Raw genomic sequence first — 115,343 nt, forward strand, 5'->3', positions numbered from 1 at the left:
CTGGCGTTGCTTCTTCCTCTTCACTTGGTACTTCTGTTGGTGCTTCTTCTACTGGTGTTGATTCTTCCTCTTCACTTAATACTTCTGTTGGTGCTTCTTCTACTAACGTTGCTTCTTCCTCTTCACTTGGTACTTCTGACGGTGCTTCTTCTAGCATTGATTCTTCGGGAGTTGGTTTCTCTGCTCCAGATAAATCATCATGTATAGGTTGCTCAATTATTTCTAGTTGTTGAATAAAATCTGCTAATGTAAATTCTACAGAATATGTATTATCTTGATTATCTTTCACAACAGCTTTTAAAGAAGAAGCTTCTAATAATTCTTTAATCTCTATTTCAAAGTTACCATTTTCATCTGAGACACCCGTAAACTTCTCAGTATCATCAATGACAAGAATAACTTCACTATTTTCTAATGTACTACCTGATACTTTATATGTTTTTTCATCTATTTGAGTAATGGTTATTTGTTCAATTAAATCTTTAACTTCTACCTTATTTTCACCTTCCATACTATAAGCAGTAATATATTCAATGATAATAGCATTATCAACTAATTCAATATTATTTATTATTTCAGGCTGTTCTGTTTCAGATGCATAGATAACATCTTGATTTGTAGCTAATGACAACAATATTCCACTGGACAAGGTAATAAACAACTTTTTTTTATTATTTTTTTTCAACTAACAATCCTCCAAACATATTATAAAAAAATGATACTATTTTAGTATAACATAAGAAAAGTTAAGAAAATTAAATTACATTGTTCTTTTATTAAAACAGTTACAAGTTGTTCACATTCTATTAATAAATTGAATAAAAACAGTATAAACTGACCTCTATTTTTATACATTTACAATAAGTTTTTTAATACCTAATTTCTTTTTCCGATAGATCTATTTAATATGATTAAATAGATCTATTAATTTTAAAATCAAAAATGAATCTTATAATACACATTTAAACTTTGCACTAATTGCTAAAATAATTAATACCTTAATCCTGAATAAAAACACAGAAAAATAGCGTGAAATACATGGTTTCACGCTGCTCATTTTTTATTTTATTTTAACTTAATTCAGCTCATCCATATTTTTGAACGAAGAGCCAAACAATATAAACTTTTGGGAATTAAACCAAGTAAATTAAAAATTTTATCTACTTATTATTAACTCTATTATATTTAAATGCCACGTTTCTCAACCTTGTTTTCAGCTAAGATTTTTTTATTTTTCTAATTATATTTAATATCTTTTGTGAAATTCTGTATATTTCTGGATGTTTAAAATAAAATATATATTTTCTATATATACTGTACCCATTATTTATAATTATAAATCTAATATTTTTTAATTGTACATAATGTTTTCTTCGATCATTTAAACTCATTTTCGTACAATAAATAATACATTGGCCTAGAAGATGATTAACTCTACTATTAAGAGCATTATCCATTTCTACTGTAATTTCTTTTAAATCACTATTAAATTCTATAGTTTTTTGAATAACTTTGGTAAGAGATTCAATACGACGTTCATAATTTAGCGATGTAATAGTAGAATCCAAACGTATTCTTCGATAGAATAACTTATCCTTAATGCATTTAACTTTTCTACTCTTCATTAAAAGTTGGTAACTAAACAATTCATCTTCATGTATAATGCCTTCTAAAAAATAAATACTATTTTCTAGAAGCACTTTTTTCTTTATAAATTGCAAGCAAGGCGATGCGTAAAAATCTTTATTTACTGTCATTTCTATAAATAAATCTTGTCCATTTAATGTTTTGTCATATACCTTATTTCTTTCATAGTTCATATTTCCAATTTTCATATTATCTACAGATTTATCAAAAAAAGATTTCCCTTCAAATAAAATTAATTCTAAATCTTCTTTAACTGCTAAATTATATAGGTGCTTCATAGCTAAATCAGGTATTAAATCATCACTGTCTAAAAAATAAATATATTCACCTTTTGCATGTTGAATGCCTTTATTTCTAGCCTTACTTTGACCAGCATTTTCTTGATAATAGCCTAGTATATTAGTATAAGATTCTGTATACTTTTTAATAATCTTACTTGACTGATCCGTAGATCCATCATCAATAAGAATCAACTCAATATCTTGAAAATTTTTTTGAGAAATTACACTTTCAATACAATCTTCAAGATAGTTTTCAACGTTATAAACAGGTACAATAACCGAAATCTTTACATTTCCCATATTATAATAGCCCTTCTCTCTTAAATAATAGAGCCATCCCTAAACTATACTTATAAATAACAAAAAATTTCGCAATAAGTATACTAAAAATTTTCAGAATAGATTTCACTTAACTTTTCCATATATCCTTTAACTGAATGATTTTTTGATACCGCATCATAAGATTGTATGCTTTTTTCTTTGATTTGTTGAGGGTTCTCTAAAATTTCTAAAACAATTTTTTCCAATGAATTTTGTAAATGAGCTCGTAGAGTTTGCTTTTTTGTTATACTACTCACATCAACTTCGCCTGAATTATCTAAAGGAAGCTGAATCATCCATCCTATAGTGCCATTATTTATTTCTGGAAGAGCACGAACATTAGTTGTAATAACAGGGCAGCCGGATGCTTGAAATTCTAAAACTGAGTAGCCATAAGTATCTGCCCAAGTTGGCAACAAGCCGACATCACTATTTTTCATCATTTCAAGTAATTTTTTATTGTCTAAACTTTCGTAAAAATTTATCCAATCTGTATTTCTTAGTTTATTTTTCATCTCTTGTATTTCTTCTTCAGTATCTTGATATTTACCAAAGGCATAATTATAGCTTTTGCCTAGGGAAACAATTGTTAGTTCAAAATCGAAATGACGCTCTTCTTTAATCTTAGAAAATACATCTAGTATCTCTTTACCACCTTTACGAGTAAAGTCTTTCCCAACAAACAAAAATTTTAAAATAGGGTTAACTACCTTTAGCTCCACTTCTGATTTTTCCATCAATTTTTCTTGTGGTGGGTTTATTTGAATCATTTTTTTCTTAATAGTATCTTTGTATTGTGGGAAAAATCCTAAAAATCTTAATTCCATTTCATAGTTATTTTTAGATAACGATATCACCTTTTTGCAATAATCTTTTGCTAATATTTCCACATATTTTTCTGTTCTATTCTTTTCTTTTATACTCTTTTTAGTAAGATTGTTATGGTCTAAAAATGATGTTGCTGAAGTTCGAGGAATATAAGTTTCAAAAGTTGAAATCCAAGAGATTTTTTTATTAGTAACAGTGTTAAAAAGGTGTAATCCATCTACTCCTTCATCATTAAAAACTATATCTTTAAAATAGACTACTGCATTTCTACCTATAAAGGGTATTCTTTTTAAAGCTGTATGTGGATAATAAGTATTTAAACTTTTCACTTTTTTTAATGGGTGAAGATTTCCATTTATAATAGTTCTTCTTTCAGGATATGAATCATTAGTGTAACCTATTTTTTTCATTGGGCACCTCTCTTTTAAGAATAATTCATTTACTTATTCGAAATTGCCTAATCTTTATTTTTCATCATATAAATAATGATTTTCCAAGTATATGGTCTAAATTTAGTTGTTACAGATAAATTTTGATATCTTGTTTTTATTTCTAGTCTTCTTTGTGTTCTGCTAAGATTTTTGTCAGAAGCAATACCAAGTAGAATATAGTTTAATATAAAACTTTCATACGCTAATTTTGAGAAAAATTCTTTATGAGTTTCTAACCACTGTTCAGTAAAGTTCCATCTATTAATATAACCTACTCTTGACTCCATAGGCACATCAGAATGATAAATTATCTTTGGATCTTCAACTTGTATTATTGTTAAATCATGACTATTATCGACATTTAGCAACCAGTCCCAATCCTGATGCTTGATTAATCCTTTAGTAAAAGGTGTTTCAATAAGAATATGTTTGGGAACAAGCACGGTTGAAGTTTGAATAAATCCTATATTTTTTAATCCTTTTGTTTCAAATAAATAGTCTGAAATTGTTTTTTTACCGCTATTTTTATAATCAACATTTGGTAATTTATCATATTTTTTTTGATTTGGCTTTTTGTATCTTTTTAGCGACGTAAAGCATAAAAAATCATCATCAATTGACAATCGATTTTTCTTAATTAAATCCATCTGACTACTTAATTTATCACTAAACCATTCATCATCATCGTCTAACAAACCTATTAGTTCTCCATTAGCTTTTTCCACACCTATATTTCTTGCTTCACTTCCACCAACTTTAGTATTTGTTTGAATCAAATTAATTTCTATATTACTCATTTTTTTAGCTTGTTCAATATATTCTCCAGTTCTAGCAGAAAAACCATCTACAACAACGACAATCTCTATATTTTTATAGTCTTGTTTAATAACACTCTCAACTGCTCTTTTTAGAAAGAACGGTCTATCAAATGTAGGTATTACAACACTAATTAATGGTTCATTCATTCAATTCATCCTTTAATTTTAATTCTTATTATACTAATAACAAATTTCAAAAATCCTAAAAACTGAAAATAGTCTCATAAGGTATATACTCTATATACGTTCCGGAAATAATAAATATTAAACAAAAGACTACAAAAGTAAATCCAAAAAATAGAAATAGATTAATTAATTTATTTTTACTAAAAGATGAAAATAAAGTTGGTACAATAAGTATTTCACTAGTAGAAAATAAAGTACCTATTCTCCCACCCACAGTACTTAAAGTTCCTAAAAATATTAATATTAAGGAAGCTATAAAATATATTTTTAGTAATAAATTAAATCTATTTTTTTCTTCTTCTATTTTTGGATAAGCTAAAAATACTGCTGCAAAAAAAAGAACTAATTGCATCCACAATATTGGATTAAAAATCCATTGTCCATTTGTATAATTTGGGCTAGTAAAATAGGCATTGTACCGATCAGGAATTGCCCAAATATATATTTGGGGAATTTGTACAATTATTCCAACTATGAGACTAATACTTAATAGAGAAAATATATTTTTTAATGTCAAATGCTTGAATACATAGTGGAAAATATAAACAATAATAAATGACCAAGCTGTTATATGAAATAACGAAGCTATAAAAGTAATAAGTAAAAATTTAAATGGTTTTTTATTTAATATATAAGGTATAGTGTATAACAGTATAATACAAGCCATTGCAGATCTAATTTGTCCCATATCACGAACCAAAAAAAATCTTGCATAATAATAGAGTAAAACTAAAGAAGGAAATGGAGTGAATTTATAAACGAAATTAGTTAGTAAAATTAAGCTCACGAAAGAAAAAAATAATATAAATGTATAATAATTAAAACCCATAGATTTAAAAAGATAATTTAAAAATAAAAAACCACTTTCTGCTTCTATTTTTCCATTAAAAACATCAGAGAATTTTTCAATCTCTGAATAAAATTTTCCATATGAGTTGAAATCATATCCTGTATAAAAACGGAATCCCGCTACGATAGCAAGTATACTACCAGTTATAATAGAGATTTTTTTATTTCTCAATACTACTTCGATAGTCGCTAAAATAAGCAAAATAACAAAAATACTTACATAAAAAAACATATTGGGCCTCCGTTATTTATCATATTAAAATCACTTTTATCTCACTTTTATAAATTTTCAATAATTCTCTTTGTGTTTCATACCATTTCTTCGTAGTATAATTCTTTTTACATATGATTATAACTTCATCAAACGATAATGTAGGATTAACTGAAGATACAGAACTATTAAATAGGATAGAAGTTTGATGTTTATTAGTTTTCATATTAGATTTATCTTTTAACTTTTCAACAATATAATTGTCTAATTCTTGTTCAGAAAGTATAAGTTTTGAATCTCTTTCTGGATGAAGTATTGCATGTATCATTTGATCATACTTTTCATTTTCATTCTGATATTTGTTATTGCTTATATTCAATATTGTATCATTATCTTTGAAAGCAAATCCGTATATATCGGTAACTTCTTTTTTTAATAAATTCCTGATTAGTGCCATAAAAATCCCACCAAAAATACTTATAACTAATGCTATTGCAGTGTACAAAATGATTTTTTTGTAAGAAAATCTTTCTTCAACATTAATATCTAAATCAGAATTAGGTATTGAATCTGATTCCATTTCGTAGCTTTTAATTACTTCGGGTTCAGTGACAACATAAACCGTTTTGTTATCAAAGAAAGGGCTATCCTCGTTAGAAATCATATTAAAATAAACATCTGCAATCAACCGATTTTTTTTCGTATATCCTGTTCCAACTTTCAAAGTCATTATTTGTGTATTTGGATTTAGTGTTACTTGCACTGCAAGTTCAGGACTAGGATCAATAGAAGTACCTGATTCTTCTTCAACTTTTTTAAGAACATCTTCAGAAGTTAAAAGTTCATTCATTAATGAATTAGCTAAAAAGGGCTCACCTAAATCGTTTTCCATATAGAAACTAAAAGCCATTCCTCCATCTTTTTGAAGATTTTTCATAATTAATTTTATCTCTTCAGGTTCTAGTTGTGCCTCAAATGGTATATCTTGATTAAGTTCACTCAGTTTAACTTCCTGTTCTTCTAAAATATTAGTATTCTCATCAATTTTACTGTCTGTGTAAATTGTATAACCTATGCCTAATAAAAATAAAGAAAAGAACAAAACTGTCATAGTGATAATTATTTTTACATTGTCTTTAAGAAAAAATACTATTTCATCTAAAGTAGGTAAATTCTTCAAGTACATGTCCTCCTCATTTTGAGTAAATTTCATCTAATAACATAGCTGTATATTTCATATCATATTGTGATAATTCTGGAAGAGGCTCATTACCGTATGGTTTTTTAAGTATTATTTCAGCCCACTTTTCTGCACTTTCTTCTAATTTAATAAAGTGGACATTTTTAGATAGTTTTGTTTCAGAAGATACTTCCGTTGACAAAATTAATTTAATATTTGCTGCTTGAGCTTCTACAGCCGAAATTGGTAACCCTTCATACAAAGAAGGCATTACAAAAGCATCCATAGCAGTTAATAAATTTGGAATATCATCTCTTATACCTAAAAACAAGACTTTTTTTTGTAGTTTTTTTGAAAGAACCTTTTCTTCTATTTTATTCCGTAAAGAGCCTTCCCCTATTAAGATTAGAAAACTATTAGAATTTTTCCGAACTATCTCTTCAAAAATATCAATGAGGAAAAAATGATTTTTTTGTTCTTCGAATCTTCCTATATTTCCTACAACAAAAGCCTCTTTAGGTATATTAAGGCTCTCCCTAATAAATTCTTGTTTTACAGGTACATTCCGATACATATCTATATCAATGCCATTAGGAACAAAAATAAACGGTTGATTTTCACCATAAAGACCAATCCCTGCTTCAGTTGAACAAGCTAAATAATCAGTTGCATTCACTTTCATCAATTGATCAAAAAATTTACGAGCTATAGTCAAAAATAAATTACTTTTTTTCCCATCTTTGGTAGCATGACTATGAATAATTCTTTTTTCAATCCCAGCCCGCTTAGCTAATAATAAATTTAATCCTCCTCCAAAAAACACTTCATTATGAACTATGTCAAATTGTTTTTCTTTCAATAAAGCATTAACACCTTTTATATATCCAACAATGTTTTTTTTAGGATTAGGAACAGCGTATATGTGACCACCCAACTCATGAATTTCTAAATTGTATGGTTTAACATCTATAAAATCATTGTATATTAAAAAATCAAATTGAAATTTTGAGCGATCAATATTACGGTAAGCATTCATCATAAATGTTTCAGCTCCGCCTTTTCCCATCCGTCCCTGAAAATGAAGAACTCTCAATGGTTTGTTCATTATTGTCTCAAACCTTTCTTTTAAAATCTTCTTTTAAACTTTTCAATTGTTTTTGGTGAAGTCGTACTAATTGTATACATTATTTTTGAAGCTGTATAATTTAAAAGCACAGATTTTGACTCAAATAATATTTTCATTACTTTCCTCATTTTAGTGTCTAAAAGAGTTTCGTCAGTGGCTTTCTTTACATCCGGAAAATTCACAACTTCTCTAATATACTCTAATTTATCACGATAAGTTAATGTACAACTTTTACTGTGTAAAGGGATGAGGCAAGACATGACCCCTTTAAGAAATAGAGCACTAAATCCTCTATGATTTTTTTCAGTTAAGAGTGTTAGTTCACGGTAAAATTCTACAAATGTATCAAATTTATTATCAAAATACTTATTTGTTAAACTATTTCGTCCATCGAATGAATAATTATAAAGAACGTCATTGACCACTTTACAACTGTTCACGTGATGAAAATATTGAATATTAAATAATCTGTCTTCACAACTATTATACGCTGGGAAAACTATATTGTTTTCCTTCACAATAGATAGTTTATATAATTTGTTCCAAACAACATACATTAACTGTTTATTCATTAAGGGATAGATATTATTTAGAAATTCTTTATCAGTATTTATCATTAGTTGAGGAGCCTTTACTTCACGAGTTTCTACAACTTCATCACCATCTAAAACCATTAATTTATACGAAGAAATAATTAAATCAATATTTTTTTCATTTACATAACTGGCGTACGTACTTAGTGTGTTTTCTTTCATTACATCGTCTGAATCAATAAATAACAAATAGTTTCCATTGGCCAACTCAATACCTTTATTTCTTGCATTACCTGGTCCGCCATTTTGAATGGTTTTAACCTTCACTCGATAATCTTTATTATGGTAATGTTCGATTACTTGTTTTGTACTATCTGTAGATCCATCATTTATAATTATCAATTCGAATTCAGTAAATGATTGTGCCAATATACTCTCAATAGTTAGGCCTATTGAACTTTCGCAATTGTATGCAGGCATAACTACACTGAAAAAAGGAGTATTCTCCATTTCACTTTATCCTTTCATTTACAAATCAAACCAAATAAGTTATATCATTTGGAATTTCTTTATTTTTTTCTTCTTCCTCGTCTAAACCTTTAGATGAAACTTTATCGAATAATATTTTTATTGTTTGCAACATGATTTTCACATCAAGTAAAAGTGAATACTTTTTAATATATAACAAATCAAAATTTAGTTTGCTATTAAAATCTGATGCATATTTACCATAGACCTGAGCGTAACCTGTAATACCTGCTCTAACATTATGGCGCAAATAATAATGAGGATTTTTTTTTTGGAATTGATCTACAAAAAATGGACGTTCTGGCCTAGGCCCTACTACAGACATATCGCCTTTTAAAACATTAAATAATTGTGGTAATTCATCAATTCTTAAAGAACGAATGTATCTCCCAACTGTTGTTACTCTAGCATCATTAGAAGATGCTAAAACAGGACCAGAGTCCTTTTCAGCAGATGCACTCATACTTCTAAATTTTAAAACGTTGAACTCTTTACCGTCTTTGGTAATTCTTACTTGCTTGTATAGTACTGGTCCTTCAGAAGTTAACTTGACTAATAAAGATGTTATCAACATAAATGGTGAGGTGACCATGATTAGAATAATGGAAAAAAGAATATCCATTAAACGTTTAATTAAATCGTCTTCAGAAGAAATTTCAAAATTAGAAATTTCAATAATACTCTCATCCTCAATATTCATAATATTTGGATTAACTAATAACAAATTATCAAAGCTAGTTGTTAAAAATAATTTTTTCTTTTCGCGAACTAACAAATTATAAATATTTTCCTTTTCTTGTTCACTTAATCCGCTAGCTAAATAAACAATATCCACCTCATCAAGGTATTTCTTTACATTAGTATAATAGTTAGATACTACAGCATACTTAACAATGTGTCTTTTACTTTTTGCATTTCCAATATTGAATATTGCATTTTTTATATCTTTTTCAGTTCCGACAACCATTACTTGTTTACTTCCACTAAAACGTTCATAAAATTTATAGACAATTACACGCCAAAAGAATAAGATAATTGTGCTAAAAATAAGACTAATTAATAATACTGATCTTGGAAAAGTAAACCATCTACCAAAAAAAGTTAATGCCATGATTGATATGGTCATAATTAATTGTATTATAATAGTAAAATATAAAAAATCTGCAATAGATTTATTATAAAAAACGTAAACTCCAAATAATAAATTTAATAAAACAAATAAAATTAAAATATAAAAAATTGAATTCTCATAAGCATTATAATTATACATTGGAATGTCGCTTTTATAGCGTACATAAAAAGAAAGGAGAATAGACAGATGATATAAAAAAACATCCATCAATACTATTATTATCTTTTTCGTTTTGGTAAACTTTTCTCCTTGAGACATAATTTTTTCCTCCGATCAATAACTGTTATTCGAACACGGCTTATATATAATATCATAGAAACACTCGAAATCCTATTACGTACTTATTAAAAAAACTTACTAACATTTCAAATCATACCACAAATTTTTAAAGATTTCATAAAATCAAACAGTCATTACCCTACACTTTATATCCTCCATGTTTTTTATTTCCTATATAAATAAAAAACAATAGTAGAAATATTGAAAAAGCTGGGTTTAAATATCCACCTTTTTGAAAATTTAACGCTATAAAGACTAATCCCATTTTAAAATTTATTACTAATGCATAAATACTGAAGGCACTAATTAGTAAAAATGGTACCAAACCTAAGTCGGATAAAAAATAAGCATAAACATTCCATATATTAGGTGTATGTCCTATCCCGTTCCCAAGAAAAATATGTTCTGTATTGACATAATCCCAGCTTCTGATAATCCTAAAATAAGCTGATCCATCTTCTCCACTTAATATATCAACTGTCCTATTTATAATCGTTTCATTGATTAAATCCCATGAAAAAAACACCACAGCTATAACCAATAGTAAGTATATAGTTGTTTTTTTCGTCCAGTTTAATTCTCTTAAATTAATTTTATCTATAAAGTGTAATGCTTGTATCATCAACATAATTCCTATCGCACTATATGAAAAAGTCAAAAATAAGGTCAAAGAAATAAAAATAGTAAATCCTTTTTTTATTTTTACATCAACTTTGTTGAAGTAATTCATTGATAAAATAACATTTAGAAAATATCCAAGGTAAGCTGGTTCTGAAAAAATACTCCTTGTTCTAATGAAATTTACGTTTTCATTAAAGGCATAACTCAATAAATCTGACCTAGTAAATTCCCAAAAAAATTCGTATGGTAGCTGACCATTTGAATACAATGCAAGAGTGATATAAATTCCTATTAAACAAATTATGACAGCTATAATATTAAGAATTTTCAAAAACAACGCTTCTAGCTTTTGTTCTTTAACATAATTATATACTCCAAAAGTTATAGCAATATAATATGAAATTCTTATTAAGCTTGCTAATCCAGTCTTTAAAATAAAACTACTATTTAGCTGTATATTCATTATAATGTTCATTGCTATTAAGCCAACTATCAAAAGAATCCAAAGCAGTTGTTTTTGTTTCACTTTATAGTTCCCACTAATTATCAGACCTACTCCTACTAAAACAAAAATATAATCACTTAAAGTGAAGATACCAACCATCCAATCTGTTACAATAAATGATACACTCATCAAACTCAAGATAATTACTGCCCACATGCTATGGTACTGCTCATTAAAATTTAACCATTTTGTTAAAATAGAACTATTCTCCAAAGTCAAAACCCACTTCCTAAAATTAATCTATTTATTCCCTAAAAATTCTGTTGGTTTTTGCTTGTCTATACCGAATTCATATAAGATGGCAGATAAAATTCTTTTACTTGCTTGTCCATCTCCATACGGATTATTTGTTGTGGCCATTTTTTTATATTCAGATTCATTTTCTAGTATTTTTGTCATTTCTTTTATGATAGTTTCAGTTTGAGTACCTACCAACTTAAGTGTCCCAGCTTCAACGCCTTCAGGTCTTTCAGTTGTATCTCTAAGTACTAGTACTGGAACTCCCAAAGAAGGTGCCTCTTCTTGAACACCGCCTGAATCTGTCATGATCATATAGCTTCTAGCAGCTAAATTATGAAAGTCCATAACTTCAAGTGGATCAATTAGATGAATTCTAGGGTGTCTCCCTAAAACATTTTTAGCCATATTTTGAACATTAGGATTTAAATGAACAGGATAAATAATTTCAATATCTTGATGTTGATCCACTACTTGCCGTATAGCTTGAAAAACTCGTTCCATGGGTTTTCCATGGTTTTCTCGGCGATGCATTGTCACTAAAACAACTTTACTATCTGGATTAATATTTTCTAAAACAGTATGGTGATAGCCCTTTTGTATCGTTTCCTCAAGTGCATCGATTGCAGTATTTCCTGTAACGTAAATTTTTTCTTCCGGATGATTTTCTTTTAATAAGTTTAGTTTGCTTTCCATTGTAGGTGCAAAATATATATCTGCGATTACATCTGTTAATTGACGATTCAATTCTTCAGGAAACGGTGAATGTTTATTTCCTGTCCGAAGACCGGCTTCAACGTGTCCAACTTTGATTTGATTATAAAAAGCAGATATACTTGCAGCAAAAGTAGTTGTCGTATCACCATGAACTAAAATGATATCTGGCTTGTCTTTTTTCAAAATTTCATCAAGACCTATCAATACAGATGATGTAATTTCTGATAAAGTTTGATTTTCTTTCATGATATTCATATCATAATTTGGCTTAATTCCGAATGTCTGTAAAACTTGATCCAACATTTCTCTATGTTGAGCAGTAACTGCAACGATAGATTCAAACCTGTCTGATTGCTTATTTAATTCTTTTACTAATGGAGCCATTTTAATTGCTTCAGGTCTAGTACCAAATATTGTCATTACTTTTATTTTTCTCATAAAGATAAACCTCCTGAACATTTATTTAACTATTTAATTTTTTTCTATTAATTCTTATAAACCTATATGTCAGATTTCTTCATTTTTTTAATTTATGCTGTATCTTTTATTTTTACTAAAAATAAAGCTGCCTATTTTTAATGGCAGCATCTATTTTATGTTATTTGACTATATTGATTACTTTTTTAATATATATATAAACTTTATCCATTAAATTGATACCTTTTATTTTTTTAAGGCCCTGTTTTTTTTCACTTTTTTTAATGGAGCTAGTTATTAATCCTGAATAAATTGAAATCATTTCTCTTTTAATTAATTTTTTCTGTTCTTTAGAATATTCACTTTTTAAATATAAATTCCTTAGTTCTTTATAAATAACTAGATAAGAATTAAATGTTTGTTGCAACCGTTTTTGACTTTGATTCGTCATAATTGAATTTTCACGATATCTTCTATTGTAATAAAAAATATTGACGTAACACATAGACTTACTATTTAGAAATACCTGAGTAGTAAATAATTCATCCTCGTGTAAAATTCCTTCATAAAAAGAAAGCGCATTTTTTACCAAAACTTCTCTTTTAACCATGTACAAATATACTGGAGATGCTAATGTTTTACGATTTGATTTGAAACGATCCTGTGTATATTTTTTTCCTTCTTGCAGACGTTGGCTAAAATCGTAGTTATTTTGTTTGATTGGTTTATTTAACCCATCTAAAAATGCTTTGCCGTTAAACCTTATAAGATCGACTTGTTTTTCTTCCATTAATTCAACTAGTTCTTTTACGGTCGTTAATTCAATATAGTCATCAGAATCTACAAATAGTACATATTTTCCATTAGCTGCTTCTAATCCTGTATTTCGAGCACTGGAGAGTCCTTTATTCGCTTGTTGAATAAGTTGAACTCTATTATCTAACAGAAAGGGTTTCACTTTTTGATTACTTGTATCTGTGCTTCCATCGTCCACTATAATAATTTGTAACATCTGATAATTTTGTTTTATGATAGATTTCAAACAATCTTCTATATATAGTTCAACATTGTAAACAGGCACAATTACTGAAACCAAAGGTTGATTTTGCACCAAAATTATTCATCCTCTTTTCTATTTATATTACCTGTTATTACTTATTTTTTTTTGAAATTAGTTCTTTTAACAATTTTAATTGACCTGTAACCAATAGTCCTATAAAAAATAAAACAATAAAAGCAATTCCATAAATTACAAGATTTATAAAATTAGCAAATGGTAAACTAGGTACTACTAAAAAGAATACTGCTTGAATAAGAGCCATGATAATTGGCTTTATTAAAACTTTTATGACTCCTTCAAAATTAGATTGAAATAACCGATACATCAATAGATAATTCATTTGAATAAAGTTTATCGTAAAAGCTAATACGACCATCAATGCAACAGACTCAATACTTCCAGCTACCACTCCTATTGTTATAGCTGTCACAGTTACAATTGCTGATAAAATTCCAGAAAGTAGCAATAAATCTGTACGATTGGCAGATTGAAATATTGCACCACTACTGCTTGATATCATTTGTATCCATACAGAAAGTGCTAATATTTGAAATGTTATTACACTATCTCCCCATTGGTTACCAAAAAGAAATAGAATGATTTCATTAGAGTTAAAAAATAAGAAAACAGATAAAGGAAGTCCAATTGTTGCTAATATGGAGGTAATCTTTAAATATACATCTTTAATTTTTTTATAATCCGTTTCATAATTAGACATTATCGGTTGAATTACTGGAGAAATTACATTCGTTAAAATTTGATTAGGGTATAAAGACACTTGATAAGCTTTGTCATAAAAAGCTAAAGAACTAGATGATAAGTAACGTCCTATCAATACACTATCTAAGTTTCTAGAGAAATAATTAATAAAATTAAATAGAAACTGATTTTTTGAAAAGCTAAAAATCTTTTTCAACGGTTTTTTATCTATTTTTAATTGAGGTTTTAAATTTGTCTTCATATAAAATATACTGAACAATAAAGCTGCTTTTACAGTATTACTTATAATTAGTGAATAGTAACTAAATCCATTTATAGCAAGGACAACAGATACAACCCCTGCTGCGATATTAGCTAATATCATTACAATATTTACCGTACTAAACCTTTTCTCTCTTAATAAAATTGATTGTGGTACAACCAGAATACCATAAAAGAATAATGTCACTGCTAATACTATGCTGATTGGTCTATAAACTTGATTATTATAAAACGCACTAATAGGATAACCTGCAAATGCAAATATAATTCCTAAAAATAATGCTAAATACAATGAAAACCCAAATATACTATTGATTTCTTGTTTAGTTAATGTTTTATTTTGAATAATTGCCGGGCCTATTCCAAAATCGGCAAGCATTTGAAAGAAGATTAAAAAGACATTTACCACAGCTACTATTCCGTACTCATCTGGAGTTAAAATTCTCGATAATATTGCAGTAACCAATAATTGAATCACGACATTCGAATATTTTCCTAACGCACTATAAAATATTCCTTTTTTAAACTCTTCAGCCATTCCCATAATTTCTCCAACTCCTAAATTCTTTTTATAAAGTTGTTAATCTTTTGTAAATTAACAATCCTTATACAATGTATTTAATCTTATAACTTTATATATTTTCTAAAAAATCTATATTAACTCTTTACTTAAATATTTAAGTAAATATTTTCCTATTTATTCTTTTTATAACATTTTTAACTACTAGATTGTGTAACAACCCTTATTAGAAAATCTTTACAAAAGGTAACAATACTATTTCAAAAAAAAATATCAAGCTAATGTAAAATTTATTTTAATAAACAATTTAGATAAAAACATTGATTAACCAAACCTCTTTTTAATCACGTTAAAGCTCTTCTGAAATTTCTTTCCTACTGTTACTCTCAACTGCATCACTTTTAGTGCACCAGAATATTTTTCATTTCTCAACAGTAGAATTAATATTTTAACAAACGAGTTCTTCTCTTTTTCAGTTTCTATTTCGGAAATGGCTTGGTTAATTTTCGAATCATCCATTAACTCTTCGATTCGTTCTACTTTTTCAGTTCCGGTTAATGGGCAATCCTCCCAAGATAGGTTACTTAATTCTAAGTATAACGCTCCCCAATATTGTTGATTTACTAAGTCACGATACTCTTTTTCCTTGCCCCAATGCACCATCCACTCTTCAAAATGACTGGCAATTGTGTATTCACAAAAAAAGCGTTCTTTACGGTAGCGATTCACAGCCGAACCTTCTCGAAAGACATAATGATAATAGGCTTTTTGATGGTAATAAATAGTTTGGACATTCATGCCTACTTGTTGATTAAATAAAGCATCTTGTCCAACTTTTTGATTGGTAAAGCGGCAGTTGTGTTGCTTCAAAAAATCGTGTTTGTATAATTTATTCCATAAAGCATAAGGAGATAAAGAATAGTGTTTTCTAAATTGATTTCTAAAGGCTTCTTTTGTTAAAAGTCCATCTAACTCAGAATTTTTTTCTAGTGTCGTAATATTGCCTTCTTTGTCTACTTTTTCATTATAGTACCCACAGACTACAACATCAGCATTTGATTCTATTGCTTTTGTAACGGTTTCTTCAATTAAATTGGATTCAAAATAATCATCTGGATCCGCAAAATAGATGTACTCACCAGTCGCTCTATCCAATCCGGCATTTCTAGCAAAACCTGAACCGGCATTTTTTTGATGAATGACACTTATACGTGGATCTTTTAACTGATATCGGTCGCATATTTCTCCAGACGCATCGGTTGACCCATCATTCACTAAAATAATTTCACTATTTTTATACGTTTGGTTTAGCGCGCATTGAATCGCTTTTTCCAATTGTTCTGCAACATTATATATAGGCATAATAATTGATACTTTCTTCATCATTTATACCCCTTTCACTTTACTGACACAATGACTTGCCTATTATAGCATAATCAATTAACTGAAACATTACAGTTTTCTAAAGTCTGTTCTCTATTTTCATTGTAAACTTTACCAAATTTTAATTTGCTTTGCGTTGACTTATTTTCGTTAAATGAGTAGACTTAATCTTGTTGGGTAGAACTATTAAAATCAAAATTCGAAAAAAAAGAGGGATATTATGGCCATTTTAGTAACTGGTGGTGCTGGTTATATCGGCAGCCATACAACTGTAGAATTATTGAATGCTGGACATGAGGTTGTCATCGTAGATAATTTTTCAAACAGCAAGCCTGAAGTGTTAAATCGAATTAAAGAAATTACTGAGAAATCGTTCTCTTTTTATGAAGTTGACGTATTAAACAAAACAGATTTAGAAGCGGTTTTCAAACTTCATGATATTGAAGCTGTCATCCACTTTGCTGGTTACAAAGCTGTAGGTGAATCTGTTAGCGAACCGCTAAAATATTACCACAATAACTTAACTAGTACCTTTGTTTTGGCTGAGTTAATGGAAACTTACAATGTTAAAAAAATGGTTTTCAGTTCTTCTGCAACAGTTTACGGGATGAACAACGTTTCTCCGTTAACTGAAGACTTGCCTTTAAGCACAACAAATCCATATGGCACGACTAAAATGATGATTGAACAAATCTTACAAGATGTTTATGTTTCGGATCCTTCTTGGAGTATTGCTTTACTTCGTTACTTCAATCCTATTGGAGCTCACGAGAGCGGACGAATTGGTGAAGATCCAACTGGTATTCCAAATAACTTAATGCCTTACATCACACAAGTTGCTGTAGGTAAACGGGATCAATTAAGTGTATTCGGTGGCGACTATGATACTGCAGATGGCACAGGCGTGCGCGATTACATCCATGTGGTTGATTTAGCTAAAGGCCACTTAAAAGCTGTTGAGAAAGTCCTTTCTACTGAAGGAATCGAAGCTTACAACCTTGGAACCGGCATTGGTTACAGCGTATTAGATGTCGTAACGAATTTCGAAAAGGCTACAGGGAAAAAAGTGCCATATGCGATTATAGACAGACGTCCTGGAGACATCGCTACTTGCTATTCAGATGCTTCAAAAGCTGGTACAGAACTTGGCTGGAAAGCTGAACACACACTAGAAGATATGTGTCGTGATTCCTGGAAATGGCAAGAAATGAATCCAAACGGATACGAAGAACTAAACGTTGAATAAACCCATTAGTTAAACAAATTCATTCCCCTATCTGATGATTTATTTCGTTAGATAGGGGAATGTTTTTTTAATTCTACTATTATAACGAGCAGTCACTTTTACAAGAAATGTCTTTCTATGAACAAGTCACACAAAAAAATGACTCTACTCTTTCTTGTAATTGCTCTGCTTGAAATAATAGCATAAAGTGGTATAAGAAAAAAAACACTCTTCCATGAAAGAGTGTTTTTCAACAGTTAACCAGAAATTATTTTTTTATGCGATATTTTTTATTAGAAAAAACTTTTATTTTAGAACGAATGTATTTTCTTGTACGAAATGGTGTTGGCTCATTAATGGACCCATTTTGATAAACTTCAATTGATGCATTAATAACTGCGCCTGCGGTCATCAATGACCCAATAACTTGTAGCCAGATCAACATGATCATGAATGTTCCAATCGTTCCATACGTTTTTGCACCAAAAGCAAAATATTCCACATAAATAGCAAATACTTGGGAAACCAACATCCACCCAATAGTTGAAATGGCTGCTCCAGGAAGAACACTTTTTAAGGTTACTTTTGCATGTGGAACAAAGTAATACAACATGCAAAAAATAACAAAGAGCACACTCATCGTTACGGGCCACCTCAGACTTTGAAACGTCTCGCTGATCATTAAAGGCAATTCGAACACTGGAGTAATGTATTCCAATATCAATTGTCCAAATCCAAAAACAATAACCAGTATCATAATACATACAATCAATAGTGTCGTTAAAATTAATGAAAATAAGCGAATAATCACTATGTTTCTTCGAGACTCTACACCATAAGCTTTATTCATACTTACTTGCATCGCATTCATTCCTCGACTGGATGACCAAAGTGCTCCAACTACAGCAATGGATAAAATGCCCCCACTGCTTTTACTAAACCAATTCATCAACAAGTTTTCTAATTGATTAAAAAAGTAAGTTGGAACAGCATTTTCGATATAAGGCAACAGTTCTGCGGCGTCTAAGCGCAAGTAAGGTAGTACATTACTTACTACAACCATCACAGGGAAAATGGATAATAAAAAATAATAACTAATAATAGCTCCTGAATTCCACACTTCAGCTTCCCGATATTTTTGAATGAGAATGACACTAAACTTTTTTACTACCTTTACTGTTTCTTCTTTCTTTAATTCTAACTTACTTAACAGACTATTTGCCAACATCTTTAAACCCCTTTTTCGAAACCAAACCTCATTATACCCACTTGATTGAATAAAATAAAACAAAAAAAATCTTTTTATAAAAAAAACTTATCATATAAATCGTTTTATAAGCGGCACCTTTGACATACCTTTTACACAAATGTAGCTGATACAAAAAATTATAATAGTCAAAATTGGCACCGATAAAATCGGAGTCATAAACAGTGTGGTTACTCCCGTTTTCCATACAAGAAAAATCAGCAATACATGAATTAAATAGATTCCAAATGAGTAGGTTGAAAATTCTGTAAGAATATGTCTAAACAAGACAGAAACACTCTTAGAATGCAATTTTTCTTTCGCTAATAAAAAAACAGCAGCACTCATAAAAAAGACATTTGGTGTTAAATACTGATATGGCAGATCATAATGTTCCCCTTTTTTTAGCGACTCTATACTGGTTACTACAATCGTACTAATCAACCCGGCCACTCCTAGAAGGTAAATCGCAGTTTTTATCCACTTTTTCAAGTTATAATGAGCCAGGTAATAGCCAGCAAAGAAATAACCAACATACCCAAACGTAATGTCTAAATTGATGCCTCTTTCAGCAAAGGTAACTGTCGAACTAACAGGAAATTCATAATAAGAAGGCAAAATAATACCGATATACCAGCAAAATGCGATTAGGTAGAGAATAATCTTTTTCTCTTCTGCAATTTTTCTTAAAAAAGGAATCATGACGTAAATCTCAATCATCCGAAAAAGAAACCATAAATGAAAATGCCCTTCTTTAAATGCTTCAACGATCACGTCCCACACTTCTGCATTAAACGTTCGATACTCATTCCAAGTAAAAAAAACTGCATACATTGCTGACCAAAAGATAAACGTTGTTACTAAGCGAAATATATTCTTTTGATACAGTTTTTTAATCGAAAACGCTCGATTTGGGTCTAAAAAAAAGATTCCACTCAGCATGAAGAAAATTGGCACACTCATCCGAGCAAAGCTGTCGTAAATATTTAATACTTGCCACTGGTACGAATCGATGGCGTATAATTCAAAATCGCGTGAGACAATGTGAATCGTAATCACTAAAAATGTAGCTGCTACACGAAGAATATCCGCATATAGTACCCTTTCTTTCATTATTTTCTTATCCCCTTTTAACTGTTTTATTTCCTCACTATTAGTATACCATCAAAAGAAACAAGAAAACGAAGTAATCCCACAATTCTATTTGGGGATTACTTCGTTTTCTAAAATCTAATAATTAATCTTTTTGTGCAGTCAAAATTTTTGGACCATCTTTTGTGATTGCTAATGTGTGTTCAAACTGACAACTTAATCCACCGTCTTTAGTGCGGGCAGTCCAACCGTTGTCATCCATTTTAGACTTCCATGTTCCAGTATTGACCATAGGTTCAATCGTGATCACCATACCTTCTTTTAAGCGCAGACCTTTTCCGGCTTCCCCATAATGTGGTACAGATGGTGCTTCATGCATAGTGGGTCCGATTCCATGTCCAACAAATTCGCGAACCACAGAAAACCCTTCTGCTTCAACGTACGTTTGGATAGCATGTCCGATATCGCCAATACGATTTCCAACTTGTGCTTGCTCAATACCTAAGTAAAGAGCTTTTTTTGTTACTTCCATCAATTTTTCCGTTTCAGGAGATCCTTCACCGACGATATAGCTCCAGCAAGAATCTGACATTGCGCCTTTTAAATTAACAACCGTATCAACTTTAATCAAGTCGCCGTTCTTCAATACTTCTTTTTTATTAGGAAATCCATGACAAATTTCGTCATTAACGCTGACACATGTTGCATATTCATAGCCTTCAAAACCAATTTGTTCAGCAATTCCACCATGCTCTTCAATATAGTTGTGCATAAATTCATTGATTTCCCAGCTCGTAATACCAGGTTTAATAATCTCTCTCAAGGCAATATGTGCATTTGCCAGTAATGTTCCGGATTCATCCATTGCATCAATTTCACGTTGTGATTTTAGTGTAATCAATTTCGTTCCTCTTTTCTATTTAGTCATTCATACGAGTTTGTTTTTACTCTTCTATTCATTATAAGCTTATTTCTTGAAATTGTGAACCATTCTTCTGGTTGATTAAAATATAGGCCTTTTCTCTCATAAATAAATGGTTTCACATCTTAATTTTAGCGTGAATTAGTCTTTAAAAGGCTTTCTATTTGAAAAATTCTTACTTTAGGGTTATTTTTATCCCGTTTTCCGTTATACTTTACTATAGAACAATTAATGAGAGCGAGTGGTTTTTAATGAGTAAAAAAACAACCTATACCCCTAAAAAAAATACCAATAATCAGCTATATACGGTAACTGAACCAATGGAATTACTGCCATTTTTATTAAGCATTATGAGTCATACAAGTCGAAATTCAGTTAAATCGATTTTAACTAGAGGCCAAGTGACTGTGGATGGAAAAGTAATAAAAAAACACAATCACCCACTGCTTCCTAATCAAGTTGTCGCGATTCAATCCAATAAAGCAGCAATCAAGGAGACCGCTTTAGTTGGAATGACGATTCTTTATGAAGATGATGCGATTATCGTTATCGATAAAGAGGCCGGTTTATTGTCCATTGCCGCTAAATTTGCGCAAGAATTAACAGCACACCGTCAATTGATCAACTATGTCAAACAAGAGAATCACAACAACCGCATATATGTGGTTCATCGCTTAGACCGTGATACTTCAGGTGTGATGGTTTTTGCAAAAACAGAACAGGTCAAACAAGAGATGCAAGAAAACTGGAAAGACATCGTTAAAGAACGGATCTATACTGTTTTAGTCGAAGGCATCGTTTCTGAAGATGAAGGCACCATTAAAACGTGGTTAACCGAAAGCAAAGCGATGAAAGTTCATTCCGCTACTTATGATAATGGCGGAAAATTAGCCCTTACCCACTACAAAAAAATACGGAACAATGATGACTTCACATTATTGGAAGCACGTTTGGAAACGGGACGTAAAAACCAAATTCGGGTTCATATGGAAACACTTGGTCACCCCGTTGCAGGAGATAAGAAATATGGTGCAACTTCTAATCCTTTAAAACGATTAGGTTTGCATGCCACTACATTAGCTTTGATTCACCCTACTAGTGGAGAACTGGTTCGGTTCCATTCAAAAGTGCCTAAAGTTTTCTTGATGAACTCAAAATAATTCTATTTAATAAAAAAATAAGAAAGCTTTGCTTTATCTCTCCTCTAGTTCAATGGTATGATAGTTAAAATGTCTATATTAGTAAAAGGGTTTAAGGATGGTTGGCGATTATGGAGCATAAAAAAGTATCTGTATTAGGAGTTTCTTTTGACAATAAAACAAAAGAAACTTTCCTCGAAGAGTTAATGGATCGGGTCAATCACAAACAAAAATCTTTTGTGGTGACCGCTAATCCAGAAATTGTGATGTATGCAAAAAAAGATCCTGCTTATATGTCTTTAATGAAAGAAGCGGACTACGTTATTGCTGACGGAATCGGCATTATAAAAGGTTCAAAAATATTAGGAACCCCAATTGTAGAACGTGTTGCAGGATATGATTTGATGTTGGCATTGCTTGAAGAAGCCAATAAACAAAGCAACCGGGTTTACTTGTTAGGTGCACAAGAAGAGGTTTTACAAAATACTGTTAAAACCGTGCGTGAACGCTACCCTGCTATCAATCTAGTCGGTGCCAGAAATGGCTACTTTGATTTTTCGGATGCTTCGATTATTAAATCCGTTCAAGCAACGCAACCAGACATGGTCTTTGTTGCCTTGGGTTACCCAAGGCAAGAGCAATGGATCCAGCACTATATGACTACTGCCTCAAAAGGGTTACTAATGGGCGTAGGTGGCAGCTTTGATGTTCTTTCTGGAAAATCAAAACGTGCTCCAAAATTCTTTATTCAATTGAATATGGAGTGGTTGTATCGTTTAATTAAACAACCCTATCGATTGAAACGGATGATGGCCTTGCCTCACTTCTTACGCGAAGTAAGAAATGAAAAGAAACAATTTTTCAAAAAATAGTCCGAAAAAAGCTGAACAAATCTGTTCAGTTTTTTTTGCAAAATTTTCAATAAAAATCGATACAAATGAGGTTAGACAACTATGAAAATACTACACATCAATGCAGGCTTAGAAGACGGTGGCGGAAAAAACCACATTCTTTCCCTGCTTTCTCAATTTGATCCAACTACGGCTGAGCTGCTTGTTCTAGAAAATGGCATTATTGCGGATGAAGCTAAAAAGCTTGGGATCGTTGTACACGTTCTTGAGCAACAATCCCGCTATGATTTATCTATTTTGAAACGTTTGACTCAATTTATTAATAACCGGTCTTTTGACATCGTGCATACCCATGGCGCGCGTGCGAACTTTATTTTTTCTACGATTCATAAAAAAGTTGCTGCACAGTGGCTTATCACGGTACATAGCGATCCTACGCTTGATTTTATGAACAGAGGCATTAAAGGAACGTTATTTACTAAATTTAATCTAGCTAGTTTAAAAAAAGCAGATCACCTGATTGTAGTAACCGACAGTTTAATGGACCCCTTGCTTAAACTAGGCATCAAAAAAAACAAACTAACGATTATTTATAATGGGATTCAATTCAATTCGAATACAAGCAAAACGCCAATGACGAATGATAGGTTCACTTTGACTTGCGTTGCTCGCTTGCATCCAATCAAGGGGCATGAACGACTAATAGACAGTCTACACGCTGCTAACTTCACTAATTTTTCGTTAAATTTAGTTGGGGATGGAGAATTAAAAGTCTCTCTTGAAAAAAAAGTCCAACAGTTAAGTATGCAAGAAAATGTTCATTTTTTAGGCTTTTTAAACAAACCACAAGTAGAAAATACCATTGCTAACTCGGATCTTACAGTCTTAGCCTCTTCCAATGAGGGTTTTCCAATGGTTCTTCTTGAATCAGCGAACCAAAAAGTGCCTTTTATTGCTACAGATGTCGGTGACGTTGCTCTCTTAGTACCAGATGAAAGTTATGGTTGGTGTGTCCCACCTGATTCTATTGAGTCGTTGACAACAGCTCTAAATGAGGCCTATGCTGAGTGGGAAAATCACACATTAAAATCTAAAGGCGAGCGGCTCTATCAATTGGCTTCTACTCAATTTTCACTTGACCGTTTTTATAGCGAAACAGTGTCTCTTTACGAAAAATTAACGCGTAATTAATCCGCTCTTTAATAAATGCAGTCGTTTCTTTTATTGCAGAACTTACCTTACCTTTGGTATACTCTGTTAAGGAAATTACACACGTGTAGAAAAGGATGATAGATAAATGACCAAAGCTTTGATTGTCTTTGCAAGTTTAACGGGTAACACAGCCGAGTGCGCAGATATTGTAGACGAAGCGTTAAAAGATTTAGGTGTGGATGTTGAAACAGTAGAATGCATGCAAGTTGAACCGGAAGATTTATTGGATGTTGATATCTGCATCATCGGTACCTACACTTATGGAAATGATGCGAATTTACCAGATGAGTTCGTGGATTTCTATGAAGAACTGAGTGAAGTTGATCTAACAGGAAAAGTTTTTGGTACTTTCGGATCGGGAGATCATTTTTATGACAAATTTTGCCAATCAGTAGACGATTTTTCCGATAAGTTAGCTTCTATCGGTGCGGTAGAAGGTGCTGAAAGTGTCAAAGTTGACTTAGATGCTAACGAAGAAGATATTGAAAATCTAAAAGCTTTTGCTAAAGCATTAGTGGAAAAAACAGAATCTCTAGCATAAAAAACTTCCTCGCCATTATGACGAGGAAGTTTTTTTATGCTTTATAATTTGGAACATGTTGTACTAATACTTGATTGATATAATCGGTTACGTCTTTTTCGTGGAACTTCAAGAAGCCTTGTGCAATTAAAACAGCTGTGCCATGGACTGTAATCCAAATATTTTTAAATAGTTTCATTTTTTCAGCTTTAGACAAGTCTTTTGTTCCTTCATTTTGTTTAAAGACTTCCATCATCATATCCAATGAAATGGCATGCATTTGATCCGTATCCAATTGTGATTCAAAGAAAAGTGCTTTGAAAAAAACAGGTTCCTCTTTTGCAAAATAAACATAGTTCAAACACATATTGAGCAATGGATCTTCTGTGCGCTCATTTGTATAAATGTTCTCATCGATATAATTTTTAATTTTCACAACGAGTTCTTGTTTTAAATCATCCATGTTTTTAAATTCTAAATAGATCGGTTGCGTTGAGCAATCCATTTTTTTAGCAATGTTGCGTGCCGTAAAACCTTCGAATCCTTCTGTTTTAACAACTTGATAGGCTGTTTCAAGAATTTGTGATTTTAAAATTGTTTTTTTTCTAGCCATCTCAGTTCACCTCTTTTGCATCATTTACCAGTAATTAGGAGACATTATAAACTATTTCCGAATGTTTCGTCATCTACAACCAACAGTTTTTGACTTCTCTTTTACAACTAACTGACCAACGTCATCTAGAAATTGAGTTCAGTGAAAAACAGCATTATTTTAAGATTTGTGTTTAAAAAACAATACTGTACCTGTTTTGTTCGGATTCTTTCTCCAATAACCCTTAATTTATTCTATCACTATTGTGATTAAAAGAGAACTCTTTTGTACTGCAAAAACAAACACTTGTGCAGTATACGTTTGGTCTATCAAATTGGTCTAGTTATTTCTTTACTTAAAAAAACGGATTGAGACACGACTGTTATCTATTGTCAAACTATTTTTTGGTTTCCATTCCAAAAAATTTTTTCGTGAAATTGTTTCTCTTTCTTTCGTATGCTATTATTATCTAGTAAGAGTTTGAAACCGGACTAACTAGAAGAATATTTGATTGCTTTTAGTTCCTTTTGTTCCAACCTCATTTCGTATCTTAGGAGGAAAAAATATGGTATTGCCAAACTTTGAAGAAAATTTACAAAAATATGCTCATTTGCTCGTTAAATCGGGTATAAATGTAACAGAAGGGCACACGGTCGTCTTGCAAATCGATGTAGACCAAGCACCCTTGGCTCGTTTAATTACAAAAGAAGCTTATGCTTTAGGCGCTACAGAAGTTATTGTGAAATGGGCAGATGATATCGTGAACCGCGAACAGTTTATCGGAACGCCTCAAGATCGTTTAACTGCTATTCCACAATATAAAATTGATGAATCATTAGATCAAATTGCTAAGGGAGCTAGTCGTATCAGCGTTCGTTCTTCAGATCCAGATGCATTATCTGGTGTAGATAGTGATAAAATCGCTGCTTATCAATCTGCAGCTGGAAAAGCATTAAGTGAACAACGCAAAGCAACTCAAGCCAATAAAGTGAGTTGGACAGTTGCTGCAGCTGCTGGTGCTAAATGGGCAGCTAAAGTCTTCCCTGATCTACCAACTGAAGAAGAACAAGTGGATGCATTATGGGACGCTATCTTTAAAGCAGTTAGTCTTTATGACGCTGATCCTGTTGCATCTTGGGCTAAAAAGGATATCACATTAAATGAAAAAGCTGATGAATTAAACAAAGAACAATTTGTTGCCTTGCACTACACCGCTCCTGGTACTGATTTAACGGTTGGTTTACCTGAAGGTCATCGCTGGGAAGGTGCCGGTAGTGATAACGTTCGTGGCGAACGTTTCATGGCAAATATGCCAACTGAAGAAGTCTTCACTGCTCCTGACGCTAATCGCGTTGACGGCGTAGTTCGCAGCACTAAGCCATTAAGCTATGCTGGTAATACAATCTTAAACATGGAGTTTACCTTTAAAGACGGTAAAGTGGTAAATGTTACTGCTGAACAAGGCGAAGAGGTTTTGAAAAATTTAGTTGCGACAGACGAAGGTTCTGCACGCTTAGGTGAAGTAGCTTTAGTTCCTGATCCTTCTCCTATTTCTCAATCCGGTATCGTATTTTTCAATACTTTATTCGATGAAAATGCCTCAAACCATTTGGCTTTAGGCTCTGCTTACGCCTTTAGTTTGATTGGTGGGACAGAAATGTCAGAAGAAGAATTAAAAGCTGCCGGCTTGAATCGTTCAACGATTCATGTTGACTTCATGATTGGTTCTGACAAAATGGATGTCGATGGTATTCGCAAAGATGGTAGCACTGTTCCCGTTTTCCGTAATGGCGACTGGGCTTAATGTATTAGTTAACCTATAGATACACAAAAACGACTAGGCAATTGCCTAGTCGTTTTTGTGTATCTATACTGCTCTATTAGTTACTCTTTTTTTACCAAACGAACAATTTTTCCTCTTACCCGTTTATCTTCTTTTAAGACTTGTGTGATTCTGAAAGAAACTATATCGCCTTCTCTTATTTCTATATGCATTGGAATAGAGCACAGTGCATCTAAATTCGGTGCAATCCTTACAAAGATACCCCATTTTTTAATACTTCTCACAGTTCCTAGCACAACTTGATTGGCTTCCATATCCTCCAAAGAAACGGAAGCTTCACTTTTATATTTTACAATAGGTTCTACTCTCAAGTTTTTATTTTCAGTAATTCGATTAAACCGTACTTTGATTGTATCCCCTATAGTTAAGATATCGCTAATCGTAGTATGGTCTTCAGCGAAATCTTTATTCAGCATTTGAACAGAGGTATTTCCAATTAAAAAGTAAGCTCCATAACGCAAGTTCTTGGTTAATTCAGCTTCGAATATTTTCCCCTCTTTTAATTCTTTATGTAGTAAATCAAATTCTTTTTCTTTTATTTTTTTTGCTGATCCTAGCATCCAACCTTCTTTCTCATTTATGTTGATTAGTTGAAACTGAATTTTTTCCCCTACATAACGCATTAATGGCAGTTGATGAGCTTTAAATTCCAACTCATTCCGTTCAATAAAAACTGGAATCCCATCTATTTCTACTTTTACGACATCACTAGCTAATGCTCCATCATATTGAGACGATAAAACGGTACTGGTCAATTCGACTTTTTGTTCGATCATGTTGTAGTAAACTTCATAGTTTATTGGTTGACTCACTTCTTCTTCAGTAGTTAAAAAAACGTTTTCAATTCTTTCTAAAACTGCAACATCTGTTGAACCTACTTCACTATTGTGATTTCCAATCCATTTTTTTACTAGATCCCTTATACCCATCTTTAACTTCTCACTCCTCAAAATAATAAACGATTTGTTTAGTCGAACTTATTATAGCATATGTTTTTTTATTTTTATGTACTTTTTTTTATCCGTTTAACAAACGTCTTCTTTTGAATCGTTTAAATTCTTGTTTAGGCACTATGTCGCTATTTTCATTAGGATATTTTTGAACAATTGGTGACAAATTGCTGATATGTCACCAATTGTTCACTTATTAATTCTACTGATTTGTCTTTTCTAACTTGTTTTACTGTATACTAATACTTGTATATACTACTATTTAAAAATCAATTTTCATGCGTAGATAACTAAGTATTACCCTAATTTCAGGAGGAAATTTTATGTCACAAAAAGAAGTTGTCGATATTCGCATTATGCGTAGTAAAAAGGCTATATCTGAAACGTTCATTACCTTATTAAATGAACGCGATTTTAAAACAATTTCGATTACTGAAATTGTCAATAAAGCTGGTGTTAATAGAGGGACATTTTACAAGCACTATGCATATAAAGAAGATATTTTAACAGAAATACAAGATCACTTTTTAGAGCATCTAACGATCATGTTGAATGATAACTATCAAGGTATTTGTTATTCTAAATTAAAAACCGAACCTTTATCAGATGCCCTCTTTATTTTTATCTCTGAACGCCGTAATTTTTTTCATTTAGCCATTCACTCTGTCGGTTTTTTAAACTTCCAATTGCATTTTTCTGCTGTTTTAAAACAATTTTTGATCAATAATTTTTTCCTAACTGCTCAATATTCTCTAAAATCACAAAATCTTCTTGGCGCCTATATTGCTAATGGAATTTATGGTTACTTAGTTGAATGGGATGAAATGAACTACGCTTCTTCTACTATTGAGATAGCACAACAATTGACGGATATTTTTGTTTTAGACCGTAGTGTTTTTAAATTGCCACTATCCGATCTTGTAATTGAAAATGACTAGATTGAAATAAATTTATACTTTTATTTAAACCTAGACATTTATTTTAAACTGTGAGAAAATAGAGCCTGTGTTCACACGGTCCTATAGCTCAGGTGGATAGAGCAAACGTTTCCTAAACGTTAGGTCGGGAGTTCAAATCTCTCTAGGATCATCATACATTGGTGCAGTCTAAAATGTTGGCAAAAGAATAAAAGTAATAAAAAAGAAGAATAACATTCCTTCCATTTTAAACATGGAAAGAATGTCGTTCTTCTTTTTTTACTGTCTTCTACTACCCTACTGTTGAAATAAAACTTTACTTAGATATAATTCATCTCTTTTAGCTGATTGATTAACTTCCCCCTCGATTGCTCCTTCAAAAACAAGCTCCCCAGAATTAGTGTCAATTGCCATAATTTGCATAGCTTTATCTTTTACCTTGGAACTTTCTACAAAGAAAATAATTCCATCATTCACTTGCACAGCGACTTCCGTTTTTAATGCTTTTAATTGTTCAGCCGATAATTCAACCGATTCAACCTCTACTAGTTCTTTTTGCTCTAAGGAATAAGAGTAAATAGATAATGTTGTGTCATTCATTTTATAAAAATACAAAGTCGAATTTTCCATGGCTATCCTATTTCCTAAAGCTGGATTACCTAATTCATCTGAAACATCTATTAAAAACTGTTCTCCTGTTTCTATGTTTACACCAATTAAACCAAATACAGATTGAGTTATCATTTCATTTTCATCATATACTTCCATTTCTGCCTGTGGAACATCAAGCGTTACACGATAAACCAAAGTTTTTGAAGAATAGATGTCATTTCCTGTATTCATTAATTCAACATATTGAATTTGTTTGCCTTTTGCATCTATTAGATCTAATTGAATTTTTTCATCTTTTTCAATTTTTTCATTTGGTAAATCGATTGAATACAAATGCTGTTCATCTTGCCCATTTTCGCTATTTATTGAGTAACCATTTGTTACCACCATTAATTTATTATTGGCAACTTGAACGTCTTCAACATACACAGAAGCATAGTCCGTTGCTTTGGGGAAATCTACTGAAAAAGAAAGCACGTCATTAGTCTTTTTATCCAATACTTCAATGAGAAATTCCGAATCTTCAGTGACAGCAGATAAAGAATCCAACGTTATCTCTGCATAGGCTAATATAGAATCATCTTCAAAATAGTTGACTAAATAAGGTTCTTTTCCACGCATAAAGCTTCGGTAATCTTTTTGCAACTGAATCATTTTTTCATTGCCGCTTACACTATCTTGTAGCTGATTCAGATAAGGCTGAGTTGGATAGTAATAAGTTGTACCCTCTTTCGCAATTTCTACTTCTGTTCCCATTCCGTAAAAATTATTTTCATAGTAATACCCTTCTAGGGACATATTCTCTATTAATGTTTTATCGCCACTTTTTGCTGAGACTGTAAATTCTGGTCTTTTCTCTGCTGTAAAAATAGGTTGAATATAATAAATGCCAATTGAAAGAATCGCTAACCCTACTATGATGACTAATTTTCCATAACGTTTCATATTCTTCGCCTCCTCTTTAGACCGTTATTTTTTTATTCAATAAGTAATGACTCATCCAGCTGCTTAATGCAATTACAAGTAGTCCTGCAATAACTTCTGCAATCAGCAGTTCAACTGGGTAAAACCAATTAGAACCTAATACCGTATCAACAATAATAGGTGATAAAAACACAAGAAATAAAACAATACTAAACCCTATTCCCATTATTATCCCTTTAAAACGGAAACTTCTTTCAAACAGTATAGTTGTGAATCCTAAGAAGAGGAACACAAATCCAGTACCATAATAAACGATAAAAGAAAGAAAAGATTGTGGTATAAAAAGAGATAAATAATAGGTTGCTTCACTTATTTGTTGAAGAGATAGATCCAGTCGAATATCACTTGAAACTAATAACTTTAATAATTGACTTTCAACAAGCAATAAAATGAGTTGAATGGAAACCAATCCAAAAATCATCAAAGCTATTGTTGTTAACTTAGACCAAAAAACAGTTATACGAGTCGTTGGCAACATCAATAATCGATAAATAAACGTATTTTTGCCCATCCACTCAACGTACCAGATATAGAAACTATAGAACAACACAGCTGTGACGCTGATAATAATAGGTAATAGAAACCAACTACTATTTGCTACCCAAAACATACTCATTTCACCTGTTTCACTTAAAAACTGAGCTTTTGGTATCTTATTTTGATAGACCGCTTCATTCATTTGATTTATGTAATTTCTTGACTCTACAAAAACTGCAATAAGCTGTGACACAATAGTCAACCCAATTAAAGAAAAATACAGTTTTACACAACGGTTAAATTCAAAATTTACTAATTTCAAATAGTTTTTCATTGCTGAAACACCTCTCTCATAACATCAACAACAGACTTTCCTTCTTCTTCTCGGACTTGTTCTGCATTAAATTCTCTCAATACCATACCTTCATCAATTAACACAACTTTATCAATCAAATGCTCAATATCATTAATTTCGTGTGTCGTTATGATAACTCCACGATCTTCAATCAAGTGACTTGTAAACACATTGGCAATCTGTTCGCGGCTAAAAATATCAATTCCAGAAAAAGGTTCATCCATTAATAAATAATCAACATCTAAAGCCAAACCTAACATCAAGCTCACTTTTGCCGTATTTCCTTTAGAAAGTGTAGATATTTTATCCTCTTTTGTTAATTTGAAAAAGCCTAGTAATTCGTCAGCACGCCCTTGATTCCATGATTGATAAAAATCTTGCATGAATTGCATGGCTTGTTCAATTCTAAATCCAGGCAGCATCGTCATTGCATCGGGTATAAATGTGATTTTTTCATAACTTTTTTTATTTATCTTCTCACCGTCAATGAGGATCTCACCACTATTCATCGGAGTTAAGTTCATAATTCCATTTAAAATAGTCGTTTTACCCACGCCATTAATGCCGATTATACACGTAATCTCGCCTTTATTAGCTGTAAACGTAATTCCCTTCAAGACTTTTTTTCGGCCAAATTTTTTTGTGATCCCTTTTACTTCAATCATTTTACTCCTCCTGATTCATCAACGTATTTTTCTTTGATTAACCCTATGACTTTATCTAGCGGTACTTGAATCGGACGAATCGCAGACACAAAAGAAGAAACGGCTTCTCCCAACAATTCATCTTGAACGGCTCCCAAAACACTTTGATTTTCTGAAACTTTACTTGGTGAATTGCTTTCTGTATAAATCAAGCCTTGTTCCTCCATTTCCTTATACGCTCGCTGAGCTGTGTTCGGATTGATTTTCAATTGACTTGCTAGTTCCCGTCTAGACGGCATTTCTTGACCAGGCAGTAATTTTCCTGCTGCAATTTCTTCTTTAAAATGACGAACGACTTGTTCATAAAGCGGATCTCGTTTATTAAAATTAACGTTCATAGCAGCCTCCATTTTGATTTCATTTTCTTGCGACTGTATTAATCGGCTAATACACATTAGATAAAAAAAACGTGTATGAAGCAGTTAATACATCTTTGACTGTATTATATCCTTCACACACTTTTCTTGTCAATCACTTTTTTGACGTATTCGATTTTACAACTATATATGGATATAAAAATGACAAAGTGGATTAGAATTAACTTTTCAAATTATAGTGAGTTAAGTGAATACATCTAAAGAAAAACAGTCCGTACTTGTTATTCCTGAACACTTGATTATTGCTTTTTTGAAAAAACAGCCTATAGTGATTCAATTGGATACTTTTCGTAACCGAAAAGTTTTCTATATTAAACAAACTGCTATAGAAAAACTGTCTAGTTCATATTTGTTAGTAATCATTTGTTTGAAATGGCGGATAGGAGCCGTCTAGAAGACATTTACTAGCTTTAATTCGGGAAGAATGGCTAGTAGCGCACCTTTACAAGACATTTGCTAGCATTCATTCGGGAAGAATAGTGAGTAGAGCGCCTCTAGAAGATATTTGCTAGCATTCATTCGGGGAGATTGATGAGTAGAACACCTTTACAAGACATTTGCTAGCATTAATCCCTGGAGAATGGTAAGTAGAACACCGCAAGCTTAAATAAGTTAAGTAGTTTCCTGTTCTTTCACTCAAAAAGAAACCAGTGAAATGATAATCAATTTCATTGGCTTCATAATTTTATTTAGTTAGTTGTTCCTTATATTGAGGATAGACCTTATTCCATTCTTCTTGCCGATCTTCAATTGGTTCATTGGCTAATAATAGACCAATCACATCCAAGCAAACATGCCACCCTGCGATGTCTCGAGCTGTATGTTCGGTTACTTCTTTCATGTATTCTTTCAACACTAAATGAGTTCCTTCTGGATTTTCACTTAAGTTAAACCGGATCAAATTTTCATCCCACGTAAATTCCCATACTGTCGGAACCTTAACTTCAGTTATTGTCATTTCTTCAAAGGAACCATCACCCATATCAAATAACAATTTTCCACCTTCAGCTAATTCTTGAATCTTAAGTTCACTAAACCATTCTACTAAGTGGTCATTATCCGTTAACATTTTCCATACTTCCTGTATAGGATATGGAAAATCACGGTGGAACTCTGCAACTGTCTCATCATTCACTCGTTGTATTTCTGCTAACATTTCGTTACCTCCATTAGGTTTTTCTTTTGAACAGTTAGTCTTCTTTCTTTTCCCCTTTATTGTATAAAACAAAACCTAAAACAATCAACATTATGCCAATTCCTAGAATGAATATGCGATGCTCATCTAGACCTGTGAGTCCTAATATAACGGCAACAAATCCAATTGTCATCATAAATAATCCGTTCTTCAGCATGCTCCCTCATCCTCACTCTTTTGTATTCAGTCCTTCAGTCAACAGCCGAATCTTCTTCACATACCTATTTTCACCAAAATGAAAACATGTGTCAACTTTTTACCCTTATCTTGAGTACTAAAGCATAAATAACGCTTCCACTTTATTTTAGGATGTGCTATCATACGAATAAAAGCTTACCTACTCTTGTTACATGCCTTTTCCTCGTTAGACTGTCTATTAGCATATTCCTTTGTTTCTTTACTATATCTTGTTACACTAATGCTAATGAGTTTGACTAAATTGGAAATGAGGGAGTTTGATGAACCAGTTAAAGGCAGGCCATTATTCCATGTGGGCATATTCTATTCTTATCCTTGCTCTTTTTTTTGCTGGATCGATTATTACTGGCTGTGGTACAACAGATAGTAACAGTGCGGATAGTGCTTCTGCTCCGAAAAAAGAGGCCCAAGCTGCTTCCAAATCTAGTCCTGCGGTAGCCACACCACTCGAATCAATCACTCTAAAAGAAGATGACGGTGTGATTACATTTGACGATTTCAAAGGGTATTGGGCTACTTTTGATTCAAAAGAATCCGTTCCTTTTCAATCCGATATCGGTAAATATACTGTTGCAATAACGAATGATTCCTTTATTCCAGGTGAATGGGGAACAACTTTAGGTGGCAGTGATATTCTTGGTTATACAATTGAGGGATTTATGCTAACATTAGAACTATATACTCCTGATTCCATTCTAGAAGGCATAGACGAAACCTACTTATTGACACTAGAACTTGTAGAAAAAGACGGTCTGTTTGTTTTAAAATCAGCTAACGGATCAGTTATTTTTTACCCCGTTACTTCCCAAGAATTTCTAGATGCCGGTTGGAAAATACCTAGTGATAGTTTATAGAATAAGTTAAGTTTCAGCTTGCTTTTTAAAGTATCCATTGAAAAAAGCCTAGAAAAATACATTCCTGTATTTTTCTAGGCTTTTTTGCTTTATTCGACTTCTTTGTTTTTTGTTTTTCTGCGAGCACCCTTATTTTTATCCACTTTTTTGCGGTGTTTTTTCTTTTTCTTAACTGGTTCGATGATTTCTTTTTTAGTTACCTCAACGGTTGGTTTAATAATCCTTTTCACTTTAACAGGTGCTTTTACTGTTTCAGATGTTTCTGGCTGTTCTTCAGTCAATGGGCGCTCTTCCACAATTTCTCCACCATACAAATAGACTTGGCTCAATTTGATTTCCAATGAAGAAATCAATTTTTTGAATTCTCTTAATTCACGTTCATTGACCAAGGTCAAAACAGTTCCGGTCTTCCCCATTCGTGCTGTACGACCTGAACGGTGAATGTAACTTTCTTTCGTTTGTGGAACATCATACTGAATCACGTATGGTAAGTCTTGAATATCTAATCCTCTAGAACCTACATCCGTCGTTAACAATAATTTGATTTTGCCATCACGAAATTGTTGCAACGCTTGTTTGCGCTCTGTTTTGTATTTTTCTCCGTGTAAAACAGCTACAGATATGCCTTCGTAGTTCAATTTCTCAAAAGCCAATGTTAAGTTGGCAACATTATTTACAAAAACTAACCCTCTAAAGTCTTTCATATGTGTCAATCTTCTAAGCGTCTCTACCCGTTTACGTGTAGGCGTTTCAATATACGCATGAAGGACTTTACCTTTGGACTGATCATCTTTTGTTGCATCAATCCATTCCGGTTCTACATTAAACCATTTTGCCAAATCTTGCATTAGTTCATTGCTGGTAGCTGAAAAGAAGCCCATTTGACGTTGCCCAGGCATTTTATTGACTAATTTTCTTACCGTTGCCAATTGCTCTTGCTGCAATAATTGATCCGCTTCATCCAAAATAACCGTTTGTACTGTATGCAATTTTAATTTTTTTGTTTCAGAAATTTCAAAAATCCGACCGGGAGTACCGACAATAATTTCTGGTTTTTCTTTCAATTTATCCAACTGACGATTTAAATTGGCTCCACCAATAATGGTCTGACTGTTTAAGCCTAGTTGGCTTGCCCACTCTTGGACTACTTCTCCCACTTGAATCGATAGTTCTTGTGAAGGTGTCAAAATAACTACTTGGACACCCGCTTTTGGTTCAACTTTTTCTAAAGTTGGAAGTGTATAGGCTACTGTTTTACCAGTTCCTGTAGGTGAGATACCCACCACGTCTTTTCCTGTTTTTAGGGGTTCATAAACTTTTTCTTGAATAGCAGAAGGTTCTTTATATGCTAATGCTTCCCAATGCTGTTTAAATGCGGGTAAACTGTTCTCTATCATCATTTAGTCCTCGTTTCTTTGCGTACCTGTTGCTGTCAAGCTCTATCATATCAAAATTATGCCGTTTCAGCTAACTTTTCTACTGTTATTTTTTTATTCCGTCAAATTAAAAAGGGAACTCGAATAAATGATTCGGGCTTCCTTTTAGTTAACTTTATTTTATTTTTCGTCTGCCGCAAAAACGATACCGGCATCCTTACGTAAATCTGTCATCACTTGATTCACTTCTTGGCTTAGATTCAACCATTCTTTGTATTCTTTTTGTTTAGTAACGTCATCTGGGAAATTGATCACATCTGCAAAGTCTTTAGCTTCATCCATCATTGGATTCTCAGATGTTTTTTGAGCAATGCTTTCTTTCAATTTAGTTTTACGATCAATCACTTCAATAGTTGTGATTGATTCGATACTGTCCATCGATAATGTTTTATTTAATCCATAAATCTCAGCTGGCAAATAAGAATTAACAATTTTACCGGCTAATATGGTTACATCAAACCCTTTGTAGCGTAAGATGATGGTCCCTTTTCCATCGACTCCTGTAGCAATTTTTGTACAGAAATAATGGCTGCTTTCTGGCACACCAAACCATGAGATAGCGGCATATAATGGATAAATTCCTAAATCAGCTAAAGCTCCACCAGAAAAGTTCAGTGAGAAAATATTAGGTTCTTCGCCATTTAAAACAGCATCATAACGAGACGAATATTTCATATAAGCAAAAGTTGCGCCTTGTAGGTTTTCAATCGATTTCACTTCTTCTTTTACAATTTTGAAGTTTTCTTCGTGAACATGACGAGCTGCTTCAAAAATAAAGACATTATTTTCTTCAGCTACTTTAATTGCCGCAGTCCATTCGCGTGGATTAGAGAAAATAGGTTTTTCAACAATAACATGTTTACCGGCTTTCATTAGGGTAACAGCTTGTTCATAGTGCATGCTATTTGGTGAGGCAACATACACAACATCAATATCTGAATTTGTAGCGAAGGCTTCTAAACTTGTTTCAAAAACAGTTGCATGGTAAGGTTCGCCAAAAGCTTTGGCTTTTTCAAGCGATCTTGAATACACACCGACTAATTGATACTCTTGCGTTGCGATTGCTGCATCTACAAATTGATTCGTGATCCAATTTGTTCCAATAATTCCTAAATTTAACATCCTATCAACCCCACTTAATAAATCGTTCACACGTTAAGTGCAAGCGTTTTTTTATTTTATCATACCATATTCTTCCACTTAATTGAAATGAGAATAAGCATTTAACCAATTGATTTCTTCTTCTTTCTACTCCAATATTCGTTAATGTCATTTTTTCCTCTGTAAAAAACCAGTGAACAAAAATGCTTAGTAAAGCCTTTTTGTTCACTGGTTTAGTTAAATGATTCTTATTTTTTGACCTTTATTTTTGTATCCTTTATCTGCGCCCCTGTCTATTCTCACGACTTGTTCGACCTTTTACATCTCCAGAACGAACCATTCCGTTTGGATTGCGGTCTCTATTTTGTTTATCTAAATTATTGATTGTATTCATATCTTCATCTGATAACATAAAATCAAATACTTCAATATTTTCCTGCATCCGGTCTTTATTACTAGACTTAGGAATCGGAATTACATCACGTTGAATATCCCATCGCAAAGCTACTTGTGAAGGTGTTTTACCATACTTTTCACCAATCGTTGTTAAATGACGTTCTTTGCTGACATTCCCTCTTTTCAAGGGGCTATAAGCCATTGTGACAATATTTTCAGAATCACAATAATCATTTAAATCTTGATTTGGGTTTCCTGGATAAACTTCAAATTGATTAATCGCTGGACGTACTTTTGCTTCTTTTAGTAATTCAGCTAAGTCTCCTCTGCTAAAATTAGAAACACCAATTGATCTTGCTCTGCCCGATTCATAGATATCTTCTAACGCTCTCCATGTATCTATGTTTACCGCATCGTCTTTGTCAGGCCAATGAATCAGCAATAAATCTACATAAGGCTGGTTTAACCGACTTAAACTTGCTTCAAAGGATTGGATAGCATTATCAAATCCTGCATCTGTTTTCCAAATTTTAGTAACAAGAAAAATTTCATCTCGAGAAACGCCTGAACTAACTGCACGGTTGATTCCGCGTCCAACATCTTCTTCATTATCATATTGTGAAGCTGTATCAATTAATCGATACCCTTTCATGATAGCTGAGAAAACTGCATCTTCAGCTTCTTGTCCTGTCATCCCACTAGTTCCTAATCCAATTCCAGGAATCGTGTACCCGTTGTTTAACGCCATTCTGTCTAATAAGCTTACTACCATAGTTATCCGCCTCCTAAACTTTGTGTTATCTTTAGTTTAAACAACAGTAGGTTAAACTTCAAAAGAAAACACTTACAAACCAAAAAAAGACAAAATGTGATGCTGCACCGATAGCTTAACTATTGGTGGAACATCACACTTGTCATTTATAATCCTATTTTAGTGTAAGAGGATAACGACCATTTCAGGTCGATTATTTACCCGAAATGGAAAAGTAGAATTACCAATTCCTCGACTAACCATCATTCGATAAGCAGGCATATTGGGATCGTAATAAATTCCGCTGGTAAATGCAGGTAACTTCCCTTGACCTGGTGCAAACAAGCCGCCTAAGAAAGGCAAACGAATTTGCCCTCCATGAGCATGGCCACTGAGCGTAAGTGCTGGAACACGTGTTAAATCCATTAGATACTCTTCAAACATTTCTGGATGGTGTGCCAATAAAATACGAGGCTTCGTGCGTAGAGATTCTTCGATAGTCACCTCTCTCAAAATAGGTTTTGGTGTATTCTCGAAATCTTCCTTCTCAGATAAACCCATAACTACGATTCCATCGTCTCCAATTGGTAGCCAATCTGCTTCATCAATCAATACTCTTACTCCTGCAGAAGTTAGAACCGTTTCCCACTTTTGCAAATGACCCGAACCAAGATCATGATTTCCTGTGACCGCAAAAGTTGGCGCGATCTCAACTAGCGCCTTACAAAAAGATTCCAATTCTTTTTCTGGAAAATCACCTCGTACATCTATCAGATCTCCAGTCAATGCAATCATATCTGGTTTTTCTTTTGCGACTTTTTCAGTTAATTTTTTTATAGAAACACCTTGACGTGGAAAATGTAAATCACTTAAATGAACAATTTTAGATCCACTTAACTTTTTCTCTGAGAAAGGTAGTTTTATTTCTACTTGCTTTCGTTGCAGTTGTGTATTTTGTAGAAATAAATAAAGAACGATACTACCTATAATTGCTACGATCACACCAACTATTGTCCATCCTGACATGCTTATTCCCCCTTGACCAAACCAAAACTACTTAATGTTACTTACTGTTCTAATTACTTGACTCACTTAGTTTAATAGTCTAGTCCCATTGTATCATAGTTTTCTTGGTAAAACGGTTACCAGTGAATGGTTCTTATCAAAAAAAGTAAAAAAATTCCGATTCTTTTGGATAAAAGAATCGGAATTGATTTCATTTTAGTTTAATTCGTGTAAAACATTTTAGTATTTATTAATGTATCAGCTTTTACTGAGTCAAATGAATACTGTTCTTTGCCACTTTTAATCTCAAGTTCAATAGCTTGGATTTCCTTTTCAGCATTATAGGTCATTAATAAATCTATCAGGCCTTTTGATTGCGTTAATATAGCATCTTCGCTTAATCCTTCTTCAATTGTTAGCTGAATCGTAAGTACACCACTCACTAAATCAAAATTATTCTTGCTAACATCCCATTTTTCAGAAAGTGTTGTATCAGAATTCGAAGTTACATTATAGTAAAAATGTTTCATTCTTACTCCTTCATTCGTTGTTTCAGCTTTATAATGGAGTTCTTTTTTTGCATTCGTTTTTTGTACAGAATCTTGATAGGTTAAAATTGTCACTTCTTGTCGTTTTTCTTGTTTCAAAGCAGCGGCTTCTTTTACTATTTCTTTTTCAGTGTTAGCAGAATCAGAAACAATCTCCAAAATTTCTTTCTTCGCTGCTTGTTCTGATGGAAAAGAAGTATGATAGACACTGACTGCCTTGACGTAACTAGGATGAAATAGGTATCCTAGTAAGATAAAAATCAAACCAAAAAGTAAAACTAAACTTAAACGAAGGTGGATTGTGTTCTTTTTGCTTATACGAGTTTGCACACTTGGATTTCTCATAAAAAACACCGCTTCCTATTATTCAATTTTAATCTACCGCTATACAACAAACATACAACTTTATGATATAAATGTCACTTTTTTTAATCAGAAACTGTATAAAAATTCTATTTATTTAATATAAAACCCTTACATTTTAAATTTAACATTTAAATTAATCTTTTAAAAAAATTGTTATCTTATATAATTAATCGGCATATATTTTCATTGATTAAGAGATAGTTAAAAAAAGGCAAAAAAAAAGAGAACTAGTTTCCTAGTTCTCTTAGATGAAGCTCTTAGATTTGTTTTAAAGGTAAGAACTTATTTTATTTTACTCATTCGTTTATCTGTTCATCACTTATTTTTTCTTCAGGTATTATCTACTCGATTTCTTCTATTGGTTCAGTGACTGCATTATCTGATTCAACAATTTCTTCAATTGGTGAATCATTGACTTGATTTATTTCATTAATTGGATTTTCTTCGGCAACTTCCTTGACAGGGGCTTCAATAATTTGCTCATCTGGCACCGTGATGTCTATTGGTTGAGTTGGTTCTTCACTTTTTTTAACGTTTACTTGCTGCTCAGATTCTTGATTTTCTATAGGAGCACTACGAAATTTATTTTCTATTAACCTGAAGTCTTTTTGTAATAATAAATTTCGAGAAATATTTAGTCTATTTTTTGCGTCTCCTGTAATTTCAACATTCAAAGTAGCACCATTAAATTGATGACCAGAATTCAGCCATATTGGAAATGGTCCACCATTATTTAATAGGTAAGAAACTTTTTCATAACTTTCTCCTGTAACTTTAAAATCAACTTCTTCATTTGTTAATGTAACATCTTTAAAATCATCCATACTTGCATATAAATTACTTTCTATTTGAAGTCTCTTAAATGACAATAATCTTTCATTAGTTGTAAGTTCAATTGGTAATTGAAAATAGTCCGTTGTTTTATCTGGAATATCAGAACTTAATACCAATCTACTAGCAAAAAAACGATCATAACTAGATGATATATCATAATATTGATAATAACCGTAGTCGTTATACTTATCTATACTAATATTTAATTGTAAGGCATAGCTACTTTTTCTAGAGTAGTTAAGTGATTGATTTGGATCAACTGAACTGTAAGGATATTCATCTTTCAAATTGAACGTAATAACAATACCATTATGTTCTTCATTTATTTCTCTAGATTCTTCTATAAGAGATTCATTACCCGTAGAATAATTAGCACTCATTAGTGTAGGCTTGAGATAAGTGATAATAAATGTGTCTTTAGTTTCTGTTGTGCCATCATTTTTTACGACTGTTTTCTTTAGAGGTTCATCAGGTAATTGAATATACAAAATTGCTTTATTTAAGTTTTTGATTTGTCGATTTTCAGTATTAATAGATTCTTGCGTTTCACTAAAAACCATTTTCATTTTTTCCAAACTATAGGAATATCCTCCATTTGCAGATTTAACAAATGTATTTTCATCCGGCCAGTAACTTTCTTCTTCAATAACTTTAGGAATAAGAGTAACTGTATTTGTCAACGATTCTTCATCTGAAAACATTCCAGCGTTAGCATCAACTGCATTGGACTGGATTAGTCTAAATGTGACTTTGATTGTTAATTCTTCTTCTTCTGTAGGAGCATTATGTTTATATTTGACAGTAACTGGTACAACAGCTGTTTTATCAGGATTAATTATAACCTCTTTATTATTAGCATCCTTCATAAAAGTAAAATTAGTGTTTAAACTTGCTGCAGTTGCTGTTACTTCTTTTGCTAATGTCCCAAAATTAATGATTATTGAAGTTTTTTTTAATTCTTCTGCAGACAACGATGATCCATTTTTTTTTGCTACATCAATCTTATAAGCTAATTTCCCAGATAAACTACCGTCATTTATCAAATTACTTGAAACGATTAAAATGGGATCACCTTCAGTGAAATTCACTGGGTTAATAATATTAGTATTCTCTGCAGCTAAACTTACTGTTCCAAGCTCTAACTTGATTCCCATATTTAAGTTAGCCTTATCGTTAAACATAGCTTGTACATGTATAGAAGGGAATAACACAAAAAAAACCAAACATAGCAAACTGATATTTATTAATGCAATCAAACTAAGTTTTAGTCTCTTCATATGTTATTCTCCTCCTCTAATACTTTGTGTAAAAAAATTTCTGAAGAAAAAACGATTAGATGACTTCCTAACCGTTTCCTCCAAAATTTAGTATTTTTAATTATATTCGTTATAAAGTTATTTCAAATTATTTTTTATTTGTTTGTTCAGCATTCACGCTAAATGTATTTTGCAAATAATTTGCAGTAATTTTATTAGCTGGAAGGAATTCTTTATGTCCCTTATTATATGAATTACCTACAGCAGATGGATCAACAGTAATAGTTATCGTGAATTCTTTTTTATCAACTATTCCATCTTTTTTACCCTTAAGCTCAAAATTTTCTTCTAAATCATTTATCACAATTGTAAACGGGCCATCAGGATATTTTTTATCATTTACAACTGATGCAAGAGAAACTGGTATATTTGCTAATTTCAAATTTACCTTGGTATCAAGTGAGCCTTTATTTTCAATGATATATTTTTTTGTGAACGAATCTCCAGGTCGTACATTTTTAATATCAGTAGCATCTGTTATTGATTCATCTTTATCTACATTAGCGCTTAGATTTTTATTCTTGTCCAACTCAGGAGTTCCAGTAACTGCTAAAGGTTCGTATTTCCAACCTTTTGTATTCTCAGTTGAAATATCTACATTACCTAAAGACAATTGAATATCTCCTTGTACAGTAGAACTATCTGAGAAGTAAGCGCGTGTTCCGTATGCTGCTACACTGATGATTAATAAAGCTCCTAGTAATAATGGTAATTTTTTTCTTCTGCTTGTCGATTCTTTTTTCATTTTATATTCTCCTCCATTATTTTTCTGATTTTCAATTCATTTCCCTACAAACGCAACTATAATCTTAGGAAAATAATAAGTCAAACGATATAATTTTTATTCAAAATAATAAATATACATCATATGCGATGTAACTTTTGTTCTATATTTTTTATTATTATTTTACTTTGATATCCAAAAAAATTGCATTAAAATAGCATTCGCATTATTTTTGTTATACTTTTGTACAAGAACGAATGTAATTTTAAACAGATTTGCGACTTTTGTTTAACATATAAAGTATATAGCGAATACTTTATGTATAAAACTTCAATTTTAATTCCTTTTTTACAATAAAAAATGTCTATTTATAAAAAAAGGGCCATTTTTAGTATTATTTATAAAATACGAGTAATGATTTTTTGTTTTTTTCGTTATACAACCCTTTTACTTTCAATTTTTGTTGAAATTCTAATTTAAAAAAAAATGCAAAAAAATAGAAAGCGGATAAATTCCATCCACTTTCTATTAACTAAATACGCTTTATACTGTATAAATATTTTTATGTCAAATTTGTTACAATTTAGCGAATAGGTATTTAACAAACATTTGTTTATTAAATATTACTCTTTAACTTCTTCCTTTGTTGCTGGATTAAGATAAAGATAGATAAGATAGACACCCATTAGGGCAACAATTAGTGCAAAAGCAATTGGTTTTTGTAAGAAAGTAATGACATATCCAAAGTATGGAATTAGTATTTTTTGAGTTCCTATGTAGGACTCTTCTAGTACAAAACCTTGATCTTTGATATTATTTGCGTCCCCTTTTGTTACTAATCCTTCAGCTGTTATGTCCACTACTCTATGCGTAACAAGTTCTTGGTTGTATTGAAACGTAATAATGTCTTTTTCATTCACATCGTCATAAGGATCCATTTCAACAATAATAAAATCGCCTACTGCTATTTTCGGTTCCATACTTCCGCTTACGACAGTATATCCTTTGTATCCAAATAATCCGCTGCTGTCAGGAGCAGAAAAGAAGCTGATTCCGGCGATTACTACAAAAATCAGAACGACGACTACTGCTATAGTTGTTCCAATAGTTTTTACTATTTTCATGATTTATTTCCTCGCTATCTTTTCATTTGCCTTAAAGATAGCATATCTTACCTAGTAAATCTATCTCGTATTTTTCAAAGTAAACAAAAATCACAGATTATTCGTAAAAAATATTGTTTGCTAGACTTGTATGATATTCACTTTCTAACTGATTTTTAGATAGGTTCGGTCGAACAACATACAATGAGTTAGACGTATGATGTGCATTCGTTAGTCCAACAATCACACTATCAACGAGATCTTTGCCTTGAAATCTACTATGAATTACACCAGCGCAAAACGCTTCATTCATTCCCCAATTGTAACGTTCTCCTCTATTGCTTGAATAGTTGATGATGTGAACACCATTTTTTTGATTTCCAAAACCAATTTTAGAATTTCCTTTTGAGATAACGACATTTTCAAGTCCTTTATCTAACCATTTTTTCACAGCTATTTTAAGATCATCATCTGTCTCAATGGTCATACCAAAGTACGCTGCAGTTTCGTTGTGCTTCGTGATCAATACTCTTATTCCTTCCAAATAGCTAGGAAGATTGGACAACCTTTGAACTGAGACGGTCAACAACGCGACAGGGATATCATATTTACCGGCAAAACCATTTATAAACTCAATAGTTTCTTTAGGACAATTCAAGTCTATGATAATGTATTTAGACCGTTTTAACACCGAAAGATGTCTACTAAGCCATTCAGGTGTCATTCTATCAAATATTTCTACTTCAGCTAGTCCTAATACCATTTCACCATTCTCATCGATTACTTCCGTAAACATTCCTGTTGGACATCCTTCAATGGTATCAACCGTTTTGATATTCATAAAATGTTCTGAGTGGTTCTCAATCATTTTCCATTCTGCATCATTTCCAGCTACAGAAAACAACATGACTTTTTCTTCTAAACGCCCTAAATTTTCCGCAACGTTACGTGCAACTCCTCCAACATTTGTACGAGATTGCACGTTATGCGACGTTCCTTGAATCATGGTATCTTTAACTAAATAACGACGATCGATGTTCGCTCCGCCGATACAAATAATTGGTTCTTCTTCATTGAGTACATAAGCTTTTCCTAATAAATAATCTTTTTTTACAAGCCCAGAAATAAGATTGGCTGTAGCTGAACGGGATAATCCAATGCTATCTGCTAATTCTTGTTGGGCTATAAACGGATTTTCACGAATGGTTTCTAAAATCAACTTTTCCTTTTCATTTAGGCTCATAGCCACATTTCCTTCCCTTTTCCCTTATTAAATTCGTCTATCTTTTTATATTAACTACCTTTGATCTTTTCTCCAATTTAAATCTTTTATTTTAATTTTTAATCGTTAAAGATGAAAGCTGATTTTTATTTTTTAAATATAATTTCTTTATATTATTTAACTCTATTAGTTATATATTCATTATCTTATCTTAGATAGCGCTTAATTTCAATTTACTTACCTTTGTTTACTAAAAAAGATTCTAAAAAAAGCGGAAGTTTATTCTAATTTGGCCGAACTAAGGCTCGTTACGTCAACTCAAACGGAAATCGTTTCTGAGTTAATCGAATTAAGGCTTGTTACATCAACTCAACCGGAAATCAATTCTGAGTTGATCGAATTAAGGCTTGTTACATCAACTCAAACGGAAATCAATTCTGAGTTAATCGAATTAAGGCTTGTTACGTCAACTCAAACGGAAATCAATTCTGAGTTAATCGAATTAAGGCTTGTTACGTCAACTCAAACAGAAATCAATTCTGAGTTAATCGAACTAAGGATCGTTATGTCTACTCAAATGGTAATTGGTTCTGAGTTGAACGAACTAAGGATCGTTGCCTTAGTATGTGTATCGGACAATTATTTATCAAAAAAAATCACAAAGAAGATAAAGCATCTTCTTTGTGATTCTTTTATTTTTACACCAAGCCTACCGTCGAACTTCGTATCTTGGTTTTAGTTGAGCTTCACTTCCCAGACACTGGGCTATTTTCATGAATTGACGCAATGCGCAGGATGCTCTTGCTTTCAATTCTTGAAAATTGCTGTGTGTCTAAACGGTAACTTCGCATCCTTAGAATAGGCCTCTTGTGTTGGTTACGTCCATAGTGAAGAGTACGCCGTTTCCGGGTTGTTCAATTTTTAGCGCATTGCTGATAGATGCGACCACGGCATCTGTGGTGTGTTGTTCTGTAAGGATCATCACGACTTCTTTTTCTGGTTCAATATCCATTGAGAAAAGTCGGCTTGTTTCGTGGCTACCTGAACCACGAGCATTAATGACTGTTCCTCCTTGAGATCCAGCTGCAACAGCAGCATCAATCACTTCTTCTGCTTGTCCACGATCTACAATCGTAAAAATAGCTTGATGCATAATATCCTCAACCTTTCTGCCGTGAGCATCTGTATTGTAGATGCAATTTCGGTTTCCTAATAAATTCGCGATAGGAATCGTAAACGCAATTCCTCGATTTCTTTTTTTCAATTGTAATTTCTCTGTTAAGGCATCTAATGCTGTTTCAGCAGTTTCTTTGCGTGCAGCCATAATTAAAACTTCTTTTTTGACGTCTTCTAGTCCAAAAAATTTCAATGCTGAATTAGACGCTGTGCCTAAACCTCGAAAAACCGTTCCTCCTGATACGCCATTCTTTTTAGCAATTTGCAGAGCCTTACTACCTGTCCCGCTATTCACTACTAAAAATAACAAATCATAATCCATACCTTCAATAATCGTGTTACTCATTCGATTGGAGTCCTCCCTTACGAGATTTGATTTTAAACATTATACCAAGTATTTCTAACGTGATGATTGGCATCATAGCCACCATTGCAATCATACCAAATCCATCTAATAAGACATTTGCTCCTTCAATCGATTCAGCTGCTCCTTGTACAAATGCTAAAATGAAGGTTGCTGTCATAGGTCCTGAAGCTACTCCACCAGCATCAAATGCCATCCCGACAAACATTTTGGGCGTAACATACATTAATCCAATGGCCAAAATATATCCTGGTAAAATGAAATGCCATAATTGTAAACCTGGAATTAAGATACGAATCATTGATAAAAGAACCGCTAATCCAACACCAATGGATAGTGCCGTTAAAACTACTTTTCTTCTAACATAACCATTTGTGACATCTTCAATTTGATGTGTTAAAACATATACAGCCGGTTCAGCCAATATGGTTACAATTCCTAATACAAAGGCTACAATTAACACATAAATGCTGTTGTCTAATGCAGCTACAGTATATCCTACCACACTTCCAACTTCCATGAAACCAGCATTTACTCCAACTAAGAAAATAACTAAACCAACAAAAACATAGAAGGCTCCTTTTAGGATTTTCGTTAATTTTTTCTTTGATAATTTCAAGAAAAAGACTTGGTAAATCAAGAAAATACTGACAATAGGTACTAAAGCAATTAAGATTTCTTTTGTAATAGTAGGAAAATGATGAATAAATGGTTCAATCACCGATTTAGATCCTGTTAGATCTACTGCTAAACTTCCTGAAATCTCATCTTGTCCACCAATAATATTCATCAACATCACAGCTATAATGGCTCCTGAAGAAGAGATGGCTACTAAACCAAAACTATCTTTTTCAGATGCTTTCCCATCTTTTTTCAAAGTTGATACTCCTAATGCTAGCGACAACATAAATGGTACTGTTAAAGCACCTGTAGTAGCTCCCGAAGCATCAAACGCCATCGCTAGGAATTCATTTGATGTAAATAGTGCTAGTAAAAAAATAACAAAATAGATCCCAGTCAATAATTTATATAAGGGGATATTAAACACGATTCGTAATAAACCAATGGTCATCATGACTGCGATTCCAATAGAAACATAAATCAATATGCTCATATTGTCGATAACTCCTCCGGTAACATCCGCAATCTGATTAGCTAAAATATGCAAATCAGGTTCAGCGATTGAAATAAAGAATCCCAACACAAGCCCGGCGATAACGACGATCCAAACTTTATTGCTCTTGGCGACTCCTTTTCCTAAATTGGTTCCAATAGGAGTAATTCCTATATCCGTTCCTAATAAGAAAATAGCTAACCCAATGACCACAAACAAAGCACCCAATAAAAAGCGCAACAATAAACTAGTTTCAAGCGGTGCTATGGTAAAATTCAGTATTAAAACGATCACAACGATCGGCAATACGGATAGTAAAACTTCTTTAAATTTTTCTGTAAGTATACTCAAATAAATGACACATCCTTTCTAACTTTGGTAATTTTGTCTTTACCTAATGAGGGTTGCTGAAGAAAACAAAAGATGAATATATTGAATTAAACCCTTCTTTTTGAACGTTCAAAAGTCTACTTGTCTCGACTGAACTTATTTTTTGCTTTCATCAACTGCCCATGCAAGTACCTACTTCATTACCTATCTTTAATTGTACCATAAGATTTACTGGAATTAAAATTTGATTAACAGTTTCTACTTTTATCACTTAATGAATAAGTGATTCATTTAAACAGCAAAAAGACGAACTTCTAATAGTAGAAGTTCGTCTTTTTTATTCGCTTATTTTATAAAGTTGGACCTTGATCGTCTGTTGAGTTACTTTCTTTTTCCATCTTTTTATCTAATTTTGCTAATTGACTTTTAGCGAAGTCGCGTCCGCCAACACCAAATGCGATTGCAAAGGCAATTGACAAAGCTCCTAAGATTAAAATGAAGGCCAAGTTAACAATGCTTGTAGCAAATTGTAATTGGTTTAAAGCCATAAATACGGATAAAACAATTAAGATGTATTTCAAAATTTCACCAGCAAATTTATTACCAGTAGATTTTGAAATGAATCCACCTAATGCAGTTCCACCTACAACACCGATTCCTAAAATAATTAAAGCGCTAAGAACAAGTGGTAAGTAAGCGATCACTGCTGCACCAATAGCATTTAGAACTTCTAAGTTTAAAACATTTAATGCTTCAACTACGAAGAATACACTAATAACAACGGTAACTGTTTGTCCAATAATTTTAGCTAAATCAAAATTCATATTTCCAGAATTTTTAACATATTTAGTTAAACCATTGATACCAGTACTTGAAAGTAAATCTGTTAATAAGCTACCTACAAATTTAGCAATAGCAATCCCAACAGCTAATAAAATTACAGCTACAATAATATTTGGAATAGCAGCTAGAACTTGATTCAATACACCAACAATTGGGCGTGAAATAGAATCAATATTCAATGTTTCTAAAGCAATTGTTACGATTGGAATTAAAACAACTACGTAGACAATGTTTCCTAAAACTTTAGCCATTGTACTCTTTTGGCTAGCAGAAGGTGTTGCAGTAGTTTCTGAACCAGAACTTGTAAGCTTAGAAACCCACTTATCAACGTTTAATGTTAACGCTAAGTTGTAAACAAGATTCTTAACAAAACGAGCAACAAATACTCCTACTGCGACGATTACTGCTGCAGCAAGCAAGTTTGGCAAGAAGTTTAATGCACTATCAAACATATTTGAAATTGGTTGAGCGACTGCATCTAATCCTAACATACTTAAAATTCCTGGTAAGAACAATAGCCAAATTAAGAAATAAAGAACTTGTGCTAGGGAATCGATGGTAGTGTCTGCTTGTTCCTGTGAATTTGTTACGCCCCATTTTGTTAATAGTCGACCAAATCCGGCTGCTTTCAACCCTTTTTGGACAGCTTTTTTAACTAGTGTGGCTACTATCCATGCCAATATCAATAATAGGATTGCGCCTAAAAGTGTCGGCAGAAAATCAAAAAATGAATGTAATCCTGAATTAAATGATTCTGTTACGTTGTTCATACTTAACATCTCCTTTTTTTTTATTTGTTTCTTTACAATTATTAGTATAGCGGATGTATTTTTTTAAAGAAAATAATACGCATTGTATATTTTAGTCATTTTACAAAAATATAGTCTAAATCTTATTCTGTCAGTCTTTAATCCATTTATCTCATTGACTAAAAATACAATCATTGTTATATTTTTAAGAGTATATACATAAATAAAACAAAAGAAGGTGCATGATGATCAAAAAAAATCGGCTTGAAACAGAATCTATTCCAAAATTATTAGCAGAATTTTCGATACCGGCAATTATTGGGATGCTAGTTAATGCTATTTACAACATTGTGGATCGCATCTTTATTGGAAATGATCCAGTATTAGGGTCTTTGGGACTAGCTGCCGTTTCAATTACTTATCCTGTAACATTGGTTTTATTGGCATTTGCCCTAATGGTAGGTGTCGGAGGATCAACTCGTTTCTCTATTAGCTTAGGTAGAAAAGAAACTGAAAAAGCTAAGTTCTTTTTAGGAAATGGAGTTACGCTAGCTATTCTTGCTGGACTGTTGTTTATGATTTTAGGAAATATCTTTATTGAACCTATCTTGCGTTTACTAGGTGCAAGTACAGCTGTTCTTCCATACGCAAAAGATTATTTGAGCGTTATTTTATATGGAGCTGTTTTCCAAAGTGTCGCTATGGCATTGAATAACTTCTCAAGAGCGGATGGAAACCCTCGCGTTTCTATGGTCAGTATGATGATCGGTGCTGGATTCAACATCGTATTTGATTACATTTTCATCGTTCAACTCGGTTGGGGTATGAAAGGAGCAGCATATGCTACTATTGGCGGACAGTTTCTTTCAATGATCTGGCAATTAACCTATTTCTTGGGACCTAGAGCAAATATCAAATTGGTTTTCCAAAACATGAAGTTAAAAGTTGCCTATGTAAAAGATATCTTAACAACCGGTATACCGGCATTCTTATTGCAAATCGCAAATAGCGTACTGAATATTGTCATCAATGCTAGTTTAGTTACTTATGGGGGCGACATTGCTATATCAGTTGCTGGTATCATTACTAGTGCAACAACTATTATCATTATGATGGTTTCAGGATTGGTTCAAGGTCTACAGCCTATTATTAGTTACAATACTGGAGCAGATCGAACCGACCGCGTAAAACAAGCGTTGAAAATCGGGAGTATTGTTGGCGGAATTATCAGCACGACAGGTTTCTTAGTTTTCCAATTATTCCCTGACTTCGTTATTACATTATTCAACCAAGAACCAGCTGTTGTTTCATTAGGAGTAGAAGCAATCCGCATCTGGACAGTAGCCTTTCCACTTGTAGGTATCCAAATCGTATGGGCAAGTTATTTTCAAGCAGTCGGAAAAGTTCAACTGGCCAGCTTTTTAAATTTAGCTCGTCAAATCATCTTTTTGATTCCTTTAGTTCTCCTATTGTCGTCTGTTTTTGGTCTTTACGGTATTTATACCGCTGTTCCGATTGCTGAAGCTTTAGCTTTCGTTGTGACCTTTATCTTTTTAAAGAGTCAATTTAAAACGACTCAGCATCCGCTTTAATCATTTAATTGATCTCACTAAAAGAGGGCGACAGTTGTTTCGCCCTCTTTTTGTCGTATTTACTGCTTGAAAATCAAAGCTAATCTGATTGCACATAGCAAATAGGCTATTTTTTAATGAGTAAAGCTGTAAAATGAATTTTCATGGACAAGTTGAGCTCAAAATTTCGTTCACTCGTCCATGAAACGGTTTTTAATGGACGAGTGAACAAAAAAACAACCGTCACTTGTCCATCAAAACTAGTTTATCGGCAAAGTGACACAAAAAAATTCCCTCACTTATCCATGAAAAAGAGATTAACCAAAATTAGTGTGCGCTTATTGATAAAGTATGCAAAAAGAACGAGTCGAGACGTCTAGTCTTGACTCGTTCTTTTTAATTTTGATACCATTCTGGGCGTTCATCAAAGTAAAAGACGCCAATCCCACCAATTCCAATATGAGAACCTAGTACCGCCCCAATTCGAAATACTTGGGTTTGGCAATCAGGCAATTCTTCTTTTAACTTCGCCTCAATCGCTCTAGCTGTTTCTTCATCATCGCCATGGCTAATGCCAATGGTTTGATCCGTAAAGTTTCCTAAACCATTTTTAACATCTTCAATTAATCTTTTGTAGATTTTTTTCTCCCCGCGAACAAGTTTATGCATTTTGATAAAACCATCGTCAACAATCAAGTACGGTTTAATATTTAACGCTGTTCCTACGTACCCCGTAGTTTTATTCACACGCCCGCCTTTAACCAGCCAATTCAGGTCCCTTAACGTAAATTTGTATAGGACATGGTCAATGTTCCATTCCATTTGACGAACGATCTCGTCAAATGGCTTTCCAGCTTCGATCATTTTCAACGCTTGAAGTGCAATAAGTGCTCCACCACCTGCCCCACCTCTTGAATCAACTAAGGCCATTTTTCGTTCCGGGTATTTTTCTTTGTATTCTTCCATAATCTGATGCGCAAATTGATACGTTCCAGACATTTTTGATGAAAAGGAAAGATAAATCATATCTTCATTTTCCTGAATCCCTTTATCCAATACTTTTGTCAGAGATTCATAAGAAATTTGAGAAGTCTTTGGTACATTTCCAGATCGCATTGCCTCATACACAGCGTCCACTGTGATTTCTTCGCCATCCAAATACGATTGATTATCTAGTATGATGCTAAGTGGAATGACTTCGAAATCATACTTTTGTTCCATTTCTAAGTTACGATCAATGGTTGTATCAATAATTAATTTTGTCAATTTCATCTCACCTTATCTTTACGTTTACCGTTATTTTGTCTCTGGGTAAGTTTCTTTTATATACTTCACGCTGTCTTGTATCAATTCTTTTAGCACCGCTGAATCAATATCTGCAACTTTTTTAATATACAAGCAGCCTTTTCCCATTTTATGCTTGCCAAGTCGACTTAGCTTCTCTGCTCTATTTTCATCATCTGGTTGAGAAAGGTAAATACTGATTTGAGCTTTTCTAGGAGAGAATCCAACTGGAGCTGCATCTCCCTCATGTCCACTTGCATATTTGTAATGATAGTGTCCAAAACCAATAATAGCTGTTCCCCACATTTTAGGTTCATAACCTGTTTCTTCACTAAATAATTGAATTAAGCAATGCGCATCTTGCCGTTTCAGTTCGTCTTCAATTTCTTCTACAAACTTCGAGACATTTTCTGACGTTTCTTGTGTTTTATTTTCAGTCATTCCATCCACCTCTTCCAAATTAGTCTAATTAGTAATTATTATCTCGTCTAATCCATGTTGTTGCTTCTTCAACAGTTAACGTTTGAGTAAAATAGTGATTCCAAACCGAAACTAAATGGTTTAGGTTAGATTTGCCATAAATTTTCTGAGCATTTTCCATCTGTCTCAAAAAGAGAGAACGATGATCTGTTTCCTCATTAATTTTGATTGAACTCGGATCATCCGTTACAAAAGAACTAAGGTCATTTGGTAGAACGAGTGTCACTTTACTATTTAGTACATAAGCAAATAAGTAGCCAGATTCCATAGCTAGCTGAACAGTAATAAGTGTTTCATCAGATACATCTTGCAAATGTCCATTGGCTACATTAGCAAGCACTTCTGTTCCTTTTGAATCCCACTGTGCAAAAAAAATCGCTGCATTTTTAATGATAACCGGTTTTAACTGCTCAATAATTTTAGCCTTTGTATAACTTTTCTTCATTAGTAGCTGGTGGTTTTCAGCAATTTGAAGCAATTGACCTTTTTTATACGCCTTCAAATTATTTTCCAATTTATGATCTGGTATTCCTTTGATTAACGTTCTATTATGTATTTCTCTCATTTTACCTAAACTCCTATACACTACTATCGTTTACATTCATTCTACCGCATTTTATCTTATTCGTAAAATAACCAAAAAAAGACACAAGAGTACTTACCTTCTCATATCTTTTCTTTACCAATTAGATGTCCATTGCATTCATATCCATATACATGATTTCCCATAGATGTCCGTCTAAGTCTTTAAAGCGACGGCAAAACATCATAGCCTCTTCTTCTTCACTCAAAGCAGTAGTTCTATCTTCCGCTCCATTTTCAATTGCTGTATTTACGAGTTTATCAACTGCATCCTTTGATTCCACTTGTAAAGCAAGAATCACTTCATTTTCTTTTGACGTATTTGTTATTCCTAGGTGGGTAAAGCTTGTAAAGAACTCTTCAGTTAACAGCATCACAAGAATCGAATCCGCGACGATCATACTTGCTCCATTATTATCCGTAAACTGCTCGTTAAATTTAAATCCAAGTGCTTTAAAAAAATCCATCGATTTTGTTAAATCCTTAACAGGTAGATTAACAAAAATTGCTTTCACTCCAGCAGTCATTTTCCACACCTCCCTTATATGTAACTTGGCGCCTACTCTTACTTGACTGAATCTATTCACCATTAGTATACTCGTAATCATAAATATTATCCAAACACTCGTCTTCTTTTTTCAGCACTATTTGCTATAAGATAGGCGTTTTGTTTGATTCTTTAGTAGTAAACGATTATGATTAACTCACTTGTTATACATCAACTGGCACATAAAATGAAACGCATTTAAGTCGTTCAGTGCTCAAAAGGAGAAAAATACTATGATAGATTCAGATATTACAATCGTTTCAGCTACAGATGACGGATTCGTTCCACATTTAGCTACATTATTTTTATCTATTTTAAAAACTAAAAAAGATGAAACCAGAGTTAACTTTTATGTTATTGATGATCATATTTCACTAACCTCTAAAGATGCTTTAAATCGAATGGTCAACGAATACAATGCCTCAGTTAGCTATTTGCAAATTGATACATTGACATTTGAAGATATGGTAGAGAGTGACCGTATTCCTAAAACAGCTTATTTTAGAATTGCGATTCCAAATTATTTTAAACATACGGATATCAAACGAGCAATTTATCTAGACTGTGATATCATTGCTAAAGAAGATATTGAAAATATTTGGAACGTTGATTTAGGTGATAACCTATTAGCAGCTGTTGAAGATGCTGGTTTCCATGAACGTTTAGACGCTATGGAAATTGATGCAGAATCCAATACGTATTTTAATTCTGGCATGATGATTATTGATATCGAAAAATGGCGTGCTGAAAAAATATCAGAGCAAGTTTTAACATTCGCTACTGATAACTCAGATGAGTTAAGATTTCATGATCAAGATGCATTAAATGCTATCTTACATGATCGCTGGTTAGTCCTTCATCCACGATGGAACGCACAAGCTTACATTATTACGAAAGAACAAAAACATCCTACAAAAATTGGGAACCAAGAATATACTGAGGCACGCAATGAACCGGCTTTAATTCACTACAGCGGACATGTTAAGCCTTGGCAAAGTGAATCAGATCATCCTTACCGGGATGAGTATTTAAATGTACGAGCTGAAACGCCATTCCCTATGGAAGACGAAAATTAAAAATAAAAATGAGACAGAGGAGATTTTAATTCCTCTGTCTCATTTTTTATAGTTCTTCTCGTTCGATTGAATGGATCTCAACTTCTCCGTTATCTTCAATCTCTTGAATTACTTGATCCAGTGTTTGCTGACACAAAATCCGATTATTGCTTACCACAGCAATTCCTAGCACACCCTGATTGATTGTATCGTGTGCTTCTACTTCAGAAATACTGACATTAAACTTATTTTGTGTCTTTTTGATAATACTTTTTATCACGCTACGTTTATCTTTTAAAGAATACGAATGGTAGATCAGAAAAGATACTTTCATACCTAAAACAATCATGTTGAATCTCCTTTAAGCACATTTTTTCTGATCTTGAGTTTGTACTAGTCGAACCACAGCTAAAATTCGAGGTCATTTGATTAATAAAATAGATTTACTAATCAAATGCTAGCTGAAATTCGGGATTGTTTGACTAATAAAATAGATTTACTATTCAAATGGCATCTGATATGTGAGCTCATTTGACTAGTACCGACTAGAAATTATTTGAAATAAGGCTTCAATGCAGCTAGTTCTTCTGAATGCAACGCTCGGTAAGAACCTAATGGCAATGTTTTGTCGAGCTGCAACGGACCCATCGAAAGCCGTTTAAGATAAATGACTTTTTTCCCAACCGATAAGAACATTTTCTTAACTTGATGAAATTTCCCTTCGCTAATCTCCAATAACACTTTACTTTCAGCATCACTTTGACTAAGAATGGTCAACTTTGCTGGTTTGCATTTAACGCCTCCATCAAAGACAATTCCGGAAGCAAATGCATCTTGATCTTCGCTAGTGACTCGTTCGTTAACAACAGCTTCATAACACTTTATCACTTCTTTTTTTGGGATCAGCAACTGATAACCCAATTGCCCGTTATTTGTCAGTAAAAGCAATCCCTCAGTATCTTTATCTAGTCGTCCTACCGGAAATAATCCGGGTACACGTTGGGAAGGGTCTATCAAATCAATGACCGTTTGATTCAATACATCAGTTACTGCACTCACTACACCAGCTGGCTTATGCAGCATGTAGTAGACATGCGGTTGATGATGAATGCGTTCCCCAGAAACTTTAACTTCTTGTAACTGCGGATCCACATTAAGATTATCCACTAGTGCAATTTGTCCATTCACTTGGACTTGTTTACTTTTAATCAATCGTTTAACTGTACGGCGTGAACCGAATCCTGTCTCAAACAATAATTTATCTAACCGCATTCGATTGCTCCTTGTACTTTATCTGTTTTCTAGTTATAGAATACGTTATAGCTCTCTTCTTTGTCAATGTGCGAATAGACTAATATCGTCTTCTAAGGAAGCAATCACAACAACTTAATGGAACAAATTTCTTTCTAGTCGGTGTTTGTTCCGTTCTTATGAATTTTGAAAATAAGGTTCATCTAACCTGATGATTTTCCCATCGAGATCAACTGTTGCATTTACACCATAAGGTAAAGCACATCTAGGATAAGCGTGACCGAAATTAACATTATATAAAATAGGCAATGTCTCATCATCAATCACTTTTAGAAAGATGTCTTTATAATCTTCGTAGTACACCTCGTTTTGTGGTTTTCCAATTATCATTCCACTAATGACAGAGAATATTCCCGTTTGCTTTAACGTTTTTAAATATTTCTTTAAAGTATCTGGAGTTGGTTTTTCTTCACTTGTTTCTAAAAATAAGATCTTACCTGTCCATTCCTTTAACGAAGGAAATAATTGATAGTTTTTACAGATCTCTGCTTCATCTGGATATCGTTCTCCAACCAAAACATCATAGAGACTTTCCACGCAACCTCCAAGCAATGGACCAGAAAAAGTTCCTGTTCCTTGCAAAACTTCATAACCATAATTTTCATCATGCTGCATCCGATCTTGTCCTAAAACTTGTTTAGAAAAATCGGTGCGCTCTTCATACCATAAATTACTGGAACGGATTTCTTGTTGTTCATGACCTTCAAAGTAACCATGTAATGTTTCTTTTGTGTACGGCAACAAATGATTCGCTAATTCAGCAATATCTGTAATAAAACTTGGTCCATAAAACGAAACCATTTCTAATTTGTAAAACATCAAATGGTTTATTGTAGTGTCAGAAAATCCTGTAAATAATTTAGGCATCTCTTGTACATTCCGTACAAATTCTTCGTCTTCCAATAAATAGGGCAGCAATCGATAAGTATCGTCGCCTCCAATTGCCGCTATAATGCCTTTAATAGATGGATCATTAAATGCGTCTTTTAAATCTTGTGCTCGTTCTTCAGGATGTTTTTTTAGATACTCTACTCCTTTAAGTGTATTCGTCATAAATACTGGTTTCAATCCTAAAGCCTCTAAGCGTTTTTTTCCTAGTTCTAATTGGTGCGCACAAAATTCCTCTCCTAAAATACCGCTCGAAAGACTAACTATGGCTACTTTATCTCCGTTTTTTAACGAATAGGGTTTTATCATAATTTCCCTCCTTTTTAGTTTTCCTCTAAAATAATATATGTATTTTTAATAATATACCAAACTTCTTTAAAAATAGCATTCTATTAGATGATTTTTTAATTTTAGTGTTGGTTTGACTCCTTATTCTAAATGTTATTAAAAAATGCGTCCACTACTTTATGTAGTAGACGCATTTTTTTATTTAAATATAAACTCAATCGATATCGTAAAAATATGAAATTGCTTTAGATACAATAAAAAAGTAACCGCAATAAAGAATTAGAAAGTAGCTCCAAGCATAAAAACTGTTGCTTACTGTTAAAAAATCCAATTGTGGAATATGACTCTGTGTGTAAGTTGTTAAAGTTAGTGCCAAAAGAACTTTTAAAATTAATAATATAGAATCTACAAAGTCTTCAATCATTTTACACCTCTATGTTTATATGTTAGCGTTATCAAATTGTACTAGCCATTTACTTTTATTTCAACAGTATTCCTGTAATCTTTTTATATTTTAACTGATTCAGTCTTACTTCTACAACAAATATGCCTAAGTTTTCACACATATAAGTTGGTCATCTATTTAATGATTTCTTTTTAAATAATATTTGGTAGTCCAACTTCCTACCCAACAAAAAGGAACTATAAATACTCGCGCGTTAGTAAAAAGTGGATAATGATCATCAATCATCAGTAAAAAAAGCAGTACACCCATCCACAACAAAAGAGCTAGCCATTCTTTTTTCCTTACTTCACTAATCATTTAATACACGCCCCTATCAAACAAGCCTTTTCATTCCTTTATACTTCAGGTAACTATTATGTATAACATGACTTATTGTATAATTAAACTATTTAGTATAGCGTCTTCACCATTCAATAATACAATTAAGTACTCGTGTTCATAATCTTTATCCACATTAATTTCATAATAAAGTGGTGTATAATAGTCATCCGCTTCTTCTGGTATTACTGTATCTGTAAAAGCTATCTTTAATTTATCTCCATCTTCTATGATCTCTGCATCAACTGTTGGACCGATAGAATTAAGAATGGCTTAGGTTATTCCTGACTTTTCAGAGACTATAGTTACATCTCCTGGTTCATTTGAAATTGGATCAAGGTTTGAGATAGGATTTACTTCTTGAATAGTTGTCTCGTCATTATTACCGCAGCCAATCAAAACGAGTGAACAAAAAGGAATTAAAATTAAGTTCTTCATATTGAATTTGCTCTTCTGAATAGTCATTTTTATGTAACTCTAGCCAAAACTTATTTCTCAATATCTGATCTGCGAAGCATGTAATATCCAATGGCTATTAGAGCATATCCTAAGCCAAGTCTTTGATTCAATATTTCAAAAATCGCTATTCCAAAAATTAAAATAGAGAAATAGTGATACCATTGAGATTTATTTATTTTTTTCACTTAAACTCCTCCATAGATAATTCCTTAAATCTTTTTACTGTCTAAATTATCTATGAAAGGTCTTTCTTTTAAAAGAACCTATTAGTTTACACGGTAGCAACCAGCAGTTGCATCCTTATAGTAGCAACATTTATAGACTTGTCAAAATTATTCTTCTTCATAAAATTGAATAGTCATTCCTTCAAACATTAAACTATCTAATTCGCTTTTTTTGATTTCTTTGTCTGTTATTTTAAACACTTCAATCGTTTCGTCCATTATAATTTTTAACAATAAATCTTTTTCATTTTTATTTATGTACACAAGCTCTGTGTAGAGATCCTCTTTATAACAAATTCCAACTTCTTCTATTTCACCCATCATTTCAACACTCCTCTTTTATTTATTAAGTGCAACCAATAGTTGCTAATTGTAAACTGATCCGTTCTTTAAAATTTAATCAAAATAAGGGATAATAGGATTAGTAAGTGACTTAACAAAACGCTTAGTCATTTCTTAATACACTACTATAAGAAAGGATAAGTAACAATGAAAACTTATAAACAAAAAGCTCTTTTACTTGTTGGTATAAATTTAGCTGTTATTATTGGTTTCATTTTTTATCCTAAAGATATTAATGGAAATCCTTTTATTCTTTCACTAGCAATCGCTATTAATAGTTACGATTTACTAACGATTAAAGAACCGTTGCCAAAAACTTATTTATTTTCTAGATACACCTTTATTTTGTTACTAATTTTAGGATTACTATTGTCATTAATAAATCGTTAAACTTATTTATAAAATAGACTCTCAAAATGGAGGTATACATATGAAGAAAAGATCATTTTTCAATCCATTACTTGTTACATTGTTTCCTATTGTAACGCTAGGGATAGTTCCATGGATTATTTACTATGCAAAAATAATTTCTGCTCAGACTTATAGTTTAACAGGTTTTTGGGCAATTAGTATCTGTTGGCTACTCCTCAGCATAACTATAACGTTAATCAGTTACCAATTAGTTCATTACTTTGATAAAAAAGATAAGTTTACAAAATGGATCCTAATTGCCTGGATAGCTATTTTAATTTTCTTATTGGTTGGTTATTACTTTGGTTATAGTTTATCCATTTATGCAGCTCTCAACCTCATTGGTACCCCTTTTGTCGAATTGACTCTTGGGTTTTACCTAAGTTTAACTGTTTTACTTTATATTAAACGATAGAATTATTATATAATTTATCAATCAAAAATAAGTTAGCACCTAAACTTAGAGTTATTTTTCTAAGAGTTGGTGCTAACTTTTTATTTATTCTCAATCCGTTTCCTCTAATTTATACAATTTCCTCTCAATTTGGTGCAAGAATCATATTTTCTTTAGTTTACCAATTTTAGGTTTCTATCTGCAACTACCTTGTCCTACAGGAGAATAAAAGTAGAATATATTGTTTCACTCCTCCATTAAACCAACTTTGATGGAGAAGTGAAGCTATTTTTTGTCGTCACTCATCCATGAAGAGCCATTTTTCGGACAAGTAGCCTACTTTTTGACCTCTACTCTTCCGTTAACGGTCATTTCATGGACAAGTGGTTTACTCCTATTTGCAAAACAAAAAAACTCATTCTTACTCTTGAAGGAATGATCCACCAAAAATAAGAATGAGTTTACTGAATGAGCTTCAAACAGCTCTTTCATATATATAAAATGATTAATCACGAACTAATAAAGTAACACTTTCCACGTGAGTTGTTTGAGGGAATAGATCTACAGGTTGAACTTTTTTAACTGTATATCCGCCTTCTGAAAGTAAAGCTAAGTCACGTGCTAATGTTGCTGGATTACAACTTACGTAAATCATTTTTGTTGGTTTCATTTCAAGAACAGCCTCAGTAAATTCTTTTTCAAGACCTTTACGAGGAGGGTCAACAACTAATAAATCAGCTGTACGGCCTTCTTCACTCCATTTAACCATAACTTCTTCAGCAGCACCTGCTTCAAAGGTCACATTATCAATATTGTTTAATTCAGCATTTGCTTTTGCATTTTCTACAGCTGGTTCAATTACTTCGATTCCATAAACATGTTTAGCATTTTTAGCTAATGTTAATGTAATGGTCCCAATTCCACTGTAGGCATCAATAACTGTTTCTTCGCCCGTTAATTCAGCAAAGTCTAAAACCGTTTGATACAATTTCTCAGTTTGAAGTGGGTTCACTTGGTAGAATGAACGGTGAGAAATTTCAAATGTGTTGCCTAATAAAGTATCTCTAAATTTATCTTCGCCATATAAAACAATTGCATCGTCGCCTAAAATCACATTTGTGTGTTTAGGGTTAACATTTTGAACAATGCTGACAACTTCTGGAATTGCTTCAAGAATATCTGGAATGATTTTGCTTGTAGGGAACAATTTAGCTGTTCTTGTTACTAATACGATCATAATTTCGCCAGTATAGTATCCACGACGAACAATAATGTGACGCAAGTTACCTGTATTTTCATTTTCGTTGTATGGTTTAACGCCATATTCACGCATGATATCACGGACAGCGATGATTGTTTCATCAATTTTAGGATCTTGAATGTAGAAGTTTTCCATTGGAATCACTTCATGGCTGTTTTTACGGAAAAAACCAGTAGTCAATTTGTCATTGATTTTACGTACCGGTATTTGTGCTTTGTTACGGTAACCTGATGGGTTAGCCATTCCAATTGTATCGTATACGGGTACTTCTGGTAATTTTGCAATGCGTTGCATACTGTTCATAACTTGTTGTTTTTTAAAGTTTAATTGTGCTGGGTATCTCATGTGTTGCAATGGCGTAATGCCTACACGTGTATAATTTTCGTCTTGGATGACTACACGGTCTTCACTTGAGTTTAAACGATTCAATACTTTTGCATAACCAAAAGATTTCCCTGTTTTATGAATTTTAACTTCTACTTGTTCACCGGGTAAAGCATTTTCAATGAATAGTGAATAACCTTGTATTCTAGCTACTCCCATACCCTCATGTGTTAAATCTTCAATTTTAACGGTGTGTTTTTCATTTTTCTTAACTGGTACTATTTTATCTGCTTTCATAAAAAAAGCTCCCTTCGTTGACCCTATTTCGTGTCATATGTTTGTCGGTATATGTTTATTCAAGAACGTGTTCTAAAAAGCAAAACCAAATCCGCTTTTCTTCACACTCCATTGTCAGTTAGTACGCCAGATATTTGATACTTTCTATCATCCACTTAACTGGGAGTGTTCCTGACTCGACCGGCTAAACGGGATGGGATTAAAAATACGTTCTTATCTAATGATTCTAATCTACACTATAGTATCGACCTTTTAAATTAACTATAAAGGCTTCTTCCAATTCTTAATCATAAGTTTGGGTACTGACTCGTAATTATACAAGAAAACTCACCTTATTTCAAAGTTTTCTTATTTTTTCTCATAAGCTTCTTTTTTTGAAGAGTGAATTTCACCATCACCATTGATGTCTTGGTTCGTTAATTCTTCAACTTCTTTGATAAAGGCGTCTTCCACTCCCTCAGCATCTTCATCTTTCTTATCAACGGCCTTTTGAATATCATCCGTAGATACAATGATTTCAATGTGTTGATGCAAATTAGAAAACGTAACGGGTGCGTTTCCGCCGTATTCGCCATCCAAGTTGATCATCATATTAGACGAGTTTCCTGGACGTGCAACAATTTTACTTGTTTTTTTGTATAAAATTTTTGAATTGGTTAAATGTTTTCCGCCATTCAAGACTTGTGCCACTAAATACATGATATCTGCTAAGTTGGAAGTTTTTAAGATAATTAACGTGAACTTTCCATCATCTAATAAAGCATCGGGGGCAATTTGTTCAAAACCGCCAATTGAATTGGTAAGAGCAACTAAAAACATCGTTGCTTCTCCCTCAAATATGCCATCATCGTACTCAATGTGCATTGGAATAGGTTTCATCCGAGGCAAAACTTCTGCCCCTTTAACAAAATAAGCTAAGTATCCAAAGATTGATTTTAACTGTGATGGAACGTCATACGTTAATTCTGTCAATAACCCACCACCGCCAATGTTAATGAAATAAGATAAGTCTTCTCCCATAACCGCTTCGCCAATATCCATGAAAAAAGATTGCTCTTTTTGAATTACTTTTGCTGCTTCTACTAGATTATTTCTTGGAATGTGTAAAGCTCTAGCATAATCATTCGTTGTTCCAGCAGGGATAATTGCCAGTTTAGGTCTTTTCCCCAAACCAGCAATCCCATTTACGACTTCATTGATCGTTCCATCCCCACCTGCTGCTACGATTAAATCAAAGCCGGCTTTTGCTGCTCTTTCAGCTTCGTTTCGAGCAGAGTTAGGTTCTGGAGTTGTCGCATAAGCACTAGTTTCATACCCTGCATCTTCGTAAACTTGAAAGATTTCTACTAGATTTTTTTTTACAATTTCACGACCTGATGTCGGATTATAAATCACTCTTGCACGCATAAATCTTCTCCTTTACTTTCACACCTAATTTTAGCGTTTGCTCAATTCATCCATCAATAATTTATTCACGACTCCTGGATTAGCTTGGCCTTTGGTAGCTTTCATAATTTGTCCCACTAAGAAACCAACTGCACGGTCTTTCCCATTTTTAAAGTCTTCAATTGATTGTGCATTATTGTCTAATATGTCATTGATGATTGGCAATAATTTTGCAGGGTCGCTTAATTGAACCCAACCATTTGCTTCAACGACTCCTTGAGCGTCTCCACCGTTCATGATCAGTTCGCGGAATACTTTTTTCGCCATTTTTGAACTAATGGTTCCATCCGAAATCAATTTGGTCATACCAGATAAGTTTTCAGGCGTTAATTTTGTCTCATGTAACTCTAGCTTTTCACTGTTTAAATAGGCTGAAACTTCACCCATCAACCAGTTTGAAGCTTGTTTTGCATCTGCTCCATTTGCTAACATACCTTCAAAGAAATCTGACATTTCTTTTGTTGCTGTTAAGACCATTGCATCGTATTCTGGTAATCCTAGTTCACTGATGTAACGGCTACGACGATCTTTTGGCATTTCTGGAATAGTCACTTTCACACGGTCGATCCATTTTTCATCAATCACAATGTTTGGCAGATCAGGTTCTGGGAAATAACGGTAATCGCTTGACCCTTCTTTGACACGCATTAAAAGAGTATCTCCAGTTGCTTCATCGTAACGTCTTGTTTCTTGTTGAATCACTCCACCAGACAAAAGAACTTTTTCTTGACGTTTTTCTTCAAAAGCTAACCCGCGACGAACAAAGTTAAAGGAATTCAAGTTTTTTAATTCTGTTTTGGTTCCAAATTCTTCTTGCCCAATTGGACGAATAGAAATATTGGCATCACAACGCATTGATCCTTCTTCCATTTTCACATCACTTACACCAGTATATTGAACGATTTGTTTAATCGCTTCTAAATAAGCATAAGCTTCTTCCGGTGAACGCATATCTGCTTCAGATACGATTTCAATCAGCGGTGTTCCTTGACGGTTTAAGTCAACATAAGAATAGCCATCTGTTCCATGCGTATTTTTACCAGCATCCTCTTCTAAATGTACGCGTTCAATACGGATTTTCTTTTTCTTGCCTTCAACTTCAATTTCGATCCATCCATCATGTCCGATCGGTTGGTCAAATTGTGAGATTTGGTAAGCTTTTGGATTATCTGGATAAAAATAGTTCTTGCGATCAAATTTGGTATCTTGTGAAATCACACAATTTAAAGCTAAAGCAGCTTTCATTCCAAATTCAATAGCACCTTTATTGATAACGGGTAAGACCCCAGGGTAACCCCAGTCAATAACGTTTGTGTTTGTGTTCGGTTCCGCACCAAAGTGAGCTGGAGCAGGTGAGAACATTTTTGAGTCGGTTTTTAATTCTACGTGGACTTCTAGTCCAATTACTGTTTCAAAGTTCATATCTATTCTCTCCTCCTACAAATTTGGTTTTTCTTTATGAAAGTCAGTAGCTTGTTCAAAAGCATAGGCCGCTTTATAAATTGTTTCTTCATCGAAATGCTTTCCGATCAATTGCAGACCTACTGGCAGATCATTTGAGAATCCGCATGGAATAGAGATAGCTGGTACACCTGCTAAATTAACTGGAACTGTTAAGATATCGCTTAGGTACATTGCAATTGGATCATCGATTTGTTCGCCAATTCCAAATGCAGTCGTTGGTGTTGTAGGCCCTAATATCAAATCAAATTCTTTAAATACATTATCAAAGTCTTGTCTGATCAATGTTCTAGCTTGTCCAGCTTTTTTAAAGTGAGCATCATAAAAACCTGAACTCAACGAGAATGTTCCAAGCATGATACGACGTTTTACTTCCATACCAAAACCTTCAGTACGTGATTTCACATAGACTTCATCAAGCGTTTTCGCTTCAGGCGAACGGTAACCATAACGAACACCATCAAAACGTTGTAAGTTTGAAGAAGCTTCTGAAGAAGCAATAATATAGTAAGCAGGTACGCCATATTTTGAATGTGGCAAGCTCACTTCTTCAACGATAGCTCCTAATGATTTGAAGGTATCGATAGCTTTAAGAACGGCTTCTTTAACGCCTTCTTCTAACCCTTTTTCATTTAAGTATTCAGTTGGAACACCAATTTTCATACCTTTGACGCCAGACTCGATCCCAGCAGTAAAATCTGGAACTTCACCTTCATAACTCATTGAATCACTTGCATCATGTCCGCTGATAGCATTTAAAACTAAAGCATTGTCTTTAACGGTACGTGTAAATGGTCCAATTTGATCCAAACTAGATCCAAAAGCAATCAAACCAAAACGAGACACACGGCCATAAGTTGGTTTCATCCCAACGATTCCGTTAAATGCTGCTGGTTGACGAATCGATCCACCAGTATCTGTACCTAATGAAACTGGAATTTGCCCCGCTGCTACTGCTGCTGCAGATCCACCTGAAGAGCCACCAGGAACTTTATCTAGATTCCATGGGTTACGTGTCTTTTTGTAATAAGACGTTTCAGTACTTCCGCCCATAGCGAATTCATCCATGTTTAATTTCCCAACTGAAATCATTTTCGCTTCTTTTACTTTTTTCGTAACCGTTGCATCATAAATCGGAACAAAGTCTTCCAAAATTTTACTAGCTGCTGTTGTACGTGTACCATTTGTTACGATATTGTCTTTGATACCGATTGGAATACCTGAAAGAACATTATTCGGGTCAATGCCTTCTTCGTCTACTTTTCGAGCTTGTTCAAGAGCTTCTTCTTCAGTCAACGTAATAAAAGCACCAATTTTATCCTCTGTTTCGCCAATACGAGCAAAAACAGCTTTAACAATTTCTTGAGCGGTTACTTCTTTTTTTACAAGCAATTCATGCAATTCTTCTACTGTGTAATTTGTTATATCCATACTATGCTCCTGCCTCCCCATTGTCCATTATTGCAGGAACTTTAATTAAGCCGTCTTTTTCTTCTTTAACATTTTTAAATAGCAATTCGCGATCTGTTCCCGGAACGGCTTTGTCTTCACGCATAACATTGTATGTGCGCAAACCATGAACCGTTACAGGCACATTTTCAGTATCTAACTCATCTAATTGTTCTACCATATGCATAATAGCATCCATTTGTTCTGTGAAATGGGCAATACCTTTGTCACTAATTTCTAGTTTTGCTAATTTTGCGACGTGTTTTACGTCCTCTTCAGTAATAGCCATCGGTTTGTTCACTCGCTTTCTTTGAATAAATTATCTTAGTTCAAACTCCTTTACTATAATACCATAAACCACTTATATGCTGTATCTTAAATCTCATTTAAATTCGCTTCACTTCGTAACAATAGTTTGATAGGATAGCTTTGAGGTGGATAAAGTGAAACTAACTATACGAAAAAGAACATTAGGAACCATACCGTTGCTAGAAGTCGTACCAAGGAAACAACGAAATGATCTGCTTCCCTTGGTGATCTATTATCATGGTTGGCAATCGTCAAAAGAATTGAATTTGACACAAGCTCGTTATTTAGCGCAACAAGGATTTCGTGTAATATTGCCAGATGCCGTGAATCACGGAGAACGCAAGCAGCCAGTTTCAAAAATTCCTTCCTTGACCTTTTGGCAAAGTATTCACTCGAATTTATTTGAGTTTGGCTTTATCATTGATTATTTCCGAAAAATTGGGTTTGTTGATGGCGTGATTGGGATTGGAGGAACATCCATGGGTGGCATAACGACATGTGCCTTATTGACACATCATCCGGAAATCAAAGCAGCTGCTTGTTTGATGGGGTCACCAAAATTACAGGTTTATCAAGAACTTATTGTGGAACATGCCAGTAAATTAAACCGATACTTGCCACAAGATTATGATGAATTATTGAACTGGATTCCAAATTACGATCTGTCGTTACACCCAGAAACATTACAAGGTCGACCTTTATTTATTTGGCATGGAAAACAGGACCAAATTGTACCTTATCAACACGCTGCCGATTTTGCAGAAGAACAAAAAGATTTGTCAAATATTTACTTTAGAGACGAGGACGAAGTTCATTTGGTGAAAACAAACACCATGAGAGAAGTCACAACATTTTTTGTGAATGAATTGTTGTAAAAAAATGTGGCTAAGTACTAGCACGAAAATATTTTTCTAAAGATAATAAAAACCTCCCAAAATTCTGGAAGGTTTTTTATTTTAAAGTTTATTCATTTATAAGGATTCGACTGACTCTCTTAAAATCGCTCTAAAGATGAAACATCCTCTGCGATATTCCTTGTTTTTCTGTCAAGTCTAAGCGGTGTGCTACGCATCCTAATCAAATACGTGGGTATAGAATTCGGTTTCGCCTGCTTCTCGAGATAGGAATGCTTCAGTACCGTTTATTGATTTTATTGTAATCTCTATTGGTATATTGGGCAATAAATACGAAGAAGCTTTTTCAGCGACATTTTGGGTAAACGCAATAATCTCACTTTCTCCATAAAATTGTGTATTGATCGATACTTTCATATTCACAATTTGGTCATCCGTATAGAGTGCTTCAGCTGTGACACCACTTAAGTTTGGAAAGAAATTTTCAATTTCTGATTTGAAGTTTGCAAAGCTGGATAACTCAGTACTTTCTTCTCCACTAGTTGGAAATACCACTTTCTTTTGATTGATAGGCTCCCAATTCTGTACTGTAGTTGCCCCATCTTGGCTTATTGCTTCTGAAATGTACACACCACCAGCTAAGTTATCTTTCGTGGATTGTTCAAAGATACCAACAACAATCGGAATATCTCCAACACCTTCCGTTTCCCGTAAGCGTTGCACAATTTTATCAGCCATTTTTTTACCTTCTGCTAGTAATTCTTCTCGCGAAATTTCTGTTTCAAATTCTGCGCCGAATTCTTTTTTTGTATAATAATCTACAGTATTCATTGCTAAACCTATAGAAATCCCACCTAGTGCAAATCCATTATCTTTTTGTACCATATAATTTTGTTCCAACAACGAGTCTAAATAAATTGGATTCCGTTCATTTGGTTCAAGGTTTCCATTGTCTTCTGGATTCAGTCCTTCTGGATTCTCTTCACTCGCACGAGCCAACCATTTACTAGTGGTTTCAGCATTAACATATTGACCTTCTTGAAAGTAGTAGGAATCTGGTGAAAAATGGCTTTGTGATAAGTCCATTAGCCCAGTCTCAAACGCCTTTAAATTTACATTTGAGTTCAATCCTAACGTTACCCCTCTATTTAAACTGGTTTTGTAAGTTCCATCCGTAATGATTGCACTGTAATAATCACCTGATAATTGGCTTGTTGTTTCAGTTTCTTCGCCAACAGACTCTGTTTCTTTTATATCCGGATCTTCTGTTTGGCAGGCACTTAAAAGAAATACACAGGCAGCCATTAAGGCAATTGCTTTTTTGTTCATTTACTTATTCCTCTCCTTCTAATGTTTCCAACAACCGATCTTCATCCCAGACAAGAATGTTTAACGATTCAGCTTTTGCTAACTTGCTGCCGGCTTCTTCACCCGCAACGACCAAATCCGTTTTCTTAGAGACGCTCCCAGTCACATTTCCTCCAAGATTTTCAATACGTTCTTTAGCTTCTTCACGAGTAAAATGCGTCAATTTCCCCGTCAAAACAATTGTTTTCCCATTAAAATAAGAATCAACTGTTGCGACTTCTTCTTTTTTCTTCCCTAAATAATTCATGTTGACTTGGCTATTTTTTAATTCCTGAATCAATTCGTTTACTTCTGGTAGGCTAAAATACGCGACGACACTTTCAGCGATAATTTCTCCAATACCCTCAATTGAAATAATACTATCTTTTTCCGCTTGCTGTACAGCTTCCATTGTTTCAAAACGTTCTGCAATTAATTTAGCCGCTTTTGCACCTACATGACGAATGCCTAATCCAAAGAGCAGTCTCTCTAATGAATTACTGCGACTAGCATCAATAGCATTTAGTAGGTTATTAGCTGATTTTTCTTTGATTTTATCTAACGTAACCAGTTGGTCAAACGTTAATGTATAAAGATCTGCTACATCATGGACCATGTCTTTTTCAAACATTTGCATTAATACTCTAATGCCTAACCCGTCGATATTCATCGCGTTTCGAGAAACAAAATGAGATAAGCCTTCCGTAATTTGAGCCGGACATTTTGGGTTCATGCAACGTAAAGCAACTTCTTCTTCCAAATGAATCAGATCGCTGTCACAAGCCGGACAGTGCGTAGGAATCGCATAAGGTTGGCTGTCTTCCGGTCGTTCATCCAAAATGACACGAGTGACTTCTGGGATGATATCTCCTGCTTTATGAACGACTACAGTATCCAATAGGCGGATATCTCGTTCGTGGATCAAATCTTCATTGTGCAAACTTGCTCTCTGAACTGTCGTGCCCGCTAATTGAACAGGATCCATAATAGCTGTTGGCGTCACGACACCCGTTCGGCCGACTGACCATTCGATATCGCGAATTATTGTATGTGCTTCTTCTGCCGGAAACTTGTAGGCTATAGCCCATCTAGGAGCCTTAACGGTAAACCCAACTTCTTCTTGAACTGCAAACTCATTTACCTTGATCACGATGCCATCGATTTCATAAGGCAAGGCAGTTCTTTTTTCTTGAAATTCTTGAGTGTACGCCCATACTTCTTCAATTGTTTGGAACACTCTGCGGTCATGATTGGTTCGAAGTCCTAATTCATCTAATTGATGGAGTGCGTCTTCTTGGCTTACGGCTGTTAATTCACCAAAATCGCCAATCGTATATAAAAAGGTATTTAAATTTCGTTTAGCTGTTTCTTTCGGATCTAAATTACGCAATCCACCAGCTGCTGCGTTCCTTGGATTTGCAAAGATTGCTTCCCCATTTTCTTCGCGTGCTTGATTCAATTTAATAAAGGAATCTTTGGGCATGTAACATTCCCCGCGTACTTCAATAGAATAAGGATTTTTTAAGCGCAACGGAACTGATTTAACAGTACGAATGTTTTGAGTCACGTTCTCACCCACAGTTCCATCTCCACGTGTAGCTGCACGAACTAGCTTCCCTTTTTCATACGTTAACGATACGGCTAAACCATCAATTTTCAGCTCACAAATGTAGCTAAATGGTTGATCCGTTATTTTTTTGATACGACGATCAAAATCAAGTAGGTCCCCTTCGTTAAATGCATTTCCAAGACTTAACATAGGTACTTCATGAACCACTTTTTCAAAACCAGGCAGAATTGTTCCTCCAATGCGTTGTGTAGGAGAATCATTACTAATTAGATTCGGAAAAGCTTCTTCCAAAGCAACTAATTCGTGGTACAACTTATCGTAATCAGTGTCGGGTATAGATGGCGCATCCTTCACATAATATTCATAGCTGTATTTGTCTAATAACGACCGCAAATCGAATACCCGTTGTTTCGCAGATTCAAAATCTTGTGTGGACATGCCCTTAATTCCTTTCATACTTTAGTTTTATGGGAAACAGTAATAGTCATCTAGTCGCGTTACGTATTGGAAAATAAATCTTTATTTTTTATTTTTTATTTTTTGTCCCAATGGGAAGTTCCGCATCCTTTAGTTGAGCTGCACTTCCCAGACACTGGGCTATTTTAAAAATTGACGCAATGCGCGGGATGCTCTTGCTTTCAATTCTTTAAAATCGCTGCGTGTCTAACCGGGAAGTTCCGCATCCTATTTTACGCATCCTGTTTTTCGATTGGGGCGAAGGCTGCTAGTAGACGTTTGATGCCTTGTTCTTTAAAGGCTATATCAAGTTGGAGGTCATTGGCTGCACCGGTAACTTTGACTACTGTACCGACACCCCATTTTTTATGAACGGCTTTATCTCCGACATTCCAAGCTAATTTATCAGCTCCGCTTGATGTTTTGCTGGCTACTGGAGCTTTGTAAACTTGGCTAGTAGCTCGAGTTGCTTGATTGCGTTGCATAGAACTGGTTGTCGAGCGGCTAAATGGTGTATTTAGATTCTGTTGATTTCCTAGTTCTAAGACTTCATCCGTGATTTCATTGATAAAGCGAGAAGCCGAATTGCTTTGTGTACGGCCATATAAAACCCTTGAATATGCATTTGTAATGTATAGTTTTTTCTCTGCTCGTGTTATACCAACATAAGCCAGACGTCGTTCTTCTTCTAGTTGGTCTTCTTCCATCATCGAACGAGACAATGGGAAAATGCCTTCTTCCAGACCAATCAAGAAAACGATTGGAAATTCTAATCCTTTTGCTGCATGAAGCGTCATTAAGGTTACTTCGCTTTGAGGTTCTTCTTCCAAATTATCTAAATCAGAAACCAATGCCAAATCCGTTAAGAATGTCAGCAATGTTTTGTCTTCCGTATTTTCTTTTTCAAATTGTTGGGTTACGGTCAAGAACTCTTGAATATTTTCTAAGCGCGTTTCAGATTCAAGTGTCCGTTCTAATTCTAGTGCCTTTTGGTAACCACTCCGTTTTAATACTTCTTCCACTAATTCCGTAACAGGTACATATTCTTGCATTTGGCGCAAATCTTTCATCATGAAGCCAAATCCTTCAAGCTCACTAGCCGCTTTTCCAGTTATCGGTGTAATAGAAACATTCAAAGCTGTTTCCAAAAGAGACCAGTCGTATTGATTAGAAGAAACTCTCAACTTTTCTATCGTCCCTGGACCAATACCTCGCTTAGGTACATTAACGATCCGCTCAAAACTCATGTTGTCATCGGGATTGGCAATCAACCGAAGATAAGCCAGAACGTCTTTGATTTCTTTACGATCGTAGAACTTGTGTCCTCCGACCATTTTATAAGGAATATTTGATTTTAACAAGCTATCCTCAATGACACGCGATTGAGCATTGGTGCGGTAAAGAACTGCAAAATCACCATAATTGTAATTATTTTCTTTCATTTCTTCTTGTATCTTAGAAATAACGTAACGTGATTCGTCCCCTTCAGATTGCCCACGGTAATACGTAATTTTTTCGCCATCATGGTTATCCGTCCAAAGTTTTTTAACTTTACGTTTTGAATTATTTCCGATCACGTCATTGGCCGCTTGTAAAATCAATTTAGTTGAGCGGTAATTTTGTTCTAGTAAAACAGTATTTGCGTCTGGATAATCTTTTTCAAAGTTCAAGATATTTTCCATATTTGCTCCGCGCCATCCATAGATACTTTGATCAGCATCTCCAACAACACATAAGTTTTTAAATCGATCTGCCAACATATTTACTAAAGTATACTGAGCTTCATTTGTATCTTGGTACTCATCCACATGAATGTAATGAAATTTATTTTGATAGTGCTCTAATGTTTCTGAGCTTTCTTTGAATAAGCGGATAGTCAACATGATCAAGTCATCAAAATCCACTGATTGGTTGCGACGCAGTTCTCTTTGGTAATCATCGTAACAATCCGCGACAATATTTTCAAAAAAACTTGCTGCCGTTTTACGGTAGTCTTCGGGTGTCTGCAACTCATTCTTAGCATTGCTGATTTCACCTAAGATTGCTCTAGGGTTGTATTTTTTAGGATCGATATTCCGTTCTTTTAAAATTCGTTTCATTAAGGTTTGTTGTTCACCTGGATCACTGATTGTAAATGCACGCGTATAGCCGATACGATCAATATCACGACGTAAAATACGGACACACATCGAGTGAAAAGTTGAGACCCAGACATCGTTTCCGCCTTCTTTTAAGAGGCGTGCTACTCGTTCTTTCATTTCCTTAGCCGCTTTATTTGTAAATGTAATAGCTAAAATATTCCATGGGTTAACATTCTTTTCTTCAATCAAATAGGCAATACGGTGTGTTAAGACACGTGTTTTTCCGCTTCCTGCTCCAGCCATAATTAAAAGAGGTCCTTTTGTGCATACAACTGCATCTTTTTGCTTGGGATTCATTCCATTTAATAAGTCATCTCGTAATACCAATTTATTTACATCCTCTCTTCTTATAACATCCTATTTCAAATTAAAAAATAGGATTTGGACTTCACCAGTCTAGCAAAAACTTTTAAAGTTTTGCATAATTTCTCAAGAATAATTTTACCACAAATAAAGCCTCTCCGAGTAGTAAATGAACAGTTTCAAATGAAGAAAGTAAAAAAGAAAAAGGACTCTTAAAAAAGAATCTTTTTTCTTTTAACCTATTTTTTAAATTACAGTAGTTCCTAGATCCCTTGTATCGCAATTAGACTCAGCTGGTTGATCAAGATCCGTACTTCTTTTCTAGCTAAAGCGTAGTCATTCTGTTTCAAAAAAATCAAAATCTGATTAAAATGTTTTATTCTCGTTGGTTGGCTTACCTGCAGCAAACCTTGAATTTCTTGATCTACCTGTCCGTTGATACTCCTAAAGGTATCTAAAAATAGAGATGTTGTATAAGTATTTTTAGCATAATGATAAAAACTGGTCCAATAGTCAAATTCGATATCTGAAAAAACTTCATTTTCTTTTACATACGTTATCCTTTTTAATTGATCCATTATCGTTTCCAGAGCATCTGTATTAAATTGAATTTCTTTAATTTGTAAAAAATGCAGATAATCAATTGATAGGAGTTCCATAAACTCTAATCGTTCATGAAATCCTTGCAACGAAATCTGATTTTCACGAATTCGTATACCTTTATTTTGTTCAATAACTATGTACCCTTCTTCTTCTAACCTCAGAAAAGCCTGTCGAATCGGAGTCCGGCTAATACCTAATTTTTTAGACAATCCAATTTCTGTTATATGTGTTTGAGGTAACCATTGTTTGGTTAAAATTTGCTCCTTACTATATTGGTAAGCTGCCTCTACTAGTTTTTTTGGTTTAGACATTTTACTCACCTACCTATTTTTTAGCTATCGTTCTTTTGTCAACACAAAAAAATTAGCCTTTTTATTTTTTTACGCCTGTACCAATTATAAGATTTTTCTTATCTAACTTCAAGTCTACTTCTATACCTTTATGTATTCAACTCATTCTGACCCTTTAAAATAAAAATTTACTTAACCACTACTAAATATTTACATAGAATTTATACTAGAACGATATAATAGACTTGTTCCAAACAGAAACTATTTCTTTACTTTTTTTATAATTGTAAAGATCCCCCATCCTGAGGTCCGCTTTCTAAAGCGGACCTTCAATCATTGAAGACCACATAAAAGACAAATTCTCATTTGTCTTTTTATTTTATTTTCTCCTCTAGTGTTACTGAAGTTTTTTTAGGCCATTTCAGCCCTCCAATGAATGTTGAACTCAATATTAACGCACCCCCAACAATTTGAATACCACTCATTGCTTCTCCTAAGAATAATGCTGACATCACTACTGCAGCAACTGGGTCAATGTAACTCAACAGAGCAACTGTTTGGCTCTTTAATTTTTGCATCGCTGAAAAATACAATACATAAGCTAAACCAGTATGTACGATTCCTAAAACGATAAGATAAGGAACTGATGTGATCGTTATCCCTACTACATCAAACCCTTGTGTAAAGAAGACATACGGAGCAAGTATCACAGAAGCAACCATTAGTTGAATCATCGTGCTCTCTAAACTAGTTAAATCTTTTACAAATTTATTTAACATCATCACACTTGCATATAAAACAGCTGCACCTAAGCCATAAATAATCCCGATTGAATGTGTGTGACCTCCGCTAGATTGATTGCTTGTTCCTACGACTAAAAACATTCCCAACATAGCTACCAAAATGCTTCCTACTTTATTCAGCATCCATTTTTCTTTTAGTAAAAAAGGAGAAACAACCATCACGATTACCGGGGCAAAATAATAGCTCAACGTAGCATTGGCAATCGTTGTGTAATTATAGGCTTCAAATAATAAAATCCAGTTTAAACCAATAGCTGTTCCAGAAAAAAACAATACAACTGCATTCTTTTTTAACATCCCATACGAAACTTTATTTCTCTTAAAGAGCATGAAAACCAATAAGAATAAACTCCCCAATACTCCACGGTAAAGAGCAATTTCACTTGAAGTCAACTCAATATTTTTGACCATCAACCCAATTGATCCAAATAGCAACATTGCTATCACAACTTTTACCTTTTCTATTCCCATTTTCCACCCTCCTTAGTCTTCTTTTATCCGTTTTTATGTCGCCAATTCTCCTAAAAATGGTGTTAAAAAAAGCATAGGAACAATAAAGATTCCTATGCTTTTATACTTTAGTTAGTAGTTATATTACGCTTAGACTTACATAAAGAGTTATTCACCTAGACCAACTCTTTGGAAGATTTCATCTACATTTCTTAAATGATAGTTGTAATCAAAAGCATCATCAAGGTCTTCGGTCGTCAATACAGACATGATTTTTTCATCTTGTTCAAGTAAAGGACGGAATAATACTTGTTCGTCCCAAGCTATTGCTGTTTTTGGTTGGATCAAATCATATGCAGCTTCACGGCTCATGCCATTATCAATCAATTTAAGCAATACACGTTGGCTGTAAATCAATCCAAATGTTGCATCCATATTGCGTTTCATGTTTTCTGGAAAAACCGTTAATTTTTCAACAATCGTTCCAAAACGGTTTAACATGTAATTTAATAAGATAGTTGAATCTGGAAGAATAATACGTTCAGCAGATGAATGAGAGATGTCACGTTCATGCCATAGAGTAACATTTTCGTATGCTGTTACCATGTGTCCTCTGATGACACGTGCTAAACCTGTTACATTTTCAGAACCAATAGGATTGCGCTTATGTGGCATAGCTGATGATCCTTTTTGGCCTTTTGCAAAAAACTCTTCAACTTCACGCGTTTCGGATTTTTGCAATCCACGAATCTCTGTAGCAAATTTCTCAATACTTGTAGCAATTAAAGACATTGTAGCCACATATTCAGCGTGTAGATCACGTGGCAGAACTTGAGTCGAAATTTCTTGTGCTCTTGTACCTAGATTTTCACAGACATACTTTTCAACAAAGGTTGGGACATTGGCAAATGTTCCAACTGCTCCGCTTATTTTTCCAGCTTCAACACCTTTTGCTGCATGTTCAAAACGTTCAATATTGCGTTTCATTTCTGAATACCAAAGAGCTAATTTTAACCCAAAAGTAGTCGGTTCAGCATGCACGCCATGAGTACGGCCCATCATAACTGTATATTTATGTTCTTTAGCTTTTTCACCAATGATTTCAAGAATTTTTTGCAAATCTTGACGCAAAACGTCATTTACTTGTTTCAATTGGTACCCATAAGCAGTGTCCACGACATCCGTACTTGTTAATCCATAATGAACCCATTTACGTTCTTCTCCTAATGATTCGGAAACGGCACGTGTAAAAGCTACAACGTCATGTCTGGTTTGTTTTTCAATTTCTAAAATACGCTCAACTTCAAATGAAGCATTTGCACGAATTTTTTGGACATCTTCTTTTGGGATCTCTCCTAGTTCAACCCAAGCTTCAGCAGCCAGTATTTCAACTTCCAACCAAGTGTTGTAACGATTCTCCTCTGACCAAATGGCCGCCATTTCAGGTCTTGTATACCGTTCTATCATAATTATCCTAACTCCCTATTCATATATTCCTGTATCCGAAATGGTAGACAGTGTTTTTTCGATATCTTTGGTTGCTACTGTAATATGGCCTATCTTTTGCCCTTTTTCTGGGTTTGCTTTGCCATAATAATAAAAGTTCCAATCCGGCTTTAATTGAATTTGGACCTTTGCTGCTGCTTCATGTTCACTTAAAATAGTCACAGTGACTGCTGGGGTAATCAACTCAATTTCAGGTAATGGCCAACCGCAAATCGCACGAATATGCGCATCATACTGCGACATAGAACAGGCTTCGATGCTATAGTTTCCTGAGTGATGAGGTCTTGGAATCACTTCATTTACATAAAGTGTACCACTGGAAGTGATAAACAGTTCAATTCCTAACACCCCTATCAATTCAAACTTTTCAGCAACAGCTCTAGCGATGCGTTCTATTTCTTCTTCAACATACTGATTCACTCGAGCTGGAACGATACTTTCCTGTAAAATTGAATTTCGATGGATATTTTCTGACACCGGAAAGACTACTATCTCATTAGCATGGTTTCGTGCAACCATGACAGATAATTCCCGTTCAAACGGTATCCAAGCTTCCATTACACATGTACCCATTTTCAATAGATAAATTGCTTTTGGAATATCTTCTTCACTTTGAAGAACAAAACGATCTTTTTCATTATGTCGTTCATTAATGGTCTTCAACACACAAGGAAATCCAATCCCGTCTATTGCTCCTTTAATGTCTTCCACTGTAACGATTGTGGCATAAGGGGCCAAATTGATATTGCTGGCTTCTAAATAAGCTTTTTCTAATAATCGATCTTGAGTAATAGACAATAAATCAGCACCTTGTGGAACAGATACTGTCTTTTTCATTCTTATTATTGACTTTGCATCAATCGTGTCACATTCATATGTAACTACATCGCATTTCATTGCAAAATCCATCAATGCTTTTTGATTATCAAATGAAGCAATTATTTGCCAATCTGCAACCTGAGCTGCTGGACACCCTTTTTCAGGATCCAATACACCTATCCGATAGCCCATTTTTTTAGCAGATAAAGCTAACATGCGTGCTATTTCTCCGCCACCAATGATCCCAATCATTTTCCCTGGACTAATTAGATTAGACAAAACTATCACTACCTTCTAAAACTATTTGTTTTACTTTTTTGCTTCTCATTCCTAGTTTATCAGTTATTTTGTCATCTGTCATTGACAACCTTTAGAAAGTTGATTCTCTATTCATCAAACAGTTTAATATAACTTATTGCTTTTATTTATTCTCTTCGTTTCTAATTTCTTTACGGCGTTTTTTTACTTTTTTAGTCCAAAATCCACCATTGATATACTTAGGTTCATAAGAAATAATAAACGTTTTAGGTTCAATTTCACTGATTTGTTTATACAGTTTGCGTTCCGTTTTTCTAGGTGTCAAGATTTCTAAAACCATTCGATCGCCTTCACGACCAAATGCAAGACTTGTTGTCACACCGTATCCTAAATTACGTAATTCTTCAGGCATTTTGGTTTCCAAATCTGGAACAATTGCAGTAACCATAATGTAGCCAAGAGCTAAAAATTCTTCAATCTTAATTCCAAGAGCAATACCGACTCCGTATCCTAAAGCATAAACAGCCAGATTAAGGTAATTATCTAAACTATCCAACACTAATCCTAAACCGACAACATAAATGGTCACCTCAACCATTGAAACGAGCGAGGCTGCTAAGCGATAACTTTTCATGGTTAACATAAAACGGATCGTATTCAATGAGATATACACAACGTTAATGACAAATATTAATAGTAAAAAAGATAAATCTACTTCCATTTTTTTCTCTCCTGACTGATTGGTAAAAATTTTATTCCTCTATAAGATTATCAAAATTCCTTTAAATAGCAAGGAAAACAACTATAAACGAAGTACTTAAACAAAGGAGCTGAACTAAAAGCTATTCTTGCACTTTTAGAGCAGCTCCTGCTTATTCATGTACTCAATTTATTCCTCTACAAATTTTACTTGTCCTTCTTCGAAAGCACGAATGCGGGCTAACGAGTAAACCTCATAATTTTCTTCTTCAAGCAATTGGCGACCAACCTGAAAGGATTTTTCAATCACAATACCAACACCAACAACCGTTGCTTGCGCTTCTTGACATATTTTTATTAATCCTTTAGCTGCTTGTCCATTAGCTAAAAAATCATCAATCAATAATATACGATCTGTCTTTTCTAGAAATTTCTTAGAAATAACGATCGTACTCGTTGATTTTTTAGTAAACGAATACACATCTGTAGAGTACAAATCATCTGTTAACGTTAAACTTTTTTGCTTACGTGCAAATACCACTGGAACTCCTAAAGCCAAACCTGCGAATACAGCAGGCGCAATACCTGAGGATTCAATCGTTACTATTCTAGTAATCCCTTTATTCGCATAATGTTTAGCAAATTCATTTCCTATAGATTGCATAAGTTTAGGATCAATTTGATGATTTAAAAAGTTATCTACTTTTAAAACTTCTCCTCCTAAAACATTCCCATCTCTTAAAATACGTTCTTCTAGTTCTTTCATGAGGCCCAGCCTTTCTTTTCATTAATAGTTTTAGAGCAGAATAAAAAAAGCTTTCTCGTTGCTTATGCGTTCATAAGCGTTGAAAAAGACTCAAAATAGTCATCCATTCACATTGAATATACGCTTTTTCACGTAAAAGGTCAATCACTTTTAAATTCGAACAGATACTTAAGTTATAAAACACGAACATTTTCCTCGCTAAACCATTTTATATTCCATTATTTAATAGTCATTTTTAATAGAGGCTTATAAGTTAAACTAGAATTTATAAATCGAATGGTATACTATTAAACTAAAGCGATTTAAGAAAGGAGTTTAGCATGGGTAATAAAAGTTTACTAGAACTTATTAAACAGTATTGGTATCTAGGTATTTTATTTGTCATTCTTATAGTAGTGCTCGTTATTGGAACAAACCAAGAAAAACCCTGGTCAGAAAGTCTGGCGATAACTGAAACAACATCATCTACTGCAGAAGAAGCTGAGTCTGCTATTGTAGAATCTGAGGTTAGTTCTACTGTATCTGAAGATAAGGATAATGTATTTCGCAAAGAAACAAAATTATTTTTCTTAAGCGACCATCAGCCAATCATTGAAGAAATGGAAGAATCTGTTGAAAGTGAGCCAGAAGAATTGGAAGAATTCGAAGATTCCAGCGTTGAGGGTGAAAGTATTGAACCTACTGAATCAAGCAGCTACACCCCTACATATTCTAATGACACCTACTCTAAACCGAAAAGCTCAAGTTCTTCATCTACTAACAGTTCGCCTAAGCCAACTACTCCTAAACAACCTGTTAAAGATCCAGTACCTGAGACCGATGAATCAGAGTCTGTTCATGAATCAAATTCAGAACCTGTAGAAACACCAGAACCTGATCCAGAAACACCGGAAGACCCTTCTTCTGCTCCAGAAATAATCGAGTCAGAAACGCCAGCAGAAGAAATCCCTTCAATTGACTCTTCCATTAGTGAAGAATAGAAAATACTCTTTACAACACAAAAGTACATTGTCCTTTAGACAATGTACTTTTTGTATTACTTCAATTAAGACTATCTGTGCCACTCTTGGAGAGAAAATGTTGTTTTGACAGCTTCTACTCGACACTCCTAGGCTATTTTCATCAACAATTATCCACTAAACCGCCTCTACTCGACATTCTTAGAACATTTCCATCAGCAATTATCCGCTAGACCTCTTCTATTCGACATTCTTAGTCCATTTCCATCACCAATTATCCGCTAGACCTCCTCTACTCGACATTCCTAGTCCATTTCCATCAACAATTATCCACTAGACCTCCTCTACTCGACATTCCTATCCCATTTCCATCAACAATTATCCGCTAGATCTCCTCTACTCGACATTCCTAGTCCATTTCCATCACTAATTAACCACTAAACCGCCTCTACTCGATATTCTTAGACCATTTCCATCAACAATTATCCGCTAGAACACCTTTACTCGATATTCTTAGCTTATTTCACCTAGTAGGTACAAATTAGGTGATTTTTCTGTAACAAAATGTGTTTAATATAGAAAATTTTTCGGTAACGAAAAATCTCCAATTGAAAAATCAATACTTATGAAGTCTGCACCGCTATGGATGTGCGACAAAAAAACCTCCAGAAGTTTATCTCTTCTGGAGGTTAAGTTTAGTCTTCTTGTAATTCATCTTCTTCATCAACAACGGTGTTTAATCGTTCTACATAAAGACTCACTAATCGTGAACCTTCTATTTTATCGGCTTTTAACAAGTAATTTTCATACTCCACATTGGCGTTATCATCTGGTTGAGGAATATTTCCGTATTGGGTAATGAAATAACCGGCAATAGAATCCACATCGTTGGATTCTATTTCTGTTCCAAAGAACTCATTAAATTTTGACAATTGAGTGGAGCCATCTACTAAATAGATGCTTTCGGATACTTGCTCAATCATGTTATACGTTTCATCGTATTCATCATCGATATCCCCTACTATTTCTTCAAGTAAATCTTCTAACGTCACGATACCAACGACACCGCCGTATTCATCATTTAATACTGCAAGTTGATTACGTGTACGTCTTAGTTCATACAGTAAATCATCAATATGAATCGTTTCTGGAACAAATAACGCTGGATTTAGAATATCTTTCAAGTCAATATCATCGATTTTAGTTGTTCGAGAAGCTTTCAACAAATTCTTCACATGGATGATCCCAATAATACTGTCCTTATCTTCAAGATAAACAGGGACACGTGAATAAGGAATATCTAATAATTGAGGAATATTCACTTCACTTCCATCTCTATAATCGATCATAAATGTATCGGTACGCGGAACCATGATCTCTCTGGCCATCTTAGTATCCATAGATAAGATTCCTTTTAGCATAGTAAATTCATCCGGATCAATTGCTCCAGCTAGTTGACTATTTTCTAAATAAGCTCGAAATTCATCACGTGTTAATTTTTCTTTTTCTTCAGTAAAGTCTATTGGTGTTAATTTCTTTAAAATGTTTGTTGAAAAAGAAAGTAATCGTACAAAAGGTTTAGCGAATGTTTGTACTACTAGAATCGTACCAGAAGTAGCACGAGCAACCTCTTCAGCTTTTTGTAGGGCTACTTGCTTTGGATATAATTCCCCAAATACAAGGGTGATATAAGATAGCACGATCGTCACGACAAATGTTGCTATTTGTGCCCCACCTGGAATAGTTGATAAATAGGGTTCGAGGCGCGTTGCAAAACTGGTTGCTGCAGATGCACTTGAAAAGAATCCTGCTAAGGTTATGGCTACTTGTATAGTAGCTAAGAAGTTATCTGAGTTGCTTAACAGCTTCAAGATATTCAAAGACTTCTTATCGCCTTTAGCTGCCTTTTCTCTTATTTTTCCTTGATCTATCGAAACGAATGCCATTTCTGCTGATGCAAAAAATGCATTAACTGCTGTCAATATAACGATAATTAATATCTGTCCTATCAACGACTGACTATCGGGGTCTGAATTCATTTATCATTGTCTCCTTCAAATTTTTCTGTTTTTTAACAAAGTAGAAATAATATACCATTTTTTTCAACTAATTTCAACTGCTAGTCTTTTACTAGTAAGTATCCATTTTTTCAAGCATTGGAAGCATCGCATCGATGACTGTTCCGCTTGATTTTCCCTCTATCATAGATACCATCAAGTAACTGCTGTTTTCGGCATCAAATGCTAGTAAGAAACCATTTGTTTCTGCATCTTCGCCTTCTGTTTCAGCTTCTCTTGTTTCTGCTGTACCTGTTTTAGCTGCCGTTTTTTGGTCAATAACAGCTAGTTTATGAGAGGATCCGTATTCTTTTTGTACTGTTTGAACTAAATCTTCTTTAACAATCGCTGCTGATTCTGGTGTAACAGCCTGTTTGGGCTCAGCTGTTTCTTGATCAGCTGTCAGTTTAGGATATACAAGGTTTCCTTCATTTGCAAAAGGAGTATACGTTACCGCTTGTTGAATAAGATTAAGCAACAATTCCCCTTGGCCAAATGCTGTATCTGCTAAAATTCCTTCTGAATCCAGTGTGCCACTATTGGATATTTGTGCTGGATTCATTGCAATCGGTAATTTCAAATCTTCACCAAAAATATAGTTAGCTAAGCCTGCTTCATAGACTTCTCTACCCATTTCCAACGCTTCTCGTGCAAAATAAATATTATCTGAATACGCAAATGCATCTGCCAAATTCACACTTGGAGTATCCTTGACTCGAGTTACCTTGTAGTCGCCCCAAGAAGCATCTTTTTGCCAAGATAATCCGTCGATTTCCTGCGTCTCTTCTGGAATGATCGTTCCTGCATCTAAGCCTGTACCCGCTGTGACAACTTTAAACGTTGATCCTGGTGCATAACCAGCAGCGTAACGAGCAAGAAACGGGCTCATTGGATCGTCTGCATACGCTTGATAATCCTCTGAACTAATGCCACTTGACATTAAGTTTGCATCATAAGATGGTGTGCTAACTAATACTAACAAACTGCCATCTGTTGGATTCATGAAAACAGATGAACCACTCTCTCCTGTTAATTGATCGTAAGCGGCTTGCTGCATTTCAGCATCAATGGTCAAGGTAACGTCTTCACCATTTTGAACTTCTGTTTCTTGTAATACCGTTTTTAATTCGCCATCACTTGTTTGAATCTCTATGCGTCCACCCTTTTGTCCTCTTAACCGTTCATCGTATGTCGCTTCTAAACCAGATTTCCCAATGCTGTCTCCAGTTCTTAGAGTGGGGTCTTTTTCAATGTCTTCTGCGGAAACTTCTCCAACATATCCGATTAGGTGTGCTGCTGCTTCATTTAAAGGATAAGTACGGGCAGTAATTTCTTGATACACTACTCCAGCAACTTGAGGCAATTCTGCATCCTTAGTCATAGTTTTAAATGGAACAAAACTATCAGGTGTTACCCATCCTTGTTTTAAAAGATTTTCCAATTCTTCTATGGTTACATCATAGGTTTCAGCAATTTTTTCTAAATTTGTTGTTCTTTGATCATCTTCTCCTAAAGCGGAAGGCTGCATCCCCGCTTGCCAAGAAGTACCTTCTGTTGCTAATGGAGAGCCGTCTCTATCTAAAAGATCTCCTCTTTCACCGACAGTTGTGATGATAGAAATTTTATCGGTTGGTTCCATATCGGGAAAAATAAGATGTGTATTCCAATCTACTTGATACTCATTTTCAATTTGAGATAACGTTGTTTCATAAAGTTTCTCATCTAACGATCCTAAAGCCGTCTCCATACTAACGGTATAAGACAACGTGTATTGATCTGTTTCTTCATCTTGTGCAAGTTTCAAATCAGATACGGTTAACTCCGCTGCTCCTATCCCCCCATATACTGTTTCATAACGCTCAGCCATCGATTTTTTTGTATAATCAATTTCTGTCAATGATTCTTCTGAAACTATCTCGCTCATAGCTGCGTAATCTTGTTTTTCTAAAGCCGCAATAAACGTATCTACTGCTTTTTGAGCAGCTTTTTCATCTCTTGCTTCAGTCCAAGTAGCATACCCTATGATTCCTCCACCAATCACTAAAAGAACAGCTACAGCTATGCTAATTAATGCCCATAATGGAAGCTTTTTGCCTTTCTTATTACTGTTTCTCATTTTTCACACCTGCTTTAGTTTATTATTTTTCTTGTGAATCTTGCCGTTCTTCATACTTGATTTCTTCTTGTCCACGGTATTTCTTCATTAATTCGCTAAATAATTTACCATTACTAGGGGGGGTATAAGTAATGGCATTAGCGCCAGCCTCTATTGTCTCTTTGATGCTTTCATCTGTTGGCCCACCTGTTGCAATAATAGGCACTTTTGGAAATTTCTTGCGTATTTCACGTACAATATGAGCTGTCTGAGCTGCTCCACTGACATTTAAAATATCAGCTCCGGCATCTAGCTTTTCTTGAATATTTGTATACTCAGAAACGACTGTTGAAATAATAGGAATGTCCACCATTCGATTAACTTCATAATAGGTTTCTTTAGGCGTAGGAGAATTTAACACAACACCAATACAGCCGTGTGATTCAGCAAATAAAGCAATATTTGCCGAGCGATGCCCATTGGTAATCCCTCCACCTACTCCAGCTAAAACAGGCATACTTGCTACGCTTGTAATCCCTTGAATAATAGCTGGATGAGGTGAAAATGGGTATACTGCAATGACTGCATCCGCATCGTTATTCATAATAATCGCAATATCCGTTGTAAAAAGGAGCGAACGAAATCTTTTTCCGTTTATAATAATGCCGCTAGCTGTATCAATAATTTCTGGAACAGAAACATAATGCTTTCTTAAATCAGTAGTGATGCTAGGAGAACCTTTTTTTTCTTCCATTTTTTCACCTCATTAGTTAATTTTATACTGTTTATTTTAACGAATGTTTACTCTGATTGCTATCATTCTGTAACTTTATGAAGCGATTTCTTTAATGTTTAAGAGGAAGACCTGATTCATTCTTGAGAAGGAATCAAGCCTATCTTCTTAATCATACTGATTTAAATTGTATTGTTCGATTAATCGAATCAGTTTTTCTGGATAGTCTGGATCTGTAGCATACCCGCTTTCTTGTAAAGCATAAGCAGCTTCTTTATAATCTGCTGCGGTTAAGACTTTCTCATATTGATTTTCATTCCATGTTGTTCCCTTAGTAAACAACTCAGAGTGATCCTCCATAGATTCTTGCCAAGTTGCGTATTTTCTGAAATCAGCTTTAATTTCGATCCACTCGCCATCTACATATTCTTTAGTTGTCATCGTTGCAGTCGGCTCTGAATCGCTACCTTTGATTCCATAATAATTATTATTTTTAATTGAAAGCTCACTATTGCCCCAATCTGATTCAAGTATAGCTTGTGCAATACTGATACTTGGCAATACTCCATATTTCTCTTGCAGGACTTTTGAATAATCTGCAATTTGAACAATAAACTGTTCTTCATCTAGAGTCTCTTCTTGCGGCATGTGTACTTCTGAGATTTCTTGACTTAAGAAATAGAGTGTTCCAAGGAAGATAAATACAAAAACAAAAAGAGTCATCAAGATATAGCTAGGAGCAATTATTTTGTTATTCTTGCGTTTAGTTGTTTTGTAGATTTTCTTTTTTTGCTTTTTTTGGGGCACATTTTTCTTCCTCTCATTTAAAAAAAATTCACGAAAATAAGATTACTTACCAGCTTCGTTTAATAAAGCGATATACTCTTCTAAAGACAAATCGTAGTTCTTCATGTAGGCTGCATTCTCTTTGCCAACATAACGAAAATGCCAAGATTCATATTCAATTCCTGTTTGTTCTTCCTTTCCTTTAGGGAATCGAAGAACAAATCCATAATCAGCTGCGTTTTCAACTAGCCACTGTTGAGATTCCTGAGTATCAAATTCAGGAATCAATCCTTTTCCAGAATTCGACCATTCAGTATCCAATACATCAATTGCAAGACCTGTATGATGCTCACTGCCACCAGGTATAGCAATATAATCTTCCGTTAACTTGATTGCTTCTTCTTTTGAGTGTCCTTGATCTATATACTCTTGAATTCTATTATTGTAATTGGTTGTCTGCAAATCAACGGAACGGAATGTTGAAACAGCTACTATTTCGTGACCGGCTTCTTTTCCAGCCTCGGTCATCGCAGTATACTCTTCAATAATTCGTTGATCTACTAGTAAGCCGTTTGGCAAGGCACTTAAAGGTCTTTCAATCGATTCATCTATTTTTGTCCAGTTATTGACTAATTCTAGATTCCAATCTTCTGTTGAAACATCTGGTAAAGCATCTAGCATTGCTTGATGTTCTGCTTCTTCTGCTAATTTTTGTTCTTCTTCTGGTGTTAAAGAAACACTTGAAGAACTCGTTTCTGCAGATTGACTAGATTGTACGGATGCTTCTTGGTTGAATTGCTCACACCCTCCTAATATACCTGTTGCTATCAGTAGTAGTGCTAAATTTTTCTTCATTTTTTAAAGACTCCAATCTACTTTTACTTAATGTGATACATTAAAAATGCACTATGATGTGAAGTTAATGTACTTTTGATTTTACTCCTTTATAATAACATTAATACCGATTAATTTTAACAGTAAATCTTTTTTGGAGGACTATGAATGAAAAACGAAACATTAACAAATCAACTTTACAAAGCCTCCCAAGGTATTGCTGCTGCTGTAGTGGTAACGTTAGGTATTGGACTGTTGATTCAAAGTATTGGAGAATTGTTGGGCTTTTCCACACTCATTACGATTGGTGCGGTTACAAAGACTTTGTTGATTCCTGGCTTAGGTATTGGAATTAGTTATTATTTAAAGACCGATATTCTAACCTTACTGAGTGCAACTGCAGCCGGCGTTATTGGCGGACGCGCCTATACTTTTACTGATGGCCTACTTTCTTTAAAAAGTGGTGAACCTGTCGGCGCTTTAGTTGCAATTGGTATCGCCATTGCCATAGGTACCTTTTTATTTAACAAAACGCGATTTAATATGATACTAGTACCTTTTGCAAGTATTTTAATCAGTGGATTAGTGGGTTACTTTCTATCTGCCCCAATCGCCTATACACTGAATAACGTCTCTTTGCTGATTACTACCTCTGTAGCTGGCTTTCCGCTTTTATCTTCAATGGTTCTAGGGCTAGTTTTCGGCCTACTCATTTTATCCCCTGCATCATCTGCGGCTATTGCACTCGCTTTGCAGTTGGATGGTTCTGCTGGAGCAGCCGCTTTAATTGGATGCAGCGTACAATTCACAGTCTTTGCTTTTCTTAGCTTGAAAGATAATGACGCCGGTACATTTCTAGCCCAACTAATCATTACGCCAAAACTTCAAACCGGAAATATTCTTAAACATCCTAAAGTGGCATTATTCCCATTAATTCTTGGAACGCTTTTAGCTCCTGTGGGGGTTCTACTTTTTGGTCTGGAAGCTTCTGCTGAAATTGCAGGTATGGGGTTATGTGCTTTAGTCGCCATTTTTGGAATTGCTTCTTCTCAGGGAATGGGTGCTACGTTTTCTTATCTTTTCGTTGTTGTTGTTTTACCAGCTCTTTTAACTCTGCTATTTAAACCATTTCTTATCAAATCAAACCTTCTAAAGCCAAATGATTTAAAAATTATGATTTAATTAAAAGAAGTTAACAGAATGAACTCTGTTAACTTCTTTTATCGTTTAACTAGGTGTTTAACCGGAAAGTTATGCATCCTGAATATTTTGGTTGAACCATTCTAATAAATTGGGTTTATCGGTTTTTATTTGTTGTTGAATAACTCCAGGTAAACGTAATTCAATAATGTCTTTATAACTCCAAAAATCATAAACGACTTCGATTCTAAGAATAGTTGTATTTTGTTTACGATGGTGTTCAGTTAGTTGTTCTTGTGTTTCTTTTTTAAATTCAAGATCAGCGATACCGCTGTTTACCCACTTTTGTGCTACATGAAATTTAATAGCTAAATATTCATTAACTGGATTGGCTTTGACTTCTTGGAAAAATGTAGCATTTCGACAAACTTTTTGAACCAGCATCCATTCATAATCTGTAAATAATCGCGAAATTTTATTCATATTTTCGGGTTTTAACCCTTGATTGCCTTTCTTCCATCGGTCCCAACTTTGTGGTGAAATGCCTAATTGTGACGTATAGAAAGCTTTTTCGCTAACAAACTGCTCCTTTATTGCTCTTAAAACAATTTCTACTAACGCTTCATGCATCTTAATCATTCCCCTTTCAGTTAATAAATCTATCAAATAAGTGCTACCTCTATTTTACACCTATTACGTTAACTTTCAAATTTGAATGCTTTAGTTCTATAGGTTTTTTATAAAAAATAGTTCGGGTTACTTTACTCTTTCAATCCAGTGTTTTTCAATGGTAGAATAGAGTCACTACTGTTTAATTAAATTTTAGGAGGCTTTCTATGAAAAAACTAAATTGGGGAATTTTAGGTTTAGGTCAAATTGCAACTGAATTTGCAGAAACATTCGATGTTGAGAATGCTGTACTTTATGCTGCTGGTTCACGAAATGATGAAAAGGCAGCTACATTTGCCCAAAAACATGCGATTGAAAAATCATACGGATCCTATGATGCACTGCTAGAAGACCCATCTATTGATGTTGTTTATATTGCTACACCACATAGCCATCATGCTGAATTGATTTTAAAAAGTTTAGAACATGGCAAACACGTTTTATCAGAAAAAGCCATCACCATGAACAATGATCAATTAACTCAAGCTATGAAGTTAGCAAAAGAAAAAAAATTAGTCTTAGCAGAAGCAATGGTCATTTACCATATGCCCCTTTACCATAAACTAAAAGAAATCGCTCAAAGCGGATCTCTTGGAAAGTTAAAGATGATCCAGGTTTCATTTGGGAGTTTAAAAGAAGAAGATCCAGCCAATCGTTTTTTCAATAAAAATCTTGCCGGTGGAGCTTTATTAGATATTGGAATTTACGCCCTATCGTTTGCTCGCTTCTTCTTAACTAGTCAACCCAAAGAAATTCATACAACAATGAATTTTTATGAAACAGGTGTGGATGAGCAGTCGGGTATCTTATTGAAAAATGATCAAGATGAACTGGCTTCTATATCGCTTACTTTCAGAGCTAAAATGCCAAAAACAGGAATTGTTGCTTTTGAAAATGGTTTTATCACAGTCAATGATTTTCCACGAGCAGATAAAGCAACATTAACTATGCCGGATGGTTCAATGGAAACCGTTGAAGCTGGGGATACGAAGCAAGCTATGAATTATGAAATAGCTGATATTACCAACATGATTCTGTTAGATGGTCCAAATCCATCACTTGCTCTTACACATGATGTAATGGAAATTATGGATACATTAAGAAAAGACTGGGGACTTCACTACGATTTCGAATAGACTTTCTTAGTTCTCCTTTTATATAAATAAAGCCAATGAACTGTCCCACTCTACAAGGACACATCATTGGCTTTAGATTTTTTTAAAGTTTACTTTATTAAGACCTATTTAAAAATTAAAGATAGAAATACAACTGAGCAATTTTGCAATTTCAAGCCTTATTGTGTCTACTCAAATAAAAATCATCTTTGAGTTAATCGAATTAACCTTCGTTGCGTCAACTCAATTAGAAATCGACTCTGAGTTGATTGAATTAGACCTTGTTGCGTCAACTCAATTAGAAATTGACTCTGAGTTAATCGAATCAACCTTCGTTGCACCAACTCAAATAGAAATTGACTCTGAGTTAATCGAATTAAGCCTTGTTGCATCATCTCAAATAGAAATCGATTCTGAGTTGAACGAATTAACCCTTGTTGCATCTACTCAATAGAAATCGTCTCTGAGTTAATCGAATTAACCCTTGTTGCATCAACTCAAATAGAAATTGACTCTGAGTTAATCGAATTAAGTCTTGTTGCATCAACTCAAATAGAAATTGACTCTGAGTTAGTTAAAAAACCTTATTGCGTCTACTCAAACGCAATAAGGTTTTTTGTTGGTCGAACTAAATATTGTTGAGATAGACGCACAAAGTTAAAGTGCATCTTTATTTTTCAGCGAATATTTTCCTCTTAACAACCTCGTTTAAAACATATCTTAATTAAACAACCCTACAATAGCGTTCCATATTTGACTAAAGAAGTTGCCGACTTTATCCACTAGGCCGCTATCTTCAGCTTGCTGTAAGGCATCACCGAATTTATCTTGGACTGTATTAGATAAGTTTTTCAATTGTTCTTTTACTTCTGCAGAATCAATGGCACTTGTTTGTTGGTATTTTTCAAATAAAGCCATTAACTGGTCGATTTGATCTTGTGTGACAGCATTTTGTAAATTATTTTTTTCTAATGCTTCATTAATGATGCGTTCAACATCTTCTTTTGTAGCTAGCTCGCCTTGCTGCTCTTTTAATTCTGCTAAACTTTGCTTGATATCAATGATCGCTTGATCAAATTTAGCAGTATCAAATTCTTCATTATCCACATTTTCTTGTGCAATATCATTCGTTGTTTCTAATTCATCTTGAGCCACTTCCATACGCTCTTGGTCTAGTTCTTCACCATTCACGTCAAAAGCTTTGTAAATACCTGTTAAGGCGCTTTCTCCCGTAACCTTGCTGACACTTGCTACTTCAATTTTCACATCGTTTACTCCTGCCGTGATAGCTGCATTAGCGTATTGATCCTGTGTAATTTGGCTAATGTTTTCTGGAGTTACAATTTCAACATCCACACCTTCGCCAGCATCTTGCTTCTGTACTAATACGGATGAGATCATGCTAGATGTATTTCCCGAACCCTCACCTAAATAATTAATCAAGTCTTGACCCGTCACACTTCCGACAGCTACATTTTCCGGATTTTCAATTCCTAAAAGGTCTTCCGTTTCTGATATTTGATTTTCAGATAATCCACCGCCATAAATAAAAGTCGGTTTACCCCATTTTTCATCAACTACTGTCGTATCAATTCCATTTGTTGTTGCGCTAGCAGAATGCGGCATAATAACTAAAGAAGCTCCCAATAGACTCATTGATGCTAAAGCTGTTATCCCAATTTTTTTGAATTGTTTCATTTTAAAACCCTCCATCACAAATTTTTGCTTAATCTATTTATTGAATTTTATTCTTATAGTCAGTATACCTAATTCTTCTTAAGAAATATCTAAGCCTTTAGACCTAAATCAAGAAATAAAAAAATGATTTAGGAAAGTATCCTAAATCATCTTATTCCCAACAAATTATGTGCAAGCATTACCCCTCCAAAGCAATTTTATGAAATAAACGAAATAATTGCTGTTCAAAAAATTGTCAGATTCATTTGCTTTATGTGATTGCTATGTACCTTTAGAATAGCAAACTCTTCTAAAGTTGTCCAAACAAATTTAATACTTTCTTAATTTTTTTACAAAAAGCTGTCCAACCGGTTTTAAAAACGATTTATTACTAAATTGAATTCAGTGATAAGTAGCATAAGACTAGTCTTTTTCACACCTATTCCAATTAGGATTTTACTTAGACATAATTCTGTCACTTTTCAAAAATCATTTTAAAGTAGCGGTATTTATTAAGTGTCTAAGTTTTCTATAGAACAGTTAAGCCATGATACAATTTCATATCCGCTTGATTAATAAAATCACTCAAAATTTCATTGTCAAATTCTTTAATACCGCTACATACCGTTACTTTCTCTTCCCCTTTAAATTGATATTTTTCTACGGTTTTGCGCATTCTATCGATAATCGTTAGTGCTTCACTTGATGTTGTATCCGGTAGGACAACAATGAATTTTTTCCCGCCATACCGGCCGACAGAGTCCTTTTTCTTAAGTTTTTCCATTTTATTGATTTTTTGTTTTTGAATCAAAATTTTTACGCTCGATCGTTCCCCATTGTTTGCTGCCTTTACTATAATTAAAGAATGCTTTTACTCTCCACCAAACCGTTAGCTGACGGTAATAAAACTGTTCTAAAATACTTACCATAAACAACAATAAAATATCCTTCAAATTGCCATAACGTTTATAAGAGATTTCTTCAAATAAAATGGCCGAATAAGAAAATAGAATTCCCATCAAACACGTTACCAAAAAGATAAGTGCCACAGTTGAAGAAAGAATATTTAAGTAAATGGCTAATGCCATTACAATATATCCGACCATTTCAATAACTGGTCCCAACAACTCTACTAAAAAGAAGTACGGCATAGAAGCTAGTCCGACAGAACCGTATTTAGGATTGCTTATCATTTTTCGATGTCTATTCAAAGAATCAAATAGCCCCCTATGCCATCTTATCCGCTGACTTTCCAATCCTTTATAGCTGTCAGGTGCTTGTGTCCAGCAAACTGCATCTGAAGCAAAACCAATATGATAAGGTTCACCGGTTTGGCGGAACTTTTCATGTAACCTTAAAATAAGCTCCATATCTTCTCCAATCGTTCTCTCAAATCCTCCAACGTCTAATACGGCGGACTTTTTAAATAGACCAAATGCACCTGAAATGATCATCAATGCGTTGTATCGCTGCCAACCAATACGACTAGTTAAAAAAGCTCGGAAATATTCAATAACTTGGAACCGTTCAATCATTTTTTGAGGAACATTAGTTTTAACAATCTGCCCATCTTTTATGTCACTACCATTTGCGATCCGAACCATTCCGCCTACTGCAATCGTTTCTTCGTGTTTAAGAAATGGCGAAACGATTCGCAATAAAGCATCTTTTTCAATGATACAATCTGCATCAATCGCACAAAACAATGGATACACTGACACATTAATACCGGCATTTAATGCGTCAGCTTTGCCACCATTTTCTTTATCTAATAAAATTAAATCTGAATAGGTATGGGATTTATAAGCTTGTCTGATAGGAGTTGTTTCGATTTTCATATCGCTATCTAGTTCCACAGGATATAAATCAAAAAATTGAATTAGCTTATCCATCGTCTGATCTGTTGATCCGTCATTAACGACGATTACTTCAAACTCTGGGTAATCTAACTGCATAAAAGAGTGAACACTGTCCACAATTGTTTGTTCTTCATTATAAGCAGGTACTAAAATAGAAATCGGTTTAGTATAATGACTGACACTTGTAATATTTGTTTGAATAATTCCAACAAATTCTCTTAAACGTTTCCAAGATACAACGATAAGAATAAGATACAAGGCTGTAACTGTTATGGAATAGCCTAAGATAAACAAGCTGTAAAAGTAAATGAATTTTTCTATCAGTATCACTTAGTTTCACTCCTTTTTGTTTGTAGTTGTGTCAGTTGATCAGCATTTTCCAATACCTCATTTTTTGAATCAATCATGCCATTATCTGGATAACGTTTTTTCAAGCTGTTCATAGCATTATGGCGTACCCACCAGTTTTCGTCCTTTAGCATATCATTTAATAATTTTTGTTCACCATGTGCATTTAATAAAGAAAGGTTTTTTGATACCACTGCCCGTACTTGCCAATCGGTTTCTTTTAAATATAATTCTTGGAAAAAGGGAAAGTAAAATTCATTTTCGCTTGCAGCCAATGCATGAATGGCGGCTATCCGTACTTCTTTTGATCCTTCTAAATAAGGCAAGAGTTGGTTTGCCAATAAAGAATCTTGTTTCTTTAGACGATTCTTTAAAACCAATAATAAGATAACTTTGTCTTTGTCCAACATAACCTTTTTTAAGAAATGAAGAATAGTTTTAACATCCATATGCAGATGGTTTAACATATCAACTATACGGTCTCTCATAATAGATGATTTTAATAAAGATTCGATGTAAATCGGAAGCTCCTTTTCTGACAAAGGCAACAATGAAAGAGCATAAAAAGAATTATATCCAATTTCATAATTCTTACTTGTTGTCCCCTTCATTAAAATAGAGAATGCTTTATGAAGACGGAGCTGACTAAACAGTTGTATATGCCGTAAAGATAACTTTTTTGAAGCATCTTTTATTAATTCATCCAAAAAACCTAACTGTTCTAGTGTCCACAAACTATTCTTAACTGTCTCAGGTTTTTGGGCATAGCTCATAAGCAAATTAAAGACTGCTCTTCGTTCTACCTTAGTTTTAAAAGAGATTAATCTTTCCGTCAGCTGACTTGGATCCTTGATTTCTTCTTTTATAATTGGTTTGATTTGTTGGTGAGCTTTTTGATAGCTTTTTTTATTTAAACGATCCTTTTGATTAATAATAACCGTAAAAAGAACAATGAATAGGTTGATGCTGACTAAACTAATGATTCCCACCCAGGCAATATTAGCCAGTAAATTGTTCATAGTATCTCTCCTGTCTTCTGACTTTTGGCACAACTTTCATGAAACTTTATTCTTCTAAACTTTTTAAGAAATATGCGACAATTTCAGGATCAAATTGGGTTCCTGAATTTTTTTTCACTTCAATAATAGCTTCTTCTTGGGACATAGCTTTACGATAAGGACGATCTTGTGTCATTGCATCATAAGCATCCACTACTGAAATAATGCGCGACAATAATGGAATAGCGTATCTCGTTAATCCATCTGGATAGCCATTTCCATCTGAACGCTCATGATGATGCAAAATAGGCAAAGCGATATCATCTAGCCCCTGAATGGACTTAACAATTTGATACCCAATAAACGAATGCTTTTTCATTTCAGCCATTTCTACATCCGTCAGCTTGCCTGGTTTATTCAAAATGGCATCATCAATACCAATTTTCCCTACATCATGCAGTTCTGCCAATAAAGCTAACTCATCCATTTGATAAGATGACAATTTCATAACTTTTCCAACTTCTCTTGATAAGGTAACGAGTCTTTCAGCATGTTCCTCGGTAAACTGACTTCTAGCTAACAAAGTTGTTTTAATAGAAGTTAAAAGAGCATTTCGCATGCTATCCTGGTTGAGCATCTTTTGTTTATCCATATAATCTTGAGCATTGTTGATCACTTTTTGAATGTCAAAATCTATGTTGTACTTTGTCTCATACCCAAAAGCAAGATTGATCGCTGCTTGATCTTTATTTAATTGGTTATTGTGCTTCTTAATCGCATCCTGAATTCTTTGAACGTACCAATAAGCCTGAATACTGTCAGTATTTGGCAATAAAATGCTGAATTCATCTTCGCCATAACGAGCAAGATGTGCATTTTTTGGAATATTTTCACTAAGAACTCTTGTCACTGCTTTTAAGAGTTGGTCTCCTTCATGATGACCATATTGCTGATTGATTCTTTTTAGCCCATTGATGTCTCCCATAATGATAGACAAGGGCAGATATTTTTCATTATCATAAGTAAATTTTAGCTTTTCAAACTTTATGTGATTGAATAATCCCGTTAACGGATCATGAAACGTTAAGTGATTTATTTCTGCTTGCTTTTTTTTTCTTTCTGTAATATCAAAAAAAGTTAATATTCCTCCAAGTAAGGTTCCATTACTTATTTTTGGTGTCACAAAATATTCCACTGGAAATAGAGTTCCATCCATTCGTGTAAAATAGGCCTGATCTGAGTGGCTTTTCTGTTTTTTATTCAGGTTTTCGAGAATATCCTGCGTAACGGTTGTTTCTTCTTGTGATAAGGCTTCTTTGGTCAAATGATCAAATATTTGTTGACCAACCAGCTCTGATTCTTCCTTGATTCCTAAAATTTCCATACAACTATGGTTCAAGAACGTACATTGTCCTTTCAAATCTATCCCACAAATCGCTTCTTCTGTTGAATCCAGTATCAAGCTCAGTTGATTTTCTGTTTGTTTCAAATCTTCTTGTGCACTGTATTTCTGTAAAACTTCAGTGGTTGATTCTGCATAAGCTATAGCAGCATGTTCTTTTTCAAACGAAAAAATTTGGACGCGGTAAAACTGATGTGTCACTTCAGAATAGTAGTCCATCTTATCATGTCCTTGTTTTTTTTCTGCTTTTCCACCGGCTTTTAACCATCGTAATGTTTTCAAGACTTTTGGTTCAAAAATTTCTGATACTTTTTTTCCTACTAAATCCTCTTTTTTCATCCCAATCAAACATTCATATGCAGGGTTTATATCTTTATAGATCCCATCTATAACATTGTCATCACTATCTCTAATCAATTTAAAGTAAACAAAAGCATTTGGACTTGCTTGAACTATATCTGCATAAAAAGATGGTTTCATCATTGTTCTCCCCTTATACTTCACTTGATTCTTTGTGAAGGTGTCGTAAAAATATCCTCGTATTTTTTTGACAATTATTTCCTAATCTTATTTATCGTATTCTAGAAAAGCTTCTTTCAACAAGTAATACGATGGTTTTAATCGTTCATGATACGTTGGCAGCTCCCACGATTCCCAAGAATAAGGTTCCAACATTAATTCACTAGACTCAGTATATCCTTTTTTTACTAAAGCTGCTCCTAAATAAATATTTTCTACACCAACTGCTTCAACGCCTTCATTTTGATACAAATCCCCTATAATTTGTTTCGTCGAAGGATCCATGACATTCAATAACTGCCATGGCAAAGCAATTTCAACGATACCGTCTTTTACTGCAAAATCGGTCAATGAGTTATACTCTTCATGTTCCGGATTTCCATCTCCTAATACCAAAGCTCCCGTTTCATAATTTGAAAAAGGAATAATTTCTTTTGTTTGAGGCAATGTTAACTCCGATGATAAAGCATGATAAATAGGTTTAAATATCCCTGAATTCTTTACTGTGTAATCTGGTTGTTTCTCGATCAATCCCAATTGTTCTGCATATTGGTAATAATAAGAGTCATAATACGCATCTACCATAATAGAGGATTCCGTTGCTCCGTTTATTTTTACCAGAAAATCAGCTGGTCTAGAAAACGCCAATGAACCATCTACTGTTTCACTATTTCCTTGATCCTCTTTTACATCAATAGCAATAAATAATTGATCTGCTTCAAAATTAAACTCTTTCGATTCTACTTTTATATAAAGGTATTTTTCATCTGATTTTACTGAAATAGTCGTTTCTTCATTTTTCAACAGCTGATCTTTTTCACTCCAGTCAGAATCATCTCCATCAACGTAAACTACGCTTTTTTCTTCTCCTGGATCAAAAGCAAGCAGCCCAAAATGTTGCTCATTAGTCTGAGTATTTGACCAAAATGGACGGCGATCTGGCAAATCAAAATCCATTGTGTTCCAAGTTCGTTTAAACCATTCATCTTGCCACGTAAATACCAGCCCTCCAAAGTAACCTTCATCGTGAATATCCTTCAACATATTTATTAGCATTTCTCCTTGTTCGGTTTCCTCAATTCCGCCTTGGTTAAAACCAGAGTACAAACTTTCATGAGCTTTCCCCCGCGAAGCCGGTATACCAAATTCAGCTACCATAACTGGCACACTATGTTCCTTGATTAGATCTCTTAAGTAAGCTTTATAAGTATTGACGCTACCGTCTTCATTTTTCACTTCAGTATACTCAGGCTGATAGTTCAGAAATTCAGGGTAATAAGGATAGACGTGATAAGAAGCAAACAATCCCGTTTCTAATTGATCTGTGCTTTTTATATGCTCTGTATTTACGACTGCCATGTCTTCTTTCTTATCCGGTTCATTAGGATGATCTAGCATATCGGTCGTTAACCAGTTAGTATAACTCAGTGGCCGAATAGTCTGGTACTCTTGAGCTTCGTAAGATAAAATAGCATCTCCGGCTTCCGCTAAAAACACTTCAAACGGTGAAGCCCCTTCTGTATATAGGTAATCTCCTTCAAAAGCAGTCTTTTCCGGGTTCGCTTCATTTGTTCCGTTGACAAAATACGGATCCCATTCCACGCCTAATATCCAACCTATAACATATTGAGAAATATCTTTTGTGTATTCTCCATCAGCATAACCGGCTCTTTTGGGTAAGGTTGCTTGACCGTGTAAGACATCCACTATCTCTGTAGCATCCTCTATGAAGTCTCTTTTTATTTTTTCATCTTCTGCATAGGCATTGTTCAATTCTGCAATATCTGCTTCATTCAGGTATACACCGTGCATTATGTATATCGGGTCTTTATTATTCAAGTTAAACTCATACAAAGCCTCATAAAAAGCCGGCTTTAAAGTTGTATATACCCGGATAATATCCGCATTCATGTCTTTGATTTGTTGAAACCAGCGTAAGTATTCCTCTTTTGTAATGGCTACTTCGCCTGGAAATGTCCCAGGTTTTGCAGCTCCCATATTGACACCCGTTAAGAATTTTGTGGCCCATTGTCCCTCTTCATAGACATAAAATTCTTTTCCTTCAATTTTTGCTACATAAGAAAGGCCACTTTCAGATTTATATTCTTTTTCTTCAGTTTTATTCATAAAAAGAATACCTCCTACAACGCTTAATAGTACAACTGCTAATCCACCTATCAGCCATCTTTTTTTCATCTTTTTATCCCCTTTAGTCATTTCCCCATTTAATTTACTAGTATTTGCTATGTTTTCAAATGATTTGTTTCTCTCATCTTTTATGTATAGAAAAATCACCTATTTAATTACTATACCCGAAAGACACTTTTTAGGATAGTAGATTTTCATTAGGTTTGGATCCTAATCCTGAATCAATGTCTTACCATTATTCTAGCACTACTAAAAATCAAACTGCCCTCAAAAATTAGCACTAATTTTTGAGGGCAGTTTGATTTTTCTCTAAATTTATTTTAGTGCTACTTTTTTTTATTCAGTCTTTTTACCTTCTTTATAAAGCGCTGAACTAACAGTATATCCACTAGTTGTTAGAATTTCTGTTATTGCATTTACATCGGGACTATCCATTTGTATGATGACTTGTGTAAAATGATCTTTTCGATACACAGCAATTTGATTAATACTAATTTTAGCTTCTGCTAAAATATTGGTGATGTCCTCAAGAATTCCTGGATGATCTTCAGGGATATCAATAACTACCCGACTTCCTTTATTGTTGTACCCCATAATGTCAATAAAGGCACTAAAGATATCTTTATCTGTGATGATGCCTACAATTTTATTTCCTTCTTCTACTACTGGCAATACTCCAATTTCTTGGTCACGCATACGAGATGCAGCTTCTTCTAATAAATCATCTTCCTGAACAGTAAGAACCTTTTTTTGCATAATATCGCCAACTTTAGTTTTAGTCAGCAAGTAATTCATTTCATGAATACTCAAACTTGTCGCTGTAGACGGAGTATTTTCTTGAATGATTTCTTGCGTAACCAAACCAACCATTCGTCCATTTTTTACTACGGGCAACCGATGGAAGTCATTTTCTTTCATAATATCAAGCGCTTCTAAGACTTTTGTTTCTTCCGAAACAGTTACAACAGTTGATGTCATATAGCTTTTTACGTCCATTTCTTAACCTCCCAAATAAGCTTTTTGTACTTCATCACTCGCTAACAGCTCTTTACCTGTGCCAGTTTGTACCACTTTACCTGTCTCTAAGACATACCCGCGATGAGCAATTTCTAGAGCGACTTTTGCATTCTGTTCAATCAATAAAACCGTTGTTCCTTGGTTGTTAATCATTTGAATGATATTAAAAATTTCTTTAATGAAAAGAGGAGCTAATCCCATTGAAGGTTCATCCAACAACAATAATTTCGGTCTAGACATCAATGCTCGTCCCATGGCAACCATTTGCTGTTCTCCACCAGAAAGAGTTGCTGTATCTTGTTTTTTTCGTTCTTCTAAAACTGGAAAACGATCAAACACCATTTTTAAATCTTTTTGAATCTCACTTTTATCTTTTCTAAGAAAAGCTCCCATCTCTAAGTTTTCCATTACAGTCATCCCTTTAAAGACATGTCTTCCTTCTGGAACTTGAGAAATACCCAACTGAACGATTTTGCGCGTTGAGTCTTTTTGTATCGGACGATCGTTGAAAAAAATTTCACCTGATTTTGGACGATGCAAGCCAGAAATAGCTTTTAAAACCGTCGATTTCCCTGCACCATTGGCACCAATCAATGAAACGATTTCTCCTTCTTGGACTTCAAAATTAATCTCCTTAGTGGCTTGAATCACACCATAATAAACGGATAAATCTTTTACTTTTAACATGTCTATTCACCACCTAAATAAGCTTTAATAACAGCTTCGTTATTCTTGATTTCCTCAGGTGTTCCATGAGCAATCATTCTGCCGTATTCTAATACATAAATACGTTCGCATACATCCATTACTAAGGACATATCGTGTTCAATTAATAATATCGTAATTTTGAATTCTTTTTGGATTTGTCGAATCAATGCTGTCAAATTAGCCGTTTCTTGCGGATTCATTCCAGCAGCTGGTTCATCTAAAAATAAAATTTTAGGTTTAGTAGCTAGTGCTCGAACGATTTCTAATCTTCGTTGTTCTCCATAAGGTAAATTCTTTGCCAATTCCTCTGTTTTTGTTTCTAAATTAAACAAGGCTAACAGTTCAAGGGCTTCTTCACGCAATTTTTTTTCTGACTGATAATAAGCAGGCGTTCTAAGAATACTAGCCAAAGTTCCTACTTTATTTTTTTCGTGCATACCAATCAAAACATTGTCTAATACAGACAAATCTTTAAACAATCGAATATTTTGAAACGTTCTGCCTAATCCCATAGATGTGATTGTATATGTTTTTTGCTTGATTAACGAGGTTTTCTTACCTTCTACTTCTAAATCAATCGTTCCTTCAGTTGGCTCGTAAACTCCTGTTAACAAATTAAATAGCGTTGTTTTTCCAGCACCATTTGGACCAATCAAGCCAACTAATTCGTTGTCCTCTAATTCCATATTCACCATAGAGACAGCAGACAGCCCCCCGAAATTTTTGGTTAATTGTTTAACTTCTAGTAAACTCATTCTGCTCACCCCTTTTTCATAGAAGATTTTTTATTCTTGCGGTCTAATAGACCAGAAATGGTAAATTCTTTCGTTCCTAATAAGCCTGAAGGTTTAAAAACCATAATGGCAACTAGTGCAACGGAATAGATGATCATTCTCAACTGTCCAAATGGCTGTAGATAAACATTGAGTATTCCTAATACGATAGCTGCAACAACACTTCCTGTCATACTGCCTAATCCACCAAAAACAACAATAATCAAAATATCAACGGATTTCATAAAGGTAAAATCTGATGGACGAATAACACTGAAATAAGAAGCATGCAATCCACCTGCTATTGCTGCTGAAGCTGCTCCTAAAACAAAGGCAATAATTTTATATTTTGTTGTATTGATCCCCATTGATTCTGCTGCAATTTCATCTTCACGGATAGAAATCGTTGCTCGTCCAGGACTACTTTTAATGTAATTTATTAGTATGATCATAGAAATGACAATGAATGCAAATGTGATTTGCCAAGTGGCAATAAATGGAATCCCACTTAATCCCGCTGCTCCATTTGTTACCTCATCCATATTCAAAATAACGATCCGGATAATTTCAGCTACACCTAAAGTAGCAATGGCTAGATAGTCCCCTTTTAATCTTAAGGTTGGAATCCCCACTAATAAAGCTACTATGCTGGCTACTGCGATTCCTAATAGAATTCCACCAATAAGGCCAAGTACAGTAGGGTATTTAATGCTGATAATTCCAGTACAGTAAGCACCAATGGCCATAAATCCTGCATGACCCAATGAAAACTGTCCAGAAAAACCAATGATCAAATTCAATCCTGTTGCTAAAATGACATTGATTAAAATAGTCATTAAGGTAATTTCATAGAAAGCGTTAATGATTCCCGTAGTTGTCCCTATTTGAATGAGGGTATAAATGGCTGCAATAAAAATGAGCCAACCCAGATTTTTTTTATTAAATTGTTTCATCTTTATCACCTACACTTTCTCTTTTACATTTTTGCCAAGTAATCCTGATGGCTTAAAGATAAGAATAATAATTAAAATCAAGTATACTACAGCATCTTTAATCATTGATCCACCGTATCCACTAACCAATGTTTCGATGATCCCAATTGTAAATCCACCGAACATGGCTCCTGGTATGATACCAATTCCACCTAATACAGCAGCAATAAAGGCTTTTAATCCTGGTGCATATCCCATCATTGGTTCAATTGAATTGTAGTACAATCCCACTAAAACTCCGGCTGCTCCAGCTAATGATGACCCTAGTGCAAAAGTAAACGAAATAACATTATCGACATTGATTCCCATTAAACGAGCGGCATCTGCATCCGTACTAACAGCGCGCATAGCTTTTCCCATTTTCGTTTTTTGAACAATGAGCTGTAGTGCTAACATCAGAATAATCGTTGTGGCAAAAATCATGATTTGTGTCTGACTAACTTGTAATCCAGCAAATTCATATACTTTATTTTCAATGACTTGCGGAAAAGCTCTTGTTTCCGAACCCACCAAGTAAATCATGCCATTTTGTAATAAATAAGACATCCCAATTGCGGTGATCAAAGCAGCAACACGAGTAGCATTTCGCAATGGTTTGTATGCAATTCGTTCAATTAAAACACCTAATACAGCACAAAAAACCATGGATACAATCAAGGCTGGTAGAAAACTGAGATTAAACGAGTTGATTGCTGTATAGCCAACAAATGCACCAACCATATAAATATCTCCATGAGCAAAGTTAATTAATTTAATAATGCCATAAACCATGGTATATCCTAATGCAATCAAGGCGTAAATACTTCCTAAGGAAAGTCCGTTAATCAGTTGTTGTAAAAATGCTTCCATAATATGGCACCTCTTTTCATTTTAAATATTAAAAGGTGCTAAGCAAAACTCGCTTTGCACCTTTTAATTTTATTTTTTAGGGTGTAACTTCAGTATTTCCTACTTCGACACCATCTTGTAATTCAATAACTAAAGTCGATTTCACAGGATTATGATCTTCGTCAAAAGTAAAGGTACCGGTAACGCCATCAAATTCACTCATCTCTTCAAGAGCTGTGGTGATTGCTTCTGGAGTTGCTTCTCCAGCTTCTTCAATTGATTGAGCTACAAGGTACGCCGTATCATATGCAAGTGCCGCAAACATATCTGGCTCTGCATCGTATTCAGCTTGGTAAGCTTCAATAAATTCTTTTACTTGAGCATCTTCACTATTTGGTGAGTAATGAGCTGAATAATAGACATTATCGACATTCTCTGTTCCAGCTAATTCAAGTAATGCCTGGTTCCCAAATCCATCTGCACCTAATATTGGCTGAGTGATTCCCATTTCACGAGCTTGCTTGATGATCAAACCAGCTTGGTTATAGTAACCAGGCAAGTAGATAAAATCAAAATCAAGATCTTTGATACGAGTTAAAATAGCGTTAAAATCGGTATCATCTGCAGTAAAGTTTTCTTCTGCTACGATTTCACCATCAAAAGCACCTTCAAAAGCTTTTGTTAAACCTAATGCGTAGTCACTTGAGCTATCGCCGATGATCACAGCTTTCTCAGCTCCTAGCTCACTTGTTGCAAACTCTGCCAAAGCAATACCTTGAAATGAATCTTGAAACGATGTGCGGAAAATATTTGGTTGAACTTTGCCACTCTCATCAATCGTTAAACTATCGTCTGTACCAGAAGGGGTAACTAAACTAACACCAGCTCTTGTTACAGCAGGAGTTGACGCTTTAACCGCTCCAGTTGTTGCTGGTCCCACGATTACAACTGCTTCATCTTGAGTTGCTAATTTTGTTGCAATACTAGCAGCTTCTGTATTATCCGATTTTGTATCATATTCAATTAAATTAACTTGTTTATCTAATATGCCGCCATTTTCATTTATTTCTTTAATCGCTAAGTTGACAGCATTTGCTTCAGCCGTCCCATATGCTGAGACTTCTCCCGTTTTTTCAAACATCGAACCAATTGTGATTTCGTCTGCGCTACTTCCGCTCCCAGTTCCACATGCTGTAGCTAAAAGTGAAAGAGCTGCAACCCCCATTACTAATCTTTTTTTCATTTTCTTTTCCCCCAATTTACGCAGTTGCGTTAGTTAATTTATATGACTTACTGAAGCTTTGTTTTATTAGAATATGCTAACAATAAGATGTATTAAGGATTAGTATAGAATATTCTGAATATTTAATCAATAGAAATTCAAACTATTTTTTATTTATAATTTTATCTTTAGATTGAACGGTTTAATCTAAATTTGAAATCCTATTATCAAAGGGTCTGTATAATTCTATCCTACCTAATAAGCATTCTCTAAACTAACATTGTAATGGTACCCATTATTTCCTTAAGGGGATAATGGGTTGGACAGTCCTTTTATACAGCTGTAAAAACACAATAAATAAAAAACCACAACTTTCTCAGAAAAGACTGGAAATTCCAGTTTTTTCTATGAAAGTTGCGGTCTCTTAAGTTGGTGAGTTGACCAAATAAGGCTAACCTTTACTTACTCATTTTTTTGTTGTTCAAAAAATTCCTTTTTGATTTGGATGAACCGTGTAAAATCATTTAAAAGAATAAATAAAGCTGCGCGATTCTCAAACTCTTCTCTTGTTGAAGGCAGATCGCTATTTCTAAAATCATTTAACATAGATTGAATATCTTTTGTTAAATCTACTACTGGGTTACTTTCATGCAACTGGTTCGCCGTTTGATCAAACAAACGTGCTAAAATCATATTTTGCTTTGTTGGTAAAGAACAGACACTTAAATCTATCGACATTTCTGCTAGTACTTTAACTTGCTGTTGACGCATGTCAAAGTACTGAATCATATAGTCCTCATTTTGACTGAATAACTGGTTATTGGACTCTGTATAAGCCATTTTTTCTGCTTTTTTTAATTCCATGTGAAGTTCTTTTAATAAAAGTTCTACTTTTTCATTGGTGTGACCTTCTCTTAATATCGAATCAAAACTCATTAAAACCTGCTTCATCTTTTCTTCAATTTCATCTCTTAACTGCATTAATTGAGTTTCTTTTGAAGGCATATACAAATTAAATAAAATAGCGATTCCGGCTCCTATGATCATCAATGACAACTCATTTGCAAGCCATCCAATAGAGGTACTTTGTTCCAGTAATAAATGAGAAACAAGTACAGAACATGGAGCGATCCCTACCTCTACCTTGAATTTATAGGCTAAAGGGATATAGATCAGGAGATACAATCCAAATACAATAGTGCTAAAGCCAAGTAATTGGAAAAGTATTGTTGCAACGCCTAATGCTAAAATTGTAGATCCTATTCGTTGAAGAGCAGTAGTAACAGAGGATTTTTTTGTATCTAATACGCTTAAGATTGCTACAACTCCGGCTGACACACTATATTCTAGTTGAAATGCTTGAGCTATCAAAATCGCAATTGTCGTTGCGAACGCTATTTTTATTGCTCGTAAAGAGACGGTCATGCTGACACTCCTTTAATATAAAATCTACTTCCATCTTACCTCACTTATTTAAAATCTGAAAATTTTTCTTTGTATTTCATTCGTTTATCCTTATTATTAATAGTATACTGCACTAATAGATTAGTATAATGATTTTTAAAGGAAGCGATGAGTACAGATGGAGATTGGCAATTATCGAATAGGTATGCGTACACTGAAAACAGGTTTAGCTGTTGCAGCTTGTATTCTTTTGTTTCATTTACTTGATAGAGAACCTCCAATGATTGCTGCATTGGCAGCTGTTTTTGGTTTACGAGAAGATTGGCAAACCAGTTTAAAGTTCGGGAAAACTAGAATATTTGGGAATTCTATTGGAGCTATTTTTGCTGCATGTTTAGTTTTGTTACAGCAATTCATTGGATGGCAATTTTTTATTGAATTGATTGGTGTCCCACTTGGTGTCATTTTGATTATTGTATTCTGCGATCGAATAAACTACAATGCTGGAATCATAGGAGCAAGTGCTGCATTTCTAATCATTTACTTTAGTATACCAACTGATGAAACTGTTTTGTATGCTTTAGCAAGGGTTTTGGATACTTTTATTGGAACCTTCATTGCCATTATAGTTAATCGTCTAATACCTGGCGGGCCCAAGCCAGCTGATAAGCTGCAAGCCTGAAGCTTAAATTTACTTAATCTTGAAAAGTTGAAGAGGAGTCTGGTCTAGATGACTAGGTTCCTCTTCAACTTTTTTATTACTGACTCTACTCAACATTCCGTCCCTTTTCTCGCTAGCAAATGTCCGATAGAATAGCTCTACTCGACATTTCTTCTCTCTTCTCACTAGCAAATGTCCGGTAAACTAGCTCTACTCAACATTCCTTCTCTTTTCTCAATAACAAATGTCCGATAGAATAGCTCTACTCGTCATTCCTTCTCTTTTCTCACTAACAAATGTCCGGTAGAATAGCTCTACTCGACATTCCTAACTCATTTGCAGGTATATTTAGAAGCGGGCCACTCTTTAAAAGAAAATTCAATATAGAAAACTTTTCGGGACCGAAAAGTCTCCGATTCTAAATCATTAAATCAATACAAAAAAACTAAAGCATCCCACTCTTGAAATAACGAGCAAGAAGCTTTAGTTTTTTTACAGAGCTAATTAGTGAACTCCGCATCCTTTTTTTAATCTACTGATTTTAGGGCTTCGATCATATCGACTTTTTTGAGTTTGTAATGCATCGCGATCATAACGATTCCGGAGAATATCAGAGTAATGATTCCTGAGTAAAGATAACTCAGTGGTTGAATGGTTGGACTAAACATTAAAAGATCGACTTCTGCAGTATCTAATACAAAACTGTGCAGCAAGACCCCTAAAAATGAGCCAACAACGATTCCCATTAAAGTAAGAATAATATTCTCCCGATAAATATACATAGTAACTTCTTTATCGAAAAATCCTAAAACTTTGATGGTTGATAATTCTCGCTCGCGTTCAGAAACATTGATATTGGTTAAGTTGTACAACACTACAAAAGCCAATAGACCAGCTGAAATAATCAATACAAGTGTAACGATTCCTAGACTACCCATCGTTTCTTCAAATGATTTACTAACATCGCTAACAAAATTAACCGATAGTACACTTGGCTGCTCAGTTAGAGAAGAACCTAAAGTTTCTTCATCGATATTTCCGTCACTATAATTCAATAGTTCTGTTGTATACTCTGGTGCTTTTCCAAAGGTCGTTTCAAAATAATCTTTATTCATATACACATAATGACCAGTGTAGTTTTCCACAATTTCATTTATAACGACTTCTACATCATTATTGTCTGAATCAGTTAAAGTTAAGGTATCTCCTTTTTCGACGTCTATTAAATCAGCTAACTTTTCACTGATAATAGTCCCATCTTCAGGTAAGGAATAGGTTTGACCAGAAGAACGGTCATTTAGGAGAACATAATTTTCAAGGTTTTCAGTCGTTTCAGGTACAAATACCGTTACGGTTTGTGTATTGACACCTTCCACATCAACTGTGTAACTTTCTTGACTAACTTTTAAAGATTCTTGAACAGCAGGTTCTTTTGCTAATTCTTCATCATATTCATCTTTTTCAGCATCACTCGAATCCGTATTTAAGGCAACAATTGCATCGTATTTCATAATCTTGCCATATTGAAGACCAGCTACATCTGAAATTGAATCCGAGATACCAAATCCAGTTAAAATCAAGGCCGTACATCCTGCGACTCCAAGAACCGTCATTAACATACGTTGTTTGTATCGGAAAAGATTCCTGGCAGTTACTTTTTGGATAAAGCCAAATTTAGACCAAATGAATGGCATGCGTTCTAACAAAATACGTTTCCCTACTTTAGGTGCTTTAGGACGCATCAACGTAGACGGTGTACTCTGTAAAGCTACTCGTACTGCAAGATACGCTGACATGACTGTACACAGTAATGCCACTGCAAAGGAAATTACACCATAACTTATATAGTACGTTATTCTAACAGCTGGCAAATTGTACATTGAACCATAGGCATTAAAGATGACATTAGGAAATACTTGATACCCAATAGCTAAACCAATGATGGTTCCTAGAATACTTGCTACCGAGGCATAAACTAAAAACTTCTTAGAGATATCCCAATTTGAATACCCAAGTGCTTTTAACGTTCCAATTTGTAATCGCTCTTCTTCTACCATACGAGTCATAGTGGTTAAACAAACTAGTGCAGCGATTAGGAAAAAGAAGACCGGAAATACTTGTGCAATTGCTGAGATGCGGTCTGCATTGTCGCTAAACTCGCTATATCCTGGATTTGTTGAGCGATCCAGTACATAGTATTCAGGCATCTCTAATTCTTCCAATTCTTTTTTAGCATCTGCTAGTTCTGCTTCACCATTTGCAATTTCTTTTTCAGCATCTGCTGACTCTTTTTCAAATTCAGCTAGCGCTGTTTCATAATCAGCTTGCCCGGATTCTAATTTTTCAAGAGCTGCAGCTAGTTCTGCTTCACCATTTGCTTTTTCCTGATTTAATTGCTCTTGAGCTTCAGCTAATTGAACTTCTCCATCAGCAAGCGTTGTTTTTGCAGCTTCGATATCAGCAAACCCTTGAGCGAGATTTTGCTCATTAGCTGTTAATTCAGCATCTGCTGCACTTAATTGTGCCCGTGTTTCTTCAAGATTAGTGGCCACTCCATCTATTGCTGCTGAAACCGTGCTGTTTGGAACAACTCCGGCAAAGTAACCTGTAAAGGCTTCTGCAAGCGAAGGATCAACAGCAGTGGCTGCTTGAATGATGCTCGTTTGAGTTTCAACCGGCACACTTTCAATTGGAACCGCTAAAACAGCTCTAGCATTTTCAACAAATGTTTCTCCATTGGCTAAAGATTGCTCTGCAGTTACTTTTTGGGCTTCAAAATTATTTCGAGCATCAATGAGCTGGGTTTGTGCTGTTTGCAAGTCAGCTTCATTTGCAGCTAATTCTGCTTTTCCTGTTTCTAATTCTTGTCGTTTTTGATCGATAGTAGCTTGAGCATCAGCAGTTTGAGTTTCCAAAGCAGCTAACCCCTCATTGTAATCTGCTTGACCTTGATCCAATGTAGCTTTGGCATCCTCTAATTGTTTTTGACCATCAGCTAATTGTTTTTTAGCATCCTCAATTTCAGCTTGACCGTCATCAATCTCAATTTGAGCTTCAGAACGAATTTCGGTTAATCGTTCTTCTGGTCTTTTTTCGACCAATTTTTCGATTTGCTCTATTTGTTCCTCAACATTATCCTCATACTCTGGCGAATAAGAAATAAGTGAATCATTTTCTTCAAAGGATAAATACGCTTCTGTATAAAATTCTGATGTGAAATCTTCTTCAGGAATAATAGCAAATCCATCTACTGTTCCTTTACCAACCGTGCTTGGTCCTCTTGAAGAATTTTCAATGTATTGTGGTGTGTCTACAAAACCAACCACTTCAAATGTTGTCGTTGCAAAAGTATCTTCTAAATTAGTGTCTTCACTTTCTGATGAAAGAGTAATTGTATCACCGATAGTATATTCATCCGTCATTTTACTGTTATTATCTAACGCAATTTCGCCAGTTTTCTCTGGCAAACGACCTGAAGCTACCACATAGTTATTTTGGCTAACTTTTTTATTTAAAGGATAAGACATGATTTTAGTAACCAGACTACTATCCTTTAAAATCGCATCTTGACTGTAGCTCATGGCTACATCTGCGCCTTCAATGCTTTCCAAAAGTGTTTTGTCATCATCGTTAAGTCCATAAGTGGATAACACTTTGGTATCCATCAAATTTGTCTCTTTATAATAATGATCTGCGGTATCAATCATATCCGGCCCAGTTGCTTTAATACCAGCAAAAAAAGCTACTCCTAGTGTAATAATAGCAAAGATAGATAAAAATCGTGTTTTTGATTTTCCCATTTCTTTAAATATATCTTTCCACAGTGCTTTCTTTTTCAATTTTCTCCACCCCTTACCATTCGATATCAGCTACGGACATAGGGTTGTCATTCATGGTCACACTACGTACTTTTGCATTGTTTATTTCAATCATTCGATTAGCCATTGGAGCTATTGCTTTATTATGTGTAATGACAATCACTGTTGTACCAGTTTTTTTACAGGTATCTTGCAAGATTTTTAATACTTGTTTTCCAGTTTCATAATCTAATGCTCCAGTTGGTTCGTCACATAAAAGAAGTTTGGGCTGTTTAGCTAGAGCTCTAGCAATAGCTACCCGTTGTTGTTCTCCACCAGATAGTTGTGCTGGGAAATTGTTTAACCGATGCCCTAATCCAACATCTTCTAACACTTTTTTTGCGTCCAATGCTTTGTTGGAGATCTCAGATGCTAATTCCACATTTTCAATAGCCGTTAAGTTTGGCACTAAGTTATAAAATTGAAAAACAAATCCTACATCGTCTCGACGGTATTGCGTAAGTTGTTTTGTATTAAACTTAGCAATATCTGTTCCATCAACAAGAATCTGACCTTCATCTGCTGAATCCATTCCGCCTAAAATATTTAGGACTGTTGATTTTCCTGCACCACTTGGTCCAACAATAACTGCAAATTCTCCTTGCTCAATTTCAAAAGAGATGCCATCATTTGCGGCAATAACTGTTTCACCCATTTTATAGCGTTTAAATTCATTTTTTATCTCTACAAAAGACATATTTGCACCTTCATTTCTCAAAATTTTACTTTACAAGTGCCGTATGAAGCAAATAAAAAATAACTATCACAAACACTCAATTCATACAATTTTACAGTAATTGATTGGAAATTACTAGAATAAATACCTTGAATAAATGAGTAATATGAATAGCATCTTTTCTCTTTTATTCCTACAAATACAAAAAGACGCTCGTCCCTTTTTAGGAACGAGCGTCTTTTTTACTACCTATTTCATTCCTTTTGATTGAGTTCGCTGTGTTTGTAACCATAAATAAAGTAGATAACTACTCCCATAGCTAACCAAATAAGGAACGCGATCCAAACAGATAATGATAATTGAACCATCAAGTACACACACACGATTACAGAAACAATCGGAAAAATGGGTACAAAAGGTACTTTAAATTCGCCTTCTTTTGGTTCTCCAAAGTCTTTGCGTAATTTAATAATTCCTATTGCAATAATCACAAAAATCAGTAAGGTTACGATATTTGTTAGTTCTGCTAATTTATTTAGTGGAACTACCCCAGCTAATATAGCTGACAGCAAACCAACTACTTGTGTTGCAAATTTAGGACTTTTTGTCTTTGGATCAACTTGACTCAATTTTTTAGGAAGTAAACCATCTCTTCCAATCGCATAGATCAAACGTCCTAATCCATAAGTCATCGAAATCAGTACTGTTAATAAGGTTAAGATTGCTCCTACAGAGATAATACCGGCAATGAAATCTTGTCCGATAAACCGTATGGCAAAAGCTACTGGATCTTTGATGTCTAACTGTGCGTAAGGAACGATTCCAGTTAATACGAGTGTCACTATGATATACAATATCGTTGCAATTCCAAGTGAACCGATAATTCCTCTTGGAACGTCTCTACGCGGATTCTTTGTTTCTTCCGCAGCAGTACTCACTGCGTCAAACCCTAAGAAAGCAAAGAAAACGACAGCTGCTCCTGAAACGACACCATTTAATCCGAAGGGAGCAAATGGCGTCCAATTTTCTGGTTTAACATAAAAAATACCTACTCCAATAAATAAAGCAATCAAACCAAATTTTATAAACACCATGATATTGTTTAACCGTAATGCTTTTTTAGCACCTTGGATCACAACATACGTTACAGCGAATGTAATCAATACTGCGATTACATCCACGTAAGCCCCAGTCTCCGCGTTATAAGAAGAACGCAATGCAACCGGTAGCCCCAAACCAAGACCCTCTAAAAATCCGTTCATATATCCTGACCAACCTGAAGCTACAGAAGCATTTGCCAATAGATATTCACAGATCATCAGCCAACCGATCAACCAGCCGATCAATTCACCAAAAACAGTATAAGCATAAGAATATGCTCCTCCTGAAACGGGAATTCGAGAAGCAAATTCTGCATAACACAAAGCGGATAAAATACATGAAAAAGCTGCAATAATAAACGATAAAATCAATGCCGGTCCGGCTGTTAGTGCAGCAGCCGTTCCAGTAATCACAAAAATACCAGTCCCAACAATTGCTCCTAAACCTAGTAAGATTAAATCCATAGTTTTTAATTCTCTTTTTAAATTAGATGGCCTCTCAGTTGTTTCTAACGGCTTCTTTCTAAGGTAATTCATTTTAATACCACCAATCTATTGATTAAATTCATTTAGGATTTAACGTAACCTAATAAAACACCACCAACAATAACTAAAATACAGCCAAGTAAGATATAGCGAAATTCTCTTTTTGTTTTCGTTTCTCCTAAGAACCAAATACTTCCTAACGTTGAAATGATAATCCCTGTTTGTGAAAGTGAGAAACTAATAGCCAAACCAATTTTTTCCATTGAGATCAACATAAAGACATTTCCTAACGCCCATAACAAACCTGTCAAAATATTACGTAATGTGTACTGGCTCTTTATCTCTTGCTTCATTGAGAACAATAATGAACCAACTAGCATACCTACAGCTTGTGGTAAAATAACAGCCATTGCATCGACGCCTGCAGCATTAATGGTTATTGTATATAATCCATATCCAAGTGTAGAAAAAAGTAATGCTCTTGCTCCAGATTTTTTTTGTCCTTTAGAATCATCTTTTGTTTCTTTTGTATCTGAAACAGTGGTAAATGTTACACCAAAAATCAAAACAATAATAGCAATAATTCCCAGAATAATATCTCTAGTACTTGTCCATTCTCTAAACAATAGTACTCCCGCAAGTGTATTGACAATCAATTGCAATCCTGTTGAAATAGGCAAAGTATTGGATACTCCAATAAACTTCATACTTTGGAACTGTTGCATTTGTCCTAATGACCATAAAGCTCCTGACAATAATCCTACTAAAATAATTTTCATATCAATTGTTGGTTGATAAACAAAGTAAACACCTATTGCAAAAAGAACGGCTCCAGCTGACATTCCTACTGTCTGTTGATATGAGTTTCCACCTAATTTATTGCTCACTAACCCAATGCTGCCCCAAGCTATGGCAGGTATTAGTGCAATTAAAATTTCCATAAGTTCCATCTTCCTTTTCAATTTTATTTCATTGCCTTGTACATCATAACAGCTAAGTCACTATCTTAACAAGAAAAGTTCTTGTATCTTAAAACAGTTTACAGGTTTATGGAACAAACTGCCAGAATATGATAAAGTAAGTAAATAAAATTTGAACAAATGTACAGAATAGAAATGAGGCCAATAAAAGAAATGACAACGTATGATGTATTAGTAGTTGGTGGAGGAACCAGCGGCATGATGGCTGCTATCTCCGCAGCAGAACATGGCGCAAAAGTAGCAGTAATCGAAAAAAACAGCTCTCTTGGACGTAAATTACTTGTTACGGGTGGTGGACGGTGCAACGTTACCAATAATCGAGATAAAGAAGAAATTATTGCCCACATCCCTGGAAACGGGCGCTTTTTATACAGCGCTTTTTATCAATACGACAATTATGATATTATGGATTTTTTCAGATCAAATGGTGTTGCCTTAAAAGAAGAAGATCATGGAAGAATGTTCCCTATTACAGATAAATCAAGAACGATTTTAGAAGCTTTGATCGGTATCATGGATCGATTAGAAGTCGATATCTATACAGAGGCTCCTGTTGACACTTTGTTATTTGATGAAGGAAAAGTAACTGGTGTCCAATTGCAAGATGGGCGCAACATAAAAGCCAGTTGCGTGATCATCTCAACAGGTGGTAAAGCTATGCCAAGAACTGGCTCAACCGGTGATGGGTATAAATGGGCAAAAAAAGCGGGTCATACCGTTACTCCACTTTACCCTACAGAATCACCTATTCTTTCTGATGAACCATTTATCAAAGATACAACTTTACAAGGTCTTTCTTTAAGAGATGTTGCGCTCAGTGTGTTAAATAAAAAA

107 protein-coding genes and 1 tRNA gene (1 of these 108 running past the window's edge) are annotated in these 115,343 nt (G+C 34.2%); 22 read left to right on the forward strand and 86 right to left on the reverse strand.

Going from position 1 to position 115,343, the window contains the following annotated elements:
* From ABS916_RS02420 to ABS916_RS02485, 14 genes are all read right to left on the reverse strand, one after another.
* A partial coding sequence (locus ABS916_RS02420; protein WP_350450390.1) for an Ig-like domain-containing protein occupies nucleotides 1–685 on the reverse strand: 685 nt, incomplete at its 3' end.
* A gap of 532 nt (nucleotides 686–1,217) precedes the next feature.
* Entirely contained in the window at nucleotides 1,218–2,228 is a 1,011-nt protein-coding gene (locus tag ABS916_RS02425) for a glycosyltransferase family 2 protein (RefSeq protein ID WP_350450391.1), read from the reverse strand.
* Between the two features lie 83 nt (nucleotides 2,229–2,311).
* On the reverse strand, nucleotides 2,312–3,487 hold the full coding sequence (locus tag ABS916_RS02430) for a glycosyltransferase family 4 protein (RefSeq protein ID WP_350450392.1): 1,176 nt from the start codon (nucleotides 3,485–3,487) through the stop codon (nucleotides 2,312–2,314).
* A 47-nt stretch (nucleotides 3,488–3,534) separates the two neighbouring features.
* Nucleotides 3,535–4,473, reverse strand: coding sequence for a glycosyltransferase family 2 protein (locus tag ABS916_RS02435; RefSeq protein ID WP_350450393.1), 939 nt, complete (start codon nucleotides 4,471–4,473; stop codon nucleotides 3,535–3,537).
* Between the two features lie 55 nt (nucleotides 4,474–4,528).
* Nucleotides 4,529–5,593, reverse strand: coding sequence for an EpsG family protein (locus ABS916_RS02440; protein WP_350450394.1), 1,065 nt, complete (start codon nucleotides 5,591–5,593; stop codon nucleotides 4,529–4,531).
* Nucleotides 5,594–5,612: 19 nt separating this feature from the next.
* Nucleotides 5,613–6,758 carry a hypothetical protein gene (locus tag ABS916_RS02445; protein WP_350450395.1) on the reverse strand — a complete coding sequence of 382 codons (1,146 nt, stop codon included), beginning with the start codon at nucleotides 6,756–6,758 and terminating at the stop codon, nucleotides 5,613–5,615.
* Nucleotides 6,759–6,765: 7 nt separating this feature from the next.
* Nucleotides 6,766–7,818: a glycosyltransferase family 1 protein gene (locus tag ABS916_RS02450; protein ID WP_350450396.1), complete on the reverse strand. Its 1,053-nt coding sequence runs from the start codon at nucleotides 7,816–7,818 to the stop codon at nucleotides 6,766–6,768.
* 59 nt (nucleotides 7,819–7,877) lie between these two features.
* Nucleotides 7,878–8,891: a glycosyltransferase family 2 protein gene (locus ABS916_RS02455; protein ID WP_350450397.1), complete on the reverse strand. Its 1,014-nt coding sequence runs from the start codon at nucleotides 8,889–8,891 to the stop codon at nucleotides 7,878–7,880.
* A 55-nt stretch (nucleotides 8,892–8,946) separates the two neighbouring features.
* On the reverse strand, nucleotides 8,947–10,329 hold the full coding sequence (locus ABS916_RS02460; protein ID WP_350450398.1) for a sugar transferase: 1,383 nt from the start codon (nucleotides 10,327–10,329) through the stop codon (nucleotides 8,947–8,949).
* A gap of 160 nt (nucleotides 10,330–10,489) precedes the next feature.
* On the reverse strand, nucleotides 10,490–11,695 hold the full coding sequence (locus ABS916_RS02465; RefSeq protein WP_350450399.1) for a hypothetical protein: 1,206 nt from the start codon (nucleotides 11,693–11,695) through the stop codon (nucleotides 10,490–10,492).
* 21 nt (nucleotides 11,696–11,716) lie between these two features.
* On the reverse strand, nucleotides 11,717–12,868 hold the full coding sequence (gene wecB / locus ABS916_RS02470; protein ID WP_350450400.1) for a non-hydrolyzing UDP-N-acetylglucosamine 2-epimerase: 1,152 nt from the start codon (nucleotides 12,866–12,868) through the stop codon (nucleotides 11,717–11,719).
* 160 nt (nucleotides 12,869–13,028) lie between these two features.
* A complete protein-coding gene (locus tag ABS916_RS02475; protein ID WP_350450657.1) occupies nucleotides 13,029–13,958 on the reverse strand; it encodes a glycosyltransferase in 930 nt (309 codons plus the stop codon).
* Nucleotides 13,959–13,998: 40 nt separating this feature from the next.
* A complete protein-coding gene (locus tag ABS916_RS02480; RefSeq protein ID WP_350450401.1) occupies nucleotides 13,999–15,432 on the reverse strand; it encodes a lipopolysaccharide biosynthesis protein in 1,434 nt (477 codons plus the stop codon).
* 300 nt (nucleotides 15,433–15,732) lie between these two features.
* A complete protein-coding gene (locus tag ABS916_RS02485; protein ID WP_350450402.1) occupies nucleotides 15,733–16,791 on the reverse strand; it encodes a glycosyltransferase in 1,059 nt (352 codons plus the stop codon).
* Nucleotides 16,792–17,011: 220 nt separating this feature from the next.
* Here ABS916_RS02485 and galE point away from each other — a divergent pair, with 220 nt between their 5' ends.
* Nucleotides 17,012–18,037, forward strand: a complete 1,026-nt coding sequence (gene galE, locus ABS916_RS02490; protein WP_350450403.1) for a UDP-glucose 4-epimerase GalE — start codon at nucleotides 17,012–17,014, stop codon at nucleotides 18,035–18,037.
* Nucleotides 18,038–18,284: 247 nt separating this feature from the next.
* Here the strand turns inward: galE and ABS916_RS02495 are convergent, their stop codons facing one another.
* The 3 genes from ABS916_RS02495 to map form a co-directional block, all read right to left on the reverse strand.
* Nucleotides 18,285–19,244, reverse strand: coding sequence for a YihY/virulence factor BrkB family protein (locus ABS916_RS02495; RefSeq protein ID WP_350450404.1), 960 nt, complete (start codon nucleotides 19,242–19,244; stop codon nucleotides 18,285–18,287).
* A gap of 90 nt (nucleotides 19,245–19,334) precedes the next feature.
* The gene (locus ABS916_RS02500) at nucleotides 19,335–20,375 is read right to left on the reverse strand and encodes an acyltransferase (protein ID WP_350450405.1); all 1,041 of its coding nucleotides are present in this window, start codon (nucleotides 20,373–20,375) and stop codon (nucleotides 19,335–19,337) included.
* Nucleotides 20,376–20,499: 124 nt separating this feature from the next.
* Nucleotides 20,500–21,255: a type I methionyl aminopeptidase gene (gene map, locus ABS916_RS02505; RefSeq protein ID WP_350450406.1), complete on the reverse strand. Its 756-nt coding sequence runs from the start codon at nucleotides 21,253–21,255 to the stop codon at nucleotides 20,500–20,502.
* 272 nt (nucleotides 21,256–21,527) lie between these two features.
* Here map and ABS916_RS02510 point away from each other — a divergent pair, with 272 nt between their 5' ends.
* From ABS916_RS02510 to ABS916_RS02525, 4 genes are all read left to right on the forward strand, one after another.
* Complete coding sequence (locus tag ABS916_RS02510; protein ID WP_350450407.1) at nucleotides 21,528–22,436, forward strand: RluA family pseudouridine synthase; 909 nt, start codon at nucleotides 21,528–21,530, stop codon at nucleotides 22,434–22,436.
* Nucleotides 22,437–22,546: 110 nt separating this feature from the next.
* Nucleotides 22,547–23,287, forward strand: coding sequence for a WecB/TagA/CpsF family glycosyltransferase (locus ABS916_RS02515; protein WP_350450408.1), 741 nt, complete (start codon nucleotides 22,547–22,549; stop codon nucleotides 23,285–23,287).
* A gap of 81 nt (nucleotides 23,288–23,368) precedes the next feature.
* Nucleotides 23,369–24,457 (forward strand): glycosyltransferase, encoded by a 1,089-nt coding sequence (locus ABS916_RS02520; protein WP_350450409.1) that lies wholly within the window; start codon nucleotides 23,369–23,371, stop codon nucleotides 24,455–24,457.
* 106 nt (nucleotides 24,458–24,563) lie between these two features.
* Entirely contained in the window at nucleotides 24,564–25,019 is a 456-nt protein-coding gene (locus tag ABS916_RS02525) for a flavodoxin (protein WP_350450410.1), read from the forward strand.
* Between the two features lie 34 nt (nucleotides 25,020–25,053).
* On the opposite strand, the gene ABS916_RS02530 is transcribed toward ABS916_RS02525, so the two are convergent.
* The gene (locus tag ABS916_RS02530) at nucleotides 25,054–25,611 is read right to left on the reverse strand and encodes a TetR/AcrR family transcriptional regulator (RefSeq protein ID WP_350450411.1); all 558 of its coding nucleotides are present in this window, start codon (nucleotides 25,609–25,611) and stop codon (nucleotides 25,054–25,056) included.
* 544 nt (nucleotides 25,612–26,155) lie between these two features.
* Between ABS916_RS02530 and ABS916_RS02535 the strand changes: the two genes are divergently transcribed.
* Nucleotides 26,156–27,394: an aminopeptidase gene (locus ABS916_RS02535; protein ID WP_350450412.1), complete on the forward strand. Its 1,239-nt coding sequence runs from the start codon at nucleotides 26,156–26,158 to the stop codon at nucleotides 27,392–27,394.
* 80 nt (nucleotides 27,395–27,474) lie between these two features.
* Here ABS916_RS02535 and ABS916_RS02540 read toward each other — a convergent pair whose 3' ends face one another.
* Nucleotides 27,475–28,362, reverse strand: a complete 888-nt coding sequence (locus ABS916_RS02540; protein WP_350450413.1) for a hypothetical protein — start codon at nucleotides 28,360–28,362, stop codon at nucleotides 27,475–27,477.
* A 344-nt stretch (nucleotides 28,363–28,706) separates the two neighbouring features.
* On the opposite strand from ABS916_RS02540, the gene ABS916_RS02545 reads away from it, so the two are divergent.
* The gene (locus ABS916_RS02545) at nucleotides 28,707–29,321 is read left to right on the forward strand and encodes a TetR/AcrR family transcriptional regulator (RefSeq protein ID WP_350450414.1); all 615 of its coding nucleotides are present in this window, start codon (nucleotides 28,707–28,709) and stop codon (nucleotides 29,319–29,321) included.
* A 77-nt stretch (nucleotides 29,322–29,398) separates the two neighbouring features.
* Nucleotides 29,399–29,472 (forward strand) — tRNA-Arg (locus ABS916_RS02550).
* Between the two features lie 125 nt (nucleotides 29,473–29,597).
* On the opposite strand, the gene ABS916_RS02555 is transcribed toward ABS916_RS02550, so the two are convergent.
* From ABS916_RS02555 to ABS916_RS02570, 4 genes are read right to left on the reverse strand one after another with little or no spacing between them, the layout of a single operon-like run.
* On the reverse strand, nucleotides 29,598–30,857 hold the full coding sequence (locus ABS916_RS02555; protein ID WP_350450415.1) for a hypothetical protein: 1,260 nt from the start codon (nucleotides 30,855–30,857) through the stop codon (nucleotides 29,598–29,600).
* Between the two features lie 16 nt (nucleotides 30,858–30,873).
* On the reverse strand, nucleotides 30,874–31,707 hold the full coding sequence (locus tag ABS916_RS02560) for a hypothetical protein (RefSeq protein WP_350450416.1): 834 nt from the start codon (nucleotides 31,705–31,707) through the stop codon (nucleotides 30,874–30,876).
* Nucleotides 31,704–32,393, reverse strand: coding sequence for an ABC transporter ATP-binding protein (locus ABS916_RS02565; RefSeq protein ID WP_350450417.1), 690 nt, complete (start codon nucleotides 32,391–32,393; stop codon nucleotides 31,704–31,706). The genes ABS916_RS02560 and ABS916_RS02565 overlap by 4 nt, the downstream gene beginning before the upstream one ends.
* Entirely contained in the window at nucleotides 32,390–32,770 is a 381-nt protein-coding gene (locus ABS916_RS02570; RefSeq protein ID WP_350450418.1) for a GntR family transcriptional regulator, read from the reverse strand. Before ABS916_RS02570 ends, ABS916_RS02565 begins: the two co-directional genes overlap by 4 nt.
* A gap of 226 nt (nucleotides 32,771–32,996) precedes the next feature.
* Here ABS916_RS02570 and ABS916_RS02575 point away from each other — a divergent pair, with 226 nt between their 5' ends.
* Nucleotides 32,997–33,203 (forward strand): hypothetical protein, encoded by a 207-nt coding sequence (locus ABS916_RS02575; RefSeq protein WP_350450419.1) that lies wholly within the window; start codon nucleotides 32,997–32,999, stop codon nucleotides 33,201–33,203.
* Nucleotides 33,204–33,494: 291 nt separating this feature from the next.
* Here ABS916_RS02575 and ABS916_RS02580 read toward each other — a convergent pair whose 3' ends face one another.
* Both ABS916_RS02580 and ABS916_RS02585 read right to left on the reverse strand, forming a co-directional pair.
* A complete protein-coding gene (locus ABS916_RS02580) occupies nucleotides 33,495–33,965 on the reverse strand; it encodes an SRPBCC family protein (RefSeq protein ID WP_350450420.1) in 471 nt (156 codons plus the stop codon).
* A gap of 34 nt (nucleotides 33,966–33,999) precedes the next feature.
* A complete protein-coding gene (locus ABS916_RS02585) occupies nucleotides 34,000–34,161 on the reverse strand; it encodes a hypothetical protein (RefSeq protein ID WP_350450421.1) in 162 nt (53 codons plus the stop codon).
* 301 nt (nucleotides 34,162–34,462) lie between these two features.
* On the opposite strand from ABS916_RS02585, the gene ABS916_RS02590 reads away from it, so the two are divergent.
* Entirely contained in the window at nucleotides 34,463–35,056 is a 594-nt protein-coding gene (locus tag ABS916_RS02590; RefSeq protein ID WP_350450422.1) for a hypothetical protein, read from the forward strand.
* Between the two features lie 89 nt (nucleotides 35,057–35,145).
* On the opposite strand, the gene ABS916_RS02595 is transcribed toward ABS916_RS02590, so the two are convergent.
* The 10 genes from ABS916_RS02595 to ABS916_RS02640 all read right to left on the reverse strand — a co-directional run bounded on the left by ABS916_RS02595 (nucleotide 35,146) and on the right by ABS916_RS02640 (nucleotide 45,879).
* The gene (locus tag ABS916_RS02595; protein ID WP_350450423.1) at nucleotides 35,146–36,453 is read right to left on the reverse strand and encodes a DEAD/DEAH box helicase; all 1,308 of its coding nucleotides are present in this window, start codon (nucleotides 36,451–36,453) and stop codon (nucleotides 35,146–35,148) included.
* A gap of 159 nt (nucleotides 36,454–36,612) precedes the next feature.
* The gene (locus tag ABS916_RS02600; protein WP_350450424.1) at nucleotides 36,613–37,614 is read right to left on the reverse strand and encodes a Gfo/Idh/MocA family protein; all 1,002 of its coding nucleotides are present in this window, start codon (nucleotides 37,612–37,614) and stop codon (nucleotides 36,613–36,615) included.
* A gap of 4 nt (nucleotides 37,615–37,618) precedes the next feature.
* A complete protein-coding gene (locus ABS916_RS02605) occupies nucleotides 37,619–37,765 on the reverse strand; it encodes a hypothetical protein (RefSeq protein WP_350450425.1) in 147 nt (48 codons plus the stop codon).
* A gap of 105 nt (nucleotides 37,766–37,870) precedes the next feature.
* Complete coding sequence (locus tag ABS916_RS02610; protein WP_350450426.1) at nucleotides 37,871–38,761, reverse strand: aldo/keto reductase; 891 nt, start codon at nucleotides 38,759–38,761, stop codon at nucleotides 37,871–37,873.
* 159 nt (nucleotides 38,762–38,920) lie between these two features.
* Nucleotides 38,921–39,766 carry a metallophosphoesterase gene (locus tag ABS916_RS02615; protein WP_350450427.1) on the reverse strand — a complete coding sequence of 282 codons (846 nt, stop codon included), beginning with the start codon at nucleotides 39,764–39,766 and terminating at the stop codon, nucleotides 38,921–38,923.
* Between the two features lie 200 nt (nucleotides 39,767–39,966).
* Nucleotides 39,967–40,638: a hypothetical protein gene (locus ABS916_RS02620; RefSeq protein ID WP_350450428.1), complete on the reverse strand. Its 672-nt coding sequence runs from the start codon at nucleotides 40,636–40,638 to the stop codon at nucleotides 39,967–39,969.
* Between the two features lie 362 nt (nucleotides 40,639–41,000).
* Nucleotides 41,001–42,674: a hypothetical protein gene (locus ABS916_RS02625; protein WP_350450429.1), complete on the reverse strand. Its 1,674-nt coding sequence runs from the start codon at nucleotides 42,672–42,674 to the stop codon at nucleotides 41,001–41,003.
* A 223-nt stretch (nucleotides 42,675–42,897) separates the two neighbouring features.
* On the reverse strand, nucleotides 42,898–43,554 hold the full coding sequence (locus ABS916_RS02630) for a hypothetical protein (protein ID WP_350450430.1): 657 nt from the start codon (nucleotides 43,552–43,554) through the stop codon (nucleotides 42,898–42,900).
* A gap of 602 nt (nucleotides 43,555–44,156) precedes the next feature.
* Nucleotides 44,157–44,657 carry a signal peptidase I gene (locus ABS916_RS02635; protein WP_350450431.1) on the reverse strand — a complete coding sequence of 167 codons (501 nt, stop codon included), beginning with the start codon at nucleotides 44,655–44,657 and terminating at the stop codon, nucleotides 44,157–44,159.
* 97 nt (nucleotides 44,658–44,754) lie between these two features.
* Nucleotides 44,755–45,879, reverse strand: coding sequence for a carbohydrate kinase (locus tag ABS916_RS02640; protein WP_350450432.1), 1,125 nt, complete (start codon nucleotides 45,877–45,879; stop codon nucleotides 44,755–44,757).
* A gap of 268 nt (nucleotides 45,880–46,147) precedes the next feature.
* Between ABS916_RS02640 and ABS916_RS02645 the strand changes: the two genes are divergently transcribed.
* Nucleotides 46,148–46,597 (forward strand): hypothetical protein, encoded by a 450-nt coding sequence (locus ABS916_RS02645; protein WP_350450433.1) that lies wholly within the window; start codon nucleotides 46,148–46,150, stop codon nucleotides 46,595–46,597.
* Nucleotides 46,598–46,711: 114 nt separating this feature from the next.
* Here the strand turns inward: ABS916_RS02645 and ABS916_RS02650 are convergent, their stop codons facing one another.
* The 3 genes from ABS916_RS02650 to ABS916_RS02660 form a co-directional block, all read right to left on the reverse strand.
* The gene (locus ABS916_RS02650; protein ID WP_035023629.1) at nucleotides 46,712–47,380 is read right to left on the reverse strand and encodes a P-II family nitrogen regulator; all 669 of its coding nucleotides are present in this window, start codon (nucleotides 47,378–47,380) and stop codon (nucleotides 46,712–46,714) included.
* Nucleotides 47,373–48,863, reverse strand: coding sequence for a DUF1538 domain-containing protein (locus ABS916_RS02655; RefSeq protein ID WP_350450434.1), 1,491 nt, complete (start codon nucleotides 48,861–48,863; stop codon nucleotides 47,373–47,375). Before ABS916_RS02655 ends, ABS916_RS02650 begins: the two co-directional genes overlap by 8 nt.
* Nucleotides 48,864–49,192: 329 nt before the next feature.
* The gene (locus ABS916_RS02660; protein WP_350450435.1) at nucleotides 49,193–50,455 is read right to left on the reverse strand and encodes a mechanosensitive ion channel; all 1,263 of its coding nucleotides are present in this window, start codon (nucleotides 50,453–50,455) and stop codon (nucleotides 49,193–49,195) included.
* 224 nt (nucleotides 50,456–50,679) lie between these two features.
* On the opposite strand from ABS916_RS02660, the gene ABS916_RS02665 reads away from it, so the two are divergent.
* Complete coding sequence (locus ABS916_RS02665) at nucleotides 50,680–52,026, forward strand: MATE family efflux transporter (protein ID WP_350450436.1); 1,347 nt, start codon at nucleotides 50,680–50,682, stop codon at nucleotides 52,024–52,026.
* Nucleotides 52,027–52,401: 375 nt separating this feature from the next.
* On the opposite strand, the gene ABS916_RS02670 is transcribed toward ABS916_RS02665, so the two are convergent.
* The 4 genes from ABS916_RS02670 to ABS916_RS02685 form a co-directional block, all read right to left on the reverse strand.
* Entirely contained in the window at nucleotides 52,402–53,277 is an 876-nt protein-coding gene (locus ABS916_RS02670) for a DegV family protein (protein WP_350450437.1), read from the reverse strand.
* A 24-nt stretch (nucleotides 53,278–53,301) separates the two neighbouring features.
* Nucleotides 53,302–53,730, reverse strand: a complete 429-nt coding sequence (locus tag ABS916_RS02675; protein ID WP_350450438.1) for a DUF1801 domain-containing protein — start codon at nucleotides 53,728–53,730, stop codon at nucleotides 53,302–53,304.
* Nucleotides 53,731–53,758: 28 nt separating this feature from the next.
* A complete protein-coding gene (locus ABS916_RS02680) occupies nucleotides 53,759–54,334 on the reverse strand; it encodes a hypothetical protein (RefSeq protein WP_350450439.1) in 576 nt (191 codons plus the stop codon).
* A gap of 121 nt (nucleotides 54,335–54,455) precedes the next feature.
* Nucleotides 54,456–54,878 carry a VOC family protein gene (locus ABS916_RS02685; protein ID WP_350450440.1) on the reverse strand — a complete coding sequence of 141 codons (423 nt, stop codon included), beginning with the start codon at nucleotides 54,876–54,878 and terminating at the stop codon, nucleotides 54,456–54,458.
* 253 nt (nucleotides 54,879–55,131) lie between these two features.
* Between ABS916_RS02685 and ABS916_RS02690 the strand changes: the two genes are divergently transcribed.
* Nucleotides 55,132–55,974 carry a glycosyltransferase family 8 protein gene (locus tag ABS916_RS02690; RefSeq protein ID WP_350450441.1) on the forward strand — a complete coding sequence of 281 codons (843 nt, stop codon included), beginning with the start codon at nucleotides 55,132–55,134 and terminating at the stop codon, nucleotides 55,972–55,974.
* Between the two features lie 46 nt (nucleotides 55,975–56,020).
* Here the strand turns inward: ABS916_RS02690 and ABS916_RS02695 are convergent, their stop codons facing one another.
* From ABS916_RS02695 to ABS916_RS02725, 7 genes are all read right to left on the reverse strand, one after another.
* Complete coding sequence (locus ABS916_RS02695) at nucleotides 56,021–56,302, reverse strand: DUF503 domain-containing protein (RefSeq protein WP_350450442.1); 282 nt, start codon at nucleotides 56,300–56,302, stop codon at nucleotides 56,021–56,023.
* A 203-nt stretch (nucleotides 56,303–56,505) separates the two neighbouring features.
* Complete coding sequence (locus ABS916_RS02700) at nucleotides 56,506–57,225, reverse strand: pseudouridine synthase (protein ID WP_350450443.1); 720 nt, start codon at nucleotides 57,223–57,225, stop codon at nucleotides 56,506–56,508.
* A 156-nt stretch (nucleotides 57,226–57,381) separates the two neighbouring features.
* Nucleotides 57,382–58,461 (reverse strand): S66 family peptidase, encoded by a 1,080-nt coding sequence (locus ABS916_RS02705; RefSeq protein WP_350450444.1) that lies wholly within the window; start codon nucleotides 58,459–58,461, stop codon nucleotides 57,382–57,384.
* Nucleotides 58,462–59,023: 562 nt separating this feature from the next.
* Nucleotides 59,024–59,203, reverse strand: a complete 180-nt coding sequence (locus tag ABS916_RS02710) for a hypothetical protein (protein ID WP_350450445.1) — start codon at nucleotides 59,201–59,203, stop codon at nucleotides 59,024–59,026.
* 294 nt (nucleotides 59,204–59,497) lie between these two features.
* Nucleotides 59,498–59,689, reverse strand: a complete 192-nt coding sequence (locus ABS916_RS02715; protein WP_350450446.1) for a hypothetical protein — start codon at nucleotides 59,687–59,689, stop codon at nucleotides 59,498–59,500.
* 23 nt (nucleotides 59,690–59,712) lie between these two features.
* Nucleotides 59,713–59,868 (reverse strand): hypothetical protein, encoded by a 156-nt coding sequence (locus ABS916_RS02720; RefSeq protein WP_350450447.1) that lies wholly within the window; start codon nucleotides 59,866–59,868, stop codon nucleotides 59,713–59,715.
* A gap of 147 nt (nucleotides 59,869–60,015) precedes the next feature.
* Nucleotides 60,016–60,231 (reverse strand): hypothetical protein, encoded by a 216-nt coding sequence (locus ABS916_RS02725; protein ID WP_350450448.1) that lies wholly within the window; start codon nucleotides 60,229–60,231, stop codon nucleotides 60,016–60,018.
* Between the two features lie 165 nt (nucleotides 60,232–60,396).
* Here ABS916_RS02725 and ABS916_RS02730 point away from each other — a divergent pair, with 165 nt between their 5' ends.
* Together ABS916_RS02730 and ABS916_RS02735 are read left to right on the forward strand one after the other, a co-directional pair.
* Nucleotides 60,397–60,639 carry a hypothetical protein gene (locus tag ABS916_RS02730; RefSeq protein ID WP_350450449.1) on the forward strand — a complete coding sequence of 81 codons (243 nt, stop codon included), beginning with the start codon at nucleotides 60,397–60,399 and terminating at the stop codon, nucleotides 60,637–60,639.
* Nucleotides 60,640–60,679: 40 nt separating this feature from the next.
* Nucleotides 60,680–61,075 carry a hypothetical protein gene (locus ABS916_RS02735; protein ID WP_350450450.1) on the forward strand — a complete coding sequence of 132 codons (396 nt, stop codon included), beginning with the start codon at nucleotides 60,680–60,682 and terminating at the stop codon, nucleotides 61,073–61,075.
* Between the two features lie 484 nt (nucleotides 61,076–61,559).
* On the opposite strand, the gene rlmD is transcribed toward ABS916_RS02735, so the two are convergent.
* From rlmD to gatC, 5 genes are all read right to left on the reverse strand, one after another.
* Entirely contained in the window at nucleotides 61,560–62,936 is a 1,377-nt protein-coding gene (gene rlmD, locus ABS916_RS02740) for a 23S rRNA (uracil(1939)-C(5))-methyltransferase RlmD (RefSeq protein ID WP_350450451.1), read from the reverse strand.
* A 348-nt stretch (nucleotides 62,937–63,284) separates the two neighbouring features.
* The gene (locus tag ABS916_RS02745; protein ID WP_350450452.1) at nucleotides 63,285–64,343 is read right to left on the reverse strand and encodes a diacylglycerol kinase; all 1,059 of its coding nucleotides are present in this window, start codon (nucleotides 64,341–64,343) and stop codon (nucleotides 63,285–63,287) included.
* 30 nt (nucleotides 64,344–64,373) lie between these two features.
* The gene (gene gatB, locus ABS916_RS02750; RefSeq protein ID WP_350450453.1) at nucleotides 64,374–65,804 is read right to left on the reverse strand and encodes an Asp-tRNA(Asn)/Glu-tRNA(Gln) amidotransferase subunit GatB; all 1,431 of its coding nucleotides are present in this window, start codon (nucleotides 65,802–65,804) and stop codon (nucleotides 64,374–64,376) included.
* A gap of 15 nt (nucleotides 65,805–65,819) precedes the next feature.
* Complete coding sequence (gene gatA / locus ABS916_RS02755; RefSeq protein WP_350450454.1) at nucleotides 65,820–67,274, reverse strand: Asp-tRNA(Asn)/Glu-tRNA(Gln) amidotransferase subunit GatA; 1,455 nt, start codon at nucleotides 67,272–67,274, stop codon at nucleotides 65,820–65,822.
* Nucleotide 67,275: 1 nt separating this feature from the next.
* Nucleotides 67,276–67,581 (reverse strand): Asp-tRNA(Asn)/Glu-tRNA(Gln) amidotransferase subunit GatC, encoded by a 306-nt coding sequence (gatC, locus tag ABS916_RS02760; RefSeq protein ID WP_251165470.1) that lies wholly within the window; start codon nucleotides 67,579–67,581, stop codon nucleotides 67,276–67,278.
* Between the two features lie 154 nt (nucleotides 67,582–67,735).
* On the opposite strand from gatC, the gene ABS916_RS02765 reads away from it, so the two are divergent.
* Nucleotides 67,736–68,476: an alpha/beta fold hydrolase gene (locus ABS916_RS02765; protein ID WP_350450455.1), complete on the forward strand. Its 741-nt coding sequence runs from the start codon at nucleotides 67,736–67,738 to the stop codon at nucleotides 68,474–68,476.
* A gap of 198 nt (nucleotides 68,477–68,674) precedes the next feature.
* Here ABS916_RS02765 and ABS916_RS02770 read toward each other — a convergent pair whose 3' ends face one another.
* The 9 genes from ABS916_RS02770 to ABS916_RS02810 form a co-directional block, all read right to left on the reverse strand.
* On the reverse strand, nucleotides 68,675–69,784 hold the full coding sequence (locus ABS916_RS02770; protein ID WP_350450456.1) for a CamS family sex pheromone protein: 1,110 nt from the start codon (nucleotides 69,782–69,784) through the stop codon (nucleotides 68,675–68,677).
* 4 nt (nucleotides 69,785–69,788) lie between these two features.
* Nucleotides 69,789–71,810, reverse strand: coding sequence for an NAD-dependent DNA ligase LigA (gene ligA, locus ABS916_RS02775; RefSeq protein ID WP_350450658.1), 2,022 nt, complete (start codon nucleotides 71,808–71,810; stop codon nucleotides 69,789–69,791).
* Nucleotides 71,811–72,061: 251 nt separating this feature from the next.
* A complete protein-coding gene (pcrA, locus tag ABS916_RS02780) occupies nucleotides 72,062–74,296 on the reverse strand; it encodes a DNA helicase PcrA (protein ID WP_350450457.1) in 2,235 nt (744 codons plus the stop codon).
* Between the two features lie 239 nt (nucleotides 74,297–74,535).
* Nucleotides 74,536–75,186: a GntR family transcriptional regulator gene (locus ABS916_RS02785; protein WP_350450458.1), complete on the reverse strand. Its 651-nt coding sequence runs from the start codon at nucleotides 75,184–75,186 to the stop codon at nucleotides 74,536–74,538.
* 353 nt (nucleotides 75,187–75,539) lie between these two features.
* Nucleotides 75,540–76,439: a DMT family transporter gene (locus ABS916_RS02790; RefSeq protein ID WP_350450459.1), complete on the reverse strand. Its 900-nt coding sequence runs from the start codon at nucleotides 76,437–76,439 to the stop codon at nucleotides 75,540–75,542.
* Between the two features lie 147 nt (nucleotides 76,440–76,586).
* Nucleotides 76,587–77,885, reverse strand: coding sequence for an adenylosuccinate lyase (gene purB, locus ABS916_RS02795; RefSeq protein ID WP_350450460.1), 1,299 nt, complete (start codon nucleotides 77,883–77,885; stop codon nucleotides 76,587–76,589).
* 15 nt (nucleotides 77,886–77,900) lie between these two features.
* Nucleotides 77,901–79,031, reverse strand: coding sequence for a 5-(carboxyamino)imidazole ribonucleotide synthase (gene purK / locus ABS916_RS02800; RefSeq protein WP_502880574.1), 1,131 nt, complete (start codon nucleotides 79,029–79,031; stop codon nucleotides 77,901–77,903).
* Between the two features lie 133 nt (nucleotides 79,032–79,164).
* The gene (locus ABS916_RS02805) at nucleotides 79,165–79,722 is read right to left on the reverse strand and encodes a DUF2179 domain-containing protein (RefSeq protein ID WP_035023684.1); all 558 of its coding nucleotides are present in this window, start codon (nucleotides 79,720–79,722) and stop codon (nucleotides 79,165–79,167) included.
* Between the two features lie 168 nt (nucleotides 79,723–79,890).
* Nucleotides 79,891–80,466, reverse strand: a complete 576-nt coding sequence (locus ABS916_RS02810; RefSeq protein ID WP_089975816.1) for a xanthine phosphoribosyltransferase — start codon at nucleotides 80,464–80,466, stop codon at nucleotides 79,891–79,893.
* A gap of 320 nt (nucleotides 80,467–80,786) precedes the next feature.
* Between ABS916_RS02810 and ABS916_RS02815 the strand changes: the two genes are divergently transcribed.
* On the forward strand, nucleotides 80,787–81,446 hold the full coding sequence (locus ABS916_RS02815; protein WP_350450462.1) for a hypothetical protein: 660 nt from the start codon (nucleotides 80,787–80,789) through the stop codon (nucleotides 81,444–81,446).
* A gap of 674 nt (nucleotides 81,447–82,120) precedes the next feature.
* Here the strand turns inward: ABS916_RS02815 and ABS916_RS02820 are convergent.
* The 5 genes from ABS916_RS02820 to ABS916_RS02840 form a co-directional block, all read right to left on the reverse strand.
* Nucleotides 82,121–83,464 (reverse strand): hemolysin family protein, encoded by a 1,344-nt coding sequence (locus tag ABS916_RS02820; protein ID WP_350450463.1) that lies wholly within the window; start codon nucleotides 83,462–83,464, stop codon nucleotides 82,121–82,123.
* A gap of 91 nt (nucleotides 83,465–83,555) precedes the next feature.
* Nucleotides 83,556–85,598: a penicillin-binding protein PBP4(5) gene (pbp4, locus tag ABS916_RS02825; RefSeq protein ID WP_350450464.1), complete on the reverse strand. Its 2,043-nt coding sequence runs from the start codon at nucleotides 85,596–85,598 to the stop codon at nucleotides 83,556–83,558.
* Between the two features lie 22 nt (nucleotides 85,599–85,620).
* On the reverse strand, nucleotides 85,621–86,331 hold the full coding sequence (locus tag ABS916_RS02830) for a beta/alpha barrel domain-containing protein (RefSeq protein WP_350450465.1): 711 nt from the start codon (nucleotides 86,329–86,331) through the stop codon (nucleotides 85,621–85,623).
* A 147-nt stretch (nucleotides 86,332–86,478) separates the two neighbouring features.
* Complete coding sequence (locus ABS916_RS02835; RefSeq protein ID WP_350450466.1) at nucleotides 86,479–87,117, reverse strand: glycoside hydrolase family 73 protein; 639 nt, start codon at nucleotides 87,115–87,117, stop codon at nucleotides 86,479–86,481.
* A gap of 42 nt (nucleotides 87,118–87,159) precedes the next feature.
* Nucleotides 87,160–87,951 (reverse strand): M15 family metallopeptidase, encoded by a 792-nt coding sequence (locus ABS916_RS02840; RefSeq protein ID WP_350450467.1) that lies wholly within the window; start codon nucleotides 87,949–87,951, stop codon nucleotides 87,160–87,162.
* A gap of 147 nt (nucleotides 87,952–88,098) precedes the next feature.
* Between ABS916_RS02840 and ABS916_RS02845 the strand changes: the two genes are divergently transcribed.
* A complete protein-coding gene (locus ABS916_RS02845) occupies nucleotides 88,099–89,112 on the forward strand; it encodes a PTS sugar transporter subunit IIC (protein ID WP_350450468.1) in 1,014 nt (337 codons plus the stop codon).
* A gap of 69 nt (nucleotides 89,113–89,181) precedes the next feature.
* Here the strand turns inward: ABS916_RS02845 and ABS916_RS02850 are convergent, their stop codons facing one another.
* Entirely contained in the window at nucleotides 89,182–89,700 is a 519-nt protein-coding gene (locus ABS916_RS02850) for a hypothetical protein (protein WP_350450659.1), read from the reverse strand.
* 206 nt (nucleotides 89,701–89,906) lie between these two features.
* Between ABS916_RS02850 and ABS916_RS02855 the strand changes: the two genes are divergently transcribed.
* Together ABS916_RS02855 and ABS916_RS02860 are read left to right on the forward strand one after the other, a co-directional pair.
* A complete protein-coding gene (locus tag ABS916_RS02855) occupies nucleotides 89,907–90,875 on the forward strand; it encodes a Gfo/Idh/MocA family protein (protein WP_350450469.1) in 969 nt (322 codons plus the stop codon).
* Between the two features lie 163 nt (nucleotides 90,876–91,038).
* Nucleotides 91,039–91,308, forward strand: coding sequence for a hypothetical protein (locus ABS916_RS02860; RefSeq protein ID WP_350450470.1), 270 nt, complete (start codon nucleotides 91,039–91,041; stop codon nucleotides 91,306–91,308).
* Between the two features lie 266 nt (nucleotides 91,309–91,574).
* Here the strand turns inward: ABS916_RS02860 and ABS916_RS02865 are convergent, their stop codons facing one another.
* The 13 genes from ABS916_RS02865 to ABS916_RS02925 form a co-directional block, all read right to left on the reverse strand.
* Complete coding sequence (locus ABS916_RS02865) at nucleotides 91,575–92,552, reverse strand: DUF1002 domain-containing protein (RefSeq protein ID WP_350450471.1); 978 nt, start codon at nucleotides 92,550–92,552, stop codon at nucleotides 91,575–91,577.
* 508 nt (nucleotides 92,553–93,060) lie between these two features.
* Complete coding sequence (locus tag ABS916_RS02870; RefSeq protein ID WP_350450472.1) at nucleotides 93,061–93,342, reverse strand: diguanylate cyclase; 282 nt, start codon at nucleotides 93,340–93,342, stop codon at nucleotides 93,061–93,063.
* The gene (locus ABS916_RS02875; protein ID WP_350450473.1) at nucleotides 93,317–94,720 is read right to left on the reverse strand and encodes a glycosyltransferase family 2 protein; all 1,404 of its coding nucleotides are present in this window, start codon (nucleotides 94,718–94,720) and stop codon (nucleotides 93,317–93,319) included. Before ABS916_RS02875 ends, ABS916_RS02870 begins: the two co-directional genes overlap by 26 nt.
* Complete coding sequence (locus ABS916_RS02880; RefSeq protein ID WP_350450474.1) at nucleotides 94,717–95,757, reverse strand: HEAT repeat domain-containing protein; 1,041 nt, start codon at nucleotides 95,755–95,757, stop codon at nucleotides 94,717–94,719. Before ABS916_RS02880 ends, ABS916_RS02875 begins: the two co-directional genes overlap by 4 nt.
* A 46-nt stretch (nucleotides 95,758–95,803) precedes the next feature.
* A complete protein-coding gene (locus ABS916_RS02885) occupies nucleotides 95,804–97,618 on the reverse strand; it encodes a sensor domain-containing diguanylate cyclase/phosphohydrolase (protein WP_350450475.1) in 1,815 nt (604 codons plus the stop codon).
* Nucleotides 97,619–97,705: 87 nt separating this feature from the next.
* On the reverse strand, nucleotides 97,706–99,853 hold the full coding sequence (locus ABS916_RS02890) for a family 2 glycosyl transferase (RefSeq protein ID WP_350450476.1): 2,148 nt from the start codon (nucleotides 99,851–99,853) through the stop codon (nucleotides 97,706–97,708).
* Between the two features lie 288 nt (nucleotides 99,854–100,141).
* Nucleotides 100,142–100,801: a CBS and ACT domain-containing protein gene (locus tag ABS916_RS02895; RefSeq protein ID WP_350450477.1), complete on the reverse strand. Its 660-nt coding sequence runs from the start codon at nucleotides 100,799–100,801 to the stop codon at nucleotides 100,142–100,144.
* Between the two features lie 3 nt (nucleotides 100,802–100,804).
* Nucleotides 100,805–101,515, reverse strand: a complete 711-nt coding sequence (locus ABS916_RS02900; RefSeq protein ID WP_350450660.1) for an ABC transporter ATP-binding protein — start codon at nucleotides 101,513–101,515, stop codon at nucleotides 100,805–100,807.
* Entirely contained in the window at nucleotides 101,512–102,285 is a 774-nt protein-coding gene (locus ABS916_RS02905; RefSeq protein ID WP_350450478.1) for an ABC transporter ATP-binding protein, read from the reverse strand. The genes ABS916_RS02900 and ABS916_RS02905 overlap by 4 nt, the downstream gene beginning before the upstream one ends.
* A gap of 5 nt (nucleotides 102,286–102,290) precedes the next feature.
* On the reverse strand, nucleotides 102,291–103,256 hold the full coding sequence (locus ABS916_RS02910; RefSeq protein ID WP_350450479.1) for a branched-chain amino acid ABC transporter permease: 966 nt from the start codon (nucleotides 103,254–103,256) through the stop codon (nucleotides 102,291–102,293).
* Nucleotides 103,257–103,265: 9 nt separating this feature from the next.
* Nucleotides 103,266–104,144 (reverse strand): branched-chain amino acid ABC transporter permease, encoded by an 879-nt coding sequence (locus tag ABS916_RS02915; RefSeq protein WP_350450480.1) that lies wholly within the window; start codon nucleotides 104,142–104,144, stop codon nucleotides 103,266–103,268.
* Nucleotides 104,145–104,220: 76 nt separating this feature from the next.
* A complete protein-coding gene (locus ABS916_RS02920) occupies nucleotides 104,221–105,366 on the reverse strand; it encodes an ABC transporter substrate-binding protein (RefSeq protein ID WP_350450481.1) in 1,146 nt (381 codons plus the stop codon).
* Nucleotides 105,367–105,807: 441 nt separating this feature from the next.
* On the reverse strand, nucleotides 105,808–106,770 hold the full coding sequence (locus ABS916_RS02925) for an aromatic acid exporter family protein (RefSeq protein ID WP_350450482.1): 963 nt from the start codon (nucleotides 106,768–106,770) through the stop codon (nucleotides 105,808–105,810).
* Between the two features lie 157 nt (nucleotides 106,771–106,927).
* Between ABS916_RS02925 and ABS916_RS02930 the strand changes: the two genes are divergently transcribed.
* Complete coding sequence (locus ABS916_RS02930) at nucleotides 106,928–107,431, forward strand: FUSC family protein (RefSeq protein ID WP_350450483.1); 504 nt, start codon at nucleotides 106,928–106,930, stop codon at nucleotides 107,429–107,431.
* A gap of 506 nt (nucleotides 107,432–107,937) precedes the next feature.
* On the opposite strand, the gene ABS916_RS02935 is transcribed toward ABS916_RS02930, so the two are convergent.
* The 4 genes from ABS916_RS02935 to ABS916_RS02950 all read right to left on the reverse strand — a co-directional run bounded on the left by ABS916_RS02935 (nucleotide 107,938) and on the right by ABS916_RS02950 (nucleotide 114,470).
* Nucleotides 107,938–111,249, reverse strand: a complete 3,312-nt coding sequence (locus ABS916_RS02935) for an FtsX-like permease family protein (RefSeq protein ID WP_350450484.1) — start codon at nucleotides 111,247–111,249, stop codon at nucleotides 107,938–107,940.
* 13 nt (nucleotides 111,250–111,262) lie between these two features.
* Nucleotides 111,263–111,964 (reverse strand): ABC transporter ATP-binding protein, encoded by a 702-nt coding sequence (locus tag ABS916_RS02940; RefSeq protein ID WP_350450485.1) that lies wholly within the window; start codon nucleotides 111,962–111,964, stop codon nucleotides 111,263–111,265.
* 233 nt (nucleotides 111,965–112,197) lie between these two features.
* Nucleotides 112,198–113,580 (reverse strand): amino acid permease, encoded by a 1,383-nt coding sequence (locus tag ABS916_RS02945; protein ID WP_350450486.1) that lies wholly within the window; start codon nucleotides 113,578–113,580, stop codon nucleotides 112,198–112,200.
* Nucleotides 113,581–113,612: 32 nt separating this feature from the next.
* Nucleotides 113,613–114,470, reverse strand: a complete 858-nt coding sequence (locus tag ABS916_RS02950) for a GRP family sugar transporter (protein ID WP_350450487.1) — start codon at nucleotides 114,468–114,470, stop codon at nucleotides 113,613–113,615.
* Between the two features lie 159 nt (nucleotides 114,471–114,629).
* Between ABS916_RS02950 and ABS916_RS02955 the strand changes: the two genes are divergently transcribed.
* Nucleotides 114,630–115,343: the 5' portion of a BaiN/RdsA family NAD(P)/FAD-dependent oxidoreductase gene (locus tag ABS916_RS02955; protein WP_350450488.1), read on the forward strand. The gene runs 591 nt beyond the window's last position; only the first 714 of its 1,305 coding nucleotides appear in the window; its start codon is at nucleotides 114,630–114,632; its stop codon lies off the right edge, out of view.

This window comes from Carnobacterium sp. (genome assembly GCF_040274945.1).
Lineage (GTDB): Bacteria > Bacillota > Bacilli > Lactobacillales > Carnobacteriaceae > Carnobacterium_B.

Coding starts and splice junctions, on each gene's coding strand:
- ABS916_RS02425 (WP_350450391.1), bottom strand. CDS start 2,228: ATGGGAAATGTAAAGATTTCGGTTATTGTACCTGTTTATAACGTTGAA.
- ABS916_RS02430 (WP_350450392.1), bottom strand. CDS start 3,487: ATGAAAAAAATAGGTTACACTAATGATTCATATCCTGAAAGAAGAACT.
- ABS916_RS02435 (WP_350450393.1), bottom strand. CDS start 4,473: ATGAATGAACCATTAATTAGTGTTGTAATACCTACATTTGATAGACCG.
- ABS916_RS02440 (WP_350450394.1), bottom strand. CDS start 5,593: ATGTTTTTTTATGTAAGTATTTTTGTTATTTTGCTTATTTTAGCGACT.
- ABS916_RS02445 (WP_350450395.1), bottom strand. CDS start 6,758: ATGTACTTGAAGAATTTACCTACTTTAGATGAAATAGTATTTTTTCTT.
- ABS916_RS02450 (WP_350450396.1), bottom strand. CDS start 7,818: ATGGGAAAAGGCGGAGCTGAAACATTTATGATGAATGCTTACCGTAAT.
- ABS916_RS02455 (WP_350450397.1), bottom strand. CDS start 8,891: ATGCCTGCATACAATTGCGAAAGTTCAATAGGCCTAACTATTGAGAGT.
- ABS916_RS02460 (WP_350450398.1), bottom strand. CDS start 10,329: ATGTCTCAAGGAGAAAAGTTTACCAAAACGAAAAAGATAATAATAGTA.
- wecB (WP_350450400.1), bottom strand. CDS start 12,868: ATGAGAAAAATAAAAGTAATGACAATATTTGGTACTAGACCTGAAGCA.
- ABS916_RS02480 (WP_350450401.1), bottom strand. CDS start 15,432: ATGGGAATGGCTGAAGAGTTTAAAAAAGGAATATTTTATAGTGCGTTA.
- ABS916_RS02485 (WP_350450402.1), bottom strand. CDS start 16,791: ATGAAGAAAGTATCAATTATTATGCCTATATATAATGTTGCAGAACAA.
- galE (WP_350450403.1), top strand. CDS start 17,012: ATGGCCATTTTAGTAACTGGTGGTGCTGGTTATATCGGCAGCCATACA.
- ABS916_RS02495 (WP_350450404.1), bottom strand. CDS start 19,244: ATGTTGGCAAATAGTCTGTTAAGTAAGTTAGAATTAAAGAAAGAAGAA.
- ABS916_RS02500 (WP_350450405.1), bottom strand. CDS start 20,375: ATGAAAGAAAGGGTACTATATGCGGATATTCTTCGTGTAGCAGCTACA.
- ABS916_RS02510 (WP_350450407.1), top strand. CDS start 21,528: ATGAGTAAAAAAACAACCTATACCCCTAAAAAAAATACCAATAATCAG.
- ABS916_RS02515 (WP_350450408.1), top strand. CDS start 22,547: ATGGAGCATAAAAAAGTATCTGTATTAGGAGTTTCTTTTGACAATAAA.
- ABS916_RS02520 (WP_350450409.1), top strand. CDS start 23,369: ATGAAAATACTACACATCAATGCAGGCTTAGAAGACGGTGGCGGAAAA.
- ABS916_RS02525 (WP_350450410.1), top strand. CDS start 24,564: ATGACCAAAGCTTTGATTGTCTTTGCAAGTTTAACGGGTAACACAGCC.
- ABS916_RS02530 (WP_350450411.1), bottom strand. CDS start 25,611: ATGGCTAGAAAAAAAACAATTTTAAAATCACAAATTCTTGAAACAGCC.
- ABS916_RS02535 (WP_350450412.1), top strand. CDS start 26,156: ATGGTATTGCCAAACTTTGAAGAAAATTTACAAAAATATGCTCATTTG.
- ABS916_RS02540 (WP_350450413.1), bottom strand. CDS start 28,362: ATGGGTATAAGGGATCTAGTAAAAAAATGGATTGGAAATCACAATAGT.
- ABS916_RS02545 (WP_350450414.1), top strand. CDS start 28,707: ATGTCACAAAAAGAAGTTGTCGATATTCGCATTATGCGTAGTAAAAAG.
- ABS916_RS02555 (WP_350450415.1), bottom strand. CDS start 30,857: ATGAAACGTTATGGAAAATTAGTCATCATAGTAGGGTTAGCGATTCTT.
- ABS916_RS02560 (WP_350450416.1), bottom strand. CDS start 31,707: ATGAAAAACTATTTGAAATTAGTAAATTTTGAATTTAACCGTTGTGTA.
- ABS916_RS02565 (WP_350450417.1), bottom strand. CDS start 32,393: ATGATTGAAGTAAAAGGGATCACAAAAAAATTTGGCCGAAAAAAAGTC.
- ABS916_RS02570 (WP_350450418.1), bottom strand. CDS start 32,770: ATGAACGTTAATTTTAATAAACGAGATCCGCTTTATGAACAAGTCGTT.
- ABS916_RS02580 (WP_350450420.1), bottom strand. CDS start 33,965: ATGTTAGCAGAAATACAACGAGTGAATGATGAGACAGTTGCAGAGTTC.
- ABS916_RS02585 (WP_350450421.1), bottom strand. CDS start 34,161: ATGCTGAAGAACGGATTATTTATGATGACAATTGGATTTGTTGCCGTT.
- ABS916_RS02590 (WP_350450422.1), top strand. CDS start 34,463: ATGAACCAGTTAAAGGCAGGCCATTATTCCATGTGGGCATATTCTATT.
- ABS916_RS02595 (WP_350450423.1), bottom strand. CDS start 36,453: ATGATAGAGAACAGTTTACCCGCATTTAAACAGCATTGGGAAGCATTA.
- ABS916_RS02600 (WP_350450424.1), bottom strand. CDS start 37,614: ATGTTAAATTTAGGAATTATTGGAACAAATTGGATCACGAATCAATTT.
- ABS916_RS02605 (WP_350450425.1), bottom strand. CDS start 37,765: ATGACATTAACGAATATTGGAGTAGAAAGAAGAAGAAATCAATTGGTT.
- ABS916_RS02610 (WP_350450426.1), bottom strand. CDS start 38,761: ATGGTAGTAAGCTTATTAGACAGAATGGCGTTAAACAACGGGTACACG.
- ABS916_RS02615 (WP_350450427.1), bottom strand. CDS start 39,766: ATGTCAGGATGGACAATAGTTGGTGTGATCGTAGCAATTATAGGTAGT.
- ABS916_RS02620 (WP_350450428.1), bottom strand. CDS start 40,638: ATGAGAAATCCAAGTGTGCAAACTCGTATAAGCAAAAAGAACACAATC.
- ABS916_RS02625 (WP_350450429.1), bottom strand. CDS start 42,674: ATGTTTAACGATAAGGCTAACTTAAATATGGGAATCAAGTTAGAGCTT.
- ABS916_RS02630 (WP_350450430.1), bottom strand. CDS start 43,554: ATGAAAAAAGAATCGACAAGCAGAAGAAAAAAATTACCATTATTACTA.
- ABS916_RS02635 (WP_350450431.1), bottom strand. CDS start 44,657: ATGAAAATAGTAAAAACTATTGGAACAACTATAGCAGTAGTCGTCGTT.
- ABS916_RS02640 (WP_350450432.1), bottom strand. CDS start 45,879: ATGAGCCTAAATGAAAAGGAAAAGTTGATTTTAGAAACCATTCGTGAA.
- ABS916_RS02650 (WP_035023629.1), bottom strand. CDS start 47,380: ATGAGTAACACGATTATTGAAGGTATGGATTATGATTTGTTATTTTTA.
- ABS916_RS02660 (WP_350450435.1), bottom strand. CDS start 50,455: ATGAACAACGTAACAGAATCATTTAATTCAGGATTACATTCATTTTTT.
- ABS916_RS02665 (WP_350450436.1), top strand. CDS start 50,680: ATGATCAAAAAAAATCGGCTTGAAACAGAATCTATTCCAAAATTATTA.
- ABS916_RS02670 (WP_350450437.1), bottom strand. CDS start 53,277: ATGAAATTGACAAAATTAATTATTGATACAACCATTGATCGTAACTTA.
- ABS916_RS02675 (WP_350450438.1), bottom strand. CDS start 53,730: ATGACTGAAAATAAAACACAAGAAACGTCAGAAAATGTCTCGAAGTTT.
- ABS916_RS02680 (WP_350450439.1), bottom strand. CDS start 54,334: ATGAGAGAAATACATAATAGAACGTTAATCAAAGGAATACCAGATCAT.
- ABS916_RS02685 (WP_350450440.1), bottom strand. CDS start 54,878: ATGACTGCTGGAGTGAAAGCAATTTTTGTTAATCTACCTGTTAAGGAT.
- ABS916_RS02690 (WP_350450441.1), top strand. CDS start 55,132: ATGATAGATTCAGATATTACAATCGTTTCAGCTACAGATGACGGATTC.
- ABS916_RS02695 (WP_350450442.1), bottom strand. CDS start 56,302: ATGATTGTTTTAGGTATGAAAGTATCTTTTCTGATCTACCATTCGTAT.
- ABS916_RS02700 (WP_350450443.1), bottom strand. CDS start 57,225: ATGCGGTTAGATAAATTATTGTTTGAGACAGGATTCGGTTCACGCCGT.
- ABS916_RS02705 (WP_350450444.1), bottom strand. CDS start 58,461: ATGATAAAACCCTATTCGTTAAAAAACGGAGATAAAGTAGCCATAGTT.
- ABS916_RS02710 (WP_350450445.1), bottom strand. CDS start 59,203: ATGATTAGTGAAGTAAGGAAAAAAGAATGGCTAGCTCTTTTGTTGTGG.
- ABS916_RS02715 (WP_350450446.1), bottom strand. CDS start 59,689: ATGACTATTCAGAAGAGCAAATTCAATATGAAGAACTTAATTTTAATT.
- ABS916_RS02725 (WP_350450448.1), bottom strand. CDS start 60,231: ATGATGGGTGAAATAGAAGAAGTTGGAATTTGTTATAAAGAGGATCTC.
- ABS916_RS02730 (WP_350450449.1), top strand. CDS start 60,397: ATGAAAACTTATAAACAAAAAGCTCTTTTACTTGTTGGTATAAATTTA.
- ABS916_RS02735 (WP_350450450.1), top strand. CDS start 60,680: ATGAAGAAAAGATCATTTTTCAATCCATTACTTGTTACATTGTTTCCT.
- rlmD (WP_350450451.1), bottom strand. CDS start 62,936: ATGAAAGCAGATAAAATAGTACCAGTTAAGAAAAATGAAAAACACACC.
- ABS916_RS02745 (WP_350450452.1), bottom strand. CDS start 64,343: ATGCGTGCAAGAGTGATTTATAATCCGACATCAGGTCGTGAAATTGTA.
- gatB (WP_350450453.1), bottom strand. CDS start 65,804: ATGAACTTTGAAACAGTAATTGGACTAGAAGTCCACGTAGAATTAAAA.
- gatA (WP_350450454.1), bottom strand. CDS start 67,274: ATGGATATAACAAATTACACAGTAGAAGAATTGCATGAATTGCTTGTA.
- gatC (WP_251165470.1), bottom strand. CDS start 67,581: ATGGCTATTACTGAAGAGGACGTAAAACACGTCGCAAAATTAGCAAAA.
- ABS916_RS02770 (WP_350450456.1), bottom strand. CDS start 69,784: ATGAACAAAAAAGCAATTGCCTTAATGGCTGCCTGTGTATTTCTTTTA.
- ligA (WP_350450658.1), bottom strand. CDS start 71,810: ATGTCCACACAAGATTTTGAATCTGCGAAACAACGGGTATTCGATTTG.
- ABS916_RS02785 (WP_350450458.1), bottom strand. CDS start 75,186: ATGTCTAAACCAAAAAAACTAGTAGAGGCAGCTTACCAATATAGTAAG.
- ABS916_RS02790 (WP_350450459.1), bottom strand. CDS start 76,439: ATGGGAATAGAAAAGGTAAAAGTTGTGATAGCAATGTTGCTATTTGGA.
- purB (WP_350450460.1), bottom strand. CDS start 77,885: ATGATAGAACGGTATACAAGACCTGAAATGGCGGCCATTTGGTCAGAG.
- ABS916_RS02805 (WP_035023684.1), bottom strand. CDS start 79,722: ATGGAAGTAGATTTATCTTTTTTACTATTAATATTTGTCATTAACGTT.
- ABS916_RS02810 (WP_089975816.1), bottom strand. CDS start 80,466: ATGAAAGAACTAGAAGAACGTATTTTAAGAGATGGGAATGTTTTAGGA.
- ABS916_RS02815 (WP_350450462.1), top strand. CDS start 80,787: ATGGGTAATAAAAGTTTACTAGAACTTATTAAACAGTATTGGTATCTA.
- ABS916_RS02820 (WP_350450463.1), bottom strand. CDS start 83,464: ATGAATTCAGACCCCGATAGTCAGTCGTTGATAGGACAGATATTAATT.
- pbp4 (WP_350450464.1), bottom strand. CDS start 85,598: ATGAGAAACAGTAATAAGAAAGGCAAAAAGCTTCCATTATGGGCATTA.
- ABS916_RS02830 (WP_350450465.1), bottom strand. CDS start 86,331: ATGGAAGAAAAAAAAGGTTCTCCTAGCATCACTACTGATTTAAGAAAG.
- ABS916_RS02840 (WP_350450467.1), bottom strand. CDS start 87,951: ATGAAGAAAAATTTAGCACTACTACTGATAGCAACAGGTATATTAGGA.
- ABS916_RS02845 (WP_350450468.1), top strand. CDS start 88,099: ATGAAAAACGAAACATTAACAAATCAACTTTACAAAGCCTCCCAAGGT.
- ABS916_RS02850 (WP_350450659.1), bottom strand. CDS start 89,700: ATGCATGAAGCGTTAGTAGAAATTGTTTTAAGAGCAATAAAGGAGCAG.
- ABS916_RS02855 (WP_350450469.1), top strand. CDS start 89,907: ATGAAAAAACTAAATTGGGGAATTTTAGGTTTAGGTCAAATTGCAACT.
- ABS916_RS02865 (WP_350450471.1), bottom strand. CDS start 92,552: ATGAAACAATTCAAAAAAATTGGGATAACAGCTTTAGCATCAATGAGT.
- ABS916_RS02880 (WP_350450474.1), bottom strand. CDS start 95,757: ATGAACAATTTACTGGCTAATATTGCCTGGGTGGGAATCATTAGTTTA.
- ABS916_RS02885 (WP_350450475.1), bottom strand. CDS start 97,618: ATGAAACCATCTTTTTATGCAGATATAGTTCAAGCAAGTCCAAATGCT.
- ABS916_RS02890 (WP_350450476.1), bottom strand. CDS start 99,853: ATGAAAAAAAGATGGCTGATAGGTGGATTAGCAGTTGTACTATTAAGC.
- ABS916_RS02895 (WP_350450477.1), bottom strand. CDS start 100,801: ATGGACGTAAAAAGCTATATGACATCAACTGTTGTAACTGTTTCGGAA.
- ABS916_RS02905 (WP_350450478.1), bottom strand. CDS start 102,285: ATGAGTTTACTAGAAGTTAAACAATTAACCAAAAATTTCGGGGGGCTG.
- ABS916_RS02910 (WP_350450479.1), bottom strand. CDS start 103,256: ATGAAACAATTTAATAAAAAAAATCTGGGTTGGCTCATTTTTATTGCA.
- ABS916_RS02915 (WP_350450480.1), bottom strand. CDS start 104,144: ATGGAAGCATTTTTACAACAACTGATTAACGGACTTTCCTTAGGAAGT.
- ABS916_RS02920 (WP_350450481.1), bottom strand. CDS start 105,366: ATGAAAAAAAGATTAGTAATGGGGGTTGCAGCTCTTTCACTTTTAGCT.
- ABS916_RS02925 (WP_350450482.1), bottom strand. CDS start 106,770: ATGACCGTCTCTTTACGAGCAATAAAAATAGCGTTCGCAACGACAATT.
- ABS916_RS02930 (WP_350450483.1), top strand. CDS start 106,928: ATGGAGATTGGCAATTATCGAATAGGTATGCGTACACTGAAAACAGGT.
- ABS916_RS02940 (WP_350450485.1), bottom strand. CDS start 111,964: ATGTCTTTTGTAGAGATAAAAAATGAATTTAAACGCTATAAAATGGGT.
- ABS916_RS02945 (WP_350450486.1), bottom strand. CDS start 113,580: ATGAATTACCTTAGAAAGAAGCCGTTAGAAACAACTGAGAGGCCATCT.
- ABS916_RS02950 (WP_350450487.1), bottom strand. CDS start 114,470: ATGGAAATTTTAATTGCACTAATACCTGCCATAGCTTGGGGCAGCATT.